The sequence below is a fragment of the Promicromonospora iranensis genome, from assembly GCF_028994775.1.
GTDB classification, from domain to species: domain Bacteria; phylum Actinomycetota; class Actinomycetes; order Actinomycetales; family Cellulomonadaceae; genus Promicromonospora; species Promicromonospora iranensis_A.
Genome location: NZ_JAJQMN010000004.1, coordinates 283448 through 398790 on the forward strand (window position 1 = coordinate 283448; position 115343 = coordinate 398790).

The following is a 115343-nucleotide window of genomic DNA, read 5'->3' on the forward strand; positions in this document are numbered from 1 at the left end:
CCGCTACGAAGCGTTGATTGCTCTGAAGTGTCCAGGCTCCCCCTTTCGACCATCCATCACGTCGTGCTGTCGTTTCTGCACAGGCGTGCACGACATTCAGGAGACACCGTGGCTGCCAACTGCGACGTCTGCGGCAAGGGCCCGGGTTTCGGGCACTCAGTTTCGCACTCTCACATCCGCACCAAGCGCCGCTGGAACCCGAACATCCAGCGCGTCCGTGCGATCGTGGGCGGGACTCCCAAGCGCGTCAACGTGTGCACCTCCTGCCTCAAGGCCGGCAAGGTCACGCGCAAGGTCTCGGCCTGACGCTGCTGCCGCAGCCGGGTCGCTGACGCGACCCGCAATGCTTGACGAAGACGTTCGATGAGAACGTTCGACGAGGACGCCCGTCGGGTTCACACCTGGCGGGCGTCTTCGGCGTTCCCGTAGCCTTCAGTCGGACCCAAAGAAGTGGTTGCGCCGCGCACCACCGGGTGAAAAGGTGAAGCCATGATGGCACCGGAAGATGTGACCATCCGCCCAGCAACGACGGCCGACGCCGAAGCGATAGCTCGTGTCGACATCGCCTCCTGGCGTGGTGCGTACTCGGAGATCCTGTCCAACTCCTACCTGGAGTCCCTCGACGTCTCCGAGCGGGCGGGGCGGTGGAACGCGGCCGTGAACGCTCGCGACGTCACCGTGCTCGTCGCGGAGGACGAGACCGGCACCGTCGGCTTCACGAGCGTCGGCCCGTGCCGCGACGAGGACGCCGAACCCGGCGACCTCGAGATCTACGCCATCTACCTGCACCCCCGCGTATGGGGTACCGGTGTGGCCCGCGACCTGATGCGCACGGTGCTCGACGGGCTCTCCCCCGGCACCGTCGTGTCCCTCTGGATCCTCCAGGGCAACGATCGCGCCCAGCACTTCTACCGGCGGCACGGCTTCCAGCACGACGGCACCGAGCGCATCGACGACATCGGCGGCCAGCCGCTCACGCAGCTCCGCTTCCGCAAGCGGCGGTAGCGCACGGACGAGGTCGGTCGGGTGACCGGCCGATCTCGCCGTCCGGCCCGGAGTCACACCCGGAAGTGGTCCCAGCCCGGACCGACGTCCTGCACCTGGCCACCGATCGTGACGACCGGTCCGGCCTCCCCGACCTCGTGCACCTGGCCGACGGCGGTCCAGTCCTCCGGCAGCCGAGTACCGGCCGGGAACGTGGCGAGCAGCCCGTGGTCCTCTCCCCCTGCCCAGACCCACCGGCCGACGAGTCCGTCGATGTCCGCGTTCCCGGGCCCCCAGCCGGGATCGCCCAGCCCGGTCGCCGCGGCGACCGCCCGCGCTGCCGAACGCAGCACGTCCCGGTCCTTCGCGAACGCCCCGGTGTCGAGGTCGAGCCGCACGCCGCTCGCGCGGGCGATCCGCCCGGCGTCACGCAGCAGACCGTCGGACAGGTCGAGCATCGAGGTGGCACCCGCCTGAGCTGCCGCGACGCCGGCGGCGAGCGGTGGGTCCGGCCGGAGGTAGGCGGCGACGAGCCGCTCCCACGCGTCCTCGAGCAGCACGCCGTCGGTGACCTCCAGCGGGACGGCGGGCAGCGGCACGCGGACCAGGTCCGCCTCCAGGAGCGCCAGCCCGGCGGCCGACCACCCGCGTACCCCGGCGTACGCGACGACGTCGCCGGGCCGCGCACCCGACCGCAGCACCGGCGCGCGTCCTTCCAGGTCGCCGTGCACCGTGATGCTCACCACCAGGACCGGCCCGCCGGACAGGTCGCCGCCCACGGCACCCGCGCCGACCGGCGCGCAGCCGTCGGCCAGGCCCCTGGCGAGGCCCGTCACCCAGTCCAGCTCGGTGTCGCCGGGCACCACGAGGGATGTGACCAGCCCGGTCGGTCGCGCACCCATCGCGGCGATGTCGGCGAGGTTCTGCGCGGCGGCACGCCGTCCGACGTCGTACCCGGTGGACCAGCGGGTACGGAAGTGGCGGTCCTCGACGAGCACGTCGGTCGAGACCACGAACCGGCCGTCGGGGGCCGCGAGCACCGCGGCGTCGTCACCGGGCCCGAGCAGCGTCGCACTCCCCCGGGGCAGCAGGGGCACGATGCGTTCGAGGATCTGCTCCTCGGAGAGGTCACGGACGCGGGTCACTGGTAGACCCTAAGGGCCAGCACGGGCAGGTCGCGGCATACCGTCCGGTGCGCGAGCCGCACACCGGTGGCAAACGGGCATCGGGGACGGGCACTATCCGAGACAGGTAACGTATCTCCGTGCTTCCCGCCCGATTCGTGACCGCAACGACCGCCGCTCTCGCCGTCCTGGTGCTCGGTGGGTGCGCTCGAACGATCGGGGTGGAGGTGGCGCCGGATGCCTCCGACCCGATGTGCGCGGAGGTCATGCTGGCCGTGCCGGACGAGCTCGGCGCCGACCTGCCGAAGCTGAAGACCGACGCCCAGGCCACGGCGGCCTGGGGCGAGCCGGGCGCGGCGGTCACCATGCGCTGCGGCGTGGACCAGGTCGGACCGGCAGCCGACTGCCAGCACGTCGACTCGGGGGACGGGACCACCGTCGACTGGATCGTCACCACTGATGACGCGGGTACCTGGTCATTCGTCACCTACGGCCGCGAGCCCGCGGTCGAGGTGATCGTTCCGCCGGCGGTCACCGAGGACCACTCGACGTCGTTCATCGCCGACCTCGCCGGCGCCGTGACGCAGGTACCTGCCACGAAGGAGTGTCAGTGAGCTCAGCTGTATCAGTGCCGCCGGCTGCGGCGGCGACAGAACCCGCCCCGGTGCAGTCGCGCCGCGAACGGCTGCGCGACGAGCTGCGGCGTGAGGTCCTCGACGCCGCACGGCACCAGCTCGCCGGGCAGCACGGCCTGAGCAAGCTCACCATGGCCGCCATCGCGAAAGAGGTCGGCGTCACGCCGCCCGCGCTGTACCGGCACTTCGAGAACCGGCAGGACGTCATCGCGCAGCTCTGCGTGCTGATCGTCGAGGAGGTGCTGGAGCTGCTCGCCGCCGCGGTGGCCCGGCAGGAGCCGGGCGACATCGCGGCCGCCCTGGTCGCCTCGACCCGGACCTCGCTCGACTGGGCGGTCAGCAACCCGGCCGAGTTCGACCTCGTCATCGGATCCGGCATCCGCGCGGAGCTCCCCGACAGCCACGCCCTGCAGCGCCGCATGGCCGAGATGGTCGGCGGCCACTACGTGCCCCTCTTCCGCGACCTGGCGGCGGCGGGTATCCCGCGCCCGGCCGACGACGAGCTCGCCCCCGAGCTGGCCGACCAGGTCCGCCGGTACCGCGACGCGGTGGGCGGTCACGACCTGCCGCTCGGCGTCGCCCACCTCATGGTGACGAGCTGGCGTCAGGTCTACGGGCTGCAGTGCATGGCCGTCTACGGACACCAGGAGTTCGCGTTCGGCGACCACATGGCGCTCCACGAGGACCTGGTCTCCTCGCTGCTGGTCACGATGGGCCTCGAGCCGCACCCGACCGTGCGCTGAGCCGGCCGCGGCCCACGCCCGCGCCGGCGTCAGTCCTCCGGCGGCCTCCGCGCCGCCGCGAGCGCCGCGGCAAGCCCGACCACGACGAAGACCGCGCCGACGGACAGCACGGCGATGCCCATCGCCACCCAGGGGTCGAAGGCCGCGGCGACGGCCGTCGCGACCCCCGCGAGGACGAGGGCGATGCCTGCCCCGCGGTACAGCCTGCCCTGCGCGGCCCTGAACCGCTCGAGCCCTCCGGTGTACCGGCCGCCCGGGGCGAACAACGGCGCTGCCACGCCGAGGCAGGCGATGAGCAGACCCACGGCGGCCGCGACGGCCTTCTCGAACGGGAACCCGTCCCCGGTGTGCAGGGAGAGCAGCCCGAGGTGGAACGTCACCATGAACACGGACAGGCCCATGAGCGTCCAGCTCAGCACCTGCCGGACCCGTTCGGGCGAACGGTCCAGCGCCATGGGGGTTCGCTTGAGCAGCTCATGATCCGCACGCAGCCCCACGGAGAACAGGACCGTGAGCCCGAGCAACATGCTCGGCGCGGCGACGGCGGTGACCCCGCGGTGCACCACGCTCTCGCCGTGCCGTCCGTCGGCCTCACGCGTGACGATCTCGACCGCCATCTCCGGCCACGCGACGACCGACGTCACGATCATGATCACGACGGCAGCCAGCGCCACTGCAGCGCCTGGCCACGGGACCATGACCCACGGAGGCGGCGGGCTGTCGGTCCGGGGAACTTCGGTGGAGCCGGTCGCGGTCATGGCGTGCCCTCCTGTGTGGCGGTCGTGTGCGCAGCGGTGTTGCCACTCTCATCCGTCTCGGACATCCCGCCGGGCGCAGCCGTCGACGACCGAGGTCGGCGCAGCTCCGCCAGGGCGACGATCGCCTCGTCCAGCAGGCTCATCTGGAGCCGGTACTGGACCTCGGTCGCGCGGCGCCTGGTCTCGACCAGGCCGGCCTGGCGCAGGACCTTGAGATGACCGGACAGCGTCGACGGACCGATACCCAGCGCGGCGCCGATGTCACCGGCCCGGACGTAGTCCTTGTCGCGCAGGTAGCGCAGGATCTCTCGCCTCGCCCGATGGGCAAGGGCGGAGAAGAGCCCGTCTCCCGGTTCTTCGGTATTTCGCGACATACCGAAATAGTAGCTGCGCGACAGGTCACGGCACAAGGGTTTTACCTGGGCCCGGAACCTGGCGGACGGCGGTCAGCGCACCATCGAGTCCCTGGTGGCTTCCAGGGTGTGCAGCGAGTCAGCGTTCGTGATCAGCTGGATCGTCCCGTGATAGGAGATCGACGGATCCTTCATCGCCGCGGCCAGCAGATGCGCGAGCGCCGCGAGGTGCCGGTCGTCGTGCGCGCAGATGCGGTGCACGTGCTGGGTGGCGGTGACGAGCTGGAGGGCGTAGACCGGGTACTTCCACAGCGGCTTCCAGAACCGCGTCTGCTGCCAGGCGCGCGCCGTCGGCCACCCGAGGCCAGCACAGGCCATGGCGAGCGCGCCCTCCCACGGGATGTCGGCGCCCACCATGCGGAGCAGCAGGACGATCACCGCGACGATGCAGAACGGGTAGGCCACCTGGTTCGCCCAGGCGCCGATCGGCTGCGGTCTCGCCACGCCCACCACCTCGACGCGCATGACGTTGCTCAGGGCGAAGGTCGTGAGCCCGATGGTGAGCGTCCCGTTCGCGACCCGCACCTCGCGCGCGGCGTACTTGTAGCGCGGCTCGCCGAACATCGTGCCTCCTCAGACGCCCTTTCCGGCCATGCCTCTCGTGGCGGGGACCGGTGGTGAGACGCAGAGTACAGGCGATCAGCGCAGGCCGGTGGACCGCTCGAGAGCGAGCTGGACGAGCTCGTCGATCAGCTCCGGATAGGTCATGCCGGAGGCCGCCCACATGCGCGGGTACATCGAGAACGGAGTGAAGCCCGGCATGGTGTTGATCTCGTTGACCACCACCTGGTCGTCGGGCGTCACGAACACGTCGACGCGGGCCAGCCCCTCGGCGTCGATCGCCTCGAACGTCCGCACGGCGATCTCCTGGATCTCCTTGATGACGTGGTCGGGCAGGTCGGCGGGGCAGGAGAGCTGCACCGCCGACTCGTCGAAGTACTTGGCCTCGTAGTCGTAGAAGCCGTTCTTGGTCTCGTCGGTGACCACGATCTCGCCCGGCAGGGACGCCCGCGGGCGCTCCCCGCCGCGGCCGCCGAGGACCGCGCACTCGATCTCGCGGCCGGCGATGCCCGCCTCGACGATCACCTTGGGGTCGTGCCTGCGGGCCTCCTCGACGGCGGCGTCCAGGTCGTCCAGCGAGTCCACCCGGGACACACCGAGGGACGAGCCGGCGCGGGCCGGCTTGACGAACAGCGGGAGTCCCAGGGGCTCGATCGTCTGCAGGACGACGTCGCGGCGGCCCGGCCAGTCGCCCGGCCTGATCACGGCGTACGGGCCGATCGGCAGGCCCTGGCCCGCGAACACCATCTTCATGAAGTGCTTGTCCATGCCGACGGCGGACGCGAGCACGCCGGAACCGACGTAGCGCGCGTCGGCGAGCTCGAGCAGGCCCTGGACGGTGCCGTCCTCGCCGTACGGGCCGTGCAGCAGCGGGAACACCACGTCGACGTCGGCGAGCGCCGACGGGACCTGGCCCGGCTCGAGGACCCGCAGCGCGGCGTCGCCGACGGTCAGCGGCAGCACCACCTCGGCGGACGACGCCGGCACCTCAGGCGCCACGCCGTCGGTGATGGCCCAGCGCTCCGGCTCGTCGGCGGCGATGACCCACTGCCCGTTCGGGGTGATGCCGACGGGCACCACCTCGTACTTCGAGCGGTCGATGGCGCCCATCACGCCACCGGCGGTGGCGACGGAGATCCCGTGCTCGCCGGAGCGTCCGCCGAAGAGGATCACGACGCGAGTCTTGCGGGCAGCGTCCGGCGTCGGCTCGGGGTTCGTGGAATCCCCGGCGGAGGCTGGTTCAGTGTGGTGCGACATCGCGCCCGACCCTACCGGACCTGCCGGACAAGACCCGTCCCGAACGGGCCCTACCGACCCGCCTTCAGATCCTTGCGGAGGATCTTCCCCGACGCCGACTTCGGCACCGCCTCGATGAACTCGACGGCCCGCACCTTCTTGTACGGGGCCACGTGCTCGGCGATGAACGCGATGACCTCGCTCTCGGTCAGCTCCGCGCCCGGGGCAGGCACGACGAACGCCTTCGGGATCTCGCCCGCCTCCTCGTCGGGCAGGCCGATCACCGCGGCGTCGGCGATCCCGGGATGGGACAGCAGCAGGGCCTCGAGCTCCGCCGGCGGGACCTGGTAGCCCTTGTACTTGATGAGCTCCTTGAGCCGGTCGACCACCTGGAAAACGCCGTCGGCGTCGATGGTGACGATGTCGCCCGTGTGCAGGAAGCCGTCGGGCTCCAGCGTGTCCGCCGTCGCCTCGGGGTTGCCGAGGTAGCCGACCATGACGTTCGGCCCGCGGCACAGCAGCTCGCCGGGGGCCGAGACGCCCTCGGTCGGCTGCTCGATCTCCGCGCCGGTCGCCGGGTCGACGATCTTGGCCTCCATGCCCGCGACCAGCAGACCCACGGAGCCGGGCGAGATGTCGGTGCGGGCGAAGGGAATGCAGTGCGAGACCGGCGACATCTCGGTCATGCCGTAGCCCTGCAGCACCCGTACGCTCTCGCCGAGCCGCTCCACGACCGCCGTCGCGAGCTTCTCGTCGAGCGGCGCGGCGCCCGACAGCACCGCCCGCACGCTGGAGACGTCGTAGGAGTCCACGAGCGGGTGCTTCGCGAGCGCCAGCGCGATGGGCGGCGCCACGAACAGGAAGGTCGCGCGGTGGTCCTGGATCACCCCGAGGTACTGCGCGAGGTCGAACCGGGGCAGCGTCACGAGCTTCGCGCGGGTGCGCAGCGCCAGGTTGAGCAGCACCGTCATGCCGTAGATGTGGAAGAACGGCAGGACGCAGGGCACGACGTCGGCCGGCCCGACGCCGATCGCGAGCGACTGCGCCACGTTCGCCACGAGGTTGGTGTGGGTCAGCATGACGCCCTTGGGCCGGCCGGTCGTGCCGGACGAGTAGGGCAGCACCGCGAGGTGGGTGGCGGGGTCGAACGAGACGTCGGGAGCCGGGTGAGGCTCGGCCAGCAGGTCCGCCAGGGAGGCGTAGCCGTCGGCGGCGTCGGGCGCGCCGTCGAGCACCACCATGTGCTCGGCGGTGAGGCCTGCCCCCTTGGCCCCGGCCTCGCCCGCCGCGAGCAGCGCCGACACGGTGATCATGAGCCGTGCGCCCGAGTCGACCAGCTGCTTGGTGACCTCCGGGCCGGTGGCCAGCCCGTTCACCGTGGTCACCGTGACCCCGGCCCGCAGCAGGCCGTGGAACACCGTGACGTAGGCGGGAACGTTGGGAGCGTGCAGGGCGACGACGTCACCGATCCCGAGCCCGCGTGCCGCCACGGCTCCCGCCACGGCGTCGATCTGCGCCAGGAGCGAGCGGAACGTCGTCTCCGCCCCGCTCAGGCCGTCGACCACCGCCACGCGGTCCAGGTCGTCCTCGGTGATCTCGCCGAACAGGTACTCGTAGACACTGACGGACGGGATCTCCACGTCGGGCAGCGGGCTCCGGACAACCATCGTCGGTCTCCTTCGGTCGATCGCCGGACCCCCGTTGGTCCGGCGCGAGAGGCGCATGAGCATTGTGGGGTCAGATCACCCTGTCACGCACGCAGGCCACGCACGCGGGTCACGCCCGGATGTCACGCCCGGAACGCCGCGAGCAGCACCGGGATCAGCCTGCCCCACGACGGCGCCGCCGCGTAGCGGGTCAGCTGCCGACCGGTCTCGGTCCCGCTGCGGGAGCCGCTGAACCACGGCGGCTTGGGGAAGAGGGAGAGCTCGCCGTGCAGCACGCTGCGCGGGAACGGGCGGAACGGTCCGGTCACCACGGTGCGCTCGGGCCCGGACAGCAGGTGCGCGTTGTGGACGACGTCGATCCCGGAGCCGACGTCGGCCACCGTGTGCCCCGGGAACGCGCCCCAGGTGCCGCCCGGGAGGAGGAAACCCACGCCCGTCCACGCGTTGATCGCGATGTTGCCGTAGCGCAGGTCGGCGATCGCTGCGTCGAACGCGGCGCCCATCGCCGCGCGGTCCTGGGGCCGCACCACCACGTTGGCGCCCAGCGTGCCGTACAGGGAGTCGTTGGCGAAGTCGACGGCCCCGCGCAGGAACTCCGCGCCCGCGCCGGGCAGCTGCGTCCATGCCAGCACGGGCGCGAAGTACTCGTCGGTGCAGGCCGGGTCGCCCGGGGCCACCTCCATCAGGACGCTGCCGCCCACGTGCTCGGCGTCGGGGTGCGCCCGCTCGGCGCGTGCGATCTTCGCGTCCGTGCCCGGGTACCACGGCGTGCGTGCAGGCATCGCGGCCAGCGCGCGGCGCAGCTCGGCGAGGAACGCGTCCTTCTGGTCCCAGTCGGCCGACAGCACGACGAGCTGGCCCGCCACGCAGTTGTGGCCCGCGTTGTGCAGGCGCATGGAGACCAGGTGCTCGGCCTGGAACCGCAGGTCGGCGGCGCTCCACCGGCCCGGGACCACGATCATGGGCGCGACGCCGCCCAGCTCGCTCGTGATCGGCACGCGCAGCTGCGGATCGTTCGCGGCCCGGCGTCGCCGGGCGTCCTCACCGGTACCCCACACGATGGCGTCGTGCGTGACGGCGGAGCCGGTGATGTGCACCTTGTCGATCCCGCCGTGCCGGGTGAGGTAGGCGCCGACGGCGCCGTCGCCGTTGACCACGCGGACGACGCCGGCCTCGATCAGGGGCGTGAGCGCCTTGCGGTACACCCCGAGCAGGGCGGCGAAGGTGGGGTTGAGCTTCACGAGCGAGGCGCGGTTGTGGGCGACGAGCTCGTAGAAGGCGTCGAGCGGCGCGATCGACGAGATGTTCCCGGCGCCCAGCACCAGCCCGACCCCGCCGTACTCGCCGACCTTTCCGGCCCGCAGGCCCGCCTCGGCGCGCACCTGCCGCTCGGTCACGCCCGGCGGCATCCAGACCTCCGCCTCGAAGCCGTTGAAGAGCACCCACTCCTGGACGCTGCGGGGCAGCACGCGCACCGCCACGCGGCCGCCGGGCGCGGTACCCACGGCGAGCCCGTCGAGCGGCGAGCCGCCGGCCGCGAGCGCCTCGTACGACCGCGCGTAGGTGGCCGCGCTCTCGAGCGCGCCGTACGGGCCGGTCATCCACTCCTCGCCCGCGTACGGGGCGGACGGCGCGACGTCCTTGGCCTCGGCCGCGAGGGTCGCCCACTCCTCGGCGACGCCGGCGATCGACGCGTGCACCTTGCGGAACAGCGCTCCCCTGTCCGCGACGGGCAGCTGCGCCCACCGTTCCGCGCCGACCTTGAGCTCCTCGACCGCCCGGTCGAGCTCGCTCCCCGTGGTGGCTCGCGTGTCCGTCACGCTCATCAGCTGTCTCCTTCGACCGCATCGCATCTCGACCGCATCGCGTCCGACCGCACGGGTTCCGCTCTCACTGACCCGCTCTGCAATAGCCTAAGCGCCGCCCGCAACCCAGGGCGAGACCCTTCAGGCTTTACATTTCGACCTTCGGTGCACAGTCGGCCCGCCACGGTTAGGCTGCCTGGCATGTCGGACATCGGCAGTGGCCGTCATGATCTCCGCGATGCGCTCGACCTGCTGAGCGAGCAGGTGGCCGACGGCATCCTGCACGCCGAGCCCGTCTATCGCGAGACGCGCCTCCCGGCCGCCGTCGTCCAGCCCCTGGTCCGGGCCAACCTGGCGGAGATCCTCGCCGCGCTCGCCGGCGAACCGTCGTCGCTCGCCCCCGCCCGGGAGACCGGCCGGGTCACCGCCGCGGAGGGCATGCCGCTCGACCTGCTGCAGCATGCCTACCGGCTGGCCGGCCTGCGCATCTGGGAGGAGCTCGCCCGCCGCCTGCGCTCCCAGACGGACACCGCCGCACTGCTGCGCGCCTCGTCCCGCGTCTGGCTCGCCATCGACCGCTCGTCCAACGTCGCCGTGCGGACCCACCTGGAGGCCGCCGCCGGGCTGGGCGAGAACATGGCCCGCACCGAGCTCCTGCGCGGTGTCCTGACCGGCGCGGTGCACGACCTCGAGACCGCCCGGCGCGCGCTCGGCCTCCCCGACGACGTGATGCTGGTGGTGGCCGTCACGGCCCCCGGCCTACCCCCGGTCCCGGTGCCCGGCACTCCACCCGGCACGGCGCCCGGCGTCCCGCCCGCCCCCGACGGCGTCGGCGTGGACCCGGCAGACGTGACCACCCGCTGGCTGACCCACGAGGGCGCCCGGCTGACCCTGGTGGCCGCACCCACCTCCGAGGACGCCCTCGCCGCCCTGGCCGGCCTCGCCGCGCACGCCCGGACCGGCGCGAGCCGGCCGTTCACCCATCTGGCCGACGCTCCCTCCGCCCTCGCCCAGGCCCGCACGGCGGTACGGTCCCTGCCCCTGGGCCAGGTCGGGCTCGCCCGCTACGGCGACCGTCCGCTGGACGCCCTGCTCGTGGCCGACGGCGAACGCGCCGCCGAGCTCGCCGCGGCGGTACTCGGCGGGCTCAGGGACCGCGACCCCCGCGACGAGGAGCTGCTGCTCGGCACCGTCGAGGCATGGTTCGAGCACGGTGGGTCCGGCACCAGGGCCGCCGCGGCCCTGCACTGTCACCGCAACACGGTGCTGAACCGGCTGGCGCGCGTCGCCGACCTGACGGGCCGGGACATCAACGACCCGCGCGGCGCGGCGGAGCTGTACGCGGCCGTACGTGCCCTCCGGCTCCAGGGTGAGCCGACGCAGCCCCGGTCGGGCACCGCCTAGTTTCCAACGGGCGAGATCAGACGCCCGTTTCACCCCACGGCGTCGCCCCGCGGCGTTAGCCTCGGGACGTGACTCCCCTCCTGTCGGACGAGCTGCTCGCCTCCCTGCGCCAGCGCGCTGCCGAGTACGACCGAGACAACGCCTTCTTCGCGGAGGACCTGGCCGACCTGCAGGCCGCCGGCTACCTCGGCGCGATGGTCCCCACCGCGCTCGGCGGTGCCGGCCGCACGCTCCGCGAGACCGCGCACGAGCAGGCCCGGCTGTCCGCCCACGCGCCCGCGACGGCGCTCGCCGTGAACATGCACCACGTGTGGGTCGGCGTGGGGCGCTACCTCCACGACCGGGGCGACTCGTCGCTGGACTGGCTGCTGCGGGAGGCCGCGTCGGGCGAGGTGTTCGGCTTCGGCTACTCGGAGCCGGGCAACGACCTGGTGCTGCTGGGCTCCCGCACGGAGGCGCGGCCCGACGGCGCCGGGGGCTACTCGTTCCACGGCCGCAAGATCTTCACGTCCAACTCCCCCGCCTGGACGCGGCTGGGTGTGCTGGGCCTCGACCAGGGCAGCAACGGTCGCCGCGGCAGCGAGCCGCGGCTGGTGCACGCCTTCGTCACGCGCGAGGGCGGCGGGTTCGAGATCCTCGACGACTGGGACACCATCGGCATGCGCGCCTCCCAGTCGCGCACCACCGTGCTCGACGGCGCCCACGCACCCGCCGACCGGGTGCTGCGGCTCCTGCCGCCCGGACCGTCCCTGGACCCGTACGTGCTGGGCATCTTCACGTCGTTCGAGGTGCTGCTCTCGTCGGTCTACGCGGGGATCGCGGACCGCGCACTGGAGCTCGCCGTCGAGGCCGCGGAGCGCCGCACGTCGATGAAGACCGGCAAGAAGTACGCGCAGGACCCCGACGTCCGCCGTCGGATCGCCGACATGGCCCTCGCGCAGGACAGCGTCTGGCTCCAGATCGACGGGATCACCCGCGACCTCGACGCCTCGGCGTCGGACAGCACGCTGGACCGGGGCGCCGGCTGGTTCCGGGCCACCGCCGGCCTGAAGGTGCGTGTCACCGAGACCGCACGGGAGGTCGTGGACCAGGCCGTGCGGGTGTCGGGCGGCTCCACGTACTTCAACGGGTCCGAGCTCGGCCGCCTCTACCGCGACGTGCTCGCGGGGATCTTCCACCCGTCCAGCGACGATTCCGCCCACGCCACGGTGGCCCAGTCCCTGCTGGGCCCCCTGGAGTAGCACGGGCGCACGCCGCGTGGTCGGCAGATCGTCAAGCGGTCGGCAGAACGTCAGGTAGTCGACACCTCGGACTACCGACTACCTGACGTTCTACCGACCACCCAGTGCAGCGGGACCCCAGGGGCTCAGGCGCGGAGGGCCTGGTCCAGGTCCGCCCAGAGGTCCTCGACGTCCTCGATACCCACGGACAGCCGCAGCAGGTCCTCGGGGACGGTCTGCGCCTCGGTGCCCCACCGGCGGCGGCGCTCCAGCATCGACTCCACCCCGCCGAGCGACGTGGCGGGGAGCCAGAGGCGCACGGCGTCCACGACGGCGTCGGCCCGTTCGACCGGGCCCACCCCGGCCCGCTCACGGGGCCGGACGCCGATGATCGCGCCGAAGCCGTTCATCTGCGCCTTGGCGCGCTCGTGGCCGGGGTCGCCGGGCAGCGAGGGGTGCCGCACCTCGGCGACCTCGGGGTGGTCGGCGAGACGACGCACCAGCTCGGCGGCGTTCGCCTGCGCGCGCTCGAAGCGCAGCGCCAGGGTCCGCAGGCCCCGCAGGGCGAGCCACACCTCGAACGGCCCGGCGATGGCGCCGTGCAGCGTGCGGTGCCCGCGCAGCGTCGTGGCCAGCTCGGCGTCGCGCGTCACGAGCGCACCGAGCACGACGTCGGAGTGCCCGGCCAGGTACTTGGTGACCGAGTGCAGCACGATGTCGGCGCCGTGCAGCAGCGGCTGCTGCCCCAGCGGCGTCGCGAACGTGTTGTCCACCACGGAGCGCACGCCCCGGGCCCGCGCCGCGCCGAGCACGGCGGGCAGGTCCGCGACCTCCAGCATCGGGTTGGTCGGCGACTCGACGAGCAGCAGGTCGGCGCCGTCGAGGGCCGCCACGACGGCGTCCGTGTCGGCGATGTCGACGTGGCGCAGGGTCACACCGTGCCGGGCCGAGACCTCGTTCGCGAGCACCATGCCCGCCTGGTAGGCGTGCCGCGGCAGCACGAGCGTGCCGCCGTCGGGCAGCAGGGAGAAGACGGCGGCGATCGCCGCCATCCCCGAGCCGAAGACGATCGCCTGACCGGGGGTCTCGCCGTCCGACCCGCCCCGGCACTCGAGGGCGGCGAGCGCGTGCTCGAACGGGTGCCAGGCATCGGTGTCGCCGCGCGCGTAGGACAGCTCGTCCGGGGTGACGACGCCCTGCGACACGAAGGTGCTGCTGAGCGGGATCGGCGGGTTGATGTGCCCGCCCTGGACACGGGCGGGACGGCCTGCGGCGACGGTGAGGGTGGCCGGAGCGAGGCCGGCGGCGTTCGGGGTGGTGCTCATGTGCGCGAGAATACGGCGGCCTCGGTGCGGTCCGCCCGGCCGTCCGCGACCGCGCGGCACCGGTCTCCCCGGTCACCGCCCGGCCCCCGGCCCCCGGCCCTCGGCCCCCGGCCCCCGGCCCCCGGCCCCCGGCCCCCGGCACATGGTGCGGTGGCGTCAGAGGGGCTGCGCGTCCGACGACCGCCTCCGGATCACCAGCGACATGAGCGCGGCACCGGCGCACAGGACTCCCGCCCCGTACCAGACGGCGTCGTAGGAGCCGGTGACGTCGCGCACCAGGCCGCCCGCGAACGCCACGACACCGGCGCCGATCTGGTGCGAGGCGAGCACCCAGCCGAACACGATGGGGGCGTCGTCGCCGTAGAACTCGCGGCACAGGGCGAGCGTGGGCGGCACGGTCGCCACCCAGTCCAGCCCGTAGAACACGATGAAGAACACCATGGGCAGCTCGACGTGCGGTGCCATCAGCGACGGCAGGAACAGCAGCGCGACACCGCGCAGCGTGTAGTAGACGCCCAGCAGGACGCGCGGGGAGTAGCGGTCGGTCAGCCAGCCGGAACCGATGGTGCCGATCACGTCGACCACCCCGATGACCGCGAGCAGGCTCGCGGCGACGGTGATGGGCATGCCGTGGTCGTGCGCACCCGGGACGAAGTGGGTCCGGACCAGCCCGTTCGTCGTCGCGCCGCAGATCGCGAACGCGCCGGCCAGGAGCCAGAACGGGCCGGTACGGGCGGCGTCGAGCAGGGCGGTGACGGCGCGCCTCGCCGCGCCGCGCGCGGGCGGCGGCTTGGGCGCGTAGACGCCGCCGTAGGGCGCCAGGCCCACGTCGGCCGGGTGGTCGCGCAGCAGGAAGAGGACGAGCGGCACTGCCGCGAGCGCCGCGATGGCCACGGTGACCGACGCCGGACGCCACCCCTGGTTCTCGACGATCCACGCGAGCAGGGGCAGGAACACGAGCTGGCCCGACGCCGTCGCCGCCGTCAGCACACCGCTGACCAGGCCGCGCCGGGCGACGAACCAGCGCCCGGTCACGGTGGCGGTGAAGGCGAGCGCCATGCTGCCGCTGCCCACACCGACCAGGAGCCCCCAGCCGAGCACGAACTGCCACGGCTCCGACATCCACACCGTCGAGAGGGCGCCGCCCGTGATGACGACCAGCGCGGTCGTGACCACCGGCCGCATGCCGAACCGGTCCATGAGGGCGGCGGCGAACGGGGCCGTCAGCCCGTACAGCACGGACTGCAGGCCGACGGCGAAGCCGATGGTCGCACGCGACCAGCCGAGCTCCGTGTTCAGCGGCTCCACGAACAGGCCTGGCACCGCCGTGAACGCGGCGGCGGACATGACGGTCACGAAGGCGACCAGGGCCACCCACCAGGCCGGGTGGATGCGCGGGGCAGGGCGGTTCGGCGGGCCCTGCGGTGCGTTCTGGCCGGCAGGCACCGGGAGGTCTGTCTGGGTCACGGCATCAGCATGAGACGCGGACCAGGCCCCAACCAGTGGCCCGAGGGACATACAACGCTGGATTCGGGCCATATGATCGGGCCATGGCTCCGCAGACCTCGCGCACGCACCGCGTCGCCGTGCTGATCCGGCCCGGCTTCATCCCGTTCGAGCTGGGAATCCCGCACCGGATCTTCGGCACGGCGCGCGACGCCGAGCACCGGCCCCTGTACGAGGTGGTGACCTGCACGCCCGGTGGCCCAGGGCTGGTGCAGTCGGACTCCGACGTCACGGTCCACGTCGCACACGGCCCGGAGGCCGTGGAGGACGCCGACACGGTGGTGGTCCCGGCGTCGCACGAGCACGGCCCCGTGTACGAGGAGGGCCGGCTCACGCCCGAGCTGGCGGAGGCGTTCCGGCGGATCCGCCCGGGGGCGCGGATCGTGTCGATCTGCACCGGGGCGTTCGCGCTGGCCGCCGCAGGCCTGCTCGACGGCCGGCCGGCCACCACGCACTGGTCGACGACCGACCACTTCCGCCGCCTGTTCCCGCGGGTCCAGCTGCACCCCGAGGTCCTGTTCACCGACGACGGCGACGTGCTCACCTCCGCCGGCGTCGCCTCGGGGATCGACCTGTGCCTGCACCTCGTCCGGCGCGACCACGGCGCGGCGATCGCGCAGGACGTCGCCCGGCGCACCGTGGTGCCGCCGCATCGCGAGGGTGGGCAGGCACAGTACGTGCAGCGGTTCGTGCCCGAGCGGGGCGGGCCGGGCACCGCGGCGACCCGGGCCTGGGCGGCGGAGCGGCTCGCGGAGCCGCTGACGCTCGCCGCGATGGCGCGGCACGCGGCGATGTCGGTGCGGACGTTCACGCGGCAGTTCCGCGACGAGACCGGCGAGAGCCCCGGGGCGTGGCTCACGCGCCAGCGGGTCGAGCACGCCAGGACCCTGCTGGAGTCCACCGACCTGCCGATGGAGCAGATCGCGCGGAAGTGCGGCTTCGGCACCGCGCAGTCCCTGCGGGCCCACGTGCAGTCGGCGCTCGGCGTGACTCCCACCGCCTACCGCAGGACGTTCCACCGGGTGGCGTGAGGGACGCGCGCGACACGCTGGGCTCGGTCCGGGCGGCGCCGAACCGTGACCAGCCAACGGGCCGCACAGGCCCTACGCTGGACACATGGGACGAGCCGGACAGCGCACAGCCTCGACAGCCGCAGCCTTCGCGGCGGCCGCGCTGCTCGCGGCCGGATGCACCAGCGGTCCTGCGGACTCCGAGGAGCCGGGGGACGGCGCGTCCAGCCCTGCTCCGATCGCCTCGTCCCCGGCCGACCCCTCGCCGTCCGACACCGGACCGGACGACGGAGGCTCGGACGACGGCACCGACGGCACACCTGAACCGGCCGCCTCGGCGACGGAGGCCGCCTCCGGACCGCCGTTCCCGGCGAACACCCGGCCCGACACCGCCGAACCGACGGGCGAGGGCGAGACCTTCCTGTCCGTCACGGACGTCCGCGTGGCCGGACACGACCGCTACGACCGGGTCGTCTTCGACCTCGACGGCAAGGGCAGCGGCCAGCCCGGCTGGCGCGTCGAGTACGTGGATCAGGCCACCGACGACGGCTCCGGGCACGCCGTCGAGGTCGACGGCGACGCGATCCTGCGGGTGTCCCTGTCGGGCACCGCCATCCCGACGGACAGCGGCGTCAAGGGGTTCACGGGCGAGCGCATCGAGCCCGAGGACACGGACTCGGTGGACGAGATCGTGTACCGCTACTGGTTCGAGGGGTACACGACCGCGTTCCTCGGCGTGGACGAGGGCGAGCGCCCGTTCCGGGTGTTCCTCCTGGAGAACCCGACGCGCGTCGTCGTCGACGTCCAGCACTGACCGCCCGGCAACGCCGAGGCGGTGCCGAGCGGTCAGGCAGCCGCTCTCAGCCCGCGACCTCGGACTTCTGCGGGCGCGCGAGGAGCGTCGCCGCGAGCTCGGACAGGGGCAGCTTGCCGGCCAGCACGTCGACCACACCTGCCGTGATGGGCATCTCGACGTCGTGCGCCCGGGCCAGCTCCAGGACGGACTGCGAAGACTTGACGCCCTCCGCCGTACCGCCGGTCGCCGCGATCGCCTCCTCGAGCGTGAGGCCCTCGCCGAAGTGCTTGCCGAGGCGGTGGTTGCGCGACAGCGGCGACGCGCACGTCGCCGTCAGGTCGCCCATGCCGGCCAGCCCGGAGAAGGTGGCGGCGTCGGCCCCGAGCGCCAGGCCGAGGCGGGTGATCTCCACGAGTCCGCGCGTGATGAGCGTCGCCAGCGTGTTCCAGCCGAAACCGCGGCCCTGCGCCATGCCCGCCGCCAGGGCGATGATGTTCTTCACGGCGCCGCACAGCTCGACACCGACCACGTCGGTGTTCGTGTACGGGCGGAAGTAGCCGGTCGAGCACGCGGAGGCCACGAGCTGCGCGGTGGCCTCGCTGCGCGAGGCGACCACGGTCGCCGTCGGCTGCCGCTCCGCGATCTCGGGTGCCAGGTTCGGCCCGGAGACGACAGCGACGCGGTCGTCCGGCAGGTCCAGCACCTCTGCCATGACCTGGCTCATGCGCTTGTCCGTGCCGAGCTCGACCCCCTTCATCAGGGAGACGACGACGGCGTCCGGCTCGACCAGGTCCTTCATCGACTCCAGGGTGGCGCGGGCCACCTGGGACGGCACCGACACCACCACGATCGACGCGCCCTCGAGCGCGACGGCGGCGTCGGTGGTGCCGTGCATGGCGGGCAGCTGCACACCGGGCAGGTACTTCTCGTTGCGGTGCGTGCGGTCCACCGCGTCGACCACCGCGGCGTCGCGGCCCCACAGGGTGACGTCGCACCCGGCGTCGGCCAGGACCATCGCGAACGTGGTGCCCATCGAGCCGGCGCCGAGCACGGCGACCTTGGTCGGGGCGGGGGTCGGGGCGCTCACGGGCGCTCCACCGGGGGGTAGCTGGTCATCTTTGCCTCGTACTCGGGATGCCTGCGCAGGTCGAACCGCGGCTTGGGGGCCACCTCGCCGCGGATCTGCTCCAGCTCGACGGTGATGGCGTCCATGATGCGGCTCGTGGCCTCACGCAGCGTGGCGGTGTCCTGCGGGCGGTCGTACAGGTCGCTCAGGTCGACGGGCGGACCCGTCTGGATGGTCACCTTCTTGCGCGGGAACGGCTTCAGCACGCGCCCGTACCGGGGCAGGATCTCGGTGACGCCCCACTGCGCCACCGGCAGCACCGGCAGACGTGTCGTCAGGGCGATGCGGGCGACACCCGTCTTGCCCTCCATGGGCCAGTAGTCGGGGTCCCGCGTCAGCGTCCCCTCCGGCAGGATCGCCACGCAGGCACCGTCGCCGAGCTGCCGCGCGGCCGCCTGGAGCGACTCCGTGGCCTTGGCCGACTCGCGCTCGACCGGGATCATGTTGGTGCCCCGCAGGGCCCAGCCGGTCAGAGGCGACGTGAACAGGCTGCGCTTGGCCAGGATGCGCGGCTCCCGGCCGTTGTCGAAGAGGTAGTGCGCCAGCGTCAGCGCGTCGAGCTCGGTGACGTGGTTGGCCGCGGCGATGAAACCGCCCTTGGCCGGGAAGTTCTCCCCGCCCTTCCACTCGTACTTGCACAGCGCGAACATGAGGTTCCGCACGATGAACGCGATGAAGCGATACATGCGTGACTCAGGGCGTGGGATGGGCACGGTCCAGAACAATACTCGCGTCCGCCCCCAACCCTGCCCTCCCCGCTCGCCGGGTAGAACCCGGGCGAGACAGGGAGGGGTCGGGGCGGGAGGAGTCAGCCGCGGGCGACGTCGGCGCCGAGGGCTTCCAGCTTCTCCTGGAAGTTCTCGTAGCCGCGGTCGATCAGACCGATGCCGCGCACCGTGGACCGGCCCCTGGCGGCGAGCGCCGCGATGAGGTGCGAGAACCCGCCGCGCAGGTCGGGCACCTCGATGTCGGCCGCGGAGAGCGGCGTCGGGCCGGACACGACGGCGGAGTGGTGGAAGTTGCGCTGGCCGAACCGGCAGTCGCGTCCGCCCAGGCACTCCTTGTAGACCTGGATGGTGGCGCCCATCTTGCGCAGGGCGTCGGTAAAGCCGAACCGGTTCTCGTACACCGTCTCGTGCACGATCGACAGGCCGGTGGCCTGCGTGAGCGCGACGACGAGCGGCTGCTGCCAGTCGGTCATGAAGCCCGGGTGCACGTCGGTCTCGAGCACGATGGACTTCAGGTCGCCGCCGGCGTGCCAGAAGCGGATGCCGTCGTCCTGCACCTCGAACCGGCCGCCGACCTTCCGGAACGTGTTGAGGAACGTCATCATCTCGGGCTGCGTGGCGCCCTTGACGGTGATGTCGCCGCCCGTGGCCAGGGCCGCCGAGGCCCAGGACGCGGTCTCGATGCGGTCGTTGAGCGCGGTGTGGCTGTAGCCGTCGAGGCGGTCGACGCCCTCGATCCGGATCACCCGGTCGGTGTCGACCGAGATGATGGCGCCCATCTTCTGCAGCACGGCGATGAGGTCCATGATCTCGGGCTCGATGGCCGCGCCCGACAGCTCGGTGATGCCGTCCGCGCGGACGGCCGTGAGCAGGGTCTGCTCCGTGGCACCGACCGACGGGTAGGGCAGGGAGATCTTGGTGCCCTGCAGGCGACGCGGCGCGCGCAGGTGGATGCCGTTGGGTCGCTTGTCCACGACGGCGCCGAACTGGCGCAGGATGTCGAGGTGGTAGTTGATCGGCCGGTCGCCGATGCGGCAACCGCCCAGGTCAGGGATGAATGCCTCGCCGAGGCGGTGCAGCAGCGGCCCGCAGAACAGGATCGGGATGCGGCTGGAGCCCGCGTGGGCGTCGATGTCGGCCACGTGTGCCGACTCCACGTTGGACGGGTCGAGGTCCAGGATGCCCGCGTCGGTGTCGTACTTGACGTTCACACCGTGCAGGTCCAGAAGCCCCGAGACGACCTTGACGTCGCGGATCTGCGGTACGTTCCGCAGCACGCTGGGGGTCTCCCCCAACAGGGAAGCCACCATGGACTTCGACACGAAGTTCTTTGCGCCTCGAACGGTGATGGTCCCGTTCAACGGGGTGCCGCCGTTCACATACAGCAGATCGTTCATATCCTCGTCGTCATCTCGTTGTACCGATGATGGATTTCCGGTGGCGGGGCAGGGTCCCGAAGGCTGAGCGCGCCCGGTCGACCCTGATCCTTGTCCCCCACCGCCGGTCGTGCCAACACGGGCACGGGCGGGAGTATTCACCGTTCACTACACCTTCACTCGTGACGCACGCTGCCGCATGACGACACGCCAGAAGCGCACCACACCCGCGCGAGACCGCCGTCGGCAGCCTACGTCAACCCCGGATCCACAGTGTGAGACGCGCTTTCCGGATCGCGGACACGCTGCCTAATCTCCCGGCCATGAGCACCTCCGCATCACCGACCGCCGGAACGTCCTCCGGCGAGCAGGGCACGCCGCCGGCCGGCAACCCTCGGGGCCGCGTCGTCTTCGCGTCCCTCATCGGTACCTCGATCGAGTTCTACGACTTCTACATCTACGCGACCGCGGCCTCGCTGGTGTTCCCCGCGCTGTTCTTCCCGAACACCGAGGACCCGACCACGCAGCTCCTGTCGTCGTTCGCCGTGTTCGGCGTCGCCTTCGTGGCGCGGCCGGTCGGTTCGGTGCTGTTCGGCCACTTCGGTGACCGCATCGGCCGCAAGACGACCCTCGTGGCCTCGCTGCTCACGATGGGTATCGCGACGGTCCTGATCGGCCTCATCCCGGCGGCGTCGACCCCGGGCTGGGCGGTGGCCGCACCGGCCGTGCTCGTGCTGTGCCGGTTCTGCCAGGGCCTCGGCCTCGGCGGGGAGTGGAGCGGCGCCGCGCTGCTCGCCACGGAGAACGCCCCGAAGGGCAAGCGCGCCATCTACGGCACGTTCCCGCAGCTGGGCGCCCCCATCGGCTTCATCCTTGCCAACACGGTGTTCATCGCGCTGTCGAACGCCCTCACGCCGGAGCAGTTCAACGCCTGGGGCTGGCGCATCCCGTTCCTGGCGTCCGCGATCCTCGTGATCGTCGGCCTGTGGGTGCGGCTCTCGCTGCTCGAGACGCCCGCGTTCCGCAAGGTGCTGGAGGCGGAGGCGGTCACCAAGGTGCCGGTGGCCCGGGTGTTCCGCGCGTCGTGGAAGCAGATCGTGTCCGGCACGTTCATCATGCTGGCCACCTACGTGCTGTTCTACCTGATGACGACGTTCACGCTGAACTACGGCGTCGCGCCGACGGCACCCACCGACGGTTCGCCCACCGGCCTCGGCTACGAGAAGATCGACTTCCTCTGGATGCTGATCATCGGCGTCGTGTTCTTCGGCGTCTTCACGCTCGTGTCCGGCCCGATGGCGGAGAGGTTCGGCCGCCGGAAGCACCTCATCTGGGTCACGGTGGCGATCATCCTGTTCGGCGGGTCGTTCGTGCCGCTGTTCGCCGCGGGCGACGTCGGCGTGCAGACCCTGCTGATCCTCGGTTTCACGCTCATGGGCCTCACGTTCGGCCCCATGGCCGCCGTCCTCCCGGAGCTGTTCCCCTCCAACGTCCGGTACACGGGCTCCGGCATCGCGTACAACCTGTCGTCGGTGCTGGGCGCGGCCGTGGCGCCGTTCATCGCGGTGTGGCTGTGGGCCCAGGCCGGCTCCCCCGTGCTGGTGGGCGTCTACCTCTCCGCGATGGCCGTGATCACGCTCGTCGCGCTGCTCATGACGCGCGAGACGCGCGACGTCGAGTACGACGACAACGTCAGCGCCTGACCCTCCGGTCACGCGCAGCATCACGCCCGGCGCCGTCGCGCACCTTCCACCCGGGAGGTGCACGACGGCGTCGGGCGTTGTGCCCGCGCGGGATAGCGTGGCGGGGTGGAGACGACGGCCCTGATCGCTGCCTGTGTGGCTGTCGTCCTCGGGGCCGGGCTGCAGCGGGTCGCCGGGATGGGCCTCGGCATGGTGGCCGCCCCCGTGCTCACCGTGTTCCTCGGGGCGTCGGTGGGCGTGCTGGTCAGCAATGTCGCGGCGATCGTCACCGCCCTGATCATCCTGCGGGCGCTGCGCGACCGCGTGGAGTGGCGCCGCGTGGTGATGATTCTGCCGCTGATGCTCGTGGGCTCCGTGCTCGGTGCGCTCACGGTGCGCGAGGCCGACGCCGCGTGGCTGGACGTCATCGTGGGCGGATCGGTACTGCTCGCGCTGGCCGCGTCGGCGGTCCTTCGCCGGCGCGTGCGGATCAAGGGCCGGTCCGTCGCCGTCGCGACCGGCCTGGCGGCGGGATTCATGAACACGACGTCGGGCGTCGCCGCGCCGGCGTGGACGGCGTACGCGCTGGCGACCCGCTGGGACCACCGGTCGTTCGCCGCGACCCTGCAGCCTCTGCTCGTCGTCATGAACACGATGTCGGTGGCCACCAAGCTGGCCTTCGGGGCGATCCCGCCCGGCACCGCCCCGGCATGGTGGGTCTGGCCGGTGCTCCTGGCGGGGGTGCTCGTCGGGGTGGGCCTCGGCGCGGCCCTGGCCCGGCGCATCCCGACCCGGGTCGCGTCGGGCATCGCGCTGACGGTCGCCGTCGTGGGTGCGCTGACGGCGCTGACCAGGGGGCTGCTGACGGTCTGAGCGTTGTCCCGTTGGCCGAGCTTGTCGGGACTGTTCTCGACAAGCTCGACCACCGGGCGGAGGCCTACTCGTCCTCGGCGAAGACCACGTCCCGCTTGCGGCGGATCGCCGGCAGCACGGCCACCACCAGGGCGATCAGCGCCAGCGTGAGCAGCACGCCCGAGATGGGGCGGGTGACGAACACCGACGGGTCGCCCCGCGAGATGAGCAGTGCCCGGCGCAGGTTCTCCTCGAGCAGCGGCCCCAGCACGAACCCGAGCAGCAGCGGCGCCGGCTCGCACCCCGCGCGGATGAGCACGAAGCCCAGCACGCCGAAGACGGCCACCGCGAGCACGTCGTACGGGTTCTGCCCCAGGGAGTACGTGCCGATGCAGGCGAACACCACGATGACCGGGAACAGCACCGAGTACGGCACCGACAGCATCCGCACCCACAGCCCGATGAGCGGCAGGTTGAGCAGCACCAGCAGCACGTTGCCGATCCACATCGACGCGATCAGGCCCCAGACCAGCGCCGGCTGCTCGGTCATGACATCGGGTCCCGGCGTGATGCCCTGGATGATGAACGCTCCGACCATGAGCGCCATCACAGGATGGGCGGGCAGGCCGAGCGTCAGCAGCGGGATGAACGACGTCTGCGCCGCCGCGTTGTTCGCCGACTCCGGCCCGGCCACCCCCTCGATCGCGCCGTGCCCGAACTCCCCGGGGTTCCGCGAGACCCGCTTCTCCACCGCGTACGAGGCGTAGGAGGCGAGCACGTGGCCGCCGCCCGGGAGCACACCCAGCAGCGACCCGAGCCCGGTCGCGCGGATCACCGGGCCGACGATCCGCCGGAGCTCGGCGCGCGTGGGCCACAGGTTCGCCACGCGGCTCACCATGCGGGTCCTGGAGCGAGGGTCGTGCAGGTTGCGCAGGATCTCCGCGATGCCGAACACGCCGACGGCGACCGCCACGAAGCTCAGCCCCTGGTACAGCTCGCGGACGCCGAACGTGAACCGCGGTGTGCCGGTGTTCAGGTCCTGACCCACCGTGCCCAGCAGAATCCCGAGCACGATCATCGCGAGCGCCTTGAGCGTGGAGCCGCTCGCGAGCGCGATGGACGCGATGAGCCCCAGCACCACCAGCGAGAAGTACTCCGCGGCGCCGAACGACAGGGCGGCGCGGGCCAGCGGTGGGGCCGCGACGGCGAGCACGACCGTCGCGACGGTGCCCGCGGCGAACGACCCGAGCGCGGCCACGGCGAGCGCCACGCCCGCCCGCCCGGCGCGGGCCATCTGGTGCCCGTCGATGGCGGTCACCGCCGCCGACGACTCGCCCGGCAGGTTGAGCAGGATCGCCGTCGTGGACCCGCCGTACTGGGCGCCGTAGTAGATGCCGGCGAGCATGATGAGGGCCGACGTCGGGTCGTCGAACCCGAAGGTGATCGGCAGCAGCAGGGCGATGGTCGCCGTCGGCCCGATACCGGGCAGCACCCCGACGGCGGTGCCGAGCGCGACGCCGAGCAGGCAGAACATGAGGTTGTGCCACTGGAGCGCCTCGGAGAAGCCGAGCGCGAGGTTGTCGAGCAGATCCATCCCGGCCCCCTACCCGCCCAGCCAGTCGCCGACCAGCGCCAGACGCAGCTGGAGCAGGACGACGAAGATGACCCAGCTCGCCAGCGTCAGGCCGGCGGCGATGACGAGCGCCCGTACCGGGCCGGTGCCCCGCCGGGCGAGCGCCGCGAGCAGGCCGGTGCCGAACGTCGCGAGCAGCAGGCCGAGGCCGTCGACGGTGACCGCGAAGAACGTCACGGCGGCGAAGACGGCGACGGTCGGGCGCCACTGAATCCCGGCGAGCGGGCGCGGGTCGAGCACGTCGGCGTCGGACGCCGCACGGCCGGACGGCGCGCCGCCGTCGGCCGGGGCGTCGTCCACCGGGGCGTCCTCCACTGCGGAGTCGTTCGCCCGGGCGTCGGCGGGAGCCTCGCCCGGTGCCGGGTCCGGGGCGACGTACGCCTTGACGACGATGGCGACGCCGAGCCCGGCGAGCACGAGGCCCAGGGCGAAGGGCACGTACCCCGGCCCCATCTCGAGGAGGGAGCCGAGGTCGTACCCGAGCGCCCCGATCGCGAAGGCCGTGCCGAGCCCGGCGAAGATCAGGCCCGCGACGAGGTCGCTCGTCGAGCGGGGCCGGAGGACGCCGATCTCAGCCGCCCTGGCCGGCGCCGATGATGTCGCCCCAGGACTCGATCTGTTCCTGGAGCAGCGTCGCGTGCGCCTCGGGCGTGGCCTGGTCGGCGGCGACCGGCGCGGTCCCGAGGTCGGCCATCTGGTCGATCACCATCTGGTCGGCGAGGGCCACCTGGAGCGCGTCGGTGAGCTGGGTGACCACCTCGTCGGGCGTCTCTGCCGGGACGTAGAGGCCGTGCCACACGCTGACCTCGATGTCGGGCTGGCCGCCCTCGGCGGTGGTGGGCAGGTCCGGCAGGGCCTCGATGCGCTCCGGCGTGGTCACCGCGTACGCCTTGACCTTGCCCGCCTCGATCTGGCCCGTCGTGTTGGTCGTCTGGTCGCACATGAAGTCGACCTGGCCGCCCACGAGCTCCCCCATCGCGGGGCCGGTGCCGTCGTACGGCACCGCCGTCACCTCGACGCCGAGGGCGTCCATGAGGAGCAGACCGCAGAGGTTCGACGCCGAGCCCTCGCCGGCGTGGGCCATCGTCACCGTGTCGGCGTTCTCCTGGATGTGGGAGACGAACTCCTCGAACGTCGTCGGCTCGAAGTCGGGGCTCCCGACGATCGTCATGGGCACCTCGGTGACCAGGCCCACCGGCTTGAAGTCGGCGACGGGGTCGTAGGCGAGGTCGTCGTAGAGCGCCGGGGCCGTGGACATGCCGATGTGGTGCATGAGCACGGTGTAGCCGTCGGGCTCGGCGGTCGCGGCCTGGCCCGCGCCGACGGTGCCGCCGGCGCCGTCGACGTTCTGCACGACGAGCTGCACGCCGAGCTCCTCGGACATGGGCTCGGCCACCATGCGGGTCACGGTGTCGGTGGGGCCGCCCGCGGAGAACGGCACGATCACGTCGATGTCGTCCTCGGGGTAGTTGGCGGGGTCAGCTCCCGAGGAGCAGGCGGCCAGGATGAGGCCGAGGCCGGCCAGCGCACCGATGTACGCGGCGGTCTTCCGGGGTCCGGCGGGGGTCATGTCCGTCTCCGATCATCATTGATCCGGTAGAGGTTGATCCGTGTGGCTGTCCGATGCGGACTGGGTGTCGCGGGTTAATCCGTCGAGACCGTGACAGTACCTCTGGGCATGTGACGTCCGCCACGAACTGGACAGGGCTTGACCGAACGGTGACCTCATCCGACGCCGTCGGACGCCGTCCGCAGCGACCCGGCGGACCGGGCCGGCCCTGATCGGCGCACCGCCCCGGGCGACATACCGTGATGGCGCTTGAAGGCCCTGCCGAACGCCGCCTCGGAGCCGTAGCCCACCTGGCGGGAGATCGCGGCGACCGAGTCGGTGGTGGTCGTCAGCGCGGTGTACGCCTGCTCGAGGCGCCAGCCGGCCAGGTAGCGCATCGGGGGCTCCCCCAGCAGCGCGGTGAACCGCTCGGCGAACGCCGACCGCGACATGCCCGCCTCCCGCGCGAGCTCCACCAGGGTCCAGTCGTGCTCGGGACGAGCGTGCAGCCGGGTGAGCGCGCGGCCCACGTGCGGGTCCCGCAGGGCCGCGAGCCAGCCCGTGCTCGCCTGGTCGGAGGTGCGCAGCCACTGGCGCAGGACGTGGATGACCAGGACGTCCGCGAGCCGCGTCATCACTGCCTCGCCTCCCGGCTCCAGGGTCTGCGCCTCGTGGGCCAGCAGGCGCAGCACCGTCCCGAAGGCGCCCGTCTCGGCGCCGTCCCAGGCGTCCACCCGGATCAGGCCGGGCAGCTCGGCGACCAGCCGGGCGGTGAGCGGCTCGTCGACCGTCATCGCGGCATAAGCGATCTGGGTGCGCTCCCCGCCGCCGCCGAACCGCATGCGCTCGTACGTCTCGCCCACCCGCTCGACGGGGATGTCGAAGAGCTCGGTGCTCGGCGCGTCGGGCGAGCTCAGCAGCCGGTGCGGTACACCGCGTGTGATCAGCGCGGCGCTGCCCGCCTCCAGGGTGTGCAGCTCGTCGCCGATCTCCAGCACGCATCGCCCGGAGAGCACCACCGGCAGCATCATGCACGGCTCGATGGCCGGGAAGTCCACACCCCACGGCGCCGTGAGCTCGGCCTGGCAGTACAGGGCACCCGTGAAGCGCAGCAGATGGAGCCCGTCTCCGATCGGTGCAGCCTGGTCCTGCGATCCGGTCAGGAGTTTCCTCGGGACGGGCAGGCCCGCCTGCGGGGCGAGCACGCCGGTGTCCGGGGCGGGGCGCGAATTGATCATGCGTCCAGACTGCCATGCCGATCTGCCGCACGTCCGAAGATCTGGACGCACGGCACAGAACTACGGACGTGAGGGGATGGTTCGTCCGCTGTCCGGAAGACAGGATGGACGCATGGCAAACACCACACACACCACGTCCCAGCCGACCTTCGCCGTGATCGGCGCCACCGGCAAGACCGGGCGGCGCGTAGCGGCCCAGCTCGAGGCCGGCGGCCACACCGTCCGCCGGCTCGCCCGCGGTACCAGCCCGCGGTTCGACTGGGAGCAGCCCGAAGGCTGGGCCCAGGCCCTGCACGGCGTCGACCGCATGTATGTCACCTACGTGCCCGACCTGGCCGCACCCGGCTCCGACATCGCGATCACCCGCCTCGTCGAGGTCGCCCGGGAGGCCGGCGTGCAGCGCATCGTGCTGCTCTCCGGTCGCGGCGAGGAGGGCGCCCAGCGCTGCGAGCAGATCGTGCTCGACTCCGACATCCCCTCGACGATCGTCAGCGCCGGGTGGTTCACCCAGAACTTCACCGAGGGCGCCCTGAGCGACGCCCTGGAGACCGGGGTGCTCGCGCTCGCCGCCGGGGAGGTGCGCGAGCCGTTCATCGACGTCGACGACATCGCCGCCGTGGTCACCGAGATCCTCGCCACCGACGGCCACGCGGGCCGCCGGTACGAGGTGACCGGCCCGGAGTCGCTCACGCTGGCCGAGGTCGCCGCCCTGCTCACCGAGATCACCGGGCGCGACGTCCAGTACGTGCCGATGGGCTTCGACGACTTCCACGCCGCCGTCGCCGCCGAGGCCGGCCCCGAGACCGCGACCCTGCTCACCGAGCTCTGCCGGGAGGTGTTCGACGGCCGCAACGAGAACGCGACCGACGGCGTCCGCCAGGTGCTCGGGCGCGAGCCGCGCGACGTGCGGACCGTGCTCACCGAGGCGCTCGTGGCCGGTCGGCCGGTGTGACACGAGGGCGGCACCTGCCCGACCGGGGCGTGCCGCCCCGCCTGTAGCGGCCGGAGCACTCATCGGTGCAGGATGCGCGGTTTCAGACTCTTGTCGGTGCTCTACCCTTTTGACCGGTTGCACAGCGTGGTGCCCACTACCCCGAAGTACACCTCCTGTGTCTTGCGTGAAAGGACTTCCATGCGCATTCCCCCGGCCGCGTCCGTCGCCACCGCTCCCCTCCTGCTGGCCGCGGCCTTTGTGATCGGGGCAGTGATCGGGGCACCCTCCGCCGCGGCGGCACCGCCCGGAGGGTCAGACGGTCCGGTCCCGTACACGGTCACCGCGAAGGGCCTCACCCTGCCCGACGGCGCGGCCTTCGCCGACGGCGGCCACGTCAACGTCAGGTACACCGCCGCCGGGGCCGAGCGGTCCGCGGGAATCCACTTCGAGACCCGGAACGACCAGCCGTCCGGCCAGTACGTCGGCGAGTCGTTCCTGCCCTGGGGCGAGCTGATCGACGACCCGTCGTTCTGCATCACCTGGGTGCAGGTCGCGGAGTACGACGAGCACTTCGGCGAGGGCGGCCAGAAGCCGGTCTGCACCGACGACCAGCCGGCTCCGACGCCGTCCGCCACCCCGAAGCCGTCCGCCACGCCGACCCCGTCGGCCACCGCGACGCCGTCCGCCACCCCGGCCCCGTCGGCCACCACCCAGCCGGCGGCCGAGCCGACGCCGTCGGACACGACCACCGAGCCGACGCCGGTGCCGAGCGCGTCCGCCGATGGCACGGCCACGCCGTCGTCCGCCGCCACGCCGTCCGCCGACGAGGACGTGCTCGCCGCCACCGGTTCCATGGCCGTGCCGGTCTCGATCTTCGCCGGCCTGCTGATCGCCGCCGGTGTGGTGCTGCTCGTGATGGGCCGCCGCGTCAAGCAGGGCTGAGCCGCACAGCGCGGCACGGCCGGCCCGAGCGCAGGATCCCGAACACCCGCCAGGTGATCCGGATCCTGCGCTCGCTAGCGGGCGCGAGGATCCGCGGGAGGATCCGCAGGGTCCGGGTCCGCGTACCGCTCGACCAGAGCGGCAGCGCGGTCACGCAGGGCGGCGCGCAACGACGCCGGGGCCAGGGCCTCGGCGTCCGTACCGAGCTGCCACAGCGCCCAGACCGCGTGGCGCAGGTCCTGGAAGGTGACCTCGAGCCGGAGCCGGCCCTCGCCGTCGGCGGCTTCGGAGAGGACGGCGAGCGCCGTGCCCGCCAGGTCCTCCCGCCGGGCCGGGTCCAGGCGGACCAGCACGGCGACCTGGTCACCGCCGGTCCGGAACCGTGTGCTGCGTTCCTGCCAGATCCGGTCGAGGTCGACCTGGTCGGGTCGCTGCGCGGGTTCGGCGAGCTCCTCGGCGGCCAGGATCCTTGACAGCCGGTAGGTGCGGTCCGCGCCCGACGTCGTGGCCAGCAGGTAGCCCTTGTCACGCACGGTGACGAGGCCGATCGGGTCCACCGTGCGCCACGTCGCGGGCCGGTCCACCGGCGCGTAGTGGATGCGCAGCTTGTGTCCGGCCAGCACTGCGCGGCGCACCTCGACCATCGCGGCGCCCGGCACCTCGTCGGCGACCTGCCGCCGGGAGAGCAGATCCGTCTCCGGGTCGACGAGGAACCGCTGTGCCGCGTCGCTCGTGGTGGCCCGGTGGCTCTCGGGCAGCGCGTCGACCACCTTGCGCATGGCCGACGCGAGCGCCGAGCCGAGACCGAACACCTGCTCGCCCCGGCTCGTCCCGGCGGTCAGCAGGGCGAGGGCTTCGTCGTGGTTCAGGCCGGTGAGCTCGGTCCGGAAGCCGGGCAGCAGGGCGAACCCGCCATGGCGCCCACGTTCCGCGTAGACCGGGACGCCCGCCGCCGACAGCGCCTCGATGTCGCGCAGCACGGTGCGGGTGGACACCTCCAGCTCGCGGGCCAGGGTTTCCGCGGACAGCCGACCACGCTGGCGCAGCAGCAGCACCAGGGAGACCAGCCGATCGGCACGCATCCGAAGATCCTACGGAATACCTGACACAGGGTGTCGTGATTTCTGGGGAGCCTTGTTCACGACGTCCCGGACCGGCGGCTATCGAGCCGAGGAACGCGCGTACGCCCCCAGGAATCGAATGGAGCTGATGTGGCGATGGAACGAACGACAGTCAACCCGGTGACGTGGTCGGTGGCGATGGGGTTCAACCAGGGAGAGCTGGTCTCCGGGCACACCCGGACCCTGTACTGCTCCGGACAGACCGCGATGAGCACCGACGGCAGACCCGAGCACGACGGCGACATGGCGGCGCAGCTCCGGCTGAGCCTCGCCAACCTGGAGGCGCTGCTCGGCGAGGCCGACATGTCGCTGGCGAACCTTGTCCGGCTCAACGTCTACACCACCGACGTCGACCTGCTCTTCCAGCACTACGGGGTGCTCGCCTCACGGCTGGGCGCTGCCCGGGTGGCGCCGTCGACCACCATGCTCGGGGTGACCCGGTTGGCGATCCCCGGGCAGCTGGTCGAGCTGGAGGGAACCGCGGTCGCCTGAGGACACGGCAAACGGGTCACGGGAGGGCGATCAGCCCTTCCCGTGACCCGTCCTCGTCCGTGGTGCGTCAGTTGACCCGGAAGCTCTCGACGCGTGCGGACCGGTAGTTCCACATCCACTCGGTCGACCCGTTGAACGGGTTGGCGAACTCGAGGTCCAGCGAGGGGTCGGTCACGTGCCACGTGCCTCGCGCCCAACGGTAGGAGTCGTCGACCTCGAACCGCACCGAGAAGGTGCCGGACTTGTTTCCGACATTGCGCCGGATGGTGGCGACGTCACTGTCCCAGGAATTCCCCGCGGAGACATAGCGGTCCTCGATAGCAAGGTCAACCATCGCCCCGCGGCGCATCTTGACGTTGCACGAGACGGTGCCCTTCACCACGATGTCCTGGTTGGAGTTGACGTTCCTCGGCGGGTGCACATTGACCCGGCACACCGCGTTGCCGCTGCGGCTGTACGAGCTGTTGTAATACCTTTCGGAGGCGGTCAGGTCGATGTCCGCGGCCTGCGCCGGCCCCGCGAGACCGACCACCCCGAACATGGTCACGGCGAGCGCAGCAATTACTTTTGACGTACGTCTCATGATTCTTCCTCGTTCTGCTGATATGAATTCTTGCGGGGTTTCGAACGAATTCCGACCGGCGGGCACCCGGCACGATTCCCAGCATAAGAAACACACCTGGACGGCGGGGCCGAAAACAGTGCCCGAACCCGAACACCACCCGGGTGAATTCAGCGACTCGGCACTTTGCCCTGGTATCCGCCCAGGGTGCCGCGCCGCGCCAAGGTCCGGCCCGGGAGCTGGACCGGCCGCCACCGATGAGTCGGGACCCGGCTCGTCGTCGGTAGGTATGGGCGCCACCGGCGCGCCCGCATCCGAGACGCTGGAGGACACCGTGACCGAGACGCCCGTCACGAACCGCGCCACGACCGACCGGCCCGGTCGCCCGCCCGTGCTCGACTGGGACAGCTGGCAGGCAACCCGGGACGAGTTCCTCGCCCTGGAGAAGGCCCACACCCGTGCGGGTGATGCCCTCGCCGCCGCCCGGCGTCGGCTGCCGATGGTCGAGATCGACGGGACCATGCAGGTCACCGGCGCCGCCGGGCCCGTGCCGCTCATCGACCTGTTCCAGGGGCGCGACGAGCTCGTCGTCTACCAGCACATGTGGCACGACGGCGAGCCGTTCGAGCGCCAGTGCCCCGGCTGCACGATCAACACCTGGCACATCCAGCAGGCCGCCCCGTACCTCGCCGCACGCGGGGTCTCGTTCGCGATGCTGACCGAGGGCCCCTGGGACGAGGTCGCCCCGTACCTGGAGTTCATGGGCTACACCGAGCCCTGGTACTCGGTGCGCGGGCTGGAGGCGCCGGTCGGCGTCGACATGGGCCACATCGTCTGCTTCCTGCGCGACGACGACCGCGTGTTCCTCACCTACCGGACCACCGGCCGTGGCAACGAGCCGGCCTCCGGGATCTTCGGGCTGCTCGACATGACCCCCTACGGCCGGGGCGAGTCGTGGGAAGACATGCCGGAGGGCTGGCCCGAGGGTCGGGACTCCTGCTGGTACTGGGCCACGGACGCCGACGGGAACGCCACCTGGGGGTCGACCCGCCGGGCGACGCCGCAGTGGACGCGGCCGGGAGCGACGCCGGTGCCGCCTCGGGGTGGAGGCGAGCACCAGCACTGACGGTTCCTGTCACGACGACGACAACGTCGCGCTCAGGAGGCCGCGGCCTCGGCCAGCAGCGCGTCGCGGTTCGTCCGGACGAACGCCTTGAACGCGGCGGGCACCAGTTCGAGGCGGGCCAGCGCGGCGTCGTCGCGCAGGTCCACGTGCTCGACGTCGTAGCTGCCACGCACCGGTTCCTGGAACTCCGGTCCGGTGCGCAGCGCCAGGTCCATGGAGGTCACTCGGGCGAGGAAGTAGTGCCCCACCGCGATCCCGGCGTCCTTGGGCTGGGAGGTCAGGAACACCTGCCGGACGATCCGGACCGTGGCGCCGAGCTCCTCGAACAGCTCCCGGTGCAGCCCGTCCTCGACCGAGGCGTCCTCGGGCTCGACGCCGCCGCCGGGCGTCACCCAGTACGGCGCACGCCCTCGTACGGTCCGCTTGATCAGCACGAGGCGGCCCGCGTCGTCGAGCAGGATCGCCCGTGCCGCGCGCCGCACCACCACCGGCGGCACGGTCGAGGTCGCCGGGACCTCGTCGACGACGGGTGCCTGGCGCAGGTATCCCTCGAACAGCGGGCCGCCCGCCGCGTCGAGCGTGGCGCGGGCGACCGCGACCATCGTCTGGTCGTCGTGCCGGGCGGCCACCCAGCGGGCGGCGTATCCGGGGTCCCAGGCGCGCAGCTCGCGCAGCAGCCACTTCCCGCCGCCGTCCCACCTCCCCGCCGCCGCGAGCGCGAGGTGCCCGACCCGCTCCCACAGCACCGACCGCACCACGTCGGCCTCGCCGCCGTCCCGCGCGTAGGCGAGATCGTCGAGCAGGTCGGTCACGCCGTACCGGGCATCCTCCAGGGCGGTGTCCGACGCCGGTCCCGGGCCCCCGTCCACCAGCGCCTGGCACTCCGCCTTCAGCGTGGCAACGTCGGTCTCCCCCACCAGCGGCACACCCATCGCGATCATCCGCGCCAGGGTCGGCTTTCGCCGGGTCGTCTCCTGGGCGATGAACCAGCGGTGGCCCGCCTCGGTGTTCACGAACAGCTCGACCGGCCAGCCCCGCCAGCGGACGGAGTCGCGGTGCCCGACGGCGTCGTCGGGCACGCACACCACGATGTCCAGGTCCGACCCGGCCGTGCGGGAACCGGGGTCGAGCACGCTGCCGGCCAGCAGCGACCACCGGGCCTCGGGATATCGGTCGGCGACCAGGGCGGCGGCATCAGCTCTCGGATCCACGCGCGCCATCCTTGCGCACGCGGGGCGGTGGACCCATCCGTTTTCGTGAAACTGGGCGTTGCGGTTCGTGCTCAGGCACCGCTCGTGGGGCCGGTCGCGATCGCCGGGTAGACCGCGACCAGCCGGTCCCAGAGCCGGTCCGCCACCTGGGTTGCGTCCAGGCCGGTCGTGTCGATGACCAGATCAGGGCTCGCCGACTGAGGCGGCTGCGTGCTGTGGAACAGCGAGAGCCCTGCCGGATGTCGGTGGCGGCGTTGGCGATCCTCGAGCTCACCATCGGTGCTCCGGAGCTCGACGATCTCCACGACTGCCGCACCGTGTCCGTCCAGCTCCCGGAGGCGGGCTTCCAGGTCCTGGTTCGCCTCGGGCTCGAACGCCTGCCCGTCCACGATCACCCCCTGGCCGGCCTGCAGCATCGCCACGACGGCTGCGTTCATCGCTCGCAGCATCAGCAGACCGTCCGGACCGGAGCGGATCCGGCGCACGCCTTCACGCCCTTCGACGTCCTCGTAGCGGAAGCCGCGGTCCGAGTGGCGGGCACCCGGCAGCCCGCCGCCCCAGTGGTCGGGGACCATCCGGAAGAGCTCGTCGAGGCCGAACCGCAGGAGCGCGATCTCGGCGCGGTCCTGGATCGCCGTCGTGAGCGTTGATTTCCCTGCGGCCGAGGGGCCGTTGATGACCAGGCACAGCGGTTTCGAAGGGGTCATGCGTCGGCTCCGATGGTGCGTGTCGTAACTACCTGGCGCTCGGCGGCCGGTCCTTGCCGCCAGGGCGTACCTGGCGGGGCCCGACATCAGCCGCCTGGACGGCCCGTTCCAGCGCGTCGGTGAACTGGTTCACGACGTCGCGCAGCAGGCGGGCCTTGTGCAGGGCGTTGCGGGCGTCGGCCACGGAGTCGACGTCGAACTCGAGGCTGACGACGCGACCGCAGTCAGCGATCGACAGACCCGCGCTGACCCGCTTGGCCTGCTCGTCCGGGTCGAATCCGGGTTCGATGGTGATATCGGCGAGCGCGTACGCGCCGGCATGGTGGCCGCGCAGGTTCAGGAAGGTGCGGCGGTAGAAGCGTCGGAACGCCATGGGTACCTCGTCTCAGGACAACACCCGCCTGAGTGGGCGGGGTCGGAGCCCGCCTGCGTTCCTTGTCATGGCCACGACTCTACGGCGGCGCTACCGGCACCTGCACGGCAATTCCTCGCCTTCGATCAAGCCCGTTCGTGGAGGGTCTCGACCCGTCTACGGATGCGCGCCACGATGCTCCGGGTCGCGAGCTTGTGGATGCGCGAGTCGATCACCAGCAGCCGGTAGAGGGCACCGAGGACGCCCGGGAAGGTCGCGTCGGTGTGCGCTTCCAGGCGCGTGCCGGCGTCCGTCGGCGCCAGGTGGAAGGTGAGCGTGTAGACCGAGAACCGGTGGACGCCGTCGAGCACGAGCCGGGACGGCGGATCCGCCGTCGCCACGCGGAAGCCGGGGACCACCGAACCTGCCGCGAGAGGTCTCGGGCCTGAGGGCCGCCTGTCGCGGCAGCCGATCAGGTGCACGTACCAGGACGGCTGCCCGAGCACCTCGACCTGGTCGAGGACGGCGCCCCACACGACGTCGGGCGGGGCCGTGAGCGTGGCTGCGCGGACGTCCTGGTAGCGCCGGGGGCCGGTCATGCTGGGACTCTATCGGCCGGTCAAACCCTCCGAGGCTGGGGCTGCCGAGTCAGTCCTTGAGGGGGTCGTGTCCCCAGTTCATCAGGGAGTAGCGCCACCTCGTGTGCTCCACGTCCCCGTCCGGGTGCTGGGCGAGGTGCCGGTGCACGTACCCGACGACCTTGCGCATGTGCGCCTCGTCGTCTTCCGTCAGGTCGCCCTTCTTCGTGCGCAGCAGCCGCAAGATGTGCCTGCCGGACTCGTGTCCGACCGACTCGCCACCGTCCGACTGGCCCACCGACTTCGACTCGTCGGTGTCCAGCCACCGCTCCAGCTCGCTCGCCGTCATGTTCACGGCCTCGTCGAACTCGTCGCTCATGCGTCGTCCTCCAGTGCGGAGGGCTTGTGGACGGCGTCCTTGCCGCTCTTGTCGCTGCGCACGCGGTACTGCGGGTCGTCCTTCGAGGCCCGGACCGTCCGGCCGGCTGCCTCGGTGTCCTCGGTGATCTCCTCGACGACCTCGCCGTGCACCGTCTGCCCGTGGCTGGACCAGGTGACCTCGTCACCCTTGTGGAGCTTTTTCTCACCCATTGGTTCAGTCTGTGTCGACCGACGGGACCTCGCACGGGCGGGCGCTTGGGAGGGTGGTCGCTCAAGCCCGGTGCGTAGCGGGCTGCGGTATGGTTGGCCGCAGCCTCGCCCGTCAGCTCGTCTTTCGTCGTCGCGGTGCCGCGGAACGCGGGGGCGCCGCGCGCATGTGGTCACGAACCCTGCCCAGCACATCGAACAGGGCCTCGACGTCCGCACGCTCCAGCGGCTCGAACAGCAGCTCGTCGAGCACCGCGATATGGCCGGGGAAGACCTTCGCGAGGACGTCCCTGCCCTGCTGGGTGATCGCGACCGTGGTGCTGCGCTCGTCGTCGGGGGACGGTGCGCGCGTGACTAGCCCGCGCTGCTCGAGCGTCTGGGCCTGATAGGTGAGGCCACTGCGGCTGTAGACGACGCCGTCGGCGAGATCGGTCATGCGGTAGCTCCCGTCGGGCGAGTTGCCCAGCCGGGCCAGGAGCTGGAACTGCACGTAGCTCAGGTCGCCGGCCTCCCGCAGCTGTTGCTCGACCGTGTGCCGCAAGAGGCTGCTGACCTCGATGAGCGCGAAGTAGGCACCCAGCTCGGTGGGGTCGAAGGAACGAGGGGTATCGGCCATGCCCGCAGTCTACCTTGCTGCGAACTCGAAGTACTTGCTACGAACTCGAAGCAGTGCTACGGTCCTCACAGATGCTTCGAATCCGAAGCAACAAACTGAGAGAAGGCCATCATGAAGACCGTTCGCTTCCACCAGACCGGCTCCCCCGAGGTCCTGCGCTACGAGGACACCGACCGGCCCGTCGCCGGCAAGGGCCAGGTGCTCATCCGCGTCGCCGGCTCCGCGTTCAACCCGGCCGACAACGGCATCCGAGGCGGCCTCCTGCCGATCCCGGTAACGCTCCCGCACGTGCCCGGCTACGACGTCTCCGGCACCGTCGACACGATCGGCGACGGCGTGAGCGGCCTCCAGGTCGGCGACGCCGTCGTCGGCTTCCTCCCGATGACGGAGGACGGCTCCGCGGCGGAGTACGCGGTCGCCCCCGCCGGCGTCCTCGTCAAGGCGCCGACCAGCATCGACCTGGCCGACGCCGCCGCGCTGCCCTCCGTGGCGCTCACCGCCTGGCAGTCGCTCTTCGACGCGGCAGGGCTCAAGGAGGGTCAGCGAGTGCTGATCACCGGTGCCGGCGGATCGGTGGGCGGCTACGCCGTCCAGCTCGCCAAGCGGGCCGGTGCCTACGTCATCGCCACGGCGAGCCCGCGCAGCCGTGACGCCGTCACGACTGCCGGCGCGGACGAGGTCATCGACCACACGGCCGCCACCGTCCTCGGATCGGTGAGCGAGCCCGTCGACGTCCTGCTCAACCTGGCGCCCATCAGCCCCGACGAGTTCACGGCTCTCGTCGCCCTCGTCCGTGACGGCGGTGTCGTGGCCTCGACGACCGCGTGGATGCCCACGCCCAGCGACGACGAGCGCGGCGTGCGGGCCGCCGGAGTCTTCGTCCGCGCCGACGTCGACCAGCTGGCCCAGCTGGTCGCCCTGGTCGACAGCGGCGAGCTGCGTGTCGATGTGGCGCGGCGGGTGTCGCTGAGCGAGCTCCCCGCGATCCACGCACAGTCAGCCGCCGGCGAGCTGCGCGGCAAGGTCGTGGCCGTCCCCGACGCCCGCTGATCCCTCTCCACACCTCCCCAAGAGAAGAAGTGCGACATGACGTTCACTCTCGATCCTGAGGTCGCCGCGGCCCTCGCCCCGATGGGCGAGGCCATGGCGGCAACCACCCCACCCGCGGTCGGTGACATCGCCGGACGCCGCGCAATGTGGGAGCCCATCCTTGCCGCCGCGAGCGCGGCGCTCCCCATCCCGGCCGATGTGACCACCAGGGACGTCGAGATCGCCACCGGCGACGGCGCGACGATCACGGCGCGCTGGTACGTGAAGGACGGCGCGCTTATGAAGGACGGCGCTGCGGGGCCGGCGGCGCTGTTCTTCCACGGCGGCGGCTACATCTTCGGGCACATCGACCAGTTCGACGGGCCTGTCTCCCGGTACGCGTCGGCGAGCGGCGTGCCCATGCTGTCGGTCGAGTACCGCCGCGCTCCCGAGCACCCTTACCCGACGCCCCTCGAGGACGCGTACGCGGCGCTGCGCTGGCTCCACGACCACGCCGCGGAGCTCGGCATCGACCCCGACCGCATCGGGGTGATGGGCGACAGCGCGGGCGGCGGCATGGCGGCGGCGCTCACGATTCTCACGCGTGAGCGCGGCGGTCCGAAGATCGCGCGCCAGATCCTGCTGATGCCCATGCTCGACGACCGCACCACCACGCCCGACCCACTGATCGAGCCGTTCCTGATCTGGTCGTACGACGACAGCCTCACGGCCTGGCCGGCGCTGCTTGGTGAGGCCGCTGGAGGAGACCAGGTTCCTGCCACGGCGGCACCCGCCCGGTTGTCCGACGCGGCGGGTCTGCCGCCGGCGTATATCGAGGTGGGTCAGCTCGATGTGTTCCGTGATGAGGACATCGCCTACGCCGCGAAGCTGAGCCGTGCCGGGGTGGATGTGGAGTTCCACCTGCACCCGGGTGTTCCCCACGAGTTCGACTCGATCGCTCCCGAGTCGGGGGTGGCGCGGCGGGCGATCGCGGACCGGGTTCGGGCGCTGAAGGCGCTCTGAGCCTTGGCGAACGTGCTCGCGCCTCGGGTGCGAGCACGTTCACCTCTGGCACCACAGCTTCACCACCCACCAATCACGCTCGTGGGTGCATCACAACCCTTGAAGGGAAATGACATGACCTCCACACACCAGTCCCCTGTCGCCGTCATCGGCGCAACCGGCCAGCAGGGCCGCAGCGCTGTCGATGCACTGCACGACCTCGGCGTCCCGGTCCGCGCGCTCGTCCGCAACCCCGACTCCCCCGCGGCCCAGGCGCTGCGTGCGACGGGCGCCGAGGTAGTACAGGCAGACCAGGAGGACAGCCAGTCGCTCACCGACGGGCTCACCGACGTCGCGGCCCTCTTCTACATGACGACCTTCGAAGGCCCGGAAGGTCCCGCAGGCGAGGTGCGACGCGGGCACGCCGTCGCCGAGGCAGCAGCCCGAGCGGAGGTCCCGCACGTCGTCTAATCCTCGGTAGGCGGTGCCGAGCGCGGAACCGGCATCCCCCACTTCGAGAGCAAGTTCGACGTCGAGAAGCGGCTCCGTGCGCTCGTGCCCGCCACGATCCTGCGTCCGACGTTCTTCATGGAGAACCTGACCGCGCAGCTCACGCCCAACGAGGACGGCGAGATCGTCATCCGCATGCCGATGCCGGGCGACGTGCCGGTGCAGATGGTCACCGTGCGAGACATCGGGCGGGCGGCTGCGCGGCTCCTGGTCGAGCCTGGGGCGATCGACGGCGATGCCGTTGAGATCGCGGGCGACGAGCTTTCTCTCGACCTGGTGGCCGCCCAGGCCGGCGAAGTGTTCGAGGTGCCGGCGCGGTTCGAGACCATCCCGCTCGAGTACCTCGGCGACGACGAGGATCTCAAGGCGATGTTCCGGTGGTTTGCCGAAGGGTCTTCGTATCGGGCCGACCTGGCGCAGTCGCGGTCGCTGGTGGCGGAGGTCAGGGACCTTCGGTCGTGGCTGGTCACACAGCGCTAGCAGGAACCGGTGCGGGTGGGAGCAGGGGGTTGAGCGGTTGCTGGCGTGGCCGGGGCACGGGGCGTTCGTCGCTTTCTCGGCGGGCAGTGCAAGACATCCGATCGTCCTCGGCGTCTTCGAATCGAACGTTGAGGTGTCGGGAGTGAGCGAACGGGTGGACCTTCGCTCCCCTGTCTTTGTCGCCGCACGTACAGGGTCGCCGTGGTTTGGTCACTGTCTCGGTGCTGGAGCTCCAACCACAGCGCATCCTCGCCCCACAATTAGCATCGGGCTGCGAAGAGGTCCAGATCCGCGGAGCTTCGGGGTCTGGGCCTCTGGCAGAGTTCGACGGTCGTGACGGCCGGATATCATTTACAGGTTTGCCATGTGATTCGGAGGCGCTGGATCATTGGAATTCGGCGGTTTCTAGTCCAGCGGCGACGGAGAATGCCTGCGGAGTTCCACTCCCATCGGAGGCACGTTCTTTCTCTGCTGACGTATCGCTCATCCGGCCGCTAGCCTCGTTTCACCACATCGAGCAGGGAGACTCCCATGGGTGAGCACGTCGTTGTCGATCCCAGGTTTAGGGCACTGCTGAACGAACTGCGAACGCAGCGCGCCTGGTCACTGCGCGGCCTGGGCGAGCGAGTGCACTGCTCCCACGGGCACATCTGGGACCTTGAGCACGGTCAGAAGCGCCCGAGTCCTGCGCATCTCGCCGAGATCGCCCAACGCCTGGCACCGCACGCCGGAATCGACACCGTGGACACCTACATCGCCCGTGCGCACGATCTTGTCGCAAGCTAGGCGCGACTCATTCCTATGACACAGCATTGGCATCCAGACATGCGACGACAGATGCTGACGGGTCCCACTGCGCATGCCTGGGGACTGGCGGCCGCAGTACTCATGACCGTGCTTCTTGTGTCGTTCGGTGTCTTGATCATCGGCATCGCGCTGTCGATGGCGGGCATCGTGCCGAAAGACCTGCCCTACTTGTACGTGACGCTCACTGTGTTCCTGACGTGCGCGCTCCTAGCAGGGCGCGGCAGTTTCAGTCCGATTGACTGGTTCGTGGAACGCCGAGAGAAGCAGGAACGCGCCCAGGGCTACACCACTGCGCTCAGCGGAGTGTACGAGGACGACATAGCGGTGGACGTGGTCGACTGGCGATCCCGACGAGTGATCCGCATGGCGCACGAACCGCTGGTGGAAAGCAAGTACTTCGCCGACAAGCAGGCACAGATCAAAGACCGGATCCGTCTCGTACGCGCAGCGAGCAAGGGCCGCTAGAGCCGGCCTTCAGCGCGGTCCAGTAGGACCTTCATCAGCCCTTCCACCGACGCCGCACCAACGATCTGCCCCGACTCGATCAGTCCCGGGTCTCCACAAGCGGGATCCAACGGATCTCCTCAGCCTCGTTGATGTCCGGCGCAGCACCTGTGTCATGCCCACCACGGGCGAGGTAGACGATGTTGAGCTGGTCCACGGTGCCGACCATCGGCTGAAAGCGCAGATACTCAGCGCACCACAGGCCCAACGAACCGCTGGCACGATTCCATGCATTGTCAGGGCCCGGCCCGAATGGTGACCTCGTCGCGTGTCGGCCTGTCCGCGCCCGAAGCAGCGAACGGTGCTCACCGACCTACTCTCAGGTCCCTTCCACGAGAACGACGCGGAAGGTTGCGCCCTTGAAGCGATGCGCGGCCGCAGCTTCGCGCGTCGGCCGCAGTCGGGAACTCGATCACCACGACGCCCTCAGGAGCGGCGCCTTCAAGCACCTGCTGTTCGCCGTAGGCGGCGAGGATCTTCGCTGGATGCCCCTCAAATGTGTCTCTGACACTTGCCAGATAGGCGTCAACTTCAGCCTGGTCGTGAGTGCTCTCTTTGAAGAAAACGACGTATGCACTCATGGCGGGCTCCTTCGAACGATGTCCAGCGCGGTGCGCCGGTGAGCGCCGCGCCGCGCGTTCGATGGACGAGGTCATCACAGACGCCTACCCGGAGGAGTACGCCGGACCACGACTCGTAGAAGGCCGCCGTCCGACATCTAAATCACGTGATGCCCCACCCTCTCGCATGGGGCCCTCAGCGACATCCAGGTGCTCATGGTTCCGCCGAGCCCTGGAGCCGAGAACCCGGCGCGATAACGCCACGTACGGCCACGAGGAGACGCAGGTGCCGAGCTGGTCGAGCCCAACAAGACCGGCACCTACCTCGTGTACGGCTGAGACCCGCCGAGCCGCCCTCACCGCGGCGTCGCACAGCTTCCCCCAGACTTACCGTCATCCCGTCACTTCGGACGGGACCCACACACCCCCATGGAAAGGTTCACGCGTGTCTGACGTCGTGGCGATCAAGGACCAGGTGGAGGCGGCCGTGCGGGCCGCCCTGTCCCAGGTGCTCCCGGCCGAGCTGGCCGGCACCGACCCGGTGGTCCGACGATCCGACCGCGCCGACTTCCAGGCGAACGGCACACTCGCCGTGGCCAAGAAGGCCGCACGCTCCCCGCGCGACATCGGGGCCGACGTCGCCGGGCGCCTGACCGGACTCACCGCCGAGGTCTCGGGTCCGGGCTTCCTGAACATCACCGTGCCCGACGACGTCGTGTGGTCGGCCGTCGCGGCACGCCTCGCCGACACCCGGCTCGGCCTGACCACGCCCAGCACGGGTGAGCGGGTGGTGGTCGATTACTCGGCGCCGAACGTGGCCAAGGAAATGCACGTCGGCCACCTGCGCTCGTCGGTGATCGGCGACGCTCTCGTGCGCGTCCTGGAGCACCTGGGCGCGGACGTGACCCGGCAGAACCACATCGGGGACTGGGGCACCCAGTTCGGCATGCTGATCCAGTACCTCGACGAGCACCCGGATGTGTCCTGGAAGGGCCGCGGCGCCGAGACGATGTCTGCGCTGGACGGCCTGTACAAGGCTGCCCGGGCCGAGTTCGAGGCCGATCCGGCGTTCGCGGACCGCTCCCGGGCCCGGGTCGTGGCCCTGCAGGCCGGCGATGCGGCGACCCTGGATGTGTGGCGTGACCTGGTCGCCGAGTCGGAGAAGGCGTTCGAGGTCATCTACGACCGGCTCGGGATCCTGCTGGACGGCGACGACTTCGACGGCGAGTCCCGCTACAACGACGCGCTGCCCGGCATCGTCGAAGAACTGCTCCGCACCGGTATCGCCACCGAGTCCGACGGCGCCGTGGTCACCTTCACCGACGGCGTCACCGGCCCCGAGGGCGAGCCCGTGCCGCTGATCGTGCGCAAGAAGGACGGCGGCTTCGGATACGCCGCCACCGACCTGGCCACGATCCGGCTGCGGGTGGACCACTACCAGGCCGACCGCATCCTCTACGTCGTCGACGCCCGGCAAGCCCTGCACTTCCGCATGGTCTTCGACACCGCCCGCCGCGCCGGCTGGCTGCCCGACACCGTCCAGACCGAGCACGTCCCGTTCGGCACCGTGCTCGGCACCGACGGGCGCCCGTTCAAGACCCGCTCCGGCAAGACTGTGCGCCTGGCCGACCTGCTCGACGACGCCGAGGCCGCCATCCGCACCGTCCTGGAGGCCAAGGAGCACGACTTCGCCGACGCCGAGCTCGACGACGTCGTGCACGCCGCCGGGATCGCCGCGATCAAGTACGCCGACCTGTCCAACACGCGCACGAAGGACTACGTGTTCGACGTGGAACAGATGGTCGCCACCACCGGCAACACCGGCGTCTACCTGCAGTACGCGCACGCCCGCGTTCGCTCCATCCTCCGCAAGGCACGCACCGAGGCGACACCCGGCGATTCCGTGGACGCCACGCTCCCGGCGCACCCCACCGAGAAGGCTCTCGCGCTCACCCTCGACGCCTTCGAGGCCGCCCTGCGCGACGTCGCCGACACCCTCGAACCGCACCGGCTGTGCGGATACCTCTACGACGTGGCCACCGCGTTCACCAGGTTCTACGACGCCTGCCCTGTCCGGAAGGCAGACGACGACACTGTGCGCGCCAACCGGCTCGCTCTGTGCGACCTCACCGGCCAGACCCTCGCCACCGGCCTGGACCTCCTCGGTATCCGGGCGCCCGAGAGGATGTGACATGTCGGTATCGAGAGACGCTCTGAGCGCCGTCATGCCGACACCGGCCAGCACTCGACCCAATGGCGTCTTCGGTCATCGTGACGCTCAGGCTGACGATGTCGACACTGCCCATGATCGCGCCCCTGGTTGGCTGGACGGTCTACAACGGGTTCATCGCACCATACGGATCAGAGCGAAATTGAGGTCATCGGTGAACTCGGCGCGGTCCGGCCGCGGGTCGCACCAGTGGCTCGCTCATCGGCTCACGATGACACCTGACAAGCACCGTCCGCGAAGCTTTCCTAGTTCTCACTGGCCGCCTTTCGCTGACGCGAAGGCTTCGGACTGCAGGCCCGTCGGGATGACCTGGCGCTGAGCCGTAGCCCAGAGAAAGCCGTGGCGTCCTTCGTCAGACCCTCGATACCGTCGCGCCCATGCTTGAGATCCCACAACGGCAGGTACGTGCCGTGTACGACGACGCCACGATCGTCGTCTACCAGGCCTACCCACCCGCTATCGCTGACGCCGCCCTGGCGGCCGGGACGTTCGTGCCACCGTTCAAGCGCGAGCGGATGACCTGGATCAAACCATCGTTCCTCTGGATGATGTATCGCTCCGGCTGGGCGACCAAACCCGACCAGGAGCGCGTCTTGGCCGTACGGATCACCCGCGCCGGGTTCGAGGAGGCGCTGGCGGCCTCGTGCCTGTCGCACTTCGACCGGTCGGTGTATCGCGACGCCGCGGCCTGGACCACGCGCAAGCGCCAGTCCGAGGTGCGCGTGCAGTGGGATCCCGAGCGGACGTCGTCCGGTAGCCCCTTGCCGCACCGGTCGCTCCAGGTCGGGCTCAGCGGCAGCGCCGTCAGCGCGTACATCGACGAGTGGATCGTGGGGATCGACGACATCACCGAGCAGGTCCACCATCTGCACGGCCTGCTGCGCTCCGATCCGGACGCTGTCCCCGCCATGCTTCCGCCGGAGAATGCATACCCCCTTCCCTGCGACGTCGCCCAGACCATCGGTGCAACGCCCACGCCGGTTGCGGCCTGATGAAGCTGGCCGGTACGGCCTGGCGCACGCTCACGGCCGACGTCGCCGTGGGCGGGCGGAAGTTCCGTGTGGTGCGCCCCGCTCGGCCGCCGAAGCACGCCCCGCTGTACACGGGCTACCGGTCCCATCAGATGCTCGTCGACAAGCCGTCGGCCGTCGACCTCGCCGCGGCCTGGTGGCTCGCCGCCCGGTCCCCGCGGACGGTCGTGTGGCTGCCGCTACGCCAGACGGCGGCGTCGTGCGGCAGCCACTGCTACGGCCAGCGGCTCGATCTGGTGCTGATGCATCACAGCCTCAGCCTTCCCGTCGCGGCATGGAAGCAGGCCCGGGCACAGATCCGGCAGACCCGCCCGCACACCGTCGTCCTGCCCGAGCGCCCCTTCCCGGACCTCACCCAGGCCGACCACGAACGGTCGCACTGGCGGGAGAACCATGACCACCTGCGGTTCGCGCTTGCCGCCGACACGCTCTTCCTCATCGGCAGCCGTGCGGCGTTCGAGCTGCAGGCCGACCAGCTACGCGGCCTGGTCGAGGACTGTCCCGCCCACATGGCAGCCAAGCCCGGGACCCATTGCTGCGCCGAGATCGGGCTCGGCGGCGCGCCGTTCACGTCGTCGGACAAGAATCGCCGCAATGCCTGGGGCGAGGTCCACGTCGAGTACTGCGCCGACCACCGGTAGACCCACGCGACATCGGGGCCGACGCTCCGGAGGCTCACAACCCGCACGGTTGACACTCCTGGACCGCCTCATGATCGGAGAACCATGGCAGCCAGTCATCGGTACTCCGCGACGACGTCGATCGTTCCGACGATGTTCGCGTTGAGCTCGTCGAGGTCCTCGGCCGGGATCCAGTACTCCAGGATCGTCGCCCCACCGACCTGCTGGACGTCGTACCGGTCCAGGAACTCGGCAGTCACGATCATTGCGTTGGCCTGGTGCGAGCCAGGCTGGCCGTGAAACGGAGCAGGCCGGCCCGCATCGACGGGCCGGCCTGCACTCAGTTCCCGGGATCAGCCCGTAGCCACAAGCTGCGGCTCCTTCCGAGCCGGCGGGTCGTCCGGCGTCGGCGTCGGCGTCGGGGCCGGCGGGTCATCCGGAGTCGGCGTAGGCGTCGGAGTGGGCGTCGGAGTCGGAGTCGGAGTCGGAGTCGGCTCGATCGGCTCCTGCGCCGTGCCACCGCCGACGAGCGCGTCCTCGTCCCCGTAGCCCACGATGTCGACGCGGGATTCCTGGACGGCCCGGGGCAGCTCGGCGTGGTCGCGACGGAACTCCTCGGTGGGCGTCTGCTTCCTCGGCGACTTGTCCAGCTCGACGCCACCGTAGATCGGGTAGGTCCAGGTCCACGGCTCGCCGTTGACGATCTCCTCCCGGGTGACCTCGAACTGGACCCGGGTCCAGTCGTTCTCCATCATGTCGTCCCAGACGTCCTTGGCCTCCCAGTCCGTCCCTTCGGGCCACACGGATGCGTCCCCGGAGTCGATGATCGCGTCGTACGGTCCCGGGGTCGCCTCGTTGCGCTGCTTCACCCACGCGGCGGCGACCCTGGCCCGGTAGACGCTGCGCAGGTCCGCGTACTTCGGGTCGGTGTTGATCAGCTGCTCGACCACGGGGGCGAGGTGCTCCTGCGCCATCCGGAAGTTGTGGTCCATGATCTCGTCGCTCGCGGTGCACGGCTCCTGGCCGTCGGGGTAGTTGGTGAACTCCATCCGCTCCTTGCCCACGCTCATCGGGGCATCCAGGATGTAGAGGCGGTCACCCTCCTGGCGGACCTTGGCCGGGGCCGCGTAGATCCACTGGCGGGTGGAAGGCCAGCACACGCTGCCGTCCGGGTTGGTCCGTAGCGAGTCCCAGTACGCCGCGCCCACCTCGGTCTCGGGGTTGGTCAGCCGGGTGAAGTCGCGCTTCATCTCCAGGTCGGCCTCCAGGAGCACGCGGGCGGCCTTGGTGTCCGCGAACAGCGGGTCCGTGACCTGGTCGGGGTGGTCCGGGTTGAGGTTGACCCAGAACACCTCGTCGGGCAGGGCGAGCCAGGTGTAGAACGCGTCCGAGCTCAGGTTCAGGGTCTTCTCGCCGCCGAAGGACGGGTTCGCGGCCTCGTCGGGGTTGTCGTCCGCCTGGAACGAGTAGCCGACGTCGCCCGTGCCGGGGTCGACCTCCAGGTAGCTGAGCTCGAGCGACGACCAGTCGATGCCACCCGGCCGCCGGAATCCCCAGTCGCGCGCGCCGAGCTCACGGGGCAGGTTCTGGAACCGCCGCGCCTCTGCCGGGTTCCTTCCGGTCTGCTTGGCCAGGTCCTGCACCTTGCTGTTCTGGCCCTTCGAGCTCGGGTCTATCGGGCCGGGCGCGCAGCGGGCGAGCGCCTGCATCTTGCCCGTGGGGCACCCGCCCGGGTTGGTCGGCTGGATGTTGGTGATCCTGGGCTTGACCTTGATCGGGGCCGAGTTCATATTGGCGTTCTTCAGCGCTTCACGGGTGGGCTTGTCCGGCGCCTGGCCGTGGACGTACGTCGTGCGGGACAGGGTCTTGTTGTCGACGAGGACCTTGTACTTCGCCAACTGTTCCCTCGTGTGCCCCGACCCCGCCTTCACCTCGATGGCGAACCTCGTCTTCTTGTGGACGATGTCCACCCGGACAGACTGGCCCTTCGGGCCCAGAGTCTTCTCGCACAGCCAGTCGTCGCCGGTCAGCCCGAGCTTCTCGACGATGAGCTTGTGCAGGGCATGCCCCCGCGCGTTGTTGTCGTGCACCGTGACGTAGCTGTTGCGCCACCCGTCGAAGGCCGCGTTGATCTTCTCCTTCGTATCGAGTTCCGAGTGCCCGTCGAGCCAGGCGTTCCACCGCGCGAACAGGTGCTTCTTGGTGCCGACGCCCTTCCCCCGGTACTTCGTGCCGTATTCCGCACGCACGTCGTCCGGATCAGTGCTCGGCAACTTGGTGTTCCGGACCGGCTCAGCGGGGTTCACGTAGTCCAGCGGCAGTTCACCGAGCGCGGCGATCTCCGCCGCGTCGGGCATCGTGGTCCGCTGCGTGCCCGTGGGCTTGGGCAGCTTGAACACGTCGCGACACAACTTCCCCGAGAGGTCCGCCGCAGAGGCGGACTCCGCCTGCGGGACCGTCACCAGGGTAAAGATCAGAGCGAAAGCCAGGAGGACCGCCTGTAGCCGTTTCCGAGCATCGGTCGTCACGGACACGATGACTCCTTCCAGGACGTATGGGTCCGTCCGGTCGACGCGCCGGACGACATGTGGCGGCATCAACGTTGACACCGATTCTCCACAAACGCGACGAAAGTCGGCACAGGGCGGCGGCACAGGGCGGCGGCGCCGGGATTCGGTGGCGACGACCGCGTCCGCCCGCCTACCGTGGCGGCATGCAGACTGCGCCCGACGACGGCCTCGCCCGCTGGCTCGACCACATCGGCCCGATGCTGGCGGGGCTGCAGGATCTGGTCGTCGACTCCGGGACGGCGCTCGACCACTCCGCGGCCTCCCTGCGCGACCTCGAACGCCTCCTGCTCACCGAGACGCTGGACGCCGCACCCCGCGAGGGTCTCGTCGAGGCGCTCGGCGGGTACCTCGGGGAGTCGCTGCTGACCGTCGGCGGCGGGGCTTGGTCATGGGACGAGGCTTCCGGCCTGCCGGTCGCCGCCTTGGACGCCGGCGGGACGGTCGAGCCGATGTCGCTCGTCCTCGACGCCGTCACCCGCCGCACCGGCACCGTGTGGGCGGGCGAGCACGAACGCGTCATGGCGGAGGCCGCCCGACGTCGTGCCGACGACGACGGCTGGGAACCTCGCCGCGCCGACCCACCCGCGCTGCCGACCCGTGCGGGCGACGACACGCCCGACCCCTGGCTCCCCCGCTGGCTCACGGCGCGCCGCGACCGGTTCGACGCATGGTCCGCGGAGACCGGGCGAGCCCAGGAGCTCGACTTCAGCCCGGCGTCGCTGGTTCCGCTCGCGCAGGTGGTCCGGCAGCGGATCCCGTCCCCGGAGGCCCTGAAAGCTCAGATGGACGACGACCTCGTGCAGGGCGCGATCTGGTACCTGGGCGAGGTCGCACGGATCCACCGCGCCGCGCGCTGGCGCTACACACCCGACCCGGACGGCACGAGCGCGAACCCCTCGGTAGGCAGGCCGTGGGTCGCGCAGGACGACGACGGCGGGGGGTCTGCGATCCCCGCGCTGGAGCTCCGGGTCGCGGTCAGGGCTGACACCGACGATGTTCTCCTGGAACGGTTCGCGGAGTTCGACTAACAGGCCCTCGATCTTGCGCGGATTTCTTCTTGACGACCCGGGGCCATGGCGACGCAAAGAGGACCGAATCCGTGGAATCCGCGGATCTGGGCCTCTGATCAGGCCGACCACACAAGGGCGGCCGAGCGACCAACTAGAAGTTGATCATGTGGTTCGCAGGCGCTGGATCGTTGGAACTCTGCGGTTTCTAGCCTAGCCGGCGTGGGGCGTGCCTGCTGCGTGCCACTCCGACCCTAACCACGCTGGCACTCGGCGAAGGCTTTCGATCCTGGTGGTAGCGCGCAGTTTGAATTTAAACCCATGCATTCGCGGCTACACGCCGAACCCTTCCAGCCCGACGTCAACGCGGGCGTGCGCGAGGTAGAAGCATGCCTCGTCGAGGTCACAACCGGTGCCGGCGTCGTAGAACTCGCATTAGCTAAACCACGCTCAGTCAGGATGCGGCTCGGCAGTCGGCAGAAGATGCAGTGGCCTGAGAGAGACTCGACGCGGATCCCTTCCGCGTACGAGCCGGCGAAGGCCAGAGCAGTCTCTCTGCGTAACAACGTCATTGCCCGTCTTGCGGGACTTTCCGTAAGTGGGCTGCGTGCCGGGCCGCACGCCACTTGCCGGCGAAGTCCGCGGACACCGACCATTTCCAGGTCGTGCCCGACTTCACGTACCGGATTGGGGCGTTTGACCGCTGGAACCGGCCGCGGACTTCGTTCGTGAGCGCGCCCAGGGCGGCATAGGCCTTGTCCGTCAGCCCTGCGATCGCGAAATCGTGGTTTGTCCACTCACGGACCGGATCGGAAGCAAGCGCGTCGAGCACAACGAGCAGCCTCTCCCCGGCCTCTGCGGCAAGCCGCTCCACGTCCCCGTCAGTCCACTCGATCTCGGGAAGCTCCCGCAGCCGAGGTGCAGCTGCGCTCTGCGCGGCTGCCTCGTGGATCTCGACGTCGGGTCCCGGCCAGGCAGCGCAGATCGCGGCGGTCAGAGCCCTTGAACGTTCCACGATGGCATCGTCGGTCCACGCCTCAGGGTGGTTTTTCAGAACCTTCTTGTTCAGCACGAGAAGGCTGAACTCGTTCAGCAGTGCCCACTTGCCCTTGTTGGGCGCGCCGCCTTCCTTGAGCCCCGCGGCGTCGACGTCGAGCCAGGGTCGGTTAGATAGTGATCCGTTGAGCGACTTGGTGACGAGGGTGAGGTTACCGATCGTGTTCACGAGGCGGTCGCGGAGGGCTTCCTCGTCCGGGCTCAGCCCCGGGGCGGAGTTCCAGTGAGCGCGCCAGCCCTGCGGCATGATGTGCTCGATCTCGAGCTTTGCCGGGAGCGAAACCGCTTCATACATGGTGTTGAGTGACCGGAGGTGGTTCTCGACGGCTCCGAGCACGACACGGATCCGGTCTTGGCGGACATTCCCGTAGAGGCGGATCTCGGGAAGCTGTTCGGCCATGTGCGCGTCCGACGGCCACAGGCGCGTTTCGGCCGACTGCTCCGAGAGGCTTACGACGAGACGATCGCCGGTAGCCTCGGGCGGGCCCCCGGCCAGCATCTTTAGCGTGGAGACCATGAATCTGTTGACGTCCTTGGTCGTCATGCGCAGTAGCATCCGGCGAATTGCCCAGCTCTCGAGCGCCAGCAGGCCTATTCGTCGCTGTTCGTCATCAACACCGTGGTTCTTCGAGAGGAGCCACAGAAAGACAGGCATCGTGGCGGCGAGGTCGAGCCGCTCGATCACCACGCCGTAAAACCGGCCCTCGGGCGTGCCCTGGTCCAGGTCCGCGAGCGCGCGGTACGTGTCGGCGTCCGCGCGGAGGGCGCTGAGCAACGCATCGGCCGACTCCGCGCTTGTCATGTAGGGCTCGGCATACTCCGTGAAGACGCGGAACGTGTTCTCACCCTTGATCTCCTCCTGTCGGCGCATAGTGAGCCAGTACTGGAGAAAGCTGTCGACGCGTGACCTGATGAGTCGTCCCTGCCTGATCTCCTCGCGCCACCACCGGGTATCGAACTCGGCCCACATGGTCTCAGCCCAGGAGTTCACGTCTGCACCGAGACGCTCGCCCTTGCGGAAGACCCAGTTCTTCACGAGGTCTGCCTTGAGCAGCGGTGTGCCCCGGTCGTTGAGCGTCTCGAAGATCAGCTGCGAGTCGTCGTGGCCGGTCAAGTCGATGGCGACGAGCACGAGGCCGTCCTGGAGCGTCGCACTGAGCGCCTCTACACGCAGGCTCTCGTTACCGGGAGGAACGACCCCGTCTTCGTCGGGCTTGCCGGTGACCCACCGCTCGGCTTCTGCGCGAAAGAACTGGTGGGCCGCAATAATCGGATGCTCTCCGGAGAAGTCGCCGCCCCCGTCCATCGCGCACTCGAAAGCGAGACGGTCAGCCTGCGAGGGCCAGACCTTGAAGCGTTCCTTGGTCCCAGCGAACCGAGCGGACCCGTTGCGGATGAGCTCGCCGAGCGACTCTGCCATGTCGTCATGCCCGCGGCCTTCGACAACCTCGTGCACGGCGTCGAGCAGAACCTGCAGGGTAATCATTCGCTGTTGACCGTCGATGACGTCGTGCGGCGTGACACCGCCAGCAACCGGCTTCCTGGATGCGTAGACCACGGCACCGAGGAAGTGGTGCTCATCCGGTTGGGCGCTTGGATCGCGTTCCTTCACGTCAACGTAGGCCTCTGCAACCCGGGCGATGTCATCCCACAGCGGAGCCCACTGATCCTCCTCGTTCCAGACGTAGGGCCGCTGGAATGCGGGGATCTCGTAGTGCTCCTTGCCCTCGAGCAGGTCTCGCGGGGTCCGTGCATGGGCTTCCACGTGGGTCGGTCTCCTTCGGGTGCGAGTACCACCACGCTAGCGGGAATGCCTGATGGCGGCTTCAGGCACGCCCACGCCCTTGGTCGTCTCACCCAACCCACCCACGAATCGGACAGGGAGCTGGCAGGTCGGGCGGCTTCTCCTGGTCACGCGCGCTGCGCGGGCCCGCCCAGAAGCCGCGCCATATCAACTGTGGAAGGCGCACGGACGATCGAGCCCAGCGGTGACTGAAAGTTATACGCAGAAACTCACTCGCCCGCCTCTGACGGCACCCCACGGGTGCCCTTTACGGCCATCCACGTCACAAGCCGAACCTCGTGCTTTTCGAAATCGGGCAATGGCTTGCGAGGCGGCGGCGCGGTGATTCCAGCATCGTCAAGGACCTGAATGACCAACCCGATTCGCTCCTCGTCTGTTCGACCTTCGTTCAGGGCTCCTCGGACCTGCCGGGCGACTTTTGCCGACGGCACGCTCCGCAGCCGGTTAGCTATCGCGATCTGGGCGTCCCGCCCGAGGTAGGCGCCCTTGCGGAACACAAGCTGGTTAGCATCGCGGAAGGACAGCGGAAGGTCCGGCTGGAACGCGTTGGGATCTGTCAGTTCCTTCCATGCCGTGAAGACACTGTCGCGTGCAACCTCCCAGGCGTCGAACGCGTGGTCATAGACGTTCTCAGGGAGCCACCGTTCGGCGATCGTGTTCTGCGGATCGGCGACGCGTAGCGAGATGAGTGTGTCTTGGGAGACGATCGGGACGCCTTCGTCGGTATGGCGAAGCGACCAGTCGTCCTCCGCGGGGACGTAGCGGAACCACGGCTTTGGACTGTCGCCGATCTTGACGCAGAAGACGTACCCGTTGCCGTGGACAGCGGAGTTGACAAATCCGCTGCCTGATCCGTACGGCAGGCCGAGGACGTCAGCCTTGAGTTGCGGTTCCATGCTGAACGCGCCGAACAGACGACGGCGGTACTCCTCCCCCGATAGCGAGGCCGATGCGCCGCCGGTGTCCAGCAGTTTCTCGAAGTCGTCAACAACCTGGTCGTCTGCGAGATTGATCTCGTGTCCTGGGGCCCGGCCTGGCAGGACCTCGCCCGCGCCCACGGCGGCGTCCGCAAGTGCCAGCTTTGTGGTGAGGCGGTCTTCGAGGGCGAGCAATGTGTCCAGGCGCTCAGCGGGAAAGAAGAGGCCGAGGTAGACGTAGTCGTGCTTGGAGCCAATGCGGTCGACTCGCCCGTGGCGCTGCACAATACGCATTGGGTTCCAAGGCAGGTCGAAATTGATCATTTGGCCAGCCTGCTGGAGGTTGACGCCCTCGGCGAGAACATCAGTCGTGAAGAGGATGTCGAACTCGTCTTTCGCCGTCGGCTCGCCAGCGGCGTTGCGCGGGCCTGCGGTCGCTGGGGCAAAGCTGGCGATTGTCGACGCGCGTCCGCCCTGATCGACGCCGCCGGTTGCGCCCCGCTCATGCGTGCGTGCGTAGGAGCCCATGATCGGTGGCGCCACTCGGTCTCGGTAATCGGCGAGCGGCGACCCGGCCGGAGCGTCCGCGATTGACTTCACCACTGCCTCGTGGACTGGCACGATCGTGTCGGTGAACGCCGAGAAAACGATGACCTTGCGACGGTCGGTGTGGGACACGCCGCGCGGGTCGACGCGCTGGGCATCTGTCGCGATCTGCGTCAGTTCGTCGATCAAGCGCTCGACCTTGGGTTCGATGCCGTCGATCACGACCTCGGCAAGGTCGCGCAGTTCGTGCAGCAGGGTGATGTCCGACTCGACGTCCGCGCGCAGCTCGCGGAGGTGATAGCCGTCGACCGACTCGATCTGGTCGTCCCTGTCGAACTCGGCAACGAACTCATCGAGGTCGTCCGAGTCGGACGACACCCACTCCGTTAGGGCCTCGCCCTTAAGAACGAACCCCTTGCCGAGCGCATCGAGGAACGCCTCGTGGGAGGAGATCATCCTCTTCAATGATGCGTGCAACGCTTGCGGGCTGGACTCCAGCCGCTTGAGCAGACCGGACCGGAGCAAGCCGGCGTTCGTGATCTGATACTCCTGCAGATCGTGGTCGACTGTGTACATGCTTGACAGGTAGCGAGCGAGCATGAGCCGCTGGGGGTCGAGCGATCGGTACTCCCACGCACGCAGAGTATGCGGGTCGGTCGGGTCGTTCAGGGCGTAGACCATCGCATCGATGAGCGCGAGGCCATCGTCGTCCAGGTCGTAGTCGATGCGGCGCACCTTAGGCTGCGGGAACTTGATCGTCGTCGGCCTGCCGTCCGGCCCGATGATCAACTCGTTGGCGTAGTGCTCCTTCACGAACTTTCGCGTGCGGCGCACTGCGACCTGATCCATCAGGTCGAACAGGTGCTCCGGGGTGAGGTTCGCGGGGTCAATGGCCTGTGCTTGCTTGATGTAGCCACGGATGCTCGGGATGCCCAGGGACGCGAACCGCGCGTCGTCTCGAATGAAGTACTTGATCAGCGTCTCAAGATCGGTCAGCGAGTTGTTGACTGGGGTCGCGGTCAGCAGCACGACCTTCTTCGGGTGGCTGCCTGCGGCAATAACTCTGTCGACGGCACTGGAACGTTGGGCTCCGGCGTTGCGCAGATTATGAGCCTCATCGATAACGACGAGCGCGTAATCCTCGACCTCCTGCACGAATGCGTGGTTGTCGGGGTGGTCCGGTTCGAGTTTGTTGCGGACCTCTTCGTAGGAGTAGACGCGCACCCAACGACTGAAGTCGTGGGTGACGAGGAATGGTTCCCACATTGAGGACTTCAGCGCGGCAGGCGCGACGATCAGCACGCGTTGACGGTTGACGTTCGCCGTGCGGTAGATCACCTCGCCGGCGAGGTAGGTTTTGCCCAGGCCGACCTCGTCGGCGACGAGCACACCACCGTGCTCGTCGAGCAATCGTTCCATGCGGACAACGCCGTCAGCCTGGAAACGGGTGAGGTTAAGACCCGTGCGTACGTTGGGGTTCTCCTCAGCGTCGAGGTGCTCCCCGTACAGCTCCCACAGCATCCGCAGGTACACCGACCACGGCGTGTGCGGATCCCACAGGCGCCCGTAGAGCCCAGCGAGATCGTAGGGATCGCTCAGGTTCCAGAAGTGTTCAAACCACTCGCTGACCTTGCTTGCAGCGCTGGTGCCTCCTCCAGTACCGAGGTTGAGCTCGGCGTTATGCGCAAGTCCGGCGTAGGTCATGTTCGACGACCCGGCAATAGCAGCCTGGGCCGCGGCATCTTCGACGAGATACGTCTTGCCGTGCAAGAAGCCGCCCGCGTAGCGACGCACCTCGACCTTGGCACTGCCCAACGGGTCCGCGCTCTCCAGCCACTCCACCATCCGCTTCGCCTTGGAAGTAGGCACTCGGGCGAAGCCCATAGTGTCGCGCTCTGCCTCAAGCCATGCCTGGTGGTGCTTGATCGCCACGTCGCGCCGAACGTCCTGGTCCGAGTCCCCCGAGGTGATGGCCCGAACAGAGTCCTCCTCCGGCTCGGCCCCGAGCAACAATCTCACGCGAGGTGCAGCCTCAAGCTCATCCGCGAGCAGGGCGAACCCCGCCGGATTGATGTACGCGGTCGCGATCGCGATCGGGGGCGCGGTGACCTTGTTCTCGCGAAGCAGGCGGAAGAGTTCGTTGACCTTGTCCGCGACCGTCGTTGTCAGTTCGCTCGGTGCGTGGTTAGTAGCGAAGTCAGGCAACTGTGTCATGGCTGCACCTTCCACTGCCGGTAGTGCTTCAACACTGCGTCGAGCCGAGCCTCGTACGCCCAACCCCGGTGGAACGTCGCAAAGACGTGCTCGATCTGATCCTCCGTAAGTCCATACATGAGACTCACAAGAGCGTCCGCCTCAGCCACAAGGTCGCTCTTCTCGATCTCTGTCTTCACAGAGCCGACCTGCACGCCAACACTTGCCGCCCATTCGGTGAAGCGCTCGTCGCTCGCTGCGAGGCGTCCGGAAACGTTGACCAAGCGCCTCCCCCAGTTGGACGCTACGTCGATCGAAGGAATCGGGCTTGGGCTCAGGAGCTCGAATGACAACTTCAGCTCGACCCATCGTCGCATGTACCAATCGAAGGGGATGCTACACATGACTCCGAGGAGGGCGGCAGTCTCAGTCGCGCCGCCCTTGCGTTGGACGATAACTGGAGCTTTTTCCATGGCTCCAGTTCCAGGCGGAAGAAGACACGCAATAACCGTCCGCGAATCTGTCGCCCTGGTGATATCACGAAATGCAATGCGGGCACCATCAAGCGGGAGAGTGCCCCTCTCGAACTTGAGGCCGTTGTACGCAGACCGTTTAAGGCGTGCCGATCGCGTGAGCTTCTCCGTCAGATACGGTCGTAATACGTCAGGGCGTCCGTAGGCCTTCGGCAGGCCAGCAGTCGGGTTCCAGATCTTAAACGATGCGCCAGTTACTACAGGAATGCGCCCACGAGGTTTGTCCACATCGAACTCCAGCACTCGGCGCTCACTTGTGGCATTCAGGTCCCCCTGAAGCGGCCGAAACTCCCAGTTCTCGCGGGGGGCGTCAAACCGTGGGCTCTGCTTCATCTGGCGGAACACCGCCGCAGATTCCGGGTCGGGTATGAGCGGGAATGCTGCGGTGTTCGACCAACCGAGGAACTCGTCAGCCGGGACTTCCCCAAGGAGAGAGGATCCAGCGAGGAAGTCCTTCTGACTACCAAACGGTCCGGAAAGTCGAACCACCTTACGGGCGGACTTAGCGAGTACCGTCAAGCAGACCGTATAGGCGCTATGAACGTTGTCGAAGATCCACCCCCCAGTATTCACAAGCGACACAACACTATGGAACGATCCTGACCGGAGAATCGTCCGCCGCCACTCGGCCAGGCCGGCGCCAGCAAGCGCGCTGCGGGGCAGGACCACACCCGCACGCCCGTCCACACGGAGTAGTTGCCAGTTGCGCCAACCGAACGCCGAGAATAGATCGAGGTGGGCAGCCCCAACACCGGGGAACGGGCCAGCGGCGACAGCTTCACTCATGTCGCGGACGCTGGCAACTTCACGCTCATACTCGGCTTCGAGATCTGGTCTGGACTTCCGGAATTCTCCGAGGGCGCGCGTACGCTCCTGTTGACGCATCGCGCGGAGCCCTGGAATCCGCAGTCCCCACCATTGGTGTTCTTCGACGTGCAGCTTCTCCCATGGCGGGTTCCCAATGAGGACGTCGAACCCGGGGTTATCGCGCAGAAATACCTCGGGGAAAAGGTAGGGCATGTGCGCGGGCCTGAGCTGGTCATGCACGTCGTCGATCGCGTCTGAGGAAATAAGATTTTCAAGCCCCTCGTCATCCATGACGATTGCGGGAGGGATTCTTCCGATGCGGGTGGCTACGGCCGCGTCGAAGATTCGCCGAGTTGGTTGAGCGGCCTCTCGTGCCCGGACGATCGCCTCAGCAGCCTGCTTCACTTCAGCCTTGTTCGCCTCCGAGGCGTTACCAACATCCACGAGGAGGTTCTTCGCGGTGGCGAGGTTCTCTAGGATGACGTCGTCAAACAGGGTTGCCTGCCCCGGCGCACGTGACGGATGCAGAGCGTCGATCGCTTCGTCGATCGTGCCAATTCCCGTCAGGCTGTTGGCGCAAACTATGCCATGGTCGAGGTTGCTCATCGGCAAGCCCGGTACAAACGTGTGTATCCACAACGCGAGGCGTGCGAGCTCGACCGCCATCGGGTTGATGTCCAGCCCGTAGATGCAACGCCTGGCCACCTGGCGGCGAAGCAACCCAACCTCGTCCACATCGCTCTTGGCAACGTCATCGGTGCCCAGGGCGTAGCGGGCTACTTCAGCAAGCCGCAACAGCTCCTCCGTGACCCCGGGTACGGCGTGCTCGGTGAGGAACGTACGCATTAGGGCTTCAATCTTGTCGACAGCGGCAACAAGGAAGTGCCCAGACCCCATCGCGAGGTCAGCGACGCGGAAGTCGAAAAAATCGCGCGCCGCGGCCGACGCGTCTCCGTGGTCGAGGTATACGGCAATTCTCTCCAGGTGAGAAGCGAGCGATGGGACGATCGAGCGTTCGATCAGGTGATCGACAACGATCTTCGGCGTGAAGTAGGACCCTGTAGCCTTCCGTTCACCCGATGCCGTGTGGAAATAGACAGACCCTGAAGACGCATAGATCTCGTCGCTTCCCCTCGCGGGAACCCACGCTCCACTGCTGTCTACGGTCAAGTCTTCCTCGGCAAGCGAGAGCGAACTTTCCAGCAGGCCCTCATAGATGGTGCCGAACTCGCGCACACTCAATGATCGGAAGTCGACCGGACCGGGCACGCCGTCATTGTTTACATCGATTAAGAGGCTCTTCAACGCGGGGCCGAGTGCACTATCGGGCAACTCGATCTTACTGATCAGTGCTCCTTCAGGCGAGCGGTCTGGCTCGGTCGAAAAGAGGCCGCCATTGTATGCAGGGATCTGCCACTGCGAGTTACCATGGTCGATCGCGTCCCAAACCTGCACAAGGTCTAACCAGATCGTCGAGGAGTCGCCGAACGCATCGGCTTGAGAGTCGAGCAGACGTTTGGCGTTTGTCTTGAGGCTGTTAGCGTCAAATCCCTCGTTGCGTCCAGACGGCAAGAGGCCACGGTCTTCGGCGTAAGCCTGGAAAAGCAACCGGAACAGAATCCGCAGCGTTACGCGGTACGCAGTCGACAGGCCTTCAGCATTGAGCGCAAGTCCGGCGCTCCGCGCCAGCCGCATTGCGACTTCCACAGCAAGAGGCGGGACGATCTCGTCGTAGATGCGCTCACGGAGACGGGCACCGAGCTCCGTCGCATAGCGGGAACTGTCGCGCAGCAGCTCGTCAGCGGTTCCTTCAGCCGCTAGGGCATCCGCAGAGAAGATGAGCGGAAGAAGCGCTGCGTACCCGGAGTCGATCGTTGAAAGGTCGATCTCGAAGAAGGTCTCGGCCTGCCCCTTGGACCCGACGCCGACACCGTCACGACCCGGGTAGAGTCGGATTTGGTCCTTGCGCAGGACGACAAGCCACGGAACCTCTTGCCGTGATGCAACAGCGAGACCGAACGCGACCGGCGAGAGCTGGAAGCGCTGAGTCTTGGCATCAAACTGCTCCGAGTCATCGAGCAGGACCGCCGCCGCGCGAGGGGGGTGGCCCCCAATCGAAAGAAGCATCGTTCCGTTCGGCCCTGGCAGCGTGCCGAAGCCAAGAGCCTCAATCAGTTGCTTGCCGCGCTTGCTCAGAAGCGGTGCGGCTTTCGTAACCAGCGCGTCCCAGTCGGAGCGCTTTGGGACGTTGCTCGTGATGTGGTGAGAGGCGAAGAGTCCACTGTTGGTGAAGCCCGCAACGCCGGTCGAGTCGTTGGCCTTGCGGAAGCCAGCGAACCGCTCGGTTGCGGCAAGTACATCGGACTCCGCCAGAACCGACTGGAGCTGGCGTTCCGCTTGCTCCACCGGCAGATCGATGGGCTGGGCCTGTGGGTCGGGGCCGAACAGATGTGCGGTCCCGTCGTAGATCACGGCGACGACAAGTTGGATCTGGGTCTTGCCCTTGCGGGCGGCGAAGAGATCCCGCAGCACCTGTCGTGATGGCGAAATCAGCGCCTTCGCGACCGCGACCTGGAACCCTCCTAGGCCGAACGGGTCAGGGCCAAGGTAGACCTTCTCAAGCGTGACGCCGTCAGGCGGGCTCGCCAGCGTCCACGTGACAGCCTTGTCGGCGTCTAAACGCACTCTTGTCTCCCCAGATTATGTCCAGCTACATACGATCATCGACTCTTGTAGGCCTCACGGTGCTACCTGCTGAGGTGCGTCGGAACAAGGCAGTTACTCCGGTCGACGTGGCGATTCTAGTCGGGTGTCAAACAGGGGCTCGGAAGAACTTCAATAGTTCACCCGAGCCCCTGGACGTAAATTCGCCCTACAGCGCGATGATCGTCTCTGGTGCGTAGCCCTGTCGGCGGTGAGCCCCATCAGATTGATCCGGTCCGCGATGGGCGTCGGGGGCGTCGAGCGAACCGTCGCCGTACGCGTCCGCACTGCCTGGGTCTAGGAGGAGATCGACGCGTCGCGCAACAGCAGGTCGAGCAGCGCTTCCTCGTGCACCGCCGACTGGCGTCGCTGCATCGTCGGCGCAAGAGCGAGGTCCCATGGTGTCGGGCGAGGTGCTCCCTCCAGAGGGAGGCGTTCGGCCGCCTGCTGCGAGTCCACTGCGTGCTCGTAGTCCACGGCCCCCATCCGCCACGGCCTGGCTCCGAGCGAGTACAGGCGGTTTGCGATCCAGATGCCGGGCCAGTCGAAATCGCCGTGATAGCGGACCTCTGCGGAGGCGTTGATGAGCAGGGACATCAGTTGCCAGGCGGCTGTCGACGGGTTGCCGGCGGTGCAGACGAAGGGTGCATCGATGCGGGAACGAGCTACCGCTTGTATGACCTGAGGGTTTTCACACGCCCAGACCCGGGTACCTAGTTCGACGGCTGGTTGCAGGTCCCTCTCCGGGTTTGATCGATCAGGTATGAGACCGGCTGCATCCAGCTCCTGAAGTGTCAGGTGTGTGACCAGTCCGGCGTCGGCTCGCTCGCGCATCGACCGAGCCCATAGGCTGTCGCCCGGGGGCCGCAGTCCCCAGGTCAGTGCCGTGCCGGACACGTTGTCCGGGGAGACACCGAGCATCGCCCACAGATCCCGAGTGCCTCTGCTTGTCTTCGGGATCGGTACGTCGAGCGCGGAGGCGGCAGCCCGCAGAACCAGCCGGGCTATCGGGCGGCCCTCATCGAGTCCGTGCGCATCTCCAGTGGTACGGCTAGCGAGCTCACCCAGCTCGACGACGGCAGGTTCGAGCGGCTCAGATGTTGGTTCGGTCTCAGGCCGACGCTCTGCCAGGACACCCGACTTCTTGAGTTCGGTCAGTACGGCGCCAGCGTCGCTCACGATCCGCCCAGCAGCCTCGCCGGCTCTTGTGAGGAGGCCCGAGGTACGGAGGCCCTCGACGAATCCCGGGATCCACGGTGCGTCAGCGAGTCCGGCGCGGGCCAGCGCCTTGTCCAGGTCCGCCCACAGCGCACTGCGGACCCGCTCCTGCTGCTCACGGGTTGCGCGCCGATCGACCAGCGCCGTTCCGGTGAGGTCGGCGACGACGCTCACCAGGCCGGCCTGCGCGGCCGAAGCACGCAGTGCGGTGTCCAGCACCTGCAGGCTGACCTGTCGACGGCCTGGCTTCCACGGCTTGCGAGACGCCCCGACCAGGCCGTTGAGCAGATCCGCGGCATCGTGGTCGAGCTCGACGGTCACGGTTCCGGCCCCTGCCAGCTCGTTGCGTTCCAAGTGCGTCCGGATCGCAGCCCAGAGGTCAGCGAGCGATGGATGGCCCAGATACTCACGGATCTCGTGGGACAACCGGTGGTCAGCCGGGGTCGCGGGATCGTGTTCCCTGTCCAGCATCAGTCACTCTCCCATCGGCCGCAGATGCCGGTTGCGTCCGTCCCAGTGCACGTGGGTGGTGATCGCCGACGTTCCCTGGGCGCGTCGCACCTCGTACGCGTCGAGCTTCGGTACCTGGGGGTAGGTACCCCACAGGGCATGCCCTGTCATGACGAAGTCGATGTCCAGGCGCACGAGCAGTCCCATCAGCTCGGCGATGGTGGGGTCGTCGACCTTGGCGAAGGCGTCGTCGAGCAGGAGCAGACGTAATGCCTTGCCTGTGTCGGGCAGCCCGGACAGGTAGGCGTCGATCGCTGCGAACAGAGTCACATAGGAGACGAATCGCGTCTCACCCTGAGAGAGCTTGGCGCGCCTGCTGATGCGTCGTTCCTGGTTGGGTGCTGGTCCCAGAATGATGACGTCCATCTGGTACCACTGCCGGTAGTCGAGGGCGGTCTGGAGATGCGCGGTGTAGCCGGCCGAGGGGTCGAGTGCGAACGAGCGTGCGACGCGGTCCTTTAGCAGGTCGATCAGTTCGACGTCCTGGTCGCGCCTGCGAATCTCGCTGCGCAGCGTGACGAGGTCCCGCAACTGCCTGATCGCCGGGTCTGAGTCTTCGGCAAGCGTCCATCGCAGCCTGACGCCGATCCCGTGGCTGGTGCGGATCGTGCCGAGCGAGGCGTTCATGGCATCGACGAGCTCGCGGGCCCGGGCGAGCCGGTCCTGGAGCTCGCGAGCGACACTGCCGAGGACGAACTCCTCGAAGACCCTTCGCTCCCGTTCGGTCAGGGCGGCGTCACCTGCCACAACCTGCTCGGACAGGCTGGCGGCCGCCTCGGCGACGGGCTTGGTACCCGTCGTGTCGGACAGTGCAATGAGCCGGACACCGTCCTCGACGCGTACGTCTACGTCGTAGACGCCCGACAGCTCGCGCTCCAGCACCTGCTGGGCGCGGCCCAGCGTCGTCTCGTCGGAGCGCGTCGCGTGGTCATGGACCGCGGCAAGGACCCGGGAGGCCATGGCCTTGATGGCGCGCGGCTCGGTCTCGACGCTGGCGAGTTCCCCAGGATCGGTCGCGAAAGCCGCTGCCGCGATCCCGGTCAGGCCACAGATCCGCTGAAGCCTCGCTGAGGCGATCCCGAGATTCTGCACGGTACCGGCGACGGCGCCTTGGGCACGTTCTGCTTCACCCGAGGCACGGCTGACCTCGCCGATCAAGTTCTCGCGCTGGGTCCGAGCCGAGGCCACCTGGCCACGTATCTTGGTGTGTTCCTCGCGGGTTTGTTCCAGCAGCCGTTCGGCGGTCTTGGCCTCAACGCCGACATTTTGCTCGATGGCAGCAAGCGTCGCGGCCTCCTTATTCCAGACCAGCCACTTGCTGTCAGCGTCAGACTCTGCCGCCTGGCGTGCGGCTTTGGCTTCGACAACCTCGGCCAGCGCAGAGGTGTGGTCATCAAGTCGCTGTATGAGGCCGGCATGCTCTTCCGTGGCGTGGTTACACATGCTGACGGCGGTACGCGAGTTGCGGTGCACATCGTCCAGCTCTCGCGCCCCGACTGGAAGCCCTCGCTCCTCGCAGATCTGGCGATGCGCCTGCTGAGCCTTTGTCCATTCCCGGCGCACGCCATCTGCGTACTCCCGGGCCTTCCCAGCCGCCGCTCCCGCCTTCTTGGCACGCTGCGTCGCATCCTGCGCGATGCGATGCGCGGTGAATATCGGCTGGCTGCGAGGGGCGTTACCAGCGGCGGCGCGCAACGCGGCGGCCTTGTCGCCGATCTCCCGACGCTTCGTAGCTCGAGCGGTCATCGCCTCGGCGATGTCCTGCCGTTCAGCGGCGATCACAGCCAGACGAGCAGCTCGGTTCGCCGCCCGGGCCGCGACTCCGACATACCGTGCAGTCGCCGGCTGGTGGCGCCCCGCTAGTGGGCCGGATCCCCAGGATCCGTCCGCGGCAATCCACAAGGCTGACCCACCAGGCGACGTGTTCGCGCCGGGCGGGGTGCCCGGTTCACGAACCTCGATGCGCTCCAGAATCGCCTGGACGAGGCCCGCGGCTAGCCCGCTCGTGGGGTCGGGCCGGAGAAATTCGATGGCGGAGCGAGCCGTCACGGCGCTCGCCTGGGTCGTGGCGAGCAGTTGCCCGTCCGCTGCGCGCACGTGCCCATCCGGGCCGATGCTCGCGGTCAGGAGGCCGGAGGCGACAAGAGCGCCCTCGACACCGGCCCGGGCTTCCTCGGCTAGGTCAGCCACGAAATCGATCGCCCGCCACAGCGGCACGGAGCCATCAGGGGAGGAGCTCTGCCAACGTGCGGAGGCTGGCTCTGGGTCCTTGGCAGCCTTGAGCGCCGTCTGTTCCTCGGCGAGCTCACGATCGCGATCACGATCGGCGTCGTCAGCGAGCTTGAGGACGCTGGACTCCTCGGCGAGTCGCTGGTGCGCAGGAGCCGTGATCTCCTGAGGGGCCCGATCGAGCCGCGCAAGCAGGTCGGCCGGTGCGTCGGTCAGAGTATCGGGATCGGTCAGGGCTCCTTCCAGCATCTCAAGAGCCGTTACCGGCCGGCCGGTAGTTGTTGACTGATCGTGCCTCGTATTACTCGTCTCCGATCCCCGAGGGTCAGACGGCGCGGGGTCGTCGGCCTGCTCGGAACGCAGGAGGTCAGCGATCATTGGCAGGGCCAACCAGCCGCGCCAACTTGTTACGTACTGCTCGACCGTACGACCAAGCTCTTCGGCGCGGTTCTCGGCTGCGGTCGCCTCAGCTTCGGCCTCCTCCAACTTCTCGTCTGCCCGTTCCGCGGCAATAGTCACCTCTCGGTGCTCGTTCTCAAGCTTGTGCGCGGCATCAGCTCGCTGACGTGCCTGGCCGATTCTCAGCTCGACGACGTCGCGCACGCGGTCGATCTTGTCGGCGAGGCCTTCGACGTCGTCAGGCGCGATCGTCAGCGGCTTCGCTGTGGGTCGCCGCTGCGGCTGCGGGTCGCCATCGACAGACGTGCGGGCCGCCGCCGTGTCGGTGGATGCCGTCAGAAGGGTGACGCTGACGTCTCCGGGCAACCCCGCGACCATTCCGTCGGGCGCGCCGGCGTCCGCAATCGCTCTCCGCGCCGCGCTCAACGCCTTGTTGAGCCTTGCGCCCGCTCTGACGACCTCGTCCGCCTGCTTGTCGGCCCGCTTTACGGTGGCCTCTTCGTTCCCGCGAGCGCTCTGGGCCGCAGCGAGAGTCGACTCCGCGGTGCCCTTCTGCGCCGCGACCCGACGAGCGCGCTCGTGCAGATCCTTGAGGTCCTCGATCGCCTTCGATTCTTCGATCCCCTTGATCGTGGATTCGAGGTCGCCCTCGGTGCTCTCCAGCTCCTCCAGCTCGGAGTCGACTCTGGCCTTGTCCGCCTGGAGATCCTCGTGCTTCCTGCGCAGCTCGTCTGCGTCGCTCACTGCGTGGAGGTTCTTGTCCGCGGCGTCCTTCGCCGCTGTCGCTGCGTCCGCCACACGAGCTGCCACGTAGCGCTCGTAGATACCAAGAAAGTTCGAGACGTGCCCCAGGGACGCCCTGAGCCGTTCCTGGCTCGCTCGAGTCTCGGTGAGTCCATCAAGCTTCTCCCCGGCCGCGTCCAGCGCCTGCTCCGACAGGGGCGGCAGCGCGTCGGTGAGGATCTGTGGGAGCCGTCCTTCCTCGATTCGGTTGCCTACATCCGGCGAACGAAGGGTGTGCAACAGCTGGAGCAGACCGTTGTATCGCTCGGCGGCCCGCTCGCCGGTGAGCCCGAAGACCGTCTGGGCGATGCGCGCGCGATGTTCAGCCGGCGCGGTGACACGATCGGCGCCGATGCGCTCCATCAGTTCCTCGCGCGACAGTGGTTCGCGTGCCGGGGACATCAGGGGCAGATCGATCCCGGCACGCAGGGGCGTGGTGAAGTAGTGCACCTTGACCTCGCCCGTGGATCGGGAGTAGCGCAGGTGCGCGCCGATCGTGAGGTGCTCGAAGCCGTCGCCGCTCGCTGCCTTGTCCGGCGCGCCGAATGTTGAAGCGGCAGCATCAGCGTCGGCAGGGCGGCGCAGTTCCGCCCAGAGGTAGCCGACCCGATTGGATCCCTCCCCTGCGCCCGCCTTCATCAGGTCTGTGAGCTGCACTTTGGCTGAACCGGTGGCGTCCATCCGGCGCCGGTCGGCGTCGAACAGGAAGGGGAACAGCAACTCCAGCGCACGGCTCTTGCCGGAGCCGTTGGTTCCGCGCAGAATCAGGCGACCACCTGAGATCTCGAAGGTGGAATCGTGGTAGTACCAGACGTTCAGGATGCCTGCACGGTTCAGGACCCACCTGTCGGGGTGATGCTGTGCGGGCGTGAGGTCATCACCGGTAGCGGATGGAGCCGGGCTCAGTGTTCCGTTGGTCATCGTTCCTCACACGTCCTGTTCGAATGTACGTCGCTCGGGCAGCAGCGTGAACAGGTCCTGGTCCTCTACGGAGCTACCGCCGTCCTGGGCGCCCTGTGTCGTGCTGTTGGTGCGCGCTCGGCGCGGGGTGTGTTCTGGCACCGGGCGGTATCGGGCGCAGGCCGGGTGCAGGACGATGCCGTCGTCGGTCTCCTGCGCGAGCCCAACTCCGGTCAAGAGGTCGATCACGGACCGCAGCAACCCGTCGACGTCCTGGGCGTCGGTTCGCCAAGCCCGGGCGTTGCGGCTGGCGAGCTGCTCCAGTTCCTCGCGGACAGAGAACCACGGCACGAGCAGACCGGGAACCTCCCGGCCGTGAAACATCGCGGTCGTCTCGGCGGTCGGTCGTGCACTGTCGATGGCGGCGTCGATCAGCAGCAAGGCGGCCTGACGTGTGGTGTGCTGCCCCGGGAAACTCAGGTCGGAGAGTTCTTCGCCCTCGTCATATGCGAGCACCCCCTCCGCACGCACCTCGAGCGTGAGCCCGAGGAGGTCGTCCAGCGCGTGGGCGATGTCCCTCCGCTCGCGCGAGAGCGCATCAGCCTCAGCGTCGGTGAGCGACTCCCGCCTCACGACTGGGTTCTCGGCAACCTTGCGGCGCAGGTCGCGGCGGGGTTGCACTGGAGCATCGGGATCGGGCTCCCACAGCGACTCAGGTCCATCGAGGTTCGCGAGTGGCCGTGCCAGCAGGTGTGCGAGCAGTGGGCGGTGAACCGTGAGCAGGGCTTCGTCCTTGCGTTCACCCCACGCGGCAACAGTCCCTTCGGTCTCGGTGATCAAGCCCCACTCGACCAAGTGCGTCAGGGCGACGACGATCGCGCGGACGTCGGCTGGACTCTCTGTGATCGTGATGTCGATGCTCGCGGCGTCGCGGCGCAACTGCTCGACTATCGAGGAGATAACGGACTGCTCGCCGGTGCCCGGTGCGAGCAGGCCCGCACACAGCAGCGCCAGGCAGGTGTAGGCACGCGGCGTCAGGAGGTCGTCCTTCTTCGCCCGGCGCGCACCGCGAGCCGGTGCATCGAGCGGGAGCGGCTGCTTCACGAGCCGTGCGAAGCCCGTCTCGACGACGAGCGGGTATCCGAGCTGGGTCTGGAACTGCCGTTTGAGTGCCGTGGCGTGGCGACGGACCAGCGCGGTCTCCTCAGGATTGGTGACCGAGGTGAGAATGGGGCGCATCATCAGGACCCGAGCCGCTTCGCGGCGCTCCGCAGATAGATGGGTGTCCGTCTGTGCGGTACCTGACCTCGTGGGTCCGCTGGCCGGTACGGAGGGCATGTCATCGCCTGTCATCATGCGGTGTACTCCGTTCTGAGCGGTATCACGGTCCCTGAGGTCTCCACCGGTCCCGCGGTCAGCGTCACCCCATGGACCGTCGTATCGCCGTCGTCGCTGTGCACGACGGTGGCAGCTACCTCGTCCGGTGCGGCGACGATGCGCAGGCCGAGATCGGTGTCGGTGTATTCGGCAATTTCCGCCAGGTCCTGTTCGCGAGCGAGCAGCTGGGCCAGCTGGTCCAGCAGTAGATTCCGAGCCGCCGGGGATACCCGCGCACCGTTCAGGTCGCCGACCGCGATCAGCTCGGCAGCGGCCGCACGGTTGCGACGTTCTTCCTCTTCGGCCTCGGCCAGGAGCCGCTCGCGGTCTAGCCCCGGGTCGGGCACCTTGGAGCTACGTCCGCGAGCGGTGCGATCACCCCGCTCACGCAACGAGAGGGGTACGTCCACGGGTTCGCCCTCCCACCACGAGGTCGTCGGACCGGCACGACCGTCGTCCTCCTGTGGGCCGAACAGGAGATGGCGGGACGGGTAGGCACCGAAGGCCGCGTCGTAGATCCGGTGTGCAGTCGGCGTGTCCGCGTTGTCGAACCAGGTCGCCAGCCTGAGGAAGTCCGCGCGACGCGAGACGCCGGCACCAGCGGCGGACAGCATGCGCTTCGCATTGGTCAGGACCTGGCCGAGCGCCTGGTCCGCTGCGGCCCGTAGTTGGTCGGGCCCAGATCTGCCACGACGGCCGAGGTACCACTCGCTCAGCGCCTCCCAGTTGTCAGCTTCCCGGCCTGGAGAACGCTCACCGACGCCGTCCGCGGCCACCGGACTAGGCAGGCTCGCCAGGGCAGCCAACAGCGTCGGCTGGTTCATGGTGATACGCACGAGGTAGGTGCCCATCAATGGCGCGTGCCTGTTGACGTCGGCCGAGATCAGTTCCACGTAGTCGAGCAGCATCGTCTTGAACACGCTGAATTCCTGTGTGCTCAGGTCATATCGCGCCATCCGGCCCTGGACGAAGGCATAGAAGTCTGTCGCAGAGTCGGCGAAGAGACGCTGGTTGTTGAAGACCGTGGTGACGTCCGCCGCCAGGGCGTCGACACTTACACCGGCGCTCTCCTCGCCTCCCGCAGCAAGGCGTTCGGCTGCTTCGGCGATCCGTTTCAGGGTTTCCGCCGTGCCGCCGAGAAGCTCGCGGGCAACTTCGCGTGCGCCGTCCTGCGCAGCGAGGAGTTCGTCGATCTGCCGGTGGACTCGACCCCCGAACTTCGACACCTGATACCGGGCTTTCGACCGCAGGTACTCCGAGATCGTGGACACGCGAGCGTCGCGCACCGACCGGATCAGGTTGCCCCACTGCTCAAGCTGCTTGCAGCGGGCCTCGACGTCGGTCACGCTCAGGTCCTGATAGCCGCTCTTCTCAAGGGCCGCGCGGGCCTCGCTCGCGGAAAGATCCGTGAGCAGCGACGTCGTGAACAACCGCATGAGCGCGATGTAGCCGGTGCGAGTTTCCGGGTTGGTCACATAGCGGTAGAGGTCGAGCCGATCCGCCTCAGGCAACGGCTCGCTCACGGCGTGGTCGTCCGAGCCGTCACCCGGAAAGGAGTTGCCAAGACCGGCGCCAACGACCTTCCCCGCCTCATCAAGCGCATGGCCGGCGCTTCCGTCAGTCATGGTGAAAGAGCTCCGCTGCGTGGTACCACCCGCGGTCTCGGTCATGGCGCCAACCGTAGGTGCAGACCCTGACACAGGTCCCCAATAGTCCCTGAGTTCACCCGGTTCGCGACGCCCTTGGCAGCGATCGCGAAATGGGTCTCGTGACTGTTGCCGGCGCGGGCCAGAGTGTTGGTTCGATGCGCCCTCTACTCCCCGAGCCTACCTCGCGCGAGGTCGGCGGCGCCCACAGCGGACCCCGGCTACCAGCCAGGGCCGACAGAGCGCTCGCGCTCCCGGTTCGCGTGGTTGCGGCGGGCACCTTGGTCGGCTTCAACCCGGGCAGCGGGGGTACGCGCGACGGTCGCAATCACGCCTGAGAAGCAAGAGCCCCGCTTGGCTCGGAGCGTTTGCCCTGACGAGACGAGGTGTTCACGGTGGAGCCAAAGGATTCGAAATCTGCCCCTGGAGTTTGAACGATTTCGTGAGAACCCAACCTGCGAGCTTCCCCCGTGCGTTCACGCCAGCCTTTTGCAAAGCTCGGCCTTGCCCGACGCCAGTAAGGCGGCAAGTGTCGATCAAACGCCAGAGACATGGCCCCAGTTGGCGCCCAAATCTAGATCGCGTCGTGATGCTCTAAGGGAACTAGACGCAGGGGCGGTCAAGCATCGTTCGCCAGGCTCCCTTCACTCTCGATCGGTAGCCATACAACGCAAAGCCTCGCTGCCGCTCCACCGATCTGACGAAACTGGTTTGCTAGAGAGACAACCTCCATACGGGCCACGCTCGAGCCGAATCTTTTAATTGAATTGGCGTTTACCTGGACCGGGCTTCCGTACGCCAGCACGTACGTCCGAGGCTTCTCGAATAAATTCATGAATTGAACCTCGTCAAGAGTGGTTCGATCATTGGATACGAGCCGCCTGTAATGCGCTTTTAGCCTTGTGCCAGCCTCGGCACGCAGATCATTCTCGATAATGTGCGCGGAGTTAATGATCTGAGATCGTACATCTCTGATCTTGACATCGAATCCGCGTTTCACGTGAACAACGTAAACGGATTCGTCGTCCCATACGAGCGTGTCAAACAGCTCGACATTGTCCGTCAACACTCGGTCACCATTTATGAATGGAAGTCTGTCACTCACAGATCTCTTGTTATATTCACCCTCGCTCTGGGATGCCTGCCACGGCCTCATTCCAATTCTGCTGCGGTCCATTTCATGCTCTTCAAGCGTAGAAATAAGGTCCTTCGTGACTTGCTTTATATAGGAAGCCTCGACCTCGTACCATCTTCCCGCGAGTAGGTAGTACGTCTTTTCTCCGTGGCGCAATTCCCCATGCAGATGGGATAGCAGCGTGCCCGTCGTGCCAAATCCTGCGCCATAGTCAAGATTTTCGCTGGCGATGGAGATATTCGTCAGGTTCGCAAGCACATCACCGTCGATGGTGGCATTGCGGACCACATCGCCAAGACTCGGTCGGTCGGGGCCCTCGTAGATCACCGTACCTTGCTGCAGCACGGTATATGCCGTCGCATTATCGTAAATTGACGCATCCACGTGAGTAACCGCGATATTCTCGCACTCCCCTCGCAGGAAGACCCTCGCCGCAAGCTCCCCTTTGAGGCGCGCAACAAGATCCTTCTTTTTGCGCGGATTCAGTACTTTTATCGCATCCAGGCTTGACCACCCGTCGTCTTCCGGGATGTCCGTATCCACCTTGCGGGACAGCCATCGGATGAGTGCGACAATCTTTTCAGGCGTCTTGACCTTGGGTCCGAACCGCACCGATGCCGTTACGTCAACCTTTATCTTGGACTTTCGTCCGAAGACCGAGACGATCAAGGCCTCTTCGACAACTGCAGGCAGCAATTGCCCACTCAGTGCGGTCCATACGTTCTCCAAAGATTCAACGTGCGAGATGCGGCGCGGATCCCTAAAATGGACGTCGCTTGCGAGGTTGGCCCCCGTTATCTGACTCGAGCGGACGCCCTTAACCTCCGGTCGCGCTACTCGACGGCCGACCTCTATTGGAAATGAGATGTCGATGAATCGCTCAAACGCCACCATGCCTTGGCCTGCCGTGTAGGCATATAGGTCGCCGCCTTCACCTACAAAGCATACAAGGTGTTGCATTTCATTCTTTATCTCGCCGAGCTCTATTCCTGACCCTTTAAAGAAATGGACCCAGGTGCTCGTGTTTGGGCGCGTCTTAACGTTTCTGTATAGTTCGAGTTGGCAGCCGTCGATTGTAGAGCGTCCTTCGAGGCGATAAACCTCTTCACCCTTTTCTTTGTTGTAAAGAGTGATAATGCCGCCGGGGACATCGTCTAGATTGGTATTGTCTCCCAAAAATTCCAGTGCGGCGTCCACATCGATCCTGTAAATGGGAGCCGCAATTCCCTGTGAAACCGTCATAGCAAACCCCTGCCATGGCCACTCGCCGTTGTGTGGTTCGGTCTATGGATTTGTTCGCGTAGTCGGCCGGTGACTGTGTCAAGAGTGCCAGGCCGACTACGGCCAAACGAATGCGGCGCGTGTGCCGTTGCGAGTGAACCGCCTTTACATTGCAGTTACGGCTCTGTCGGCCCGCGCGGCCATGAGTGCCGGACAACGCATCGCCACTACCTTCGCAAGAGATCGCGAAGGTCGTCAATGGTTCCGTCTGGTTGGTTCCGACATGAGGGCAAGCAGTTGGCGTCAAGAACTCATAAGATCTGATGGGGCTAGACCAGGCCCGGGTCCAGCCAGGTTACCGACCAGCTCTGGCAAGTCTCCGAGTTTGCCTACATGCGGCGCCCGTCCGTGCCCTAAGGAGACGGGGCGAAACCAGGTCGCCCGGCGCCGATGGTCATGGCTGCCAACCACAGCCAGGATCACGATCGCGCCCCCGATCTGCCTGGTCTCGCCGGGCGCGCTCTTCGGTCTGGCGGCGCAGGTACTCATCTCGGCTCCGTGCCTCGTCCAGAACTGCCGGCACGCGTTCCATGCGCCGGGGGATACGCGGGGCTGTGTGACTCATCCGGCCGGACTCGGCCGGGGTGATGGTCAGCAGCGCTCGGGCGGCCACCGTGTATGCCTCCCCGCGTTCGCCCTCGTCTTTCAGCCCGAGCGGGTCGCTGGCATCGATGATCTGGTAGCGGTCGCGGTAGGCCAGTACCTGCCGCAGCGCCACCGCCCATGCTTCCCGTGCAGTGCCTGCTGGTGGTGGGGGCGTGATGTTCTCCATCCACAGTTCCGGTTCGAGTAGCGCCTGATCGACCAATCGGTCCAGGCGGGCGGAGATGAGGTCGGCCTGCCGGTTGAGCCAGGCCCGAACGTGAGGATCGCTCTGCGCCTGTTCCTGGCTACTGGCTGCACCGCTCACCGCAGGCGCAGAGTCGGCCATCCACTGCGGCTCAGTGTCGGTCTGGTTCAGGAGGCGGTCGGCGTAGTGCTCGACCATGACCCGGCGCACGTCACCGGTTGTCAGCCGCTCCCGTGAGGTCGCGTCCGCCGCGCTAACGACCTGAGCGACGCGCTCGACCAGGCCAGGCCACTGCACAGGCTCGATACGCCCGTGGAGGTGGTCGACGAGCGCGCGCAGGAGTGGGATCTGCCGTTCGAAGTGATCCAGGTCCCGGATCAGGTGCAGGTTGGGTGCCATCGCGAACCACGACAGCGGAATGGTCTCGGCGAGTGCTGTTGCCAGAACGTCAGGGGTGTCGATCGCGGCCTGTGCGGGGTCGGTCCCGGTCGGCAGGTCCAGTGCCCGGGCCTGAGTGGCTTCGTCAGGGGTGAGCATGTCCCACACGCGCGCGGCGGCGGTGCGGCCGGCGGTGTCCGGGTCCAGTGCGACGATCAGATCGGTCAGGTCGCGTCCGGTCGCGTCGCGCAGGGCCTGAAGGTGCTGCCTGGTGATGCCGGTTCCGCACGCCGCAACGGGCACGATCTCGATCCCCGTCCGCTCAGCCAGATCAGCAGCGGCGAGCTGGAGGGCGGCATGGTCGGTGGGCCCCTCCACCAGGACCGGGCGCGCCCCACCGGCGAGGCGCGCGATGGCGGCAGGGTCGAGGCCAAGTAGCAGCTCGCTCTTGCGATACGCAGCCGTCTCCGGAATGTTCAGATACTTCGGTGCTCGGTCGTCCGTCTCGGCAGGGTTGATGCGCGCGGTGACACCGACGATCGCACCGGCCTGGTCGCGGACGGGGAAGATGATCCGGTTCCGGAACCGGTCGATCAGCCGCCCGTTCCTGGTCCGGGTCGTCACCCCGGCGTCGATGAGCTGATCCGCGGTATAGCCCAGTGACCGCAAGTGATCACTGAGCCCGGTCCAGGATGCGGGAGCAACACCCCACTCGGCATCGGCCAGACCACGCCCGGCCATATACCGGGCGGCCCACGACTGGGTGGCGCGTTGCCCGCTCCACCACGCCCACGCGTGCCCCGTGATCTCGATGACCAGTGACCGGACGGCCGGGTCGACGGCCGCAGGCGGTTCGGCGGGTCGCGTGGGAGCAGGTTCCCCGGCCTCGGGCGGCGGGCCGCATGGTGGCTGTGTGCCGGACCATGCCATGTTGTCGGAGGTGTCGGGCGACGTGGTGATCCAGGTCGGCAGCCCACGCCCGTCGTGGTCGTGGGGTCGGGGTAGGCCGATGCGGTGGTGCAGGACCTTCGCGACGGACCGGGCGCCCTGGAAGCCGCCCTCGACCGCTCGTCGCACCACGATCGCGGCATCGGTGCCCGCGGCTTCGTGCTGAGAGAGTCGTTTGGCCAGCGCAGGCCATGCCTCGTCCGCGAGGACCAGGTCGGCCATCCGCTCTGGCAGAACCGACCGGACGGCCCGGCCCAGGCGCCCGGCGCGGTCGGTGTCGAGGAACTCGAGGTAGGCGTCCTCGTACTCCGGGACCAATCGGGCCAGGGAGTGCGCGTAGTCCCACTCCTCCTCGATGACCCGGGAAGCGGACTGCTCCTCGCCGTCACGGTCCAGCACGCCCTTGAGCGCATTCAGGACCGCACGCTCCATGTCGGGCTGGCGGTGGGGGTCGAGGTCCAGGACGTCGTCGGTCTCCACGTACATCCGGTTGGAGTTCCGTCCGCGGGTGATGGCGGTGTAGAGCTCGTTGCGGGTCATCCCGACCCCAACCATGGCGTGGCAGGTGTCCACGGTCATGCCCTGCACCCGGTGAATCGTCGCCGCATACCCCAGCTCGACATGCGCCGCGACGTAGTCCGCGGGCAGCACCACGGTCGCACCGGTGTCCAGGTGCCGTGCCTGCAGGGCACTGTCGCGGCTGCGGGCGGTGACGCGCCAGAGGTCGCCGTTCTTGACCCAGTCCCGGCCCCAGTCGATGTGCCCGTCGTCGTGCTCGGCACGCAGGTGCCGGTTGTTCAGCCGGGTCACGATCACGTCGCCGATCCCGGCACGGTTCTCGTCATGCAAGACCACGCCGTCTTCCTCGACCTCGCCACGGGTGACGCGGTGCAGCCGGGCACGGGCCGAGAGCTCGGTCACCAGCGTGTTGGTCGCGGCGATCATGACCGTCTTGCGACCTGCGTCGGAGTCGGTCTGCCAGTTCGCGAACATCTCTTCCGCCATCAGCGCAGCGGACCCGCCCTGGGTGCGGTGCTGGGTGATGTAGAAGTCCAGGCCCTGGTGGTCTCCGTCGCGGATCTGGAGGGAGGCGTCGGCTTCACCGAGGGTGTGGAACCGGTGGATCTGCGTCAGCTCGACCGCGCCCCCCTGTTGCGCGATCAGCCGCAGCGCACCACAGGCGGCGACGGCCCCGAGTTGGGCCGGGTCGCCGAGCAGTCGGACGCTGCCGCCGGCGGCCTGGGTGATGGCCAGGACGTCGGCGAGGGCGAGGGTGCCGGCCAGACTCGCCTCGTCGACCAGGACCACCGTCCCTGGCTCGACCGTCAGGCGTTCGCGCAGGCGTTCCCCGCCGGCGCCTTGGCTGGCCAGGAGGAACATGTCCAGGGTCTCCGCGGTGATCCCCTCGCCGAGGTCGGCGCCGAGGACTTCCGCGGCGGCGGCCGACGGGGCAAGTGCGAGGAGCTTGCCACCTGACTGCTGGACAGCCGTCGCGAAGGCGCGCATGGCGGTGGTCTTCCCGGTCCCGGCAGGGCCGATCCCTGCCGCCAGGACCGTGCTCGTCGCGAAGTGTGCGACCAAGTCCCGCTGGCCCTGGTTCAGGATGTGGCCCTTGTCCACCCGAACCTGCTCGATCGCGCCCTCGACCACGGCTGGGTCGATGATCAGGCCACCGGGTATGCGGGCGGCGGTCAGTAGCTGGTCTTCGGCTTCCAGGACCGCCAGGGAGGTGTACCGGGTCGAGCCGTGCACGAAGTAGACCGACTCGCCGTCCTTGCGGCGCATCACGTTCGGCGGCTCGTTCAGGTCCGGGGGCGTGATCACGAGACTGGCCGCGACAGCATGCGCGGAGATCGTCGCGGCCAACGCGAGCAGGTCGGTACCGGTGGGGGCGTGCTCCCTGGCGAGGCGGGTGGCCTCGGCCTGCAGGTGATAGGTCGTCCACGTCGCCCGCCTGCCCGCCACGTTCGTCAGACAGGCGTCCACAAGATCGCCCTGGGCCAGCACCTGCGCGGCAAGGTCTGCGAGCAGGGTCTGGAGGTCGGTGGTTGCCCTCCGCCGTAGCTGTCGGAAGAGTTGCGTGCGCGGCTGCCCGGCGGCGAGACGCTCGACCGCGTCCCTGACGTCCTGCGCCGTCCACCGGGCGATCCCACGCCCGGCGAGATCCTGAGCGACGGCAGGCCACAGATCCTTGAGCTCGTCGACCACGACCTGCCCCGTGCCCAGGCGGGGATTGAGCGCACGCCCGAGCATCCGCGCCACCGCCTCCGGCCCGCCCAGGACCGCGGTTGCCATCTGGGCCCACTGCGGGAGCCGATGGCGAAGCCCGACGGGAGCGCCCTTGCCCTGCCGGGTGTCGAGGTTGGCCTGCTGCGCCAACCCGTACGCGATCTTCGTATCTGGCTCGTGCCCGTACTTGGCCCGGTACGCGGCCCGGAGATTCTCGTAGGACTCCTGGATCGCGGCACGGCGCCGAGAGAACGCGTCCCGAAGTTGCTTGGGGATGCCGACGATCTCGCGGACGCCTTGCTTGCCTCGGCCGCGGGTCTCGGTGTGGAACGCGACGCCGAGACGCTCGACCAGGAGCTGCTCGATGCGGGTGTTGTACCGCTCCGACGCCGCCACCTTTAGCGCCAGCAGCACCCGACCGTCGAGGGATCTCCAGATCCCGTCGACGCCGAGGACCTTGGTGGAGACCGCGATGTGGGTGTGCAGGTTAGGGTCCCCAGCGCGGGAGTCCAGGTGATCGAACGCAACGGCGGTCAGGCCGTGGGTGTCGATCTGCCGCACACCACCGGCACCGCCACGGGTTAGCGCCCCCTCGGTCTCGATCCACGCCAGTGTGTCCCGCCAGGCCTGGGTATGCGCCTTCGTGATCGCCTCCCGCGTGGCCGCCTCGCCCAGACCCCACAACACGCTGATCGACTTGACCGGCGTGAATACCAGGTCATACCCCGCCACCGCCCTGCGGGGCTGCTGCCCGCGCTTGGCCAACCACGTGGCGACGTCCTGGTCCGAGAGCTCACCCGAGGCGCCCTTGTCGGTGTGCTCCTGCTGTGCCAGGGTTCGAGCAACGTTCCAACGGATCAGGTCCCGCTCGGCCCCCGCCTCCGGCGGACGATCGTTCTCGGCAGCGAACACAGCGAACGCGGCCTCCAACGCCTGCCTGTAACCGTCGTCGGCTTTGGCCTTGAACTCCGGGAACGCTCGCCCCAGCCGGCCGGCGCGCTCCGCATCCTGCTTCGACAAGCCACGGGCCAGCGCCTCGACCTCCAGCCGGTCCGCGTCCGGGTGCCGCCCCTGCCCGAACAGAGACTTCATCTGCTTCTCGAGCACCTGGCCCGAGACCCCGAGCTGGTCCAGCCCCTTGCCGACCCACTGGCCGGGTGGGTTGCCGTGCTGCATGTAGTAGTCCGTCAACGACATGCCCCGGCCGCGCGGGACGTCCCCCGACGCGACCTGCTGCGTCAGGTACGTGTACCCGCTTCCCGCGCTGAGCACATGGGCCGTCATCACGTCCCCCACCCCCTCCCTGGCAGGACTGGAGCGGGTCAACTCGGGTTGGCTCAGGACCGCTCACAGCGTTGTGCATTAGGTGTGTCGCCCTTACCTGGGCGGTCCGCGGGACCCGCTGTCCTCTGCTCGCCTGCACTCGCCACGTAGCCGTGTCCGTCGCGCAGCTGTGTCCGCCGCGCGCGTGCGTCGTCGCGTGCGTGTCCGTAGTCGTGTGCTCGTAGGCCGTGTGCCCGTGCTGCGTGGCGCCGGAGGAAACGGGGATCCGGGTCCCCCGGGCATGCCAAGAGCCCGTCCATCCCCGAAGGGATGGACGGGCTCTTGGCCGTCTGTTCGCCAGGCGATGTCGGGCCAGGCCTCCAGCGCCTGCAACCACATGCTGTGATTGACGCCGTGGCTACCTACCGGTCCCGCGGCGGGAAGCCATTCCCGGCTTAGTTAACGCCAGCCTCGTAGGAGCGGGGCGATCAGTCGCGGCGCCAGTAGGTCGGTCTCCACCAGTACAGCGCCGTTCGGTCGTCGGGCCAGGGCGCATGCTGAACGCCGGCTGGCTCAAAGCTGTCGATCGCCGTGTCAAGGACGCGCCAGCCAACGTCCACCGCTTCGTTCACGAGCGCGGTGCGTACCGCTCTCGTGAACCGCTACTCGACCGCGCCAAGCTCGGCGTAGTTGCGCTGAGCCTCGATCAACGAAGGACGGTTCGCGCCGCCGCCCCAGTCAGGCCATCGGAGCTGGACTGCGTCGTCCTCCCAGAAGCACACATCGCAGATCTCAAAGCTGCCTGGCGGGTCGCCGAGCGTGACGTGACCGCAACACGGGCACGGATACGCAGCCTCAGGTGCATCCATTGTCCTCGGCTCCTAGAGACGGCCTTCGGCGCGTTCCAAAAGGGCCTTCATCAACCCCGCCACGGACGCCGCACCAACGATCTCTCCGGCTTCGATCAGGCCTGGAATCTCTGCCAGCGGGATCCACCGGACTTCCTCCGCCTCGTTGACGTCCGGCGCGGCGCCTGTGTCATGCCCGCCGCGGGCGAGGTAGACGATGTTGGGCTGATCCACGGTGCCGACCATCGGCTGGAAGCGCAGGTACTCGCGAACCTCACGGGGACGCCACCCGGTCTCCTCCTCGGCCTCGCGGAAAGCAGCGGCCTGAGGTCCTTCGTTCGGGTCGAGGTAGCCACCGGGCAGCTCCCAGACCCACTGGTCGATGATGAACCGATGCCGCCACATCATCAGGACCCGATCGTGGTCGTCCAGCATCAGGACCATGATCGCGGCAGGGACCCGCAGCACCCACTGCTCGAACTCGACCCCGTCCGGCAGACGCACGTTGGCGATGCTCACGTTCGCCCGGCGGGTGTCATCCACCAGCCGCTCGCCCAGGATCTCCCATTGCGTCGACCTGCTCGGCGTCGGGCTGGGCTCAGTGCTCACCCCTGGCAGCGTACGGGAGCGCCGAAGAACGATTCACTTCTTCTCGACGTCGCGATGGTGGAGCGTGCCCGCTGGGTGTTTGAGCTCGGCGAGCACGCGAAGGACGAGGCGCCGAAGGCGCAGTGCCTTCGATTGACCCGGTTCGAGATTGGAGGGTCGCGGTCAGCCGCGGATAGCTCCTTCAGGCCAGACGACGTCGACCGGCAGGCCCGCGTCGCGTGCCAGCGTGACGGTGTCGGCCGTGCCGCCCTTGCCGCTGGGAGGTGTGCCGTCCCACACGGCCACGAGTCGATCGGCGCGAGTGATGAGTACATGATTCGCTGCTTCGTAGGCCTCATGGCTGGCTGTAGCCCGATCCAGCACCAGGACTTCGGTCGCGGCAGCGACGAGTCGGTCGAACAGTGCAGCGTGATCCGGCTTGACCTTGACCTGCCGGTAATCCTGCGATGGGATCACCGCCACGAGGCGCCCACCTGCGGCGAGAACAGCCTCAGCGAACACGCTGTCCGCTCCGCGCGCCAGGCACGAGACACCAGTCAGTGAGTCGGAGGCATGCGCGGCGAGCAGATCGTCCAGCGCGGTCCGCACCAGTGGCACGGTGGTGTCGGTGAGGTCCATGTGGCCTGTGATTGCGAGCGTGGTCACGTGGATCAGCCTGCCAGAGCCTGGCGGATCCGTTCTCGGGCATCCCGAACCGTGGAACTGGCAGTGGGGCTGGTGGTGTACTCGTATAGCTCGCCCAACTTCGCGTTCACCCGGGACGACCGATTGTTCTGCGCGGCGTCCACCGCCTGGTGGGTCTCGGCGACGGCAGCGTGCAGATCACCGAGCAGGAAGTAGCACTCGGCAAGACCGATTCTGTCCAGAGCGTGGCCACGCCCAGTTTCCGGGCCTCGCTGGGCCAGTGCCGCAGTGATCTCGCTCAGAGCTGTCTCTGCATGCATGCGTGGGTCGTGCCTCGCCAGCTCCAGGTATCGGCCGCCTGTGGTGCCACGTAGTTCGGCCTCGTCAAAGTACTCGATCCAATGGGCTTCCGATCCGGCGACCGCATCAGTGAGCGTCTCGTGCGCCTGGTTAGTCAGTCGCTGGAACGCTGCTTCGCGTCCCATCCGTGCGTACGCCCACGCCTCACGCACCTGGAGCATCGCGCGCAGCCGCGGTCCTGCGGTGGCTCTGGCCCCTTCTTGGGCGACGCGAATCATCTCTAGTGCGTCCTGGGGGCGGTCCCGGTACAGCATCTGGCGGGCCATCCCTCCAAGGATGTTCGCGCCGAAGTCGAGGTCTCCCGCGGCATGCGAGGCGCGCAGCGCAAGCAGGTAGTAGTCCTGGGCTGTGCGGTGCAGCCCAGAGTCCCATGCCATAGAGGCGGCGGTCTGGGCCAGTTGCGACATGACACGGAGCAACCGGTCGGTGACCTTGGGTGACTGGTGCTCACGTAGGTGAGCGGCGACCTCGCGGAGTGTGCCGAGAACAGCTTTTCGATGCAGCCCACCACCGAGCCTGTGCCCCCACTGCTTGAACGCTCGGGCGGCCCGCTCGAGCTCGGCGGCCTCTTCCAGCCCCAGGCGGCCCGTACGGTGTGGCCCAGGTTCTTGTGTCGCCGGGCTGAGCCAGCCCTCCAGCGGTTCCAGCAGACCTGCCCCCGACAGCACTGGGCGCGGGAGCGGCTGGTCGTTGACCAGGTCGTGCGCTGTGAGACGGGCGGCTGTGGCCACGCTCGCCTCGGGTGTCCATGTGTTGTCCCGAGCCGATGGGACCACTGCGGATCGTGCGGCGGAGACTGGCTCGGGCTGGTTCTCCCATGCTCGTGGAGCTAAACCCAGCAGATACCCGGGGACGCGCAGGCCGTCGGCGATGCGCGCAACCACCTCGAAGCTGGTCACCTGCGCACGGCCATGGACAATCGCGGACACCTTTCCAGGAGTGAGCCCACACGCCAGCGCTATGCGGTTCTGCGATAGCCCGGCGTACTTGCCCAGCGACGTGAACACGGCCGCGAAATCGTGCTCCGTCAGGGCGCGGCGCAGGTCGTCACGACGCAGAAGGTCGAGCGGGACCGGTCCCTCGCCAGGCGGCTGCATATGGCCAAAGGTTCCATGGCACCGCCACGTGAACAAGTGCGACGTCCCGTCCCAGCCGGGCAGAGTTACCGCCTCGGGAACCCCCGCCGGACATAGGCGTCAGGTCATGGGACAGCAAGAGTCTGCATTGGCGCACCGCAAACCGAAGGCGCGCCGTACAGACCAAGCACCTGGAAGCCTCATGACGCTTGCGGCGGCGAACACGAACCAAGGCCCGTACTCCGGTAGCGCCCTCATGCCCCGGCTCGTCGCGCTCGACATTGACGGCACGCTCTTGGAACACGGCGGGAAGATCCCCGCAGAGACCGTGCCGGCACTGGATCTGGTGCGTGCTGCCGGACACAAGATCGTGCTGGCGACTGGTCGGTCGCTGATCGGGCTGCTCCCCGTCGCCACGAGACTCGGCCTAACCGAGGGATTCGCGGTCTGCTCCAACGGAGCGATGACCGTTCGCCTGGACCGAGACGCAGCTTCGGGTTACGCCATCCAAGATGCCCGCCGTTTCGACACGCGCGCAGTGATCGGCCGAGCCCTGGCACTAGTGCCAGGTGCGCACGTCGGGGTCGAGGAGGTCGGCTGGGGCTGGCGAGTGAACGCGCCGTTCGAGCGAGCGCTGCTCAACGGGGAGCAGAAGCAAGTACAGGTCGCTGACTTGTGCACAGCGCCGGCGACCCGTGTTGCGCTGCACGCTCCTGGTATCGCCCAGCATGCCAAGGCCTTGGCCGAGTCTGGCGTCACAGTGACGCCGGCGGGGCCCGACTGGCTGGATGTCACCGCGCCGGGAACGAACAAGGCCGCGGCGCTGGAACGACTGCGTGCGCACATGGGTATCCGCCCCTGGGCCACGGTGGCTGTCGGGGATAGCTCAAACGACGTCGAGATGCTGCTCTGGGCCGAACGCGGTGTCGCGATGGGTCACGCTTCCGAGGCTGTCCGTGCCGCGGCGGGCGAGGTCACCGGCACGATCGGTCAGCACGGCGCGGTAGCTGTTCTGCGCTCTCTGCTGCCGCTCGATGTCGATATGACTGCGCGCTCGCCGCTCGCGGGCCAACTCGCCATAGCCGTACGTACTGCGCCGAGTCCGGTGGCCTTGCGGGTCTGGCACGAGGACCACTCAGAGATAGCGCGGTGCGACACCTGGGTCCTTCGTGACGGCGTGTGGGTGAGACACGGGCCGATCCCATCTGGTGCGGGAGCGACCATGCGCGCGATCGAGGTTGCCGCGCGTGAGGCGGGTCTGGCTTACCCACGCGGGGAGATCGGCCGACGCCGCGCGCACTGGCGCAGCACTCGCGACCCGCGAGGCCGGGCCGGGTTCGAGCTGCCCTTGCACCACGGGCTCCCCGCCTCGACGTCTTCGGTCATACCCGAGTTCTCGATGTACTGACCGCCCTGAGTGCTCGATGCGACATCTGCCCAGCAAGGCCGCGTTGATCGGCTGCGGCCCACCACAGGCGTCCGGGACCTACCCGGACTCGATAAGAGGAGAGATAGCGATGAAGAGCAACACGAACACGACAGAGGCAACGACGGTGGAGCAGGAAGTGATCGACCTCGGCGACGTCGTCACGCTGACGGAGGGCAGCAAGAAGAAGGCCGGTACCGAGGACAAGCGGTACGCCTACCGCTGACCCAAACGGTGGTGGCCCGGGGGTTCCGCTGGGCCACCACCGCCCGGCTCCTGACAGGTCTGGCACAACGAGCGCGGAGGGGAACCAAATGCATTGGCTCGCAGGATCGTTCGGCACGGGTAGTGCTCGGCGTCCGGTTGACAGCGTGCCCGTCAGCGGCGCGTCGGACCTCTGGCTGGTCGGCGACCCACCCCAAGCGTGGGTCCGCACCGCGAGCGCTCCGATGCGGCGTGTCGTTGTCGTGGGGACATGCGGCGCCAGCAATGACGAGCTGAACCGGCTTGCTTCATCCGGCGTTCCGGACGACGTCGCCCTACGGTGGCCGGGCGCATACGCCGTCGTCGAGCAGACCGAGGTGGCCACCACCATCTGGACGGACCTGGCGTCCTCAGTCCCGGTCTACAACACGGTGTTCGACGGGACCGCGTACTGGGCAACGACGGCGCGTGGCCTGGCCGGGCTGATCGGCGCTGCTGTGAACAGCGAGCGCCTCGCGGTGGAGTTGCTCGCGCCAAGCAGCCCTCTCCTGGCTGGCACCACCACGTACTTCGAAGCGGTCGACTTGGTATCGGCCGGTCACCGTATGAAGATCACCAGTCGCGGGACGTCCGTGGCCCGGGTGTGGTGGCCTGGTAGGGAGCCGAGTCCTGGGGTTTCGCTCCGTGCGGAGCTCGACGCTGCTGTCGGGGTCCGGGTGGACGGCAGCGCGTCGCCGTCGTCGGACCTGTCCGGGGGTCTCGACTCCAGCTCGCTCACGCTCCTGGCCGCACAACGACTCGGCCCTGACCGGTCAGTGGCTGCGTTCACCGTCCATGCGCCGTTCGACCGCCCAGCGGGCGACCTCCGCTACGCCCTCGATGCGGCTGATCGGCCCGGCGTCGCGCACCACCTCCTCCCGCTGGAAGCAGGGCATCTCCCCTACGGCGGCTTGGACACCGTCCCGGCTACCGACGAGCCGGCACCATCGACACGCGCTTACGCCCGCTTCGCTTACCAAATGACCGCTATGGCTGATCGGGTAGGCACCGATGCGCACCTGACGGGTGACGGCGGAGACTCGTTGCTGTGCACGCCGGATGTGTGGATCGCTGATCTCTTCGCCGTCGGGCGGTACCGCGAGGCGTCCGGTGAGGTGGTCCGCCTGGCTCGTATCCACCGCTGCTCACCGGGTCGAGTCCTGAGCGGTGTCCTGGACTCCCTACGCAATGACCCGGCCAGTGTCCTCACTTCGTGGGCGCGGCTGGCACGCGGGCAGGTTCCAACTTCTGCAGCGGCCCGGCGCCTGCGGAAATGGCTGCCGCTGCCTAACCAACAGCCCTGGGCTAGTCCCATGGCGCGGCACCACGCCGCAGTATGCGCAGACCAGGCGGCCGAGTCGGCCTTGCCTACGCCGGCAGGACAGCGGGCAGTTTGGGACGTCGTTGAGCAGATGGCTGAGGTCGGGCGCACCGCCTACGCCGATGCTCAGCTCGCGGCCGAGTCTGGCGTCCACCTGCACAACCCGTTCGCGGACTCCCGAGTCATCGACTCCTACCTGTCCGGTGTCGCGGGACGGATGCCGAGCCCGGCCGCGTACAAGCCAGTGCTTCGGGCGGAGATGGGCGGCGTACTGCCGACCTCGCTGCTGGCTCGAACCACGAAGGGCGTCTACACCCCCGACTACCACCTCGGGTTGCGCACCCACCTGAGCGACCTCAGCGCCATCGCCGACGGCCACCTCGCCGCACTCGGGCTGATCAATCCAGCGGGCTTGGTCAACGGCTTGCGACAGGCCGCGGCCGGACTCACCGGCGGACTCTGGCTCTGGGACGCCGCAATCGTCTGCGAGGCCTGGCTACAGGCTCACCACTCCACCGTGCTGCCCGCCTGGGAGAGCACGAAGGACAACGTCAGATCGGAGGCGCTCACGCCATGATGCCCGCAACCGCCATCCCTGACGTGCGAGTTTGCGCGTTCGACAGCGTGACCGTCCGGGTCGACTACGCGACCGGTCGCATCACCGCTGCCACCGGCGCCACAGCCGAGGCGTGGGCACGGGCGCCTGGGGTTATCCATGGAGCCTGCTGGGGTCTGTCGTTCGGCACCGACGAAGCCGACGTCGAACCTAGTCCTACTGTGCGACCCACCGTCCGCGGCAGTGTCGCTGCTGCAGTAGCGCTCGTCGTGACGCTCGCGGTCCGCTCGCTCGGTCCGAACGAGCGAGCGATGTCACGACTGACAGTCCTCGCGACGACGGCGGCCCGCCTCACCGCCACGCCGTCGCACGCCGACGAGGCGGAACGAGCCGTGTCCGCCGTCCGCTGGGCGTCGCGCTGGATACCGTTCCGGATCGCGTGCCTCGAGGAGTCCATTGCCGCCGTCCTGGTCCTCGCGGCACGTCGGCGCAGCGTGACGTGGTGCCATGGCGTTGCGCCTGACCCGGCGCGGTTCCACGCTTGGATCCAAGCTCATGGCTCCCCCGTCGCGGAGCCACCGACCACGAGCCGTTACACCGTTCTGCACACCATCCCCTAACCCACGTGGAGTTCGTCATCAACGACATCACCGCCCCCGACCTGTGGCTGACCCACGACGGCGTCGGCCTCGGCCCTCTCCGCGCCGACCTGGCCGAAACCTACTGGCGCTGGGAAAACTCACTGCCGGTCATGGCCGGCTACGCCCGCCAGACCCCCGAGTCCCTCAGCGAACGCACCGCAGGCCTCGAAGCCCAGCTCGAAGGCAGCGCCGACCAGACCCGCTTCACCATCTACCGCCACCACGATGACACCTGGACACCCGTCGGGATGACGTCACTACTCATCGACGACCGCTACCGCACCGGGGAGTTCTTCATCTACATCGGCGAACCCGACCAGCGCGGACACGGCACCGGCACCATCGCTACGACGATGGTGCTGGACTGGGCTTTCCACGTCACCGCACTGCGCAGCGTGTACCTCGAGGTCCTGGCCAACAACACTGCCGCCATCCACGCCTATGAGAAGGCCGGCTTCCGCACCGTCGGCACCCGACGCCGCACCGGCTCCTGGCTCGGCCAGCCCGCCGACGAAGTCATCATGGACGCCATCCCAGAGGAGTACGCCGGGCCACGGCTCGTCGAAGCCGCAGTCATCGGCATACCGCGGTCCCGTGTATGACGAGCACTGCTCGGTCCGCTCTGAGTGCAATCCTGCCGACGTTTGGACTGCGGCTCCGCTGGGATGACCTGGAACTGCGCCTGCCCGACGATACCGAGTTGCTCGCCCTTGCCAGCCTCGCGGCCGACGGCGTGCACGACCTCGACGTCGTGCCGTTCTCCTGGCCCTGGACCCGTGGTACCAGCGACGAGGTCAAGCGGAATGTGCTCGCACACCAATGGAGAAACCGGGGCCGGACCGCTGCCGACGACTGGGTGCTGTCGCTGGCTGTGTTCAGCAGCGGCGAGATCGTCGGAGAACAGCAGATCTCCGCCAAGGACTTCCTGGTCGCTCGTTCTGGAGACACCGGATCCTGGCTCGGGCGCCGGCACCACGGCCAGGGCATCGGCACTCGGATGCGACTCATGGCGCTGCACCTCGCCTTCGAAGGGCTCGACGCGGCAGAGATGGTCAGCGACGCGCACGACGACAATCCCGCCTCGAACGCTGTGTCCCGCCGTCTCGGGTACACGGCAAACGGGACGCGGGCCACCGCCAGAGAAGGATGCTCGGTCATCGAGAACAGCTACCGCATGACCCGAGAGCAATGGGACGACCGCCCGGACGACCTGCGTACCGAGATCACGCTCGAAGGTGTCTCGCCGGTCCGCCAACTGTTCGGGATCGATGAACCGAAGCAATCGACTCACAGGGGGACGCATGACACAGGCTGATACTTGGACCGCCCGTCAGGATGAAGCGGAGCCGAGCTCCGAAGTATTACGCGAGCGGATGATTGCGGAGCTCATCGAGACCGGGGTTCTCACTGACCCAGGGATCGAGGCAGCGTTCCGCGCCGTTCCGCGGGAGGTGTTCGCGCCAGCCGGCACTCCGGCTGAGCTGCCGTACGCGGTCCACGACGCACTGCGGACGCGGTTCGGAGACGACGGCAGGGCCCTGTCCTCGCTGTCCGCACCAGTGATGCACGCGGGCAACTTGGCCCAGGCCCAGCTCCAGTCAGGTCAACGAGTGCTGGAGATCGGGTCCGGCGGCCCGAATGCCGCCATGCTCGCCCACCTCGTCGGTCCCACCGGCACGGTTGTCAGCGTCGACATCGACGAAGGAGTGACCGCCCGCACCCGCACTGGCCTCGAACGGCTTGGCCTGGCCGACCGCGTCGAGGTGGTCACGGCCGATGCCGCTGAGCACCTTGGTCGTGGTGTGTTCGACCGGATGATGGTCACCGTCTCCCCCTGGTCCCTACCCCCGACCTGGGTTGAGCAGCTCGCACCCGGCGGGATTCTGGTTGTCCCGCTCCAAGTCGCTCCAGGGCTGCAACGCATCATCGGGTTCCGCAAGCAGGACGGGCGACTGATCTCGGAGTCAACCGTGCCAGGCGGCTTTGTCCCGCTGCAGGGCGCGGGGCTGTTCGACCCGCCGTCGGCCCTGCTAACAGGCCCATCTGGCAAGTCGGTCACGTTTAAGTTCACGAACGAGATCCCCAAGTCGTTCGGGGTATCGGACCGCGTTCTGGCCTCCGACCCGGTCGAGGCATGGTCCGGGGTGATCTACAAGAACCGCACCATCTGGCTCGACCTGCTCACCTATCTCCTGGTCCAGCCGGGCGCCTGTGCGATGGAAGCCGAGGACGCCGCGGACCGCGGCTCGGACATGTCGTTCTACCCGGCCCTCGTCGACGGGACATCGTTCGCAGCCTTGCACCGCCGCCCCGCCACAGAGACCACGCTCGAGGTCGGCGCGATCGGGAAAGGCCCCGACGCGGCCCTACTCACCCGACGGCTCGCGGACACGATTGCCCGCTACGGTGCCCACCACCGCGGCGCCGAACCGCTCTTCCAGTGGTGGCCCGTCGGCACCAAACCAGACGACGATGCCCCATCGTCAACGGCGGTCCTGCCACGCTCACACGGCACACTGACGATCAGCTGGCCGGCGGCGGAACGGCCGTGACCGTGCACGTCACCTTGGAGCAGTCCCGGACCCCCGCATCCAGACGTCGCTGGACGTACCGCAGCGCAAGAGTCCGTGCCACGATCGGGATCCTCTGGATCAGGACTCAGCGTGGACCTAGCTGACCACCCCACCCGCTGAAAGGCATTTGTGATGACCGACCCCACCCGCCGTGCCATCGACCTTACCCACGACGCCGTCGACGCCCTGGCTGCCTCACTCCAACTCGTCCAGGCCAACCCGGGCAGCGACGGAGGCCTGCCAGCATTCAAGGCCGTGCTGGCCGGGATCAGTGCCTACCTGCTCGATCCCGTCGCGGTAGCTGGCACCCTGGCCGGAATCGATGGTGAGCGAAAGCCTGCGGCCGCGCTCCTGCTGGAAGCGACCGACAAGGTGCGCGGCCTCGCGCTGTACCGACTCGCGCAGGACGCCGAGACTAGAGACGTGCGGGTGTCTCTTGAGGGGATTGCCGGCGGGATCTCCGCCTCTCTCGACGAAGCGACTCGCTGAGCGAGTGCACCGTGACATACCTTGGCGACCGTCCACGGCTGATACAGCTGCAGCAGGCCCGCATGAACGCTGGCACCGCGCGGTCGGAACTCCGCAATGCGCCCTGGTGGCACAAGCCTGCGTTGTGGTGGCCTCTGGTCGTGCACAAGGCGGGCCTGGCCGCAGCCTGGGGCGAGCTGAGCGATCAGGACTGGGAAGCGATCGCCATCCACGAGATCCGGTCCGTGGCATGGGACTACTGGCAAGGCAACAGCCTTTACGGCAACCCGTTTCACCCACGCGCTCTGGTGCACCTCGACGGCGTCGCAGATGCTGTGATGCAGCAGCCGGAGTGGGAGCTGGAGGTACGCGACCCTCGGGTGACCAAACACCTGACTCCTGACGGGGTACGGGCGCTGTACCGGGCGGAGGTCGAACGGCTCCAGTCCGTGGCCACGGACCCCGTCATGCTCACCCACGACGGCCCGTCAGCGATCTTTGCACGGACCAAACCCGGACTGCGTGAGCTGGTGGTGCAGCACAAGGCCTCGGGACTGCGGGCGGCGTTCTACTACGGCCGCGAGCAGGCCGGGTGGGTGATGTCCAAGACCTACTCGATCGACTCGATCGACTCCGAGCGGATCGAGACTGAGTCAACCCGCGGCTTCTCGTGGGAGACCTACGTCGGCCTGGGCATCGGCATGAACCTGTACGCTCACGCGGCCGAAGTCCTGCCCGAGGTCCGCTGGGCAGACAAGTCGATCAGTCCCACCGGCAAGGCTGTTCGGCGCAAGCTGCATGATCTGGATCCGTGGCGCTGGCACCTCAAGGAGTGCGGGTGCTCGACCGAGTGGGAGAGCCTCACCAGCTCGGACACCTCTACCCGCCACACCGAACCTACCTGAGCGACGACAAGATGTGGCGGATCGACTAACCCGTCGCACCGCGACCGCAGGGGTCAAGCCGGACGGCTCAGGGTGCCTCTCGATCGGGAGGAAGGGGACCGTGGCTGTTTCTCCTGCCTCTGTCCCGCACCCCGCTCTTCGGTCGGGTCAGCGAGAGAACGATGGTGACGGACGGCCCAAAGCGTGCGGAACCCGGATGGAGCTCACTCGGCCCAGACTGACGCTGGGGAACGAACGGAACGATAACCGGAACCGGCCGATGCCTCGGCTGTCGCCCATCTATGTCAGAGGTGCCGATTACGGTTCAGGCCGTGACCCACGCTGACTTCCCAGCACTGCCCGACAGCCTTCCGCCCGGCCAGCTCCTCCGTGCAGCCGACAACTTCCAGAACCACACCGCACTTCACGGCAGAGCGTTGCTGTGGATATCCGACGCGCCCGTCGACAAAGCCGGCGAGGCGTGGACCAGCCTGCGGCAGGAACATGAGCAGTCGGGCCTGTACCCGATCCTGCTCGAGCACGACGACGACCGTGCATGGAACGACCGGTGGTCCTTCCCCGAGACCATTGACGTGCTCGACGCCACGAACCCCGAGGAAGCCCTGCGCACGTTGTGGGACCAGCTCCAGGACGATCGCGAGCCTGAAGAAGATGACGACGACGAGATACCGGAAGACGAGTGGCCGTCCGGCCCATGGCCGGGACTGGCGCCACCCGGCACAGGCGACGGCATTCCCCTGGCCATGGCCGACCAGTACGCGGCGCATCTCCAGGACGACGAGGACGTCCACGGTCGACCACGTCGGTGGCGTCTCGGCCTGATCCCCGCTCGCGACGGTGCCAGTGCACTGACCCTCGCCGGCTGGGACGGCCCGTGCAACCACACCAACGACACAGAGCTGATCTCCGCCGCACTGGCTTCCTGGGGCGACCGCTTCGGGGCACGCGTGGTCGGACTTGGGACCGACACGCTCTGGCTGTCGGTCGCCCATCCGCCCCAGGACCTGGAACACGCCCTGGCCGTGTCACGCGAGCACTTCGCCTTCTGTCCGGACAACCTGTGGCAAGGCGGTTACGACACCATCGACCGGTACGCGACCTCCCTCATCGGGATCAACGCCTGGGTGTTCTGGTGGGACTGAGCACCTCGCGTGGACGGCCGCCGCGTGCTTGGACCCGGGAGTCCCCGCTGCGGCCGGAGCGATCGGTATGACCACGCGAACGACAGCTGGGTTCCGAGGTGGGCGGTGGCCCCGTCTACTGCGGAGCCAGGTGAGGCACCGATGCGCGCGGTGCGCACACCATGGTGTGCGCACGGTGGCTCTTGACGCTTCCTGCGCGACGGATCACTCATGGACGCGCTCACCGGGTCGGCTGGGCGATCCGCAACGAATTCATCGCACCATGCGGATCAAGGCGAAGTTGAGGTCATCGGTGAACCGGGCGCCGTCCGGCGTGAAGCCGTGCTTCTCGTAGAATCTTTGGGCACGTCGGTTAGCGTCGGCTGCCCAGAGTTCGGCGGGCACCGTGGGCGGTAGGACGGTCTTGAGCAAGAGCGCGCCGATCCCGGTCCCGTGACGCTCGCCGAGAACGTAGAGCGCCCACAGCTCCTCGGATCGGACCGGTGACGGGACGCGCTTCTTCCTCCGCGTGGGGCCAGCCTTGGCGAAGCCCACCACCTGTTCGTCGACGACGGCGACGGCGAGGTTCCCCGGACCGTCGTCGGACAGTCGCTCGTGCCACCGCTGCGCGCGTCGCTCGACGGTGTCGCTCTCCCAGTGCTCGGCCGGGAGCAAATCGGAGTACGTCTGCACCCAGGAGGTGTGGTGCACGACGGCGATCGCCTCGGCGTCGTCGGGGACCGCGGGTCGCACCAGGGGCTCGTTCATCGGCTCACGATGGCACCCGATTGCCCGTGCCCGCGAGGCTTTTCGGGAGCGTCCGCCGACGAATTGGTGTGCGGCCCCTGACCAGCACGTACGCCCCGCACACCGGCAGGTGTGCGGCCGGGTGTGCGCTCCCGGGTGTGCGGAAAGCGTGCGCTCGATCGGCACAGTCGCCCTATGAACAAGAAGCCGCACGCTCCCCTGGCGGTCCCGCTCTGCGCTGTGACCCGGGCACTCAGCACGGCCCACGGTCGCCGGCCTCCGCAACCAATTTGCACGAGTTGGGGGACATCCATGACCCATGCACCGACCTGCGCGAACGTCATCTCCCCCGGTCGTCGGAGCCGCAGAATTCGCGCTCGGGTGGTCGTCAGGGGGTACATCGACAGGTACAGGCGTATGTCACGGTGCACGGCATGAACGCCACCGATCTCACGACGCCGACGGTCCCACCGGATCGACCACCCGGGCCACGGGGATTCGCTTCGCCAGAAGGCCTACGTCAGCTCCTGTTCCGGCTGCGTGACGCAGGTCCGGATGCCTGGGCCACCGACCCGGAGGCCGAGGCTCTGCTCGACCACTGCGCCCATCGGTTCGGTGCGCTGGCCCGCCGGTACCGGCAGACCGCGCACGACGCAGCCGTGGCCGCGTTCGAGGTGCTGCGCGCCCCCGCGACAGTGCGTGCCGTCGACCCGTGGGCGGTGGTGACCAGAGCGGTGGAGCTGACCGTTCAGGCGAACGAACGCGCAGACGCTCTGCTGTGCTCCACCGGCAAGGCTCGGCGCCTGATGTCCGGCGGGCACCATGACGTGGTCCGGTTCGGCGAACGTGACGACGGCGACCGCTCATGGACGGACTACCTCGATACGGTCACTGCTGTTGGACGTCGACCGCCCGATGACTCATCTACCCGCGCGAGGTCGGTGAACGGTGTTGCTCCCGGGGAGGTTCCGGTGGCCGTGGCGAACATCGTCGAGCTGCTCGTCGCGCTCAGCTGGCCCCGCTCCGTCGCCAGGAACGGCCTGGACTACGTCTGCTCCCGCCTGGCCGAGGCCGGCAACCCTGCCACCGCGTTCGAGTACCTACGTCGCGACCTGACGCCACTGACCCTGCTCGATATTCCGCACCGTTCGTGGACGGCCCTGTGCCGCGTCGTCCTGGGACCAGACGACGGCGTCGGGTACGTCACCGGTCTCCTTCGCCGCGTCCTCTCCGGTGAACCGATCTCGGCTCTGCTGACGGATCGGCGGCTCGTGAGCCAGATCGTCCGTTCAGCGCCTCCAGGCCCCGGGGCCGCAGGCCCAGCAGCAGATCAACCGATCACGACGAGGACGGTGCGTAATGCCTGACGAAACCAGCACCCCGGCCGGGGCTCTCACTGTGACTGTCAACTCGATCGTCGTTGGTGCCCGGCACCGCAAGGACACCGGCGATCTGGATGCGTTGGCCGCGTCGATCGACCAGCTCGGGCTGCTGCAGCCCGTGACCGTCACGCCGGACCGCGTGCTGGTGTGCGGGTGGCGGCGTCTGGAAGCCGTCAAGCGCCTCGGCTGGAAGTCGATCAAGGTCTGGGTGCGCTCCGGGATCTCCGATCCGGCCACAGCTCTGCTGGCCGAACGCGACGAGAATACCCAACGCAAGGACTACACCCCAATGGAGAGGGAATCCCTCTACCGCGAGATCAAGGAGCTACTCCGCGAAGACGCCGCACGTCGTCAGGCCGAGACCCGGTTCGGGGGTGCACGGCGCAACGAGAACAAGAAGACCGGCAAGACTGACGCCGCTGGTGGGGTCCACCGGACCTCACCGGCGCGACCCGACAGCCCGATGGAGGTCGCGCAGGATCACGCTGGGCAGGGCAAGGTCCGGGAGCAGGCGGCGCTGATCGTCACCGGCCGCAAGTCGCAGAACACCCTTGAACGCCTCAGCATGCTCGTCGATCTCAGCCGAGACGCTACCCAACCGGACCACATCCGTAGCCTCGCCGCCGGGGCCCTGTCACGGATCGAAGGCGGGAACGCGGTCTATCCCGAGTACGAGGCCGTACGGTCAGCTCTCGCCGCCAGTGATCCCGACCAGCAGACCATCGAACCTGTGACCGCCGCTGATGTTCAGGAGCTACTGGCCACGGTCAGGAAGAACGAGAACCGCGCGCACGCCCCAAACAACGACGGGGTCAGGGATCGTGAGAACAGTCAGGTCGACGGCACGCGACGCACCGTCTCAGCTTCCAGCCTGCGGCAGTGGGCCATGATCTGGCACAGCCTGAAAGGGTGGACCACGCAGTACGACCTCGCGGTCATCGCCGCGAGGGCCTCTGAGACGGACTGGACCACCTTCCGCGAGGTACTCGCGGAAACCAACGCCTTCGCCCGGCGAGCTCAGGCAGCGCGGAAGGCGAACCGGCCGACACGCGATACCGGCAGCGACCAGACCCTCTTCGATGTCGCTGACTTCGTGTCGGATGGAAACGACTGACCCTCGGTGCCGCGCGGACGCCGAGGGCGGCGCGGCGATACCACCGGCGAGCCCTGATGCCTGGCGTGTAGCGCCGAGGGAGACCATCGCGTCACCACGGGGACGAAGGAACCGCGGAGGAACAGGTTCGCCTCGATCAGGTGCTGAACGAGCCCGGCGACGGGCTGCGGTACGTGTACGACTACGGCGACGACTGGCAGCTCAGACTCCGCCTGGAGACGTCCCTGCCCGCCATGCCGGGCACTCCCCCGGCGGTGTGCGTGGACGGAAGGCGCGCTGCGCCACCGGAAGATTCACGATTCGAGTACATGAACGACGGCCTGGCCACGCTCGTCGAGGACCCGGACCGGTTCGAGCCCGCCGAGGTGAACGAGCTGCTCGAACGGCCCTGGTACGTGCTCCGCTCCCGTGGCGTGCACCCACGCCTGCTGGATCTGGTGAACATCCTCTCGATCACCAGCGACGGCGCCGAGCTCGGAGCCCGGCTCGCCGCCCTCCCCGACCCACCAGCCAAGCCGTCCGACGACGAGCTCCGCACCGCGTTCAGCGCCCACCTGTGGTTCCTCGACCAGGCCGGCGACGGCGGCATCCCACTCACCGCGGCGGGCTACCTGCGCCCGGCGGTCGTGGAGGAAGCCGCCACCTTGATCCCCGCGATGGCGAACTGGATCGGCAAAGGGAACCGCGAAGACCTCACCTACCCCGTGGCAGAGTTCCGCGAGTCGCTGGTCAAGCAGCTCAAGCTGCTGCGCAAGTACAAGGGAGCGCTGCACCTCACCCGGGCCGGCGCGGTGGCCCGCGACCGTCCGGCGGTGCTGTTCGACCACCTCACCGCATCGATCACCCCGCCACAGGCGCGCGGGCGGTTCACCGTCGACGCCGACCTGCTCGTTCTCGCGTACGCGGCCGTCACCCCCGATGGCGAGCTACCCCTGGACCGCATCGCAGCGCACCTGACCGACCTCAAGTACCGGCACGACGACGGCCGGCCAATCGCCCGACACGTCCTCCATCAATACGAGGCCAATGTTCACGACGTCCTCGTCAACATTGCCGAACCGCCAACCGGACGTCGAGCACGGAGCCAGATCAGCGCGGTCGCGGCGGCGCTAGCCAATGCAGCCCTGGGTCGCTGAGGCCTATGGCCTCCCCCGGCTATGGCTTCGTTGTCTCCGCGCCCGCACACACCGTACGATTTGCCGGATTACCGGGACAGGGGGTGAGAGTCACCAACAGTCCCACAGGCAGTCCCCAAGACGGACCGCTAAGGCGACAGTTGGCTTTCAAAGCGGTCATTCTTCCTCGCGACGTCGCTGACGCGCGGCCAATTCTCGAAGCCGGTCCTGTCCACGGTCAACGGCCGCTTGCTCTTCTGCGCTGAGCCGCGGTGCCGGGACGTGCTGGCTGCGGTCCAGAAAACCTGCGAGGCGGTTGCTGCCCCGCGACGCCCTCTGTCTCAGATCTGCCTCGCGTCGGGCCCGCGCAGCAACTGGCTCCGTCACAGAGTGTGTAAGCGCCAGCGGTTCGGCGTAGTCCGCGCGCCATACGTCGATCCTGTAGTTCTCGACAGGCTCCTTGCCTACGAGGTCTCGCGCCCGTGCCCGACCCGAGGCACACACTCGGAGGCGGTACCAGCCAGGACCCGAGAGATCGATAATTCGGCTGGGTGATGATGCGTCGCCGAACCCGCCGATGAAGGCAGGCTGATTCACGGCGAAGATGCTGAACTCGGCGGCGTCGTCCGACCCGGCCAGCTCCACAGGTGGTGGGCCGTCGTGCGTGGCGAGCGTGACGCTCACTGGCCCCATGGAGATTCCTGTGCGAATTACCGGAGCTCGCACCAGATGCACGTTTCCAGGACCCTCAGGAGCGGGAACGACGGAACGAACCTCGGGTCCAGCCTCGGCATCCAGGACGAGCTGAGCGATCACACCAGGATCGGCGGGCGGCAGCCACGCGCACCCGTGCAGAGCGAGGCAGGATTCGCTGACTCGCGCCGTGTACGTGTGGCTGCCGCCTTCGTTGCTGTCGATCATCTGTTATCCGCTGAAGTTCACCCAGAAAGCGTCACCGTCGAGCACACGCTCTGGTCCGTACAGGCGGGTCTCCAGCTGGCTGCCGGCACCCGAGTTGTTCGTGGCGTCGATCATGCACGAACTGTATCCACTCGATCCGGTCACGCCGGTCGGAAGCTGTGGAATCCCACACCAGTCGAAGGTGCGACCCGTGCCTCCGCCAGTTGACGCCCCCTCGTACGTGGATGCGAAGGGGTACTCGTCGCAGGACTTCCCGGCCGGACGGGTATACGCGTCCGGACATGCTCGGTCACGATTGGCCTGTTGCAGCGCGTCGTCCATCAGGCGGTGCAGAGGCTGCGAGCCGTCACCAAGATTCGCCCCCGGCAGACCACTGTTAATCGCGTCGATCAAGTGGTCACCGTAGTCGGGAAACTCCCAGTAGGCCCAGGTCATGGTCGGGGTCGCGAACGGGATCACACATCCGGCCACACGGTTGATCAACTCGCTGTCGCAGCGGATGTCAGCCGCGTTGTCGAACTGCCCCGAGACCCACTCCTGGCTCGTCGGGGCCCGAAAACTGAGCGTCCAGCTCGTGTTGCTCGTACCCTGACCGCCCGCGACGACGGGCCATTGCCACGTGGCTAGGCCGGAGGCCTCGTCGCCCACGGCTGTGAGCGCCTCAGGCACGAAGTCGACGTCCTCTTCCACGCACGGCCCGCTCGCGCACACAGGAACGCCCGCAACCTCGACTCCGACGGCTTCACCGGTCATGATGCTGGGCGCGACCGTAACTTGGTGCTGCCAAAAGTTCGAGTCGGGCGAGGTGACGATGTAGTCCGCGACGAGGAAGTTCATCAGGCCGACCACCGTGCTCACGCCATCACGAATCTGGTAGACGGTGAAGACGTGGCTGGAAATGACGCACCCGTTGTGACGAGTCACGTAGGTAACGCCGCTTGCACCGTGCTCGGTGCACCACTCCGGGATGGGATACGGGTCGAAGTCTGCGACGCCGCTCTTGAGGGACGGCAGTTCCTTGAGGTCCTGGTCCAGGGTGCGCAGGCAAGTCCAGGTGCCGTCATCGGCGACCGCAGAGCACTCCTCATCGTCTTCAGCGAGGGTTCGCGCGGCGTTGGCATCGATCGGCGTCGGCTCGCTCGAGACTTGCCAGCCCTCGCCTGCCGAGCTGACCCATGACGTGTCGACCTGGGTGAGCGGCAGGTCGGGAACATCACGGGGTACGCCTGCGGCAGGCTGGGCCACCAACATGCCCAGACTGGCGGCCATGAGCGTGCTCAACGCCGTGACCGCAGCTCTACGAAATCGTTGCTTCTGATGTGCCATGGCTTCTCCAAACTTTGTTGTTCGGGGCAACGCCGGAGGTACATAACAGGACAAAGCATCTCAATAGGATCAGGGGGTGAAACGTGCGCGTGGCGAGCCGAGCCCCCTGTCGCACGTGGTCGGTGTTTGTGGTCGCGGTCAGGCGGGACCTGTTGTGAACGCGATGTCATCAGGCACGCCCGCGAGATCAGGAGTGCCTGGTCACAGATCAGGACTCGGCGGGTACGGGCACTGGTCGAACCGGCCAATCGTCGATGGTGTGCTTGGTGGCGACTGCCCCTGTCACGTCCACCACGATCGCCGGCCCGGAACTCGGGCCCCGTGGCCAGCCACGTGCAGTTGTCTCAGGCGAGTCGTGCAGCTGCGGCCCCACCGACAGGCCGTCGGAACATTCCGATCGGCGGCGTAGCGCGACCTGTCACGTCTCCAGACCTAGCAGCCATGTGGCGATCTCGGCGACGCCATCGGCAGTCAGCCCCACAGACGGTTCGACCTGGAACAGCAGCGCAGGTCCCGGATGCTCCAGCTCGACGAACCAGCGGTCCATCTCCGTGATGACGTCATCGACCCACACGAACGGTCGGCCCGCCGCAACCCGGACCAGGGCGCGCGTCTTCCACCCCAGACTGTTCGGGTCGTGCTCGCCAAAGGGCGGCAGGTCCGCAACCGACAGCTCTGAGAGCCCGACCCGCGGCGCGATCACGTCGTTCGCGTCACCCATCCAGGCCGTCGCCCACATCAGGTCGCAACCCAGACCCAACAGGAGCGGGCCAAGGGCTGGATCGATGAAGTCAAGCTCCGGGCGCTGCGTGTCCGGGTTTTCCGGCTTGCCGTCGCGGGGTTGAGGAAGCATCCCGGGTCCGCCGAACGGCAACAGGGTTCCGTCGACGTCGAGGAACAGCAGCGGGCGGGCAACAGGCACGCCCGCACGATAGCGGCCTGCACGCATGGCCGGCACCCGGCGTACGTCTACCTTCCAGATCGTGGGAGGCGCACGATGCGCGAGGACACTTGCAGCCCGGCTGATTCCCCGACCTCCGAACGCACCTGACGGTCACGACGATTCCGCTCGTGCAAAGCTGTGCGCATGGACGCTCCTGGTCCCCGGCGCGCTTGGTTGCTGATGACCACCGACGGCGGGTCGCTCTATGACGATCAGCTCGGCATCGAGTACCTGTACGACAGCAAGGTCCAGAACCACAAGCGCCTACAGGTGGGCGACCCGATCGCGCTGTGGGACGGTGCAAGGCTCCTCGGCATCTCGGTGATCGAGCAGATCGAGAAAGCTCCTGGCACCAAGACAATGCATCGGTGCCCCAAATGCGGAAAGACTCGCCCGAATCCGCCGTCGAAGGCTAAGCCACGGTTCCGGTGCTCGAACACCACGTGCAAGGCGGAGTTCGACGCGCCGCACCTGGAGCAGGTCGACGTGACGATGTACGCGGCTCGCTACGACGCTGCGTGGACGGCGCTGGACGGGCTTCTCGACGAGGGCGAGATCCGGACGTTCATCCTCAAGAGCGGCAGCTTCAACTCCGTCCGGGAGATCGAATGGCCCGCCTTTCTACAGGCGCTGGTAAGCAAGAACGCCCACCGGGCCCTCGACCGCGTGATCGCGCGTGTGCCAGACCTGTCGTGGCCGACGGCGACCGAACCGCACCTCGAACTCGTCCACGGCTTCGAGCACTCGATCGTTCGTGTCCGCCGGGGACAGCGGAAGTTCCGGGAACACATCCTCGCCAGCCAGGGAAACAACTGCGCCTTTACCGGCGCCGCTCCCCCGCGCGTTCTTGAAGCAGGACACCTGTACAGCTACGCCCAGCTCGGGGAGCACTTCGAGCACGGTGGGCTGATGCTACGCAGGGACATCCATCGGCTCTTCGACGATGGCCTGCTCGCGGTAGACCCCACGAGGCTCCGGATCGACGTCGCTTCCGACCTGGCCGAGTACCCCCAGTACGCCGGGCTCCACGACCAACCGCTCGCGACCCAACTCCGAACCGAGCAGGTCGAGTGGCTCGACAACCACTGGCACGAACACCGCGAGCTGTCCCTGCTCGATCGCTCCTGACGTCATCAGCGCCGGGGCGAGAGACCTGGGTGCTCGTTGGCAGATCCGCTGTGCCCGGCGAGTCTTTCGTCGGATACTTCGCGAGTGCCCGCTGACCTGCTGTCGGAGACGAGCGCGGTCACCCTGTTGGTGCCCACTGCCAATGTTGCCCCGGGAGTGAGCTGCATCGGGTAGTGCTGGTCACCGCGGTGTCCCAAGGCTTCCCGTGGGCAGCCATTCGACGTCCCAGCCGGCCTCGGTCACGCCGAGCTCGAATTCGCTCATGCCGGCGAACCACCAGTCACCGATCGTGACCAGCGAGCCTGGCTGCCCTTCGCAGATGAGCGCGATGATCGAGCCGCTCTCGTCCGCTTCGGCAACGACGAACTTGCCCATGTACGGGCCAACGGTGAAGCGGGCGTCTCGTCGACTCATCGAGCTCGCTGCAGGGATCGACATGTGCCTACCGCTCCACGTTCTGCGTGACAGCACCCTGACCGAACGCACGGTCGCGGAACGCCTGGAAGTCCGCCCACCCATCTCTGCCGCCGTCCTCGATGAACTCGCCGGACGAGCAGTCGAGCGCACGGCACCCCAGGACGTGTGCGGTCTCACGGACTACCTGGACGACGTCGTCCCCGCCGCCGCGCACGTGCAGCATGATCGACCGGACCGGGTCCTCAGCACCGATGTTGAACTCGACAGACCAGCCCGACCGCTCAAGGTCGCCCCACGCCGGGTCGCTCAGGTCCAGGTCCACGAACGCAGCCTGCAACCGGCTGAGAACCTCGGCGACCGACCCGAGCGATGCTGGCTCGTAGTCGCGTGGGATCTCCTCGATCGTGATCCCGGGCGGTGCGTTGAAAAGGCTGATGTCCCAGCTCATGGTGCGGCTCCTTCTCGATGTCTCGCAACGACACGCACCGTAGCGGTACCCGCCGACATTCCCGCTGAAGTCGATGTCGGCAAGCGCGAGGTTCACTTCCACCGTGAACACGTTCTGTGGCGCGACGTGGAGCGAGCGTGTCGGGGCAGGTCTCGGAGTCGCTGTTGATAGTGATCAGACGCAGTCCCAGGTAAGGCGGCCTTCGAGTGTGTCGTGGGAGAGGAAGACGTAGGCGGTGCCGCCGCCGAAGTTCAGGGCGTACGGGTCGTCGTCGGTTCCTTCGGCGCCGTCGAGCTGGAGAAAGAACCGCCACGACATGGCGCCGGGCGGGACCGACGGGAGGTGCGGCTGCCAGAACACCGGTGTGCCACCGACGTAGCTGCGGGTCGTGTCGGCGCTGTCGTCGACCTCTTCGTACGGGTCGGGGTACAGCCCGCGCCGCTCGGCATCGCCTTCTGCGGCCTTCGCGTCGAGGAAGCCGTCCGTAGCCCGGTCCAGGGAGGTGAGGTCGACGGACAGCTCGACCGGTACCTCGTCATCCCAGGTGGTCCCTCGGGTCCACAGCGTGGGACCGGTGGCAGCATCTACGGTACGCACGACGTCGGGAACGCGGCCGCCGGGTTGGATGATGACGGCGTTCTCGCCCGCCTCGGGGTCCCAGGTCTCGCGCAGCCCGGGGTCCTCGGCCGTCATGAACAGGTACGCGATCCGGCCATCACTCTGCGGAACGGGAAACTGCCCGATGAACATCATGAGGGCACCGTCGGTCCGCGACAGCGGCCACCGCGGCGCTTCGAGCCAGACCGGCTGTCCCCCCAGCTTCGCATCGGGCGTGGTGATGGGTTCTGCGGCGGGACGGAAGGACATCCCCAGGCGCGGGGTGAGCCACGCATCGCACGCGCCGGCGACCGTACTGGTGAGCTGCTGCACGGACGCAATCCTGCCGCAAGCGTGAAACCCTTTCGGCGCTCGGGGCGATGCTCAGGCGCGACCCATGGTGCCCAGCCACAGGGCATGTGCGTCAGTAGCGTTCACCTGCGGATGGCGCAGGCCAACTTCTCGATGGGTTTGATCGTCGTGCAGGGAGATTCAAGGAAGTGACGCAGCCTCCGCCGTCATCCAATGTCCCTGCACACGACCACACCACGCTTCGCTGGGCCGGCGGTTGCAGGCGCCAAAGTTCTATTCGTATCCGGTCGCCCGCACCAGGATTTCAGCGACGTCGGCCCACGACGGTTGCCGTCCATACCTACCGCTGTCGAGAACACCATCGGGACACGCCCGATTCGCGCTCCCGCGGCTACGTACAGTTCCGGCTGCTGAGATCAGGGACCCGGGACTACGGATAGCGTTGGAACGTGCCTGCAATCGATCCGGACAGTTTGCTTAACGCCCTCATAACGAGCGTGGCAGTACGAGTCTCGGAACCAGGGAGCGATCCCTATGGCATCGGGATGGACACGTTGGGCGACGTGTATCGCCTCGTTCCCGCCACCGCGACACATGCGGACGCGGCTTACATCCTCTGGGCAGAACTCACTGACATTGATGACGCCCCGCGAGTGAGCGCGCCGAAGCTGGCAGCCGAACTGACCAGGCTTGCTGCCCGTGAATGGCTTGACGTCGACACCGCCGACCGGAACTCGGTCAGCGCTTACTTCCTTCGCTGGGCCAGCCCTATGTTGTTGACGCGAGAACTCTTCGACAGGCCCGACGCCGACTGCGCGTGGCGCGCTGAGTACTACGCCTACCTGGAGCGAGAAATTCAACGCGTGCTACGCGTGCACGACGAGCGGATCCCAGCACCCGACCGTGACGCGACCACGGAATACCTCGCGGTGGCTGAGTACGGCCTCGCCCTCGAACACATCACCCATGCCCTCAGCGAGCATGAGATAGCAACAACCGAGCGTGACTTGCGTCGACTCCGTTGGATCACCGAGCTGATGGGCAGCGAGCACGCCCAACGCGACATCGCAACGATCCCCGTCATCGCAGACTGACCAGCCACCGGTCATCAAGTCCCGACGCTCGTCTCAGGAGCAGGGCGTCGTGCCCATGACGTCCGATCCGCACCCTCCCACCAGTCCGGGATCGGCCGCTCGTACAGGATGACGATCGCCCAGTAGTACGCGTCCTCGTGCAAGACGATGTCTTCAGGGCCACTGAGATCCAGCCCTCCCCACTGGCAGTTCACCCTCGCGACCGCCTCCACGCGAGTGACTCCGTGCACGGTGACAAGTTCGTCCACGATCTCGTCGACAAGTTCGTAGGTCTCTGAGGACGTCGAAAATGTGAACTCAGCGCCAGCCCTAGTCACGATTGGCCTCGCTCCGCTTCCGCACCTTTGGATATTGATGGTGCTGCCAAGTAGCCGGTCGAACCATGCTGCCCGGGGCCGGCCGCGTCGAGCGTAACGCCTACAGTGTCCACACGATCAGCAAGACGACCAATATGGCAGTTCGGCATTCATCGTCCAGGGAGTTGGCTGCGCACCTACGGCATAGAGCCGGAACCCCGAAAGGAGCCCTCATGCCGCACGTCAGCCCACCACCCACCCATCCCACCCGCCTGGTCCCACTGGCCGACGCCGCCGAGTACTTTCACGTGTCCGTCAAGACGCTGCGTCGCCGAATCGCAGATGGCACCATCGCGGGCTACCGAGTAGGCCGGCTCATCCGGGTCGACCTCGATGAACTGACACAGAGCCTTATTGTCGCGATCCCATCAGCGCGTTCCGCGTGAGCCCCGGACCGATCGCGGCAGCGCGCACCTTGCGACCACAGTGGCTGGGCCTCCTCGCGAAGGAGGCCCAGCCACTCGAGCATCAAGCAGCCCTGTTCCTTTCGGAATTCGCGCGCTCCTTCTCCAGCCGGATCTCCTCCCCCGCCGTCACACTCATTCGCGCAGCGAGCTCGATATCCCGAGCCATCGTCGCCTTCTGGTACCGCAGCACTACCGTCACGTCGGAGTGTCCGCCTCGACGCATGAGCTCAGCCAGGGTCGCTCCCTCCTGCGCGATCCGGGTCAGCCCGGTGTGCCTCAGGTCGTGGAACCGATAACCGTCTGGAAGTCCCGCCACCGCGCCCCGAGCGACCGCCCAGATGCCGTTCCATCGCGACGCCGAGAGGTACTGGGTACCCCGCACTCGGCTCGGCACCACCGGCGCCGTCCGTCCCCGACCCACGTGCAGGTCGAGGTGCTCGCGCAGCCGCTCGATCATGAGCGGCGGGACCGACATCGACCGGTGGCCACTGTCCGACTTCGGGTCGGTGAGCTTGCCCGTGCTCCCGTTCTTCTGCCGCCGCACGTACAGAGTCGCGGCGGTCCGGTCGCTGTTCCAGACGATGTCGTGCCGCTGCAGTCCCAGCGCCTCCCCGCGGCGCAGCTGGCACCACGCGGCGAACAGCACGGCGATCCGCCACAGCTCCGGCACCGCCTCGTAGAGCGCGTCGACCTGGCTCGGCGTGGCGACGTCGTCCTCAGGCGTGTGGGCGTCGTTGTGCCGCACGGACTTCCGGGTCGGTGTCGACACGTCCGGCATCTTCCCGAGCAGCCCGTCACGCACCGCCGCCCGGAGGATCATCTTCAGCACGTCGACGGCGTCGCCGGCGATCCCGTTGTGCGGGGCGTCCTCCTTGAGCACCGAGGGCATGGCGACGAGCTTGATCACGAGAGCACGCACACGTTCGGTGTCGATCTCCCGCACCTTCACGTCCCCGAGCGGCCCCATGAGGTAGTTGCGCACCCGCCCTCGGTACGCGAGCACGGTCCCCGGTCGGCGCAGCTTGCCACCCTTGCCGGGCTCGGTCGCGATGCGTTCCAGCCACCGCTCGGCGTACTCGCGGAACGTCACGTCCCGCGCGGCCGCAGCCTCCGCAGCGGCCCGGCGCCGTCGGACAGCCTCGTCGGGCGGGAGCCACTCCCCTCGGCTGATCGCGGCGTGCACCCCGTTGAGCCACTCGCGTGCGTCCCCCTTGGTGAGGAACGTCAGTGGCTTGTCGTCCTCGGTCCGCGCCGAGTAGGTCTTGTCGTCCGGCCCCGTGTAGCGGGCCTGCCAGCGCTTCGAGGGCAGCCTCCGCAGGCTCCCCCACGCCTCGCGACGCTGCCTGGCCGTCGTATCGCTCCTCGTCATCCCCATCGGTCAACCTCCTGGTTCGTGTCCGTCGTCGTGCCATCCCCGTGCCATAAGTGGTGGGAATTTCGGACCGTTCACGTCCATAGGTGTCCACGACACCCCGGCACGCGAAGAGGCCCGGAACCGCGGAATTCCGCGGATCCGGGCCTCTGACCAGGTTCGACTCCCGAGAAACCGGGAGACTGGTCTCAGAAGTTGATCATGTGCCCAGCAATACCGTGCACCGTCTCCTGCACCGACTCCGACAGCGTCGGGTGGGTGTGCACGTTGCGCGCCACCTCGTCTGCGGTGAGGTCCCACTTCTGCGCGAGCGTCAGCTCGGGCAGCAGCTCGGAGACGTCCGGGCCGATCATGTGGGCGCCCAGGATCTCGTTGTACTTGGCGTCGGCGACGAGCTTGACGAAGCCCGTGGTGTCGCCGAGGCCGTGCGCCTTGCCGTTGGCCATCGTCGGGAAGGACGACACCTTGACGTCGTAGCCCTCGTCGCGAGCCTGCTGCTCGGTGAGGCCGAAGGACGCGACCTGCGGGGAGCAGAACGTGGCGCGCGGCATCATCCGGTAGTCACCCAGCGGCTGCGTCTCGGCACCGGCGATCGTCTCGGAGGCGACGACACCCTGCGCCTCGGCGACGTGCGCCAGCATGAGCTTGGCGGTGACGTCACCGATGGCGTAGATGTGCGGCACGTTGGTGCGCATGTACTCGTCGATGGCGATGGCGCCGCGGTCGGTGAGCTCCACGCCCGTGTTCTCGAGGCCGAACCCGCTGACGTTGGGCGCGAAGCCGACGGCCATGAGGACCTTGTCGACCACGAGCTCGCCCGGCTTGTCGTCCTTGACGCCCTTGTAGGAGACGGTGACCGACGAGCCGTCGTCCTTGACGGTCTGGACGGCGGTCGAGGTCAGGAGCTTGATGCCGAGCTTCTTGTACTGCTTGGCGATCTCCTTGGAGACGTCGGCGTCCTCGTTCGGCAGCGCACGGTCGAGGAACTCGATGATCGTGACGTCCACGCCGTAGTTCTTCAGGACGTAGCCGAACTCCATGCCGATGGCGCCGGCGCCGACGATCGCGATCGACTTGGGCAGCTCTCGCGTGAGGATCTGCTCCTCGTAGGTCACGACGTTCGAGGACAGCTCGACGCCCGGCAGCAGGCGCACCTCGGAACCCGTCGCGATGATGGCGTTGTCGAAGGTCACGGTCTCGGTGCCGCCCTTGTTGAGGGCCACCTCGATGGTGTTCGCGTCGCGGAACGTGCCGCGGCCGTCGAGCTCCGTGATCTTGTTCTTCTTCATCAGGAAGTGCACGCCCTTGACGCGGCCGCCGGCCACGTCGCGCGAGCGGTCGAATGCCTTGCCGAAGTCGAACGTGACGTCTCCGGTCATGCCGAAGAGGTCCTTCTGGTGGTTGAAGATGTGGGCCAGCTCAGCGTTGCGGAGCAGAGCCTTGGAAGGGATGCAGCCCACGTTGAGGCAGACACCACCCCAATACTTCTCCTCGATGATCGCAACGGACTTACCGAGCTGGGCAGCGCGGATCGCGGCGACGTAGCCGCCGGGGCCCGCACCGAGGAGTACGACGTCGTAGTGGGAAGCCATGGGACTAGGGTATTAGTGTGCGCGAATCGTGGTGACGTGACTTCGGTCTCGTTACCGCTACGACCTCGGCGAGCCTGTCCCATCGAACCGGACACGGGCCCGCGCGGCGCCCTCAGCGCACGCTGTCGACGCCCAGGTTCGCCAGGGCGTCGGCCCGCTCGTTGCCCGGGTCGCCGGCGTGACCCTTGACCCAGACCCAGCTGACCTGGTGCTCGGCCACCTCGGCGTCGAGCTCCTGCCACAGGTCCACGTTCTTGACCGGCTGCTTGGACGCCGTCTTCCAGCCGTTGCGCTTCCAGCCCTTGATCCAGGTCTTCATGCCGTTCATCACGTACGACGAGTCGACGTGGATGATGACCGTGCTGGGACGCTTGAGCGCCCGCAGCGCCTCGACCACGGCCTTGAGCTCCATGCGGTTGTTCGTGGTGACCTTCTCACCGCCGAACAGCTCCTTCTCGTGCTCGCCGAAGCGCAGCAGCGCGCCCCATCCGCCCAGGCCCGGGTTCCCCTTGCAGGCCCCGTCGGTCCACATCTCCACAGTGCCCTGCAGGGCCGTGTCACTCTCGGTGCTGCTGGTCTCCACTGTGCTGATGCTCTCGGTCTTGGTGCTCTCGACGGCGCTGGTCACCGCCTCACCCTAATGGTGTCAGTGGCTCGGCGTAGCGTGGTGGACGACGTCGGACGAGCACTCTGCGCCACTCGGAGGAACGGTATGAAGTTCGGATTCATCAGCAGCTTCGGCACGATCGACCAGCATGTCGCTCTCGCACGCGAGACCGAGGAGCACGGCTGGGACGGCTTCTTCACCTGGGATGCGATCAGCATGGACGGCGAATGGGCCATGCCGGTCTACGACCCGTTCTCGGTCCTCGCCGCCGCTGCCGCCGTCACGGAGCGCATCACGCTCGGCGCGATGGTGTTCGCGATCCCCCGGCACCGCCCGTGGGAGCTCGCGCAACGCGCGCTCACCGTGGACCGCCTGTCCGGCGGGCGCCTGGTGCTGCCCGTGGGCGTCGGCGTGACCGACGACCGTGGCTTCACCTCCGTCCCGGGCCAGGCGACGGGCCTGAAGGAGCGGGCGGCCCAGCTGGACGAGACGCTGGCCTGGCTCGAGAAGTCCTGGTCCGGGGAAGCCTTCGAGTTCCGCGGGGAACACATCAACACCGGCCCGTTCCGCTTTCCCGAGCAGCCGGTGAACGGCCGTATCCCGGTGTGGCCGGTCGGCGTCTGGGACGCGGAGCGACCGCCCGCCAAGAACCTGCGGCGAACGCTGCGCTGGGACGGGATAGTCCCGCAGCTGCGCGGCACGGCGGACGACCTGACGACGGAGGACATCACCGGACTGGTCGACTGGCTCACGGCACACCGGTCTGACCAGGCCGGGACGGACGGCACGGAGAGCTCCGGTGCCGACCGGCCGTTCGAGATCATCCTGCAGGGCAAGCTCTCGACCGACCCCGCCGAGGCCGCCGAGCAGGCCCGCATCATGGCCGACGCGGGCGTCACCTGGTGGATCGAGTCGTGGTGGGACCCCTCGAAGGACTCGCCGGAGTCTCTCCTCGAGAAGGTGCGCCAAGGACCGCCCGCTATCTGATCCACCGCTTCCACTCCGCGGAATCCCTCTTCCATTTGTGTCCATCTTGTGCTTAGTGTCCCTGGGCAACGGATCCCGAGCCACGGGACCGGACGCACTGGGAGGCTGCATGTCTAGGAACGCCCGACCTGACCTGAAGCACGACACCAAGCGACGTTGGACGGCAGCCGCCGCCGGCTCCGCCCTCGCCCTGGGCACCTGCCTCGTGCCGCTCGCGGCGGCGCCGGCGGTTGCCCTCCCTCCCGAGTCCCACTGCGGGACGGAGCCCGGCAACAACAACGACGGTTTCGTGAACCACACCCAGCTCACCCGGTCGCTCGACCGGATCGAGTCGACGTCCGGCGGCGAGGTGGACGTCGAGGTTGCCGGCCACAGCAACCAGGGTCGCGAGATCTACACGGCTCGGGTCGGGCACGGCGACACGGTCGTGCTCGTCGAGTCGCAGATCCACGGCAACGAGAACCACGGCACCGAGGCGCTGCTGGACCTGCTGGGCTTCTGGGGTGGCAACAGCCCGGCCGCCGCAGCGATCCGCGACGAGGTGACGATCGTCGCCGTGCCCCGCCTCAACGTGGACGGCGGGGAGCGCGACACCCGCCAGAACGAGATGACGTGGGAGGACGCCGTCGCGGACTTCCCGCAGCTCGAGGGTTCGGCTCCCTCCTGGAACTACAACGCGAACGTCGGCGGCTTCGACATCAACCGCGACTACCACCCCGACCTCGACTACGTGCCCGACCCGGCAGACTTCCCGGGCACCAGCGCCGACACCGGCTGGTACATCACGCCGGAGGCGCAGACGCTGCGTGAGGTCTACCGCGGGCTCGAGGGCGAGTTCGGCACCGTCGACTACTTCGTGGACCTGCACAACCAGTGGTCGTGCTACGCCACGGAGGACATGGAGAACATGTCGCCGCTGTCGATCTCGGCGCGGTTCATCGCCGACCCGAGCGAGTTCGGGGAGTGGCCGAAGTTCGACTACGACCACTCCCGCCGCGCCAACGTGGCCGTCTACGAGGCGCTGCAGGGCCGCGGCGAGGCAGGGTTCGGCGACGTCACGCTCTACCCGCAGGACACGAACCTGCCGGGCACGGCCCTCGGCGCGTTCGCGCTGCGGGGCAGTGCCACGGTGCTGTTCGAGACGTCGAGCCAGACGCAGTACGACGGTATGAAGCGCAACGGCATGCTGCGCAAGCAGATCGAGATCGGGTTGGGCGGCCTCGTGGAGTCCGTCGCGGACGGCTCGATCGACGGGCTCGACCCCGCGAGCTACGAGGACATCCCCGAGCGGGTGTTCCTGCCCGCGGACTGACGTCACTGCGCAGCGACCACGAAAGCGTCGTCGCCGCGTAGCACCGTCACCGCGTAGCACCGTCACCATGCAACGCCGAAGGGCCTGCACGGTCCTGGAGACAGGATCGTGCAGGCCCTTCGGGGTTCCCGGACGCTCAGGCGGCCGGTCGCGGGTCAGCGTCGCCCGGTCAGACCGGGCGGGCCGCCTCGATCTCCACGGACGGCAGGTGCCGCGCCGGCAGGGTCTTCGGGCGCCACGACGCCCTGGTCTCCTCGAACGCGGTGATCTTGTCCTCCTGCTGCAGGGTGAGCCCGATGTCGTCGAGCCCCTCCATGAGCCGCCAGCGCGTGTAGTCGTCGATCTGGAACGGCACGGTGACCTCGTCGGCGGTCGCCGTCTTCGCCTCCAGGTCCACCGTGACCTCGGTACCAGGCTTGGTCTCGAGGATCTTCCAGAGGATCTCGATGTCCTCGGGCGAGACGATGCCGGTGACGAGGCCCTGCTTGCCCGAGTTGCCGCGGAAGATGTCGGCGAACCGGGAGGACAGCACGACCCGGAAGCCGTAGTCCTTGAGGGCCCAGACGGCGTGCTCACGCGAGGAGCCGGTGCCGAAGTCGGGCCCGGCCACGAGCACGGACCCGTTCGAGTACGCCTCCTGGTTCAGCACGAACGACGGGTCGCCGCGCCAGGCGGCGAACAGCGCGTCCTCGAACCCGGTACGCGTGACCCGCTTGAGGTACACGGCGGGGATGATCTGGTCGGTGTCCACGTTGCTGCGCCGCAGCGGGACGCCGACGCCGGTGTGGGTGTGGATCTTCTCCATGGTCTGTGCTCCTCTCAGCGCAGCGCGGGCTGGCCGGCAGCGGATCCGCTCGGGGCGGACCCGATCGCGACGGGAATGGGCAGGTCGACGACGGACTCGCCCAGCGGGGACGCGCCCACACCGTCGAGCGGCGTGCCGTCGAAGGTGGTGATGTCGATCTCGTGCGGCAGGTCGAGGTCGGCGACGCTCGACAGCGTGCCCCGGATCGCCGTCGCGGCGGCGACCAGCGGCGAGACCAGGTGGGTCCGGCCGCCCTTGCCCTGCCGGCCCTCGAAGTTGCGGTTCGACGTCGACGCCGAACGCTCCCCCGGGGCGAGCTGGTCCGGGTTCATGCCCAGGCACATGGAGCACCCGGCGTTGCGCCACTCGGCGCCGAACTCCTTGAAGATCACGTCGAGGCCCTCGGCCTCGGCCTGCAGCCGCACCCGGGCCGAGGACGGGACCACCAGGACGCGCAGGGACTCGGCCTTCTTACGGCCCTTGACCACCTTGGCGACGGACCGCAGGTCCTCGATGCGCCCGTTGGTGCAGGAGCCGATGAACACCGTGTCCACGGGGATGTCACGCAGCGGCGTGCCGGCGGTCAGGCCCATGTACTCGAGCGCCTTGGCGGCGGTCTCGCGCTCACCCTCGTCGGCGATGTCCGCCGGGACGGGCACGGACGCCGACAGCGGCAGGCCCTGACCCGGGTTGGTACCCCAGGTGACGAACGGCTCCAGATCGGCCGCCTCGAGCACCACCTCGGCGTCGAACTCGGCGTCGTCGTCGGTGCGCAGGGTCTTCCAGTACTCGATCGCGGCGTCCCAGTCCTCGCCCTCCGGCGCGTGGGGACGGCCCTTGAGGTACTCGAAGGTGGTCTCGTCCGGCGCGATCATGCCCGCGCGGGCGCCCGCCTCGATCGACATGTTGCAGATGGTCATGCGGGCTTCCATGGACAGCGCCCGGATGGCCTCGCCGCGGTACTCGAGCACGTAGCCCTGCCCGCCGCCGGTGCCGATCTTGGCGATGATCGCCAGGATGATGTCCTTGGAGGTCGTGCCCGCGGGCAGCGTCCCGTTCACCGTGATCGCCATCGTCTTGAACGGCGCCAGCGGGAGCGTCTGGGTGGCGAGCACGTGCTCCACCTCGGACGTGCCGATGCCGAACGCAAGAGCGCCGAATGCGCCGTGCGTCGAGGTGTGCGAGTCACCGCACACCACGGTGAGACCGGGCATGGTCAGCCCCAGCTGCGGGCCGACCTGGTGCACGATGCCCTGGTCGGCGTCGCCGAGGCTGTGCAGCCGGACGCCGAACTCCTTGGCGTTGGCGCGCAGCGTGTCGATCTGCGTGCGGCTCGTCAGGTCGGCGATGGGCCGGTCGATGTCGAGCGTGGGGGTGTTGTGGTCCTCGGTAGCGATGGTGAGGTCGGGGCGCCGCACCTGCCGTCCGGCGAGCCGCAGCCCCTCGAACGCCTGCGGGCTCGTGACCTCGTGCACCAGGTGCAGGTCGATGTAGAGAAGATCAGGCGAGCCACCTTCGCCTCGACGCACCAGGTGCGCTTCCCAGACCTTCTCCGCCAGCGTGCCGGCCATTGCGGTTCGCCTCCCTGTAACTACCTCTGTCAGAAACAACTTTGGGCCTCGACTTGCAATCTCACGTTCCGAGACGGCAATATCGCGGTATGGACGATACTAGCGGAGTCGGCGTCTTGGACAAGGCGGCGTCCGTCCTCGGGGCACTCGAGGCCGGACCGGCCACCCTGGCGCAGCTCGTCTCCTCGACCGGTCTGGCTCGCCCGACGGCGCACCGCCTGGCCGTTGCACTCGAGCACCACCGCCTCGTGGCACGGGACATGCAGGGCCGTTTTGTGCTGGGTCCACGCCTCAACGAACTGGCCACGGCCGCGGGCGAGGACCGCCTCCTGGCGGCTGCGAACCCCGTGCTCATCGCGCTGCGCGACCACACGGGCGAAAGCGCCCAACTCTACCGTAGGCAGGGCGACCACCGCGTGTGCGTCGCCGCCGCCGAGCGCCCGGTAGGCCTGCGCGACTCCATCCCCGTGGGGGCCACGCTCAGCATGAGCGCCGGCTCCGCGGCGCACGTCCTCCTCGCCTGGGAGGAGCCGGACCGCCTGCACCGCGGCCTGCGCGACGCGACCTTCACGGCAACGATCCTCTCCGGTGTCCGACGCCGGGGCTGGGCCCAGTCGGTCTCAGAGCGTGAGCTCGGCGTGGCGTCGGTGTCGGCGCCGGTGCGCGGACCGTCGGGCCGCGTCGTGGCCGCCGTCAGCGTCTCCGGACCCGTCGAGCGCCTCTCCCGGCAGCCCGGCCGGCTGCACTCCGCCGCCGTCGTCGCCGCGGCGAACAAGCTCACCGAGGTGCTGCACCGGTCCGGCGAGTAACCGGAACTCCATCGCGCTGCGTGCCGGCCGAGCCGCGCCGAGCCCGTGTCGAACCCGTGTCGAACCCGTGTCGAACCCGGGCCGGGCCCGGGCCGGCCGGCGTGGAGTGCGCACGGAGTGTGCGCTCGGTGAGCGCTCCGTGAGTGTTGGTTCGCCACGCCGAGCCAGGTGATTCCCCAGGTCCGGGTCATATCAGTAGTCTCTTGCGAGACGTGTGCACACCAGGGGCGCACGCACCAAACGTCGTGAGGAATCAGATGCCGCCCAAGGTGAAGCTCGTCATCATCTGGCTGGTCGTGATCTTCCTGCTCTACTCGGTGATCAACGACCCCGAGCGCTCCGCCGACGTCGTGCTGGCCCTCTGGGACGTCATCTGGGGAGCCATCGCAGCCATCGGCACGTTCTTCGAGGAGCTCTTCACCGGGTCCATCGGCCGCTGACCACGTAGGGTCGGCGGCGAGACCCGACCACCGGACCGGGCCGCCGGATCGAACCTGTCGGATCGATCCGCGGAGCACCCGGTCCGAGCCTTCGCACCGCAACCCACCGCATCCCCGGGGAGACCCGCATGAGCGCACCAGCGGACTTCGTCGTCCCCCACCGCGCACTGCAGCGGTACATCCTGGCGGACGAGAAGATCATCATCGCCACGCACCGGCACTGGGGGATGCTCTGGGAGCCGATCCTCACGGCGGCCGCTGCGTTCGTGCTGGCACTGGCCCTGCTCGTCGCCGTGGACCCCAACGTCCGGGACGACATGGGCTGGGTCTGGCTGCCGTTCGTCGTCCTGGGCGGGCGCCTGCTCTACAAGTGGCTGGAGTGGCGCGCCCGCTGGTTCGTCATGACCGACCGCCGGCTGCTGCTGCTCGACGGCTTCCTCGTCCACCGGGTGGCCATGATGCCGTCGGAGAAGGTGACCGACCTCGGGTACGAACGCACCCCGATGGGCCAGCTGCTCGGCTACGGCACCTTCATCTTCGAGACCGCGGGGCAGGACCAGGCCCTCGACCGGGTCACCTGGGTACCCCGGCCCGATGCCCGGTACCGGCTCATCATCGCGTCGCTCTTCCACCCGGACGCCGCCGACGCCGAGGCGGCCGCGCAGGCCAACCCGGACATCCGGCCGCAGGCGGTGCCGTCGATGGACTCACCCTCCGGCCCGCCGCCGCCCGCGCTCATGCCGCGGATCGGACGCCGCAGCAACCCGCCGACGCAGCGCATCGAGCTCCCGGTCGCCCGGGGCGGCGCCGCGCCGGGCAGCACGGCCGACGCGAACCCCGCCGGGGAGGGCGAGGAGCCCACGGGCCCCTCGTGGTCGTCGACGGGGAGCGCGACGGCGCCCACGACGCCGGGCAGCGCCACCTCCGGAACCACCGGCACCGGCACCGCCTCGTCGAGCGGCGCCCCGTCGGCCGGACGGACGAGCGACGGCCGCCACGGCGACCACGTGCCGGGCGGGGCCACCACCGCCGCGGACTCGTCCGAGGTGCGGCCCGAGCCGTTCATCGAGGGCGGCAAGGACCCGAAGATCCGCTGAGCCCGACCTGGGTGAGCCGGGCCCGAGCAGACGGGCCTGGCAGGGCCCGGTGGGCCCGGTGGGCCCGGTAGGCCCGACCCTGACACAGAACCTGCCCCAGCAACGGCGAAAGGCCCGGTCCGCGTGGACCGGGCCTTCCTGCTGTACCCCCAGTGGGATTTGAACCCGCGCTACCGCCGTGAGAGGGCGGCGTCCTAGGCCGCTAGACGATGGGGGCCAGAACGGATCCGTCGGCCGAAGCCGATGGACCTGCGTACCCCCAGCGGGATTTGAACCCGCGTTACCGCCGTGAGAGGGCGGCGTCCTAGGCCGCTAGACGATGGGGGCCTGAACTACCGGTTTGAGGACCGGTTGCCGGTGAGAACCGTAGCGCACCATGCGGCCGATTCGCATCGACTACGTGTGCGCTCTGCTCTGCGCTGGGGTACCAGGACTCGAACCTAGACTAAGTGAACCAGAATCACTCGTGCTGCCAATTACACCATACCCCATGGGGGTAACAGCCTCCCGGATACACCTGTTTCCTCCAGGCTTTCCGTGGGGGCCCTACCGCTGGAGAACACTACCTGACCTCGGACGGTGGGCAAAACGCAATGAGCGTGCTGTGGGTCACGCCCATGCGGACAGGCCTGTGAGAGGGCCAAAAAACAGGCCGAATCCGCTGGGACAGCAGGCTCACCGCGCTGCCTGGCTCCCGCCGTATCCGAGCGCTGCGGGGAGCTCCGACAGCGTCGTGACCACCAGCACGCCGGCCGCGCGCAGGGCGTCCGGGTCCTGCACGTCACGCAGGCCGCCGTCGGGCGCAGGAGAGCCCGCGTAGCCCGGACCCCTCCGGTGCCCCACCCGGTCCAGCCAGACGCCCGTCAGGCCCGCCTGGTGAGCCGCCAGGGCGTCCACCGTGGGCTCGTCGCCCACGTACGCCGTGCGGGCCGGATCGGCGCCCAGCAGGCGGGCGCCCTCGAGGAACACCCGGTGGTCGGGCTTACCGAAGCCGAGCGTGTCGACACCGACCAGCACCGGCAGCTCGGCCAGCCCGGCGACCCGCAGCTTGTGCTCCTGCAGCCGGCTCGCGGCGTTCGTCACCACGCCCACCCGGAGGCCCGCCGCGACGACGACGTCGAGGGCGGCCCGGGCGTCGTCGTGCGCCGTCCACGACTTCTCGAAGGTGCCCCAGAACAGCGCGTCCCAGGCGACGAAGGACGACTCCGTGACGGGCGCGCCGCCGTACGTCTCGTGCAGCAGCGCCGCCCGGAGCCGGCGCTGCGTCACGTGGTCCATCTCACCGCGCGTGTAGCGGCTGTAGTAGCCGCCCGGATCGGTGCGCCAGTGCGACAGGATCTGCGGCTCGTGCGCGCGCGGGACGTGCGGCAGGTACTCGGCCCGCACGGCCGCGAGCGCCGCCGCGAAGGCGCCCTTGGTGTCGACGAGGGTGTCGTCGACGTCGAAAAGGATGCCGTCCACCGTCATGTGTTCTCTCCGTTCGCCGGGCCGTCTTCCGCCGCGCCGGGCGCCACCGGACCGGGTGCCGCAGCGCCGGGCGCCACCGGACCGGGCGCAAGAGGACCGGGCGCCGTGTAGGCAGGCGCCATGTAACCGGGGGCCATGTAGCCGGGGGCCACGGGCCCGGTCCGCATCGGCTCAGGCGGCACGGGGTCGGTCACCACCAGGTCCGGATCGCGCCGCCGGGCCCACCACAGCAGCACCGCTCCGGTGAGGATCGTGATGGCGATGCTCACCGCTCCGTCGAGGGGTGGCACCTCGGTGATCAGGAGCGATTCCGCCAGCTCGTCGTAGGCGATGGCGAGGCCGAACGCCAGCAGGTTGTTCGCCGCATGCATCGCGACGGCGATCTCCAGCCCGCCGGTACGCCAGACGAGCAGGCTGGCGAGCAGGCCGAACACCAGCCGGTCGGCGAACAGCCACGGGCTCTGCGCGCCGTGCGCCAGCGCGAACAGGAGTCCCGTCACGACGGCAGGGACGACGACGGCGAGCCACCGCCACCGCAACCAGCTGCCGATCCACTGCGACAGCCACCCGCGGAAGAAGTACTCCTCGCCCGCGGACTGCAGCGGCGTGGTCAGCAGGATCACGATCGAGAGGGCGATCCAGCCCGATGCCGGGGTGAGCGGCCACAGACCGGTCTCGTCGGCGCTCGGACCCGCGCCGGCGTCCTCGCCGCCGGCTGGGAAGCCGAGCTGCGTCAGGAGGATGTCCGCGCCCACGCTGAGCGTCACCAGGAGCAGCAGCGCGAGGCCCAGCCCGCCGAGCAGGAGGCGCCAGCGCACGCGCCCCAGCACCGACGACACCAGGCCCGCGCGACCGGCCTGCGCCCAGGTCGCCAGCAGCGCGAGCGGGATGCCGAGGGCGAGGCCGAGGTTGGTGATGAGCATGCCCGCCGGTGAAACGAGGAAGGCGTCCGACGCCGGGTCCGGCAGCTCCGCGCCCATCGACTCCGCGATGACGAAGGCGAGCACGCACAGCAGCAGCGCCCCGGTCAGCACGGCGAGGCCGGCGACCATCACCCCCAGCCCCAGCAGGGGGCGCCACCACCGGTGCTTCGGGCCGCGCAGGGCCTGCGGGTACTCGCGCGGGGCGAGAGTCGCCCCCGTCGAGGTCGGCGCTGTCGACTTCTGTACGGCGTCAGGTGTCATGGCGTCGGTCACGCCCGCCACCGTAGACCAGAACCCCGGACGGGAGCTGCCCGTCCGGGGCATTTTGCCTACTCCGTCGCGGCGCTCGCCTGCTCGGCCAGGCGGGTCAGCGCGGCGTCGATCCGGGTGAGCGTCCGCTCGCGTCCGAGCACCTCGAGCGACTCGAACAGCGGCAGGCCGATCCGGCGCCCGGTCACGGCCACACGGACCGGGGCCTGCGCCTTGCCCAGCTTCATGCCGTGGGTCTCCCCCACCGTCGTGACGGTGTCCTTGAGCGCCTCGGCCTCCCAGGCCACGTCGGCGAGCGCGGTGCGGACGTCGGCGAGGAGCTCGGCGGCGCCGGCCTTCATCGCCTTGTTCCACGAGTCCTCGTCGATGACCGGGGCGTCGAGGAACAGGAAGTCGACGTTGCTCGTGATCTCGGACA

Annotated in this window: 98 protein-coding genes, 3 tRNA genes and 2 pseudogenes (1 of these 103 cut by a window edge); 44 read left to right on the plus strand and 59 right to left on the minus strand. The window is 68.6% G+C overall.

Annotated elements, in window-relative coordinates; all coding sequences use genetic code 11:
- Nucleotides 1–108 precede the first annotated feature (108 nt).
- Both rpmB and LUU90_RS08950 read left to right on the plus strand, forming a co-directional pair.
- On the plus strand, nt 109–306 hold the full coding sequence (rpmB, locus tag LUU90_RS08945) for a 50S ribosomal protein L28 (RefSeq protein WP_119143026.1): 198 nt from the start codon (nt 109–111) through the stop codon (nt 304–306).
- 183 nt (nt 307–489) lie between these two features.
- A complete protein-coding gene (locus tag LUU90_RS08950; protein WP_342469835.1) occupies nt 490–1005 on the plus strand; it encodes a GNAT family N-acetyltransferase in 516 nt (171 codons plus the stop codon).
- Between the two features lie 53 nt (nt 1006–1058).
- Here LUU90_RS08950 and LUU90_RS08955 read toward each other — a convergent pair whose 3' ends face one another.
- Nucleotides 1059–2129 (minus strand): thiamine-phosphate kinase, encoded by a 1071-nt coding sequence (locus tag LUU90_RS08955; protein ID WP_275003030.1) that lies wholly within the window; start codon nt 2127–2129, stop codon nt 1059–1061.
- A 119-nt stretch (nt 2130–2248) separates the two neighbouring features.
- On the opposite strand from LUU90_RS08955, the gene LUU90_RS08960 reads away from it, so the two are divergent.
- Complete coding sequence (locus tag LUU90_RS08960; RefSeq protein WP_275003032.1) at nt 2249–2722, plus strand: DUF3515 family protein; 474 nt, start codon at nt 2249–2251, stop codon at nt 2720–2722.
- A complete protein-coding gene (locus LUU90_RS08965; protein WP_275003033.1) occupies nt 2719–3486 on the plus strand; it encodes a TetR/AcrR family transcriptional regulator in 768 nt (255 codons plus the stop codon). Before LUU90_RS08960 ends, LUU90_RS08965 begins: the two co-directional genes overlap by 4 nt.
- A gap of 29 nt (nt 3487–3515) precedes the next feature.
- Here LUU90_RS08965 and LUU90_RS08970 read toward each other — a convergent pair whose 3' ends face one another.
- The 6 genes from LUU90_RS08970 to LUU90_RS08995 form a co-directional block, all read right to left on the minus strand.
- Nucleotides 3516–4244, minus strand: coding sequence for a hypothetical protein (locus LUU90_RS08970; RefSeq protein WP_275003034.1), 729 nt, complete (start codon nt 4242–4244; stop codon nt 3516–3518).
- Complete coding sequence (locus LUU90_RS08975; protein WP_275003035.1) at nt 4241–4618, minus strand: ArsR/SmtB family transcription factor; 378 nt, start codon at nt 4616–4618, stop codon at nt 4241–4243. Before LUU90_RS08975 ends, LUU90_RS08970 begins: the two co-directional genes overlap by 4 nt.
- A 72-nt stretch (nt 4619–4690) precedes the next feature.
- Nucleotides 4691–5221, minus strand: coding sequence for a DUF6232 family protein (locus tag LUU90_RS08980; protein ID WP_275003036.1), 531 nt, complete (start codon nt 5219–5221; stop codon nt 4691–4693).
- Between the two features lie 75 nt (nt 5222–5296).
- Nucleotides 5297–6475, minus strand: a complete 1179-nt coding sequence (locus LUU90_RS08985; RefSeq protein WP_275003037.1) for a D-alanine--D-alanine ligase family protein — start codon at nt 6473–6475, stop codon at nt 5297–5299.
- Between the two features lie 50 nt (nt 6476–6525).
- Entirely contained in the window at nt 6526–8121 is a 1596-nt protein-coding gene (locus LUU90_RS08990; RefSeq protein ID WP_275003038.1) for an AMP-binding protein, read from the minus strand.
- A 122-nt stretch (nt 8122–8243) separates the two neighbouring features.
- Complete coding sequence (locus LUU90_RS08995; protein ID WP_275003040.1) at nt 8244–9947, minus strand: aldehyde dehydrogenase family protein; 1704 nt, start codon at nt 9945–9947, stop codon at nt 8244–8246.
- Between the two features lie 180 nt (nt 9948–10127).
- Between LUU90_RS08995 and LUU90_RS09000 the strand changes: the two genes are divergently transcribed.
- Nucleotides 10128–11330 (plus strand): PucR family transcriptional regulator, encoded by a 1203-nt coding sequence (locus tag LUU90_RS09000; protein WP_275003041.1) that lies wholly within the window; start codon nt 10128–10130, stop codon nt 11328–11330.
- 68 nt (nt 11331–11398) lie between these two features.
- Entirely contained in the window at nt 11399–12571 is a 1173-nt protein-coding gene (locus LUU90_RS09005; protein ID WP_275003042.1) for an acyl-CoA dehydrogenase family protein, read from the plus strand.
- 125 nt (nt 12572–12696) lie between these two features.
- On the opposite strand, the gene LUU90_RS09010 is transcribed toward LUU90_RS09005, so the two are convergent.
- Together LUU90_RS09010 and LUU90_RS09015 are read right to left on the minus strand one after the other, a co-directional pair.
- Nucleotides 12697–13875 carry a trans-sulfuration enzyme family protein gene (locus tag LUU90_RS09010; RefSeq protein ID WP_275003043.1) on the minus strand — a complete coding sequence of 393 codons (1179 nt, stop codon included), beginning with the start codon at nt 13873–13875 and terminating at the stop codon, nt 12697–12699.
- A 156-nt stretch (nt 13876–14031) separates the two neighbouring features.
- Entirely contained in the window at nt 14032–15342 is a 1311-nt protein-coding gene (locus LUU90_RS09015) for an MFS transporter (protein WP_275003045.1), read from the minus strand.
- Nucleotides 15343–15425: 83 nt separating this feature from the next.
- On the opposite strand from LUU90_RS09015, the gene LUU90_RS09020 reads away from it, so the two are divergent.
- Both LUU90_RS09020 and LUU90_RS09025 read left to right on the plus strand, forming a co-directional pair.
- Nucleotides 15426–16412: a GlxA family transcriptional regulator gene (locus tag LUU90_RS09020; protein WP_275003046.1), complete on the plus strand. Its 987-nt coding sequence runs from the start codon at nt 15426–15428 to the stop codon at nt 16410–16412.
- Nucleotides 16413–16497: 85 nt separating this feature from the next.
- Nucleotides 16498–17205 (plus strand): AMIN-like domain-containing (lipo)protein, encoded by a 708-nt coding sequence (locus LUU90_RS09025; protein ID WP_275003047.1) that lies wholly within the window; start codon nt 16498–16500, stop codon nt 17203–17205.
- Between the two features lie 46 nt (nt 17206–17251).
- Here LUU90_RS09025 and LUU90_RS09030 read toward each other — a convergent pair whose 3' ends face one another.
- The 3 genes from LUU90_RS09030 to murA form a co-directional block, all read right to left on the minus strand.
- The gene (locus tag LUU90_RS09030) at nt 17252–18274 is read right to left on the minus strand and encodes an NAD(P)H-dependent glycerol-3-phosphate dehydrogenase (protein ID WP_275003048.1); all 1023 of its coding nucleotides are present in this window, start codon (nt 18272–18274) and stop codon (nt 17252–17254) included.
- Nucleotides 18271–18999 carry a lysophospholipid acyltransferase family protein gene (locus LUU90_RS09035; RefSeq protein ID WP_275003049.1) on the minus strand — a complete coding sequence of 243 codons (729 nt, stop codon included), beginning with the start codon at nt 18997–18999 and terminating at the stop codon, nt 18271–18273. Before LUU90_RS09035 ends, LUU90_RS09030 begins: the two co-directional genes overlap by 4 nt.
- Before the next feature lie 122 nt (nt 19000–19121).
- Nucleotides 19122–20438, minus strand: a complete 1317-nt coding sequence (gene murA, locus LUU90_RS09040; protein WP_275003050.1) for a UDP-N-acetylglucosamine 1-carboxyvinyltransferase — start codon at nt 20436–20438, stop codon at nt 19122–19124.
- 302 nt (nt 20439–20740) lie between these two features.
- Between murA and LUU90_RS09045 the strand changes: the two genes are divergently transcribed.
- Together LUU90_RS09045 and LUU90_RS09050 are read left to right on the plus strand one after the other, a co-directional pair.
- On the plus strand, nt 20741–22120 hold the full coding sequence (locus LUU90_RS09045) for an MFS transporter (RefSeq protein WP_275003051.1): 1380 nt from the start codon (nt 20741–20743) through the stop codon (nt 22118–22120).
- Nucleotides 22121–22225: 105 nt separating this feature from the next.
- The gene (locus LUU90_RS09050) at nt 22226–22972 is read left to right on the plus strand and encodes a sulfite exporter TauE/SafE family protein (RefSeq protein ID WP_275003052.1); all 747 of its coding nucleotides are present in this window, start codon (nt 22226–22228) and stop codon (nt 22970–22972) included.
- A 64-nt stretch (nt 22973–23036) separates the two neighbouring features.
- On the opposite strand, the gene LUU90_RS09055 is transcribed toward LUU90_RS09050, so the two are convergent.
- The 4 genes from LUU90_RS09055 to LUU90_RS09070 form a co-directional block, all read right to left on the minus strand.
- On the minus strand, nt 23037–24545 hold the full coding sequence (locus LUU90_RS09055; RefSeq protein ID WP_275003053.1) for a tripartite tricarboxylate transporter permease: 1509 nt from the start codon (nt 24543–24545) through the stop codon (nt 23037–23039).
- Nucleotides 24546–24554: 9 nt separating this feature from the next.
- Nucleotides 24555–25154 carry a tripartite tricarboxylate transporter TctB family protein gene (locus tag LUU90_RS09060; protein WP_342469913.1) on the minus strand — a complete coding sequence of 200 codons (600 nt, stop codon included), beginning with the start codon at nt 25152–25154 and terminating at the stop codon, nt 24555–24557.
- A gap of 1 nt (nt 25155) precedes the next feature.
- Nucleotides 25156–26154 (minus strand): tripartite tricarboxylate transporter substrate-binding protein, encoded by a 999-nt coding sequence (locus LUU90_RS09065; RefSeq protein ID WP_275003054.1) that lies wholly within the window; start codon nt 26152–26154, stop codon nt 25156–25158.
- A 155-nt stretch (nt 26155–26309) separates the two neighbouring features.
- Nucleotides 26310–27371, minus strand: a complete 1062-nt coding sequence (locus LUU90_RS09070; RefSeq protein WP_275003055.1) for an AraC family transcriptional regulator — start codon at nt 27369–27371, stop codon at nt 26310–26312.
- A 112-nt stretch (nt 27372–27483) separates the two neighbouring features.
- Here LUU90_RS09070 and LUU90_RS09075 point away from each other — a divergent pair, with 112 nt between their 5' ends.
- Nucleotides 27484–28323 carry an NmrA family NAD(P)-binding protein gene (locus LUU90_RS09075; RefSeq protein WP_275003056.1) on the plus strand — a complete coding sequence of 280 codons (840 nt, stop codon included), beginning with the start codon at nt 27484–27486 and terminating at the stop codon, nt 28321–28323.
- Between the two features lie 180 nt (nt 28324–28503).
- Nucleotides 28504–29247 (plus strand): hypothetical protein, encoded by a 744-nt coding sequence (locus tag LUU90_RS09080; protein WP_275003057.1) that lies wholly within the window; start codon nt 28504–28506, stop codon nt 29245–29247.
- A 74-nt stretch (nt 29248–29321) separates the two neighbouring features.
- On the opposite strand, the gene LUU90_RS09085 is transcribed toward LUU90_RS09080, so the two are convergent.
- Nucleotides 29322–30329: a helix-turn-helix transcriptional regulator gene (locus LUU90_RS09085; protein ID WP_275003058.1), complete on the minus strand. Its 1008-nt coding sequence runs from the start codon at nt 30327–30329 to the stop codon at nt 29322–29324.
- Between the two features lie 135 nt (nt 30330–30464).
- Here LUU90_RS09085 and LUU90_RS09090 point away from each other — a divergent pair, with 135 nt between their 5' ends.
- Nucleotides 30465–30860, plus strand: a complete 396-nt coding sequence (locus LUU90_RS09090; RefSeq protein WP_275003059.1) for a RidA family protein — start codon at nt 30465–30467, stop codon at nt 30858–30860.
- A 67-nt stretch (nt 30861–30927) separates the two neighbouring features.
- On the opposite strand, the gene LUU90_RS09095 is transcribed toward LUU90_RS09090, so the two are convergent.
- A complete protein-coding gene (locus LUU90_RS09095; RefSeq protein WP_275003060.1) occupies nt 30928–31443 on the minus strand; it encodes a hypothetical protein in 516 nt (171 codons plus the stop codon).
- Between the two features lie 313 nt (nt 31444–31756).
- Here LUU90_RS09095 and LUU90_RS09100 point away from each other — a divergent pair, with 313 nt between their 5' ends.
- Nucleotides 31757–32548 carry a DUF899 family protein gene (locus LUU90_RS09100; RefSeq protein WP_275003061.1) on the plus strand — a complete coding sequence of 264 codons (792 nt, stop codon included), beginning with the start codon at nt 31757–31759 and terminating at the stop codon, nt 32546–32548.
- Between the two features lie 32 nt (nt 32549–32580).
- Here LUU90_RS09100 and LUU90_RS09105 read toward each other — a convergent pair whose 3' ends face one another.
- The 7 genes from LUU90_RS09105 to LUU90_RS09135 all read right to left on the minus strand — a co-directional run bounded on the left by LUU90_RS09105 (nt 32581) and on the right by LUU90_RS09135 (nt 36600).
- Nucleotides 32581–33759: an NUDIX domain-containing protein gene (locus LUU90_RS09105; protein ID WP_275003062.1), complete on the minus strand. Its 1179-nt coding sequence runs from the start codon at nt 33757–33759 to the stop codon at nt 32581–32583.
- 71 nt (nt 33760–33830) lie between these two features.
- Entirely contained in the window at nt 33831–34466 is a 636-nt protein-coding gene (locus LUU90_RS09110) for a phosphotransferase-like protein (protein WP_275003063.1), read from the minus strand.
- Nucleotides 34467–34494: 28 nt separating this feature from the next.
- Nucleotides 34495–34839 carry a hypothetical protein gene (locus LUU90_RS09115; protein WP_275003064.1) on the minus strand — a complete coding sequence of 115 codons (345 nt, stop codon included), beginning with the start codon at nt 34837–34839 and terminating at the stop codon, nt 34495–34497.
- Between the two features lie 125 nt (nt 34840–34964).
- A complete protein-coding gene (locus tag LUU90_RS09120; RefSeq protein WP_275003065.1) occupies nt 34965–35417 on the minus strand; it encodes an SRPBCC family protein in 453 nt (150 codons plus the stop codon).
- 49 nt (nt 35418–35466) lie between these two features.
- Nucleotides 35467–35775 carry a DUF3140 domain-containing protein gene (locus LUU90_RS09125; protein WP_275003066.1) on the minus strand — a complete coding sequence of 103 codons (309 nt, stop codon included), beginning with the start codon at nt 35773–35775 and terminating at the stop codon, nt 35467–35469.
- The gene (locus tag LUU90_RS09130; protein ID WP_275003067.1) at nt 35772–35987 is read right to left on the minus strand and encodes a DUF2945 domain-containing protein; all 216 of its coding nucleotides are present in this window, start codon (nt 35985–35987) and stop codon (nt 35772–35774) included. The genes LUU90_RS09125 and LUU90_RS09130 overlap by 4 nt, the downstream gene beginning before the upstream one ends.
- 112 nt (nt 35988–36099) lie before the next feature.
- Complete coding sequence (locus tag LUU90_RS09135; RefSeq protein WP_275003068.1) at nt 36100–36600, minus strand: MarR family winged helix-turn-helix transcriptional regulator; 501 nt, start codon at nt 36598–36600, stop codon at nt 36100–36102.
- A 111-nt stretch (nt 36601–36711) separates the two neighbouring features.
- On the opposite strand from LUU90_RS09135, the gene LUU90_RS09140 reads away from it, so the two are divergent.
- The 5 genes and pseudogenes from LUU90_RS09140 (at nt 36712) to LUU90_RS09160 (ending at nt 40893) form a co-directional block, all read left to right on the plus strand.
- On the plus strand, nt 36712–37650 hold the full coding sequence (locus LUU90_RS09140; protein WP_275003069.1) for an NADP-dependent oxidoreductase: 939 nt from the start codon (nt 36712–36714) through the stop codon (nt 37648–37650).
- A 36-nt stretch (nt 37651–37686) separates the two neighbouring features.
- The gene (locus LUU90_RS09145) at nt 37687–38652 is read left to right on the plus strand and encodes an alpha/beta hydrolase (protein WP_275003070.1); all 966 of its coding nucleotides are present in this window, start codon (nt 37687–37689) and stop codon (nt 38650–38652) included.
- 114 nt (nt 38653–38766) lie between these two features.
- Nucleotides 38767–39621, plus strand: a pseudogene (locus LUU90_RS09150) (NmrA/HSCARG family protein).
- 531 nt (nt 39622–40152) lie between these two features.
- Nucleotides 40153–40407, plus strand: coding sequence for a helix-turn-helix domain-containing protein (locus tag LUU90_RS09155; protein WP_275003071.1), 255 nt, complete (start codon nt 40153–40155; stop codon nt 40405–40407).
- A gap of 39 nt (nt 40408–40446) precedes the next feature.
- Nucleotides 40447–40893: a hypothetical protein gene (locus LUU90_RS09160; RefSeq protein ID WP_275003072.1), complete on the plus strand. Its 447-nt coding sequence runs from the start codon at nt 40447–40449 to the stop codon at nt 40891–40893.
- A gap of 344 nt (nt 40894–41237) precedes the next feature.
- On the opposite strand, the gene LUU90_RS09165 is transcribed toward LUU90_RS09160, so the two are convergent.
- Nucleotides 41238–41513: a DUF1330 domain-containing protein gene (locus LUU90_RS09165; protein ID WP_275003073.1), complete on the minus strand. Its 276-nt coding sequence runs from the start codon at nt 41511–41513 to the stop codon at nt 41238–41240.
- 424 nt (nt 41514–41937) lie between these two features.
- Between LUU90_RS09165 and argS the strand changes: the two genes are divergently transcribed.
- From argS to LUU90_RS09180, 3 genes are all read left to right on the plus strand, one after another.
- Nucleotides 41938–43683, plus strand: a complete 1746-nt coding sequence (gene argS / locus LUU90_RS09170) for an arginine--tRNA ligase (RefSeq protein WP_275003074.1) — start codon at nt 41938–41940, stop codon at nt 43681–43683.
- 416 nt (nt 43684–44099) lie between these two features.
- On the plus strand, nt 44100–44714 hold the full coding sequence (locus tag LUU90_RS09175) for a DUF4291 domain-containing protein (protein ID WP_275003075.1): 615 nt from the start codon (nt 44100–44102) through the stop codon (nt 44712–44714).
- Nucleotides 44714–45394 (plus strand): hypothetical protein, encoded by a 681-nt coding sequence (locus tag LUU90_RS09180; protein ID WP_275003076.1) that lies wholly within the window; start codon nt 44714–44716, stop codon nt 45392–45394. Before LUU90_RS09175 ends, LUU90_RS09180 begins: the two co-directional genes overlap by 1 nt.
- A gap of 95 nt (nt 45395–45489) precedes the next feature.
- Here LUU90_RS09180 and LUU90_RS09185 read toward each other — a convergent pair whose 3' ends face one another.
- Nucleotides 45490–45633 (minus strand): hypothetical protein, encoded by a 144-nt coding sequence (locus LUU90_RS09185; protein ID WP_275003078.1) that lies wholly within the window; start codon nt 45631–45633, stop codon nt 45490–45492.
- A 93-nt stretch (nt 45634–45726) separates the two neighbouring features.
- Complete coding sequence (locus LUU90_RS09190; RefSeq protein WP_275003079.1) at nt 45727–47772, minus strand: hypothetical protein; 2046 nt, start codon at nt 47770–47772, stop codon at nt 45727–45729.
- 314 nt (nt 47773–48086) lie between these two features.
- Between LUU90_RS09190 and LUU90_RS09195 the strand changes: the two genes are divergently transcribed.
- Nucleotides 48087–48971, plus strand: a complete 885-nt coding sequence (locus tag LUU90_RS09195; RefSeq protein WP_275003080.1) for a hypothetical protein — start codon at nt 48087–48089, stop codon at nt 48969–48971.
- A gap of 547 nt (nt 48972–49518) precedes the next feature.
- Here the strand turns inward: LUU90_RS09195 and LUU90_RS09200 are convergent.
- The 13 genes from LUU90_RS09200 to LUU90_RS09260 all read right to left on the minus strand — a co-directional run bounded on the left by LUU90_RS09200 (nt 49519) and on the right by LUU90_RS09260 (nt 80133).
- The gene (locus tag LUU90_RS09200; protein ID WP_275003081.1) at nt 49519–51771 is read right to left on the minus strand and encodes a DUF262 domain-containing protein; all 2253 of its coding nucleotides are present in this window, start codon (nt 51769–51771) and stop codon (nt 49519–49521) included.
- Between the two features lie 248 nt (nt 51772–52019).
- Entirely contained in the window at nt 52020–55487 is a 3468-nt protein-coding gene (locus LUU90_RS09205; protein ID WP_275003082.1) for a helicase-related protein, read from the minus strand.
- Nucleotides 55484–59491 (minus strand): Eco57I restriction-modification methylase domain-containing protein, encoded by a 4008-nt coding sequence (locus tag LUU90_RS09210; protein ID WP_275003083.1) that lies wholly within the window; start codon nt 59489–59491, stop codon nt 55484–55486. Before LUU90_RS09210 ends, LUU90_RS09205 begins: the two co-directional genes overlap by 4 nt.
- Nucleotides 59492–59806: 315 nt before the next feature.
- On the minus strand, nt 59807–61198 hold the full coding sequence (locus tag LUU90_RS09215) for a TIGR02679 family protein (protein ID WP_275003084.1): 1392 nt from the start codon (nt 61196–61198) through the stop codon (nt 59807–59809).
- Nucleotides 61199–61201: 3 nt separating this feature from the next.
- Nucleotides 61202–65569, minus strand: coding sequence for a TIGR02680 family protein (locus LUU90_RS09220; RefSeq protein WP_275003085.1), 4368 nt, complete (start codon nt 65567–65569; stop codon nt 61202–61204).
- A gap of 6 nt (nt 65570–65575) precedes the next feature.
- The gene (locus LUU90_RS09225) at nt 65576–66904 is read right to left on the minus strand and encodes a TIGR02678 family protein (RefSeq protein ID WP_342469857.1); all 1329 of its coding nucleotides are present in this window, start codon (nt 66902–66904) and stop codon (nt 65576–65578) included.
- Complete coding sequence (locus LUU90_RS09230) at nt 66901–68595, minus strand: DUF2397 domain-containing protein (protein WP_275003086.1); 1695 nt, start codon at nt 68593–68595, stop codon at nt 66901–66903. The genes LUU90_RS09225 and LUU90_RS09230 overlap by 4 nt, the downstream gene beginning before the upstream one ends.
- Before the next feature lie 595 nt (nt 68596–69190).
- The gene (locus tag LUU90_RS09235; RefSeq protein ID WP_275003087.1) at nt 69191–70948 is read right to left on the minus strand and encodes a DUF6119 family protein; all 1758 of its coding nucleotides are present in this window, start codon (nt 70946–70948) and stop codon (nt 69191–69193) included.
- A gap of 433 nt (nt 70949–71381) precedes the next feature.
- Entirely contained in the window at nt 71382–76616 is a 5235-nt protein-coding gene (mobF, locus tag LUU90_RS09240) for a MobF family relaxase (protein WP_275003234.1), read from the minus strand.
- 641 nt (nt 76617–77257) lie between these two features.
- Nucleotides 77258–77464: a CPCC family cysteine-rich protein gene (locus tag LUU90_RS09245; RefSeq protein WP_275003088.1), complete on the minus strand. Its 207-nt coding sequence runs from the start codon at nt 77462–77464 to the stop codon at nt 77258–77260.
- A gap of 12 nt (nt 77465–77476) precedes the next feature.
- A complete protein-coding gene (locus LUU90_RS09250; protein ID WP_275003089.1) occupies nt 77477–78052 on the minus strand; it encodes an NUDIX hydrolase in 576 nt (191 codons plus the stop codon).
- A gap of 162 nt (nt 78053–78214) precedes the next feature.
- On the minus strand, nt 78215–78697 hold the full coding sequence (locus tag LUU90_RS09255) for a hypothetical protein (protein WP_275003091.1): 483 nt from the start codon (nt 78695–78697) through the stop codon (nt 78215–78217).
- Nucleotides 78698–78702: 5 nt separating this feature from the next.
- The gene (locus tag LUU90_RS09260) at nt 78703–80133 is read right to left on the minus strand and encodes a helix-turn-helix domain-containing protein (RefSeq protein ID WP_275003092.1); all 1431 of its coding nucleotides are present in this window, start codon (nt 80131–80133) and stop codon (nt 78703–78705) included.
- A 181-nt stretch (nt 80134–80314) separates the two neighbouring features.
- On the opposite strand from LUU90_RS09260, the gene LUU90_RS09265 reads away from it, so the two are divergent.
- The 10 genes from LUU90_RS09265 (at nt 80315) to LUU90_RS09310 (ending at nt 89387) form a co-directional block, all read left to right on the plus strand.
- The gene (locus LUU90_RS09265) at nt 80315–81520 is read left to right on the plus strand and encodes an HAD family hydrolase (RefSeq protein ID WP_275003093.1); all 1206 of its coding nucleotides are present in this window, start codon (nt 80315–80317) and stop codon (nt 81518–81520) included.
- A 109-nt stretch (nt 81521–81629) separates the two neighbouring features.
- Nucleotides 81630–81764, plus strand: coding sequence for an albusnodin family lasso peptide (locus LUU90_RS09270; RefSeq protein WP_275003094.1), 135 nt, complete (start codon nt 81630–81632; stop codon nt 81762–81764).
- 88 nt (nt 81765–81852) lie between these two features.
- Nucleotides 81853–83679: an albusnodin/ikarugamycin family macrolactam cyclase gene (locus LUU90_RS09275; protein ID WP_275003095.1), complete on the plus strand. Its 1827-nt coding sequence runs from the start codon at nt 81853–81855 to the stop codon at nt 83677–83679.
- Nucleotides 83679–84278, plus strand: coding sequence for a lasso peptide biosynthesis B2 protein (locus tag LUU90_RS09280; protein ID WP_275003235.1), 600 nt, complete (start codon nt 83679–83681; stop codon nt 84276–84278). Before LUU90_RS09275 ends, LUU90_RS09280 begins: the two co-directional genes overlap by 1 nt.
- A 5-nt stretch (nt 84279–84283) precedes the next feature.
- Nucleotides 84284–84901 (plus strand): GNAT family N-acetyltransferase, encoded by a 618-nt coding sequence (locus LUU90_RS09285; protein ID WP_275003096.1) that lies wholly within the window; start codon nt 84284–84286, stop codon nt 84899–84901.
- On the plus strand, nt 84898–85614 hold the full coding sequence (locus tag LUU90_RS09290) for a GNAT family N-acetyltransferase (RefSeq protein WP_275003097.1): 717 nt from the start codon (nt 84898–84900) through the stop codon (nt 85612–85614). The genes LUU90_RS09285 and LUU90_RS09290 overlap by 4 nt, the downstream gene beginning before the upstream one ends.
- The gene (gene fxlM, locus LUU90_RS09295) at nt 85601–86851 is read left to right on the plus strand and encodes a methyltransferase, FxLD system (protein WP_275003098.1); all 1251 of its coding nucleotides are present in this window, start codon (nt 85601–85603) and stop codon (nt 86849–86851) included. The genes LUU90_RS09290 and fxlM overlap by 14 nt, the downstream gene beginning before the upstream one ends.
- Nucleotides 86852–87004: 153 nt before the next feature.
- Complete coding sequence (locus LUU90_RS09300; RefSeq protein ID WP_275003099.1) at nt 87005–87361, plus strand: hypothetical protein; 357 nt, start codon at nt 87005–87007, stop codon at nt 87359–87361.
- Nucleotides 87362–87372: 11 nt separating this feature from the next.
- Nucleotides 87373–88245, plus strand: a complete 873-nt coding sequence (locus LUU90_RS09305) for a hypothetical protein (protein WP_275003100.1) — start codon at nt 87373–87375, stop codon at nt 88243–88245.
- Between the two features lie 281 nt (nt 88246–88526).
- On the plus strand, nt 88527–89387 hold the full coding sequence (locus tag LUU90_RS09310) for a DUF4253 domain-containing protein (protein WP_275003101.1): 861 nt from the start codon (nt 88527–88529) through the stop codon (nt 89385–89387).
- A gap of 252 nt (nt 89388–89639) precedes the next feature.
- Here LUU90_RS09310 and LUU90_RS09315 read toward each other — a convergent pair whose 3' ends face one another.
- Nucleotides 89640–90134 (minus strand): GNAT family N-acetyltransferase, encoded by a 495-nt coding sequence (locus tag LUU90_RS09315; protein ID WP_275003102.1) that lies wholly within the window; start codon nt 90132–90134, stop codon nt 89640–89642.
- 413 nt (nt 90135–90547) lie between these two features.
- Here LUU90_RS09315 and LUU90_RS09320 point away from each other — a divergent pair, with 413 nt between their 5' ends.
- The 3 genes and pseudogenes from LUU90_RS09320 to LUU90_RS09330 all read left to right on the plus strand — a co-directional run.
- The gene (locus tag LUU90_RS09320; RefSeq protein ID WP_275003103.1) at nt 90548–91480 is read left to right on the plus strand and encodes a hypothetical protein; all 933 of its coding nucleotides are present in this window, start codon (nt 90548–90550) and stop codon (nt 91478–91480) included.
- Nucleotides 91473–92609: a ParB N-terminal domain-containing protein gene (locus tag LUU90_RS09325; RefSeq protein ID WP_275003104.1), complete on the plus strand. Its 1137-nt coding sequence runs from the start codon at nt 91473–91475 to the stop codon at nt 92607–92609. The genes LUU90_RS09320 and LUU90_RS09325 overlap by 8 nt, the downstream gene beginning before the upstream one ends.
- 104 nt (nt 92610–92713) lie before the next feature.
- A pseudogene (locus tag LUU90_RS09330) lies at nt 92714–93745 on the plus strand (plasmid pRiA4b ORF-3 family protein); the annotation flags it as partial.
- A 156-nt stretch (nt 93746–93901) separates the two neighbouring features.
- Here the strand turns inward: LUU90_RS09330 and LUU90_RS09335 are convergent.
- From LUU90_RS09335 to LUU90_RS09345, 3 genes are all read right to left on the minus strand, one after another.
- Nucleotides 93902–94645, minus strand: a complete 744-nt coding sequence (locus tag LUU90_RS09335; RefSeq protein WP_275003105.1) for a hypothetical protein — start codon at nt 94643–94645, stop codon at nt 93902–93904.
- Between the two features lie 3 nt (nt 94646–94648).
- Nucleotides 94649–95971, minus strand: a complete 1323-nt coding sequence (locus LUU90_RS09340; RefSeq protein WP_275003106.1) for a NucA/NucB deoxyribonuclease domain-containing protein — start codon at nt 95969–95971, stop codon at nt 94649–94651.
- Between the two features lie 418 nt (nt 95972–96389).
- A complete protein-coding gene (locus LUU90_RS09345) occupies nt 96390–96893 on the minus strand; it encodes an HAD domain-containing protein (protein WP_275003107.1) in 504 nt (167 codons plus the stop codon).
- A 201-nt stretch (nt 96894–97094) separates the two neighbouring features.
- On the opposite strand from LUU90_RS09345, the gene LUU90_RS09350 reads away from it, so the two are divergent.
- Entirely contained in the window at nt 97095–98042 is a 948-nt protein-coding gene (locus tag LUU90_RS09350; RefSeq protein WP_275003108.1) for an HNH endonuclease signature motif containing protein, read from the plus strand.
- 180 nt (nt 98043–98222) lie between these two features.
- On the opposite strand, the gene LUU90_RS09355 is transcribed toward LUU90_RS09350, so the two are convergent.
- From LUU90_RS09355 to LUU90_RS09365, 3 genes are all read right to left on the minus strand, one after another.
- Nucleotides 98223–98417, minus strand: a complete 195-nt coding sequence (locus tag LUU90_RS09355) for a hypothetical protein (RefSeq protein WP_275003109.1) — start codon at nt 98415–98417, stop codon at nt 98223–98225.
- Nucleotides 98418–98484: 67 nt separating this feature from the next.
- Nucleotides 98485–98907 (minus strand): hypothetical protein, encoded by a 423-nt coding sequence (locus LUU90_RS09360; protein WP_275003110.1) that lies wholly within the window; start codon nt 98905–98907, stop codon nt 98485–98487.
- Nucleotides 98908–99081: 174 nt separating this feature from the next.
- Nucleotides 99082–99837 carry a hypothetical protein gene (locus LUU90_RS09365; protein WP_275003111.1) on the minus strand — a complete coding sequence of 252 codons (756 nt, stop codon included), beginning with the start codon at nt 99835–99837 and terminating at the stop codon, nt 99082–99084.
- A 428-nt stretch (nt 99838–100265) separates the two neighbouring features.
- On the opposite strand from LUU90_RS09365, the gene LUU90_RS09370 reads away from it, so the two are divergent.
- Together LUU90_RS09370 and LUU90_RS09375 are read left to right on the plus strand one after the other, a co-directional pair.
- Complete coding sequence (locus LUU90_RS09370) at nt 100266–100910, plus strand: MafI family immunity protein (RefSeq protein WP_275003113.1); 645 nt, start codon at nt 100266–100268, stop codon at nt 100908–100910.
- Nucleotides 100911–101439: 529 nt separating this feature from the next.
- On the plus strand, nt 101440–101652 hold the full coding sequence (locus LUU90_RS09375; protein WP_275003114.1) for a helix-turn-helix domain-containing protein: 213 nt from the start codon (nt 101440–101442) through the stop codon (nt 101650–101652).
- 82 nt (nt 101653–101734) lie between these two features.
- On the opposite strand, the gene LUU90_RS09380 is transcribed toward LUU90_RS09375, so the two are convergent.
- The 3 genes from LUU90_RS09380 to rnhA all read right to left on the minus strand — a co-directional run bounded on the left by LUU90_RS09380 (nt 101735) and on the right by rnhA (nt 105169).
- A complete protein-coding gene (locus tag LUU90_RS09380; protein WP_275003115.1) occupies nt 101735–103042 on the minus strand; it encodes a tyrosine-type recombinase/integrase in 1308 nt (435 codons plus the stop codon).
- A gap of 191 nt (nt 103043–103233) precedes the next feature.
- The gene (lpdA, locus tag LUU90_RS09385; RefSeq protein WP_275003116.1) at nt 103234–104637 is read right to left on the minus strand and encodes a dihydrolipoyl dehydrogenase; all 1404 of its coding nucleotides are present in this window, start codon (nt 104635–104637) and stop codon (nt 103234–103236) included.
- Nucleotides 104638–104749: 112 nt separating this feature from the next.
- A complete protein-coding gene (gene rnhA / locus LUU90_RS09390) occupies nt 104750–105169 on the minus strand; it encodes a ribonuclease HI (protein ID WP_275003236.1) in 420 nt (139 codons plus the stop codon).
- Between the two features lie 180 nt (nt 105170–105349).
- On the opposite strand from rnhA, the gene LUU90_RS09395 reads away from it, so the two are divergent.
- Nucleotides 105350–106231, plus strand: coding sequence for an LLM class flavin-dependent oxidoreductase (locus LUU90_RS09395; RefSeq protein WP_275003117.1), 882 nt, complete (start codon nt 105350–105352; stop codon nt 106229–106231).
- A 109-nt stretch (nt 106232–106340) separates the two neighbouring features.
- Nucleotides 106341–107543, plus strand: a complete 1203-nt coding sequence (locus LUU90_RS09400) for a M14 family zinc carboxypeptidase (RefSeq protein ID WP_275003118.1) — start codon at nt 106341–106343, stop codon at nt 107541–107543.
- 169 nt (nt 107544–107712) lie between these two features.
- Here the strand turns inward: LUU90_RS09400 and leuD are convergent, their stop codons facing one another.
- Both leuD and leuC read right to left on the minus strand, forming a co-directional pair.
- Nucleotides 107713–108348, minus strand: coding sequence for a 3-isopropylmalate dehydratase small subunit (leuD, locus tag LUU90_RS09405; RefSeq protein WP_275003119.1), 636 nt, complete (start codon nt 108346–108348; stop codon nt 107713–107715).
- A gap of 14 nt (nt 108349–108362) precedes the next feature.
- Entirely contained in the window at nt 108363–109919 is a 1557-nt protein-coding gene (gene leuC / locus LUU90_RS09410; protein WP_275003120.1) for a 3-isopropylmalate dehydratase large subunit, read from the minus strand.
- 89 nt (nt 109920–110008) lie between these two features.
- Between leuC and LUU90_RS09415 the strand changes: the two genes are divergently transcribed.
- From LUU90_RS09415 to LUU90_RS09425, 3 genes are all read left to right on the plus strand, one after another.
- Complete coding sequence (locus tag LUU90_RS09415; RefSeq protein ID WP_026365378.1) at nt 110009–110728, plus strand: IclR family transcriptional regulator; 720 nt, start codon at nt 110009–110011, stop codon at nt 110726–110728.
- A gap of 257 nt (nt 110729–110985) precedes the next feature.
- A complete protein-coding gene (locus tag LUU90_RS09420) occupies nt 110986–111168 on the plus strand; it encodes a hypothetical protein (RefSeq protein WP_275003121.1) in 183 nt (60 codons plus the stop codon).
- 128 nt (nt 111169–111296) lie between these two features.
- A complete protein-coding gene (locus LUU90_RS09425; protein ID WP_275003123.1) occupies nt 111297–112265 on the plus strand; it encodes a PH domain-containing protein in 969 nt (322 codons plus the stop codon).
- A 144-nt stretch (nt 112266–112409) separates the two neighbouring features.
- Here LUU90_RS09425 and LUU90_RS09430 read toward each other — a convergent pair.
- From LUU90_RS09430 to gltX, 6 genes are all read right to left on the minus strand, one after another.
- Nucleotides 112410–112482 (minus strand) — tRNA-Glu (locus LUU90_RS09430).
- Nucleotides 112483–112519: 37 nt separating this feature from the next.
- Nucleotides 112520–112592: transfer RNA gene (locus LUU90_RS09435), tRNA-Glu, on the minus strand.
- A 92-nt stretch (nt 112593–112684) separates the two neighbouring features.
- Nucleotides 112685–112756, minus strand: a tRNA-Gln gene (locus LUU90_RS09440).
- Between the two features lie 184 nt (nt 112757–112940).
- Nucleotides 112941–113732 carry an HAD family hydrolase gene (locus LUU90_RS09445; RefSeq protein ID WP_275003124.1) on the minus strand — a complete coding sequence of 264 codons (792 nt, stop codon included), beginning with the start codon at nt 113730–113732 and terminating at the stop codon, nt 112941–112943.
- A complete protein-coding gene (locus LUU90_RS09450) occupies nt 113729–114928 on the minus strand; it encodes a CPBP family intramembrane glutamic endopeptidase (RefSeq protein ID WP_275003126.1) in 1200 nt (399 codons plus the stop codon). Before LUU90_RS09450 ends, LUU90_RS09445 begins: the two co-directional genes overlap by 4 nt.
- Before the next feature lie 56 nt (nt 114929–114984).
- Nucleotides 114985–115343, minus strand: the 3' end of a protein-coding gene (gene gltX, locus LUU90_RS09455) for a glutamate--tRNA ligase (RefSeq protein WP_275003127.1). The gene runs 1108 nt beyond the window's last position; 359 of the gene's 1467 nt are visible here — the last part of the coding sequence; its start codon lies beyond the right edge, outside the window; its stop codon occupies nt 114985–114987.

Excerpts from the sequence above, each read along its gene's own strand:
- LUU90_RS09165 (WP_275003073.1), bottom strand. The coding sequence starts at position 41,513 with ATGAGTGCATACGTCGTTTTCTTCAAAGAGAGCACTCACGACCAGGCT.
- LUU90_RS09075 (WP_275003056.1), top strand. The coding sequence starts at position 27,484 with ATGGCAAACACCACACACACCACGTCCCAGCCGACCTTCGCCGTGATC.
- LUU90_RS09180 (WP_275003076.1), top strand. The coding sequence starts at position 44,714 with ATGAAGCTGGCCGGTACGGCCTGGCGCACGCTCACGGCCGACGTCGCC.
- LUU90_RS09380 (WP_275003115.1), bottom strand. The coding sequence starts at position 103,042 with ATGACGAGGAGCGATACGACGGCCAGGCAGCGTCGCGAGGCGTGGGGG.
- LUU90_RS09395 (WP_275003117.1), top strand. The coding sequence starts at position 105,350 with ATGAAGTTCGGATTCATCAGCAGCTTCGGCACGATCGACCAGCATGTC.
- rnhA (WP_275003236.1), bottom strand. The coding sequence starts at position 105,169 with ATGTGGACCGACGGGGCCTGCAAGGGGAACCCGGGCCTGGGCGGATGG.
- LUU90_RS09000 (WP_275003041.1), top strand. The coding sequence starts at position 10,128 with ATGTCGGACATCGGCAGTGGCCGTCATGATCTCCGCGATGCGCTCGAC.
- LUU90_RS09090 (WP_275003059.1), top strand. The coding sequence starts at position 30,465 with ATGGAACGAACGACAGTCAACCCGGTGACGTGGTCGGTGGCGATGGGG.
- murA (WP_275003050.1), bottom strand. The coding sequence starts at position 20,438 with ATGAACGATCTGCTGTATGTGAACGGCGGCACCCCGTTGAACGGGACC.
- LUU90_RS09095 (WP_275003060.1), bottom strand. The coding sequence starts at position 31,443 with ATGAGACGTACGTCAAAAGTAATTGCTGCGCTCGCCGTGACCATGTTC.
- LUU90_RS09415 (WP_026365378.1), top strand. The coding sequence starts at position 110,009 with ATGGACGATACTAGCGGAGTCGGCGTCTTGGACAAGGCGGCGTCCGTC.
- LUU90_RS09025 (WP_275003047.1), top strand. The coding sequence starts at position 16,498 with ATGGGACGAGCCGGACAGCGCACAGCCTCGACAGCCGCAGCCTTCGCG.
- LUU90_RS09215 (WP_275003084.1), bottom strand. The coding sequence starts at position 61,198 with ATGCTGGACAGGGAACACGATCCCGCGACCCCGGCTGACCACCGGTTG.
- LUU90_RS09115 (WP_275003064.1), bottom strand. The coding sequence starts at position 34,839 with ATGGCGTTCCGACGCTTCTACCGCCGCACCTTCCTGAACCTGCGCGGC.
- LUU90_RS09020 (WP_275003046.1), top strand. The coding sequence starts at position 15,426 with ATGGCTCCGCAGACCTCGCGCACGCACCGCGTCGCCGTGCTGATCCGG.
- leuD (WP_275003119.1), bottom strand. The coding sequence starts at position 108,348 with ATGGAGAAGATCCACACCCACACCGGCGTCGGCGTCCCGCTGCGGCGC.
- mobF (WP_275003234.1), bottom strand. The coding sequence starts at position 76,616 with ATGACGGCCCATGTGCTCAGCGCGGGAAGCGGGTACACGTACCTGACG.
- LUU90_RS09080 (WP_275003057.1), top strand. The coding sequence starts at position 28,504 with ATGCGCATTCCCCCGGCCGCGTCCGTCGCCACCGCTCCCCTCCTGCTG.
- LUU90_RS09205 (WP_275003082.1), bottom strand. The coding sequence starts at position 55,487 with ATGACACAGTTGCCTGACTTCGCTACTAACCACGCACCGAGCGAACTG.
- LUU90_RS09235 (WP_275003087.1), bottom strand. The coding sequence starts at position 70,948 with ATGACGGTTTCACAGGGAATTGCGGCTCCCATTTACAGGATCGATGTG.
- LUU90_RS09340 (WP_275003106.1), bottom strand. The coding sequence starts at position 95,971 with ATGGCACATCAGAAGCAACGATTTCGTAGAGCTGCGGTCACGGCGTTG.
- LUU90_RS09400 (WP_275003118.1), top strand. The coding sequence starts at position 106,341 with ATGTCTAGGAACGCCCGACCTGACCTGAAGCACGACACCAAGCGACGT.
- LUU90_RS09175 (WP_275003075.1), top strand. The coding sequence starts at position 44,100 with ATGCTTGAGATCCCACAACGGCAGGTACGTGCCGTGTACGACGACGCC.
- LUU90_RS09155 (WP_275003071.1), top strand. The coding sequence starts at position 40,153 with ATGGGTGAGCACGTCGTTGTCGATCCCAGGTTTAGGGCACTGCTGAAC.
- LUU90_RS08990 (WP_275003038.1), bottom strand. The coding sequence starts at position 8,121 with ATGGTTGTCCGGAGCCCGCTGCCCGACGTGGAGATCCCGTCCGTCAGT.
- LUU90_RS09035 (WP_275003049.1), bottom strand. The coding sequence starts at position 18,999 with ATGTATCGCTTCATCGCGTTCATCGTGCGGAACCTCATGTTCGCGCTG.
- LUU90_RS09045 (WP_275003051.1), top strand. The coding sequence starts at position 20,741 with ATGAGCACCTCCGCATCACCGACCGCCGGAACGTCCTCCGGCGAGCAG.
- LUU90_RS09350 (WP_275003108.1), top strand. The coding sequence starts at position 97,095 with ATGACCACCGACGGCGGGTCGCTCTATGACGATCAGCTCGGCATCGAG.
- fxlM (WP_275003098.1), top strand. The coding sequence starts at position 85,601 with ATGACACAGGCTGATACTTGGACCGCCCGTCAGGATGAAGCGGAGCCG.
- LUU90_RS09310 (WP_275003101.1), top strand. The coding sequence starts at position 88,527 with ATGTCAGAGGTGCCGATTACGGTTCAGGCCGTGACCCACGCTGACTTC.
- LUU90_RS09270 (WP_275003094.1), top strand. The coding sequence starts at position 81,630 with ATGAAGAGCAACACGAACACGACAGAGGCAACGACGGTGGAGCAGGAA.
- LUU90_RS09130 (WP_275003067.1), bottom strand. The coding sequence starts at position 35,987 with ATGGGTGAGAAAAAGCTCCACAAGGGTGACGAGGTCACCTGGTCCAGC.
- LUU90_RS09220 (WP_275003085.1), bottom strand. The coding sequence starts at position 65,569 with ATGACCAACGGAACACTGAGCCCGGCTCCATCCGCTACCGGTGATGAC.
- lpdA (WP_275003116.1), bottom strand. The coding sequence starts at position 104,637 with ATGGCTTCCCACTACGACGTCGTACTCCTCGGTGCGGGCCCCGGCGGC.
- leuC (WP_275003120.1), bottom strand. The coding sequence starts at position 109,919 with ATGGCCGGCACGCTGGCGGAGAAGGTCTGGGAAGCGCACCTGGTGCGT.
- LUU90_RS08950 (WP_342469835.1), top strand. The coding sequence starts at position 490 with ATGATGGCACCGGAAGATGTGACCATCCGCCCAGCAACGACGGCCGAC.
- LUU90_RS09425 (WP_275003123.1), top strand. The coding sequence starts at position 111,297 with ATGAGCGCACCAGCGGACTTCGTCGTCCCCCACCGCGCACTGCAGCGG.
- LUU90_RS09420 (WP_275003121.1), top strand. The coding sequence starts at position 110,986 with ATGCCGCCCAAGGTGAAGCTCGTCATCATCTGGCTGGTCGTGATCTTC.
- LUU90_RS09120 (WP_275003065.1), bottom strand. The coding sequence starts at position 35,417 with ATGACCGGCCCCCGGCGCTACCAGGACGTCCGCGCAGCCACGCTCACG.
- LUU90_RS09055 (WP_275003053.1), bottom strand. The coding sequence starts at position 24,545 with ATGGATCTGCTCGACAACCTCGCGCTCGGCTTCTCCGAGGCGCTCCAG.
- LUU90_RS09125 (WP_275003066.1), bottom strand. The coding sequence starts at position 35,775 with ATGAGCGACGAGTTCGACGAGGCCGTGAACATGACGGCGAGCGAGCTG.
- LUU90_RS09085 (WP_275003058.1), bottom strand. The coding sequence starts at position 30,329 with ATGCGTGCCGATCGGCTGGTCTCCCTGGTGCTGCTGCTGCGCCAGCGT.
- LUU90_RS09070 (WP_275003055.1), bottom strand. The coding sequence starts at position 27,371 with ATGATCAATTCGCGCCCCGCCCCGGACACCGGCGTGCTCGCCCCGCAG.
- LUU90_RS09335 (WP_275003105.1), bottom strand. The coding sequence starts at position 94,645 with ATGATCGACAGCAACGAAGGCGGCAGCCACACGTACACGGCGCGAGTC.
- LUU90_RS09315 (WP_275003102.1), bottom strand. The coding sequence starts at position 90,134 with ATGAACGAGCCCCTGGTGCGACCCGCGGTCCCCGACGACGCCGAGGCG.
- LUU90_RS09160 (WP_275003072.1), top strand. The coding sequence starts at position 40,447 with ATGCGACGACAGATGCTGACGGGTCCCACTGCGCATGCCTGGGGACTG.
- LUU90_RS09325 (WP_275003104.1), top strand. The coding sequence starts at position 91,473 with ATGCCTGACGAAACCAGCACCCCGGCCGGGGCTCTCACTGTGACTGTC.
- LUU90_RS08980 (WP_275003036.1), bottom strand. The coding sequence starts at position 5,221 with ATGTTCGGCGAGCCGCGCTACAAGTACGCCGCGCGCGAGGTGCGGGTC.
- LUU90_RS08985 (WP_275003037.1), bottom strand. The coding sequence starts at position 6,475 with ATGTCGCACCACACTGAACCAGCCTCCGCCGGGGATTCCACGAACCCC.
- LUU90_RS09110 (WP_275003063.1), bottom strand. The coding sequence starts at position 34,466 with ATGACCCCTTCGAAACCGCTGTGCCTGGTCATCAACGGCCCCTCGGCC.
- LUU90_RS09275 (WP_275003095.1), top strand. The coding sequence starts at position 81,853 with ATGCATTGGCTCGCAGGATCGTTCGGCACGGGTAGTGCTCGGCGTCCG.
- LUU90_RS09260 (WP_275003092.1), bottom strand. The coding sequence starts at position 80,133 with ATGCAGCCGCCTGGCGAGGGACCGGTCCCGCTCGACCTTCTGCGTCGT.
- LUU90_RS09355 (WP_275003109.1), bottom strand. The coding sequence starts at position 98,417 with ATGGGCAAGTTCGTCGTTGCCGAAGCGGACGAGAGCGGCTCGATCATC.
- LUU90_RS09010 (WP_275003043.1), bottom strand. The coding sequence starts at position 13,875 with ATGAGCACCACCCCGAACGCCGCCGGCCTCGCTCCGGCCACCCTCACC.
- LUU90_RS09140 (WP_275003069.1), top strand. The coding sequence starts at position 36,712 with ATGAAGACCGTTCGCTTCCACCAGACCGGCTCCCCCGAGGTCCTGCGC.
- LUU90_RS09230 (WP_275003086.1), bottom strand. The coding sequence starts at position 68,595 with ATGACCGAGACCGCGGGTGGTACCACGCAGCGGAGCTCTTTCACCATG.
- LUU90_RS09290 (WP_275003097.1), top strand. The coding sequence starts at position 84,898 with ATGACGAGCACTGCTCGGTCCGCTCTGAGTGCAATCCTGCCGACGTTT.
- LUU90_RS09065 (WP_275003054.1), bottom strand. The coding sequence starts at position 26,154 with ATGACCCCCGCCGGACCCCGGAAGACCGCCGCGTACATCGGTGCGCTG.
- LUU90_RS08995 (WP_275003040.1), bottom strand. The coding sequence starts at position 9,947 with ATGAGCGTGACGGACACGCGAGCCACCACGGGGAGCGAGCTCGACCGG.
- LUU90_RS09320 (WP_275003103.1), top strand. The coding sequence starts at position 90,548 with ATGAACGCCACCGATCTCACGACGCCGACGGTCCCACCGGATCGACCA.
- LUU90_RS09195 (WP_275003080.1), top strand. The coding sequence starts at position 48,087 with ATGCAGACTGCGCCCGACGACGGCCTCGCCCGCTGGCTCGACCACATC.
- LUU90_RS08975 (WP_275003035.1), bottom strand. The coding sequence starts at position 4,618 with ATGTCGCGAAATACCGAAGAACCGGGAGACGGGCTCTTCTCCGCCCTT.
- LUU90_RS09225 (WP_342469857.1), bottom strand. The coding sequence starts at position 66,904 with ATGATGACAGGCGATGACATGCCCTCCGTACCGGCCAGCGGACCCACG.
- LUU90_RS09280 (WP_275003235.1), top strand. The coding sequence starts at position 83,679 with ATGCCCGCAACCGCCATCCCTGACGTGCGAGTTTGCGCGTTCGACAGC.
- LUU90_RS09360 (WP_275003110.1), bottom strand. The coding sequence starts at position 98,907 with ATGAGCTGGGACATCAGCCTTTTCAACGCACCGCCCGGGATCACGATC.
- LUU90_RS09245 (WP_275003088.1), bottom strand. The coding sequence starts at position 77,464 with ATGGATGCACCTGAGGCTGCGTATCCGTGCCCGTGTTGCGGTCACGTC.
- LUU90_RS08970 (WP_275003034.1), bottom strand. The coding sequence starts at position 4,244 with ATGACCGCGACCGGCTCCACCGAAGTTCCCCGGACCGACAGCCCGCCG.
- LUU90_RS09445 (WP_275003124.1), bottom strand. The coding sequence starts at position 113,732 with ATGACGGTGGACGGCATCCTTTTCGACGTCGACGACACCCTCGTCGAC.
- LUU90_RS09300 (WP_275003099.1), top strand. The coding sequence starts at position 87,005 with ATGACCGACCCCACCCGCCGTGCCATCGACCTTACCCACGACGCCGTC.
- LUU90_RS09135 (WP_275003068.1), bottom strand. The coding sequence starts at position 36,600 with ATGGCCGATACCCCTCGTTCCTTCGACCCCACCGAGCTGGGTGCCTAC.
- LUU90_RS09145 (WP_275003070.1), top strand. The coding sequence starts at position 37,687 with ATGACGTTCACTCTCGATCCTGAGGTCGCCGCGGCCCTCGCCCCGATG.
- LUU90_RS09265 (WP_275003093.1), top strand. The coding sequence starts at position 80,315 with ATGACGCTTGCGGCGGCGAACACGAACCAAGGCCCGTACTCCGGTAGC.
- LUU90_RS09375 (WP_275003114.1), top strand. The coding sequence starts at position 101,440 with ATGCCGCACGTCAGCCCACCACCCACCCATCCCACCCGCCTGGTCCCA.